This is a genomic window from Streptomyces sp. NPDC091272 (assembly GCF_044757485.1).
GTDB lineage: Bacteria > Actinomycetota > Actinomycetes > Streptomycetales > Streptomycetaceae > Streptomyces.
Genome location: NZ_JBIVVC010000013.1, coordinates 1 through 113641 on the forward strand (window position 1 = coordinate 1; position 113641 = coordinate 113641).

Annotated in this window: 100 protein-coding genes, 3 pseudogenes and 1 riboswitch (1 of these 104 cut by a window edge); of the genes and pseudogenes, 56 read left to right on the forward strand and 47 right to left on the reverse strand. The window is 71.8% G+C overall.

The genetic code is table 11. The features are described 5' to 3' along the window. Positions 1-90: 90 nt before the first annotated feature. Together ACIQM4_RS28905 and ACIQM4_RS28910 are read right to left on the reverse strand one after the other, a co-directional pair. Entirely contained in the window at positions 91-1128 is a 1038-nt protein-coding gene (locus ACIQM4_RS28905) for a fatty acid desaturase family protein (protein WP_401597515.1), read from the reverse strand. A 243-nt stretch (positions 1129-1371) separates the two neighbouring features. Next, positions 1372-1671 (reverse strand): hypothetical protein, encoded by a 300-nt coding sequence (locus tag ACIQM4_RS28910; protein WP_401597517.1) that lies wholly within the window; start codon positions 1669-1671, stop codon positions 1372-1374. 499 nt (positions 1672-2170) lie between these two features. Here ACIQM4_RS28910 and ACIQM4_RS28915 point away from each other — a divergent pair, with 499 nt between their 5' ends. From ACIQM4_RS28915 to ACIQM4_RS28930, 4 genes are all read left to right on the forward strand, one after another. Next, complete coding sequence (locus tag ACIQM4_RS28915; RefSeq protein WP_401597520.1) at positions 2171-2389, forward strand: hypothetical protein; 219 nt, start codon at positions 2171-2173, stop codon at positions 2387-2389. 10 nt (positions 2390-2399) lie between these two features. Continuing rightward, the gene (locus ACIQM4_RS28920) at positions 2400-2648 is read left to right on the forward strand and encodes a hypothetical protein (protein ID WP_401597522.1); all 249 of its coding nucleotides are present in this window, start codon (positions 2400-2402) and stop codon (positions 2646-2648) included. A 237-nt stretch (positions 2649-2885) separates the two neighbouring features. Then, positions 2886-4199 (forward strand): GAF domain-containing protein, encoded by a 1314-nt coding sequence (locus ACIQM4_RS28925; RefSeq protein WP_401597524.1) that lies wholly within the window; start codon positions 2886-2888, stop codon positions 4197-4199. 57 nt (positions 4200-4256) lie between these two features. After that, positions 4257-5780, forward strand: coding sequence for an aldehyde dehydrogenase family protein (locus ACIQM4_RS28930; RefSeq protein ID WP_401597527.1), 1524 nt, complete (start codon positions 4257-4259; stop codon positions 5778-5780). Positions 5781-6466: 686 nt separating this feature from the next. On the opposite strand, the pseudogene ACIQM4_RS28935 reads toward ACIQM4_RS28930, so the two are convergent. From ACIQM4_RS28935 to ACIQM4_RS28950, 4 genes and pseudogenes are all read right to left on the reverse strand, one after another. Further along, positions 6467-6670 (reverse strand): annotated as a pseudogene (locus ACIQM4_RS28935) (transporter); the annotation flags it as partial. Positions 6671-7765: 1095 nt separating this feature from the next. Further along, the gene (locus ACIQM4_RS28940) at positions 7766-8302 is read right to left on the reverse strand and encodes an SMI1/KNR4 family protein (RefSeq protein ID WP_401597529.1); all 537 of its coding nucleotides are present in this window, start codon (positions 8300-8302) and stop codon (positions 7766-7768) included. A gap of 66 nt (positions 8303-8368) precedes the next feature. After that, positions 8369-11284: pseudogene (locus tag ACIQM4_RS28945) on the reverse strand (RHS repeat-associated core domain-containing protein); the annotation flags it as partial. A gap of 220 nt (positions 11285-11504) precedes the next feature. Then, entirely contained in the window at positions 11505-11987 is a 483-nt protein-coding gene (locus ACIQM4_RS28950; RefSeq protein WP_401597532.1) for a MarR family winged helix-turn-helix transcriptional regulator, read from the reverse strand. 94 nt (positions 11988-12081) lie between these two features. Between ACIQM4_RS28950 and ACIQM4_RS28955 the strand changes: the two genes are divergently transcribed. The 3 genes from ACIQM4_RS28955 (at position 12082) to ACIQM4_RS28965 (ending at position 14715) form a co-directional block, all read left to right on the forward strand. Beyond that, the gene (locus tag ACIQM4_RS28955; RefSeq protein ID WP_401597534.1) at positions 12082-12822 is read left to right on the forward strand and encodes an SDR family NAD(P)-dependent oxidoreductase; all 741 of its coding nucleotides are present in this window, start codon (positions 12082-12084) and stop codon (positions 12820-12822) included. Positions 12823-12855: 33 nt separating this feature from the next. Further along, positions 12856-14109, forward strand: coding sequence for an epoxide hydrolase family protein (locus ACIQM4_RS28960; protein ID WP_401597536.1), 1254 nt, complete (start codon positions 12856-12858; stop codon positions 14107-14109). 87 nt (positions 14110-14196) lie between these two features. Beyond that, on the forward strand, positions 14197-14715 hold the full coding sequence (locus ACIQM4_RS28965; protein WP_401597539.1) for an alpha/beta fold hydrolase: 519 nt from the start codon (positions 14197-14199) through the stop codon (positions 14713-14715). Positions 14716-15009: 294 nt separating this feature from the next. On the opposite strand, the pseudogene ACIQM4_RS28970 reads toward ACIQM4_RS28965, so the two are convergent. Continuing rightward, positions 15010-15219, reverse strand: a pseudogene (locus tag ACIQM4_RS28970) (amidase family protein); the annotation flags it as partial. 222 nt (positions 15220-15441) lie between these two features. Between ACIQM4_RS28970 and ACIQM4_RS28975 the strand changes: the two are divergent. The 9 genes from ACIQM4_RS28975 to ACIQM4_RS29015 all read left to right on the forward strand — a co-directional run bounded on the left by ACIQM4_RS28975 (position 15442) and on the right by ACIQM4_RS29015 (position 23165). Then, a complete protein-coding gene (locus tag ACIQM4_RS28975; protein WP_401597542.1) occupies positions 15442-16164 on the forward strand; it encodes a TetR/AcrR family transcriptional regulator in 723 nt (240 codons plus the stop codon). A gap of 219 nt (positions 16165-16383) precedes the next feature. Next, positions 16384-16578 (forward strand): ferredoxin, encoded by a 195-nt coding sequence (locus ACIQM4_RS28980; protein ID WP_384780206.1) that lies wholly within the window; start codon positions 16384-16386, stop codon positions 16576-16578. After that, positions 16575-17786 (forward strand): NAD(P)/FAD-dependent oxidoreductase, encoded by a 1212-nt coding sequence (locus ACIQM4_RS28985; protein ID WP_401597545.1) that lies wholly within the window; start codon positions 16575-16577, stop codon positions 17784-17786. The genes ACIQM4_RS28980 and ACIQM4_RS28985 overlap by 4 nt, the downstream gene beginning before the upstream one ends. Beyond that, on the forward strand, positions 17783-19042 hold the full coding sequence (locus ACIQM4_RS28990) for an NAD(P)-binding domain-containing protein (RefSeq protein ID WP_401597547.1): 1260 nt from the start codon (positions 17783-17785) through the stop codon (positions 19040-19042). Before ACIQM4_RS28985 ends, ACIQM4_RS28990 begins: the two co-directional genes overlap by 4 nt. Continuing rightward, positions 19042-20256 (forward strand): cytochrome P450, encoded by a 1215-nt coding sequence (locus ACIQM4_RS28995; RefSeq protein ID WP_401597550.1) that lies wholly within the window; start codon positions 19042-19044, stop codon positions 20254-20256. The genes ACIQM4_RS28990 and ACIQM4_RS28995 overlap by 1 nt, the downstream gene beginning before the upstream one ends. A 130-nt stretch (positions 20257-20386) precedes the next feature. Then, a complete protein-coding gene (locus tag ACIQM4_RS29000; protein WP_401597553.1) occupies positions 20387-21595 on the forward strand; it encodes a cytochrome P450 in 1209 nt (402 codons plus the stop codon). Next, positions 21592-22020 carry a carboxymuconolactone decarboxylase family protein gene (locus tag ACIQM4_RS29005; protein WP_401597556.1) on the forward strand — a complete coding sequence of 143 codons (429 nt, stop codon included), beginning with the start codon at positions 21592-21594 and terminating at the stop codon, positions 22018-22020. The genes ACIQM4_RS29000 and ACIQM4_RS29005 overlap by 4 nt, the downstream gene beginning before the upstream one ends. Next, positions 22017-22820, forward strand: a complete 804-nt coding sequence (locus ACIQM4_RS29010; RefSeq protein ID WP_401597558.1) for an SDR family NAD(P)-dependent oxidoreductase — start codon at positions 22017-22019, stop codon at positions 22818-22820. The genes ACIQM4_RS29005 and ACIQM4_RS29010 overlap by 4 nt, the downstream gene beginning before the upstream one ends. A gap of 213 nt (positions 22821-23033) precedes the next feature. Beyond that, a complete protein-coding gene (locus tag ACIQM4_RS29015; RefSeq protein WP_401597560.1) occupies positions 23034-23165 on the forward strand; it encodes a hypothetical protein in 132 nt (43 codons plus the stop codon). 76 nt (positions 23166-23241) lie between these two features. On the opposite strand, the gene ACIQM4_RS29020 is transcribed toward ACIQM4_RS29015, so the two are convergent. Then, complete coding sequence (locus ACIQM4_RS29020; protein WP_401597562.1) at positions 23242-23634, reverse strand: peptidase inhibitor family I36 protein; 393 nt, start codon at positions 23632-23634, stop codon at positions 23242-23244. Positions 23635-24218: 584 nt separating this feature from the next. On the opposite strand from ACIQM4_RS29020, the gene ACIQM4_RS29025 reads away from it, so the two are divergent. Beyond that, complete coding sequence (locus ACIQM4_RS29025; RefSeq protein WP_401597971.1) at positions 24219-27371, forward strand: RHS repeat-associated core domain-containing protein; 3153 nt, start codon at positions 24219-24221, stop codon at positions 27369-27371. Between the two features lie 140 nt (positions 27372-27511). Beyond that, the gene (locus tag ACIQM4_RS29030) at positions 27512-28363 is read left to right on the forward strand and encodes a metallophosphoesterase family protein (protein WP_401597565.1); all 852 of its coding nucleotides are present in this window, start codon (positions 27512-27514) and stop codon (positions 28361-28363) included. Between the two features lie 15 nt (positions 28364-28378). On the opposite strand, the gene ACIQM4_RS29035 is transcribed toward ACIQM4_RS29030, so the two are convergent. Together ACIQM4_RS29035 and ACIQM4_RS29040 are read right to left on the reverse strand one after the other, a co-directional pair. Beyond that, positions 28379-28807, reverse strand: coding sequence for a nuclear transport factor 2 family protein (locus ACIQM4_RS29035; RefSeq protein ID WP_401597568.1), 429 nt, complete (start codon positions 28805-28807; stop codon positions 28379-28381). Between the two features lie 89 nt (positions 28808-28896). Then, complete coding sequence (locus ACIQM4_RS29040) at positions 28897-29604, reverse strand: helix-turn-helix transcriptional regulator (protein WP_401597570.1); 708 nt, start codon at positions 29602-29604, stop codon at positions 28897-28899. 314 nt (positions 29605-29918) lie between these two features. Between ACIQM4_RS29040 and ACIQM4_RS29045 the strand changes: the two genes are divergently transcribed. From ACIQM4_RS29045 to ACIQM4_RS29150, 22 genes are all read left to right on the forward strand, one after another. Further along, entirely contained in the window at positions 29919-30644 is a 726-nt protein-coding gene (locus tag ACIQM4_RS29045; protein ID WP_401597573.1) for a methyltransferase domain-containing protein, read from the forward strand. 509 nt (positions 30645-31153) lie between these two features. Further along, positions 31154-32632, forward strand: a complete 1479-nt coding sequence (locus ACIQM4_RS29050) for a sugar transferase (protein ID WP_401597576.1) — start codon at positions 31154-31156, stop codon at positions 32630-32632. A 133-nt stretch (positions 32633-32765) separates the two neighbouring features. After that, complete coding sequence (locus ACIQM4_RS29055) at positions 32766-34082, forward strand: nucleotide sugar dehydrogenase (protein ID WP_401597578.1); 1317 nt, start codon at positions 32766-32768, stop codon at positions 34080-34082. Continuing rightward, on the forward strand, positions 34072-35412 hold the full coding sequence (locus ACIQM4_RS29060; RefSeq protein WP_401597580.1) for a glycosyltransferase family 4 protein: 1341 nt from the start codon (positions 34072-34074) through the stop codon (positions 35410-35412). The genes ACIQM4_RS29055 and ACIQM4_RS29060 overlap by 11 nt, the downstream gene beginning before the upstream one ends. Continuing rightward, positions 35409-36806, forward strand: coding sequence for a Wzz/FepE/Etk N-terminal domain-containing protein (locus ACIQM4_RS29065; RefSeq protein WP_401597582.1), 1398 nt, complete (start codon positions 35409-35411; stop codon positions 36804-36806). Before ACIQM4_RS29060 ends, ACIQM4_RS29065 begins: the two co-directional genes overlap by 4 nt. Beyond that, positions 36803-38350 carry a Wzz/FepE/Etk N-terminal domain-containing protein gene (locus tag ACIQM4_RS29070; protein ID WP_401597584.1) on the forward strand — a complete coding sequence of 516 codons (1548 nt, stop codon included), beginning with the start codon at positions 36803-36805 and terminating at the stop codon, positions 38348-38350. Before ACIQM4_RS29065 ends, ACIQM4_RS29070 begins: the two co-directional genes overlap by 4 nt. 2 nt (positions 38351-38352) lie before the next feature. Next, positions 38353-40293: an asparagine synthase (glutamine-hydrolyzing) gene (gene asnB / locus ACIQM4_RS29075; protein WP_401597586.1), complete on the forward strand. Its 1941-nt coding sequence runs from the start codon at positions 38353-38355 to the stop codon at positions 40291-40293. 19 nt (positions 40294-40312) lie between these two features. Beyond that, on the forward strand, positions 40313-42568 hold the full coding sequence (locus tag ACIQM4_RS29080) for a bi-domain-containing oxidoreductase (protein WP_401597588.1): 2256 nt from the start codon (positions 40313-40315) through the stop codon (positions 42566-42568). Beyond that, on the forward strand, positions 42565-44532 hold the full coding sequence (locus ACIQM4_RS29085) for an alginate lyase family protein (protein ID WP_401597591.1): 1968 nt from the start codon (positions 42565-42567) through the stop codon (positions 44530-44532). The genes ACIQM4_RS29080 and ACIQM4_RS29085 overlap by 4 nt, the downstream gene beginning before the upstream one ends. Before the next feature lie 14 nt (positions 44533-44546). Continuing rightward, positions 44547-46091 carry a right-handed parallel beta-helix repeat-containing protein gene (locus ACIQM4_RS29090; RefSeq protein WP_401597593.1) on the forward strand — a complete coding sequence of 515 codons (1545 nt, stop codon included), beginning with the start codon at positions 44547-44549 and terminating at the stop codon, positions 46089-46091. Next, positions 46084-47418 (forward strand): O-antigen ligase domain-containing protein, encoded by a 1335-nt coding sequence (locus ACIQM4_RS29095; RefSeq protein ID WP_401597595.1) that lies wholly within the window; start codon positions 46084-46086, stop codon positions 47416-47418. The genes ACIQM4_RS29090 and ACIQM4_RS29095 overlap by 8 nt, the downstream gene beginning before the upstream one ends. An 8-nt stretch (positions 47419-47426) precedes the next feature. Further along, on the forward strand, positions 47427-48704 hold the full coding sequence (locus ACIQM4_RS29100; RefSeq protein ID WP_401597597.1) for a glycosyltransferase: 1278 nt from the start codon (positions 47427-47429) through the stop codon (positions 48702-48704). Continuing rightward, complete coding sequence (locus ACIQM4_RS29105) at positions 48701-49936, forward strand: class I SAM-dependent methyltransferase (RefSeq protein WP_401597600.1); 1236 nt, start codon at positions 48701-48703, stop codon at positions 49934-49936. Before ACIQM4_RS29100 ends, ACIQM4_RS29105 begins: the two co-directional genes overlap by 4 nt. A 13-nt stretch (positions 49937-49949) precedes the next feature. After that, entirely contained in the window at positions 49950-50744 is a 795-nt protein-coding gene (locus tag ACIQM4_RS29110; RefSeq protein WP_401597603.1) for a glucose-1-phosphate cytidylyltransferase, read from the forward strand. Next, positions 50741-51388 (forward strand): PIG-L deacetylase family protein, encoded by a 648-nt coding sequence (locus ACIQM4_RS29115; protein WP_401597605.1) that lies wholly within the window; start codon positions 50741-50743, stop codon positions 51386-51388. The genes ACIQM4_RS29110 and ACIQM4_RS29115 overlap by 4 nt, the downstream gene beginning before the upstream one ends. A gap of 3 nt (positions 51389-51391) precedes the next feature. Further along, complete coding sequence (locus ACIQM4_RS29120) at positions 51392-52417, forward strand: NAD-dependent epimerase/dehydratase family protein (RefSeq protein WP_401597607.1); 1026 nt, start codon at positions 51392-51394, stop codon at positions 52415-52417. A 17-nt stretch (positions 52418-52434) separates the two neighbouring features. Beyond that, on the forward strand, positions 52435-53688 hold the full coding sequence (locus ACIQM4_RS29125; RefSeq protein WP_401597973.1) for a DUF4910 domain-containing protein: 1254 nt from the start codon (positions 52435-52437) through the stop codon (positions 53686-53688). A gap of 68 nt (positions 53689-53756) precedes the next feature. Continuing rightward, entirely contained in the window at positions 53757-54983 is a 1227-nt protein-coding gene (locus tag ACIQM4_RS29130; protein ID WP_401597976.1) for a hypothetical protein, read from the forward strand. Positions 54984-55083: 100 nt separating this feature from the next. Beyond that, positions 55084-56031 (forward strand): glycosyltransferase family 2 protein, encoded by a 948-nt coding sequence (locus tag ACIQM4_RS29135; RefSeq protein WP_401597609.1) that lies wholly within the window; start codon positions 55084-55086, stop codon positions 56029-56031. After that, complete coding sequence (locus ACIQM4_RS29140) at positions 56028-57263, forward strand: polysaccharide pyruvyl transferase family protein (protein ID WP_401597612.1); 1236 nt, start codon at positions 56028-56030, stop codon at positions 57261-57263. Before ACIQM4_RS29135 ends, ACIQM4_RS29140 begins: the two co-directional genes overlap by 4 nt. Next, on the forward strand, positions 57260-57811 hold the full coding sequence (locus ACIQM4_RS29145; protein ID WP_401597615.1) for a dTDP-4-dehydrorhamnose 3,5-epimerase family protein: 552 nt from the start codon (positions 57260-57262) through the stop codon (positions 57809-57811). The genes ACIQM4_RS29140 and ACIQM4_RS29145 overlap by 4 nt, the downstream gene beginning before the upstream one ends. A 40-nt stretch (positions 57812-57851) precedes the next feature. Further along, on the forward strand, positions 57852-59258 hold the full coding sequence (locus ACIQM4_RS29150; protein WP_401597618.1) for a glutamate-1-semialdehyde 2,1-aminomutase: 1407 nt from the start codon (positions 57852-57854) through the stop codon (positions 59256-59258). 7 nt (positions 59259-59265) lie between these two features. On the opposite strand, the gene ACIQM4_RS29155 is transcribed toward ACIQM4_RS29150, so the two are convergent. From ACIQM4_RS29155 to gvpO, 11 genes are all read right to left on the reverse strand, one after another. Further along, the gene (locus tag ACIQM4_RS29155; protein ID WP_401597620.1) at positions 59266-59919 is read right to left on the reverse strand and encodes a phosphatase PAP2 family protein; all 654 of its coding nucleotides are present in this window, start codon (positions 59917-59919) and stop codon (positions 59266-59268) included. A 229-nt stretch (positions 59920-60148) separates the two neighbouring features. Continuing rightward, entirely contained in the window at positions 60149-60430 is a 282-nt protein-coding gene (locus tag ACIQM4_RS29160; RefSeq protein WP_401597622.1) for a gas vesicle protein K, read from the reverse strand. Continuing rightward, entirely contained in the window at positions 60427-60663 is a 237-nt protein-coding gene (locus ACIQM4_RS29165) for a gas vesicle protein (protein WP_401597625.1), read from the reverse strand. The genes ACIQM4_RS29160 and ACIQM4_RS29165 overlap by 4 nt, the downstream gene beginning before the upstream one ends. After that, positions 60660-61643 carry a GvpL/GvpF family gas vesicle protein gene (locus ACIQM4_RS29170; protein ID WP_401597627.1) on the reverse strand — a complete coding sequence of 328 codons (984 nt, stop codon included), beginning with the start codon at positions 61641-61643 and terminating at the stop codon, positions 60660-60662. Before ACIQM4_RS29170 ends, ACIQM4_RS29165 begins: the two co-directional genes overlap by 4 nt. Beyond that, positions 61643-62071, reverse strand: coding sequence for a gas vesicle protein (locus ACIQM4_RS29175; protein ID WP_401597630.1), 429 nt, complete (start codon positions 62069-62071; stop codon positions 61643-61645). The genes ACIQM4_RS29170 and ACIQM4_RS29175 overlap by 1 nt, the downstream gene beginning before the upstream one ends. Before the next feature lie 9 nt (positions 62072-62080). Further along, the gene (locus ACIQM4_RS29180) at positions 62081-63265 is read right to left on the reverse strand and encodes an SRPBCC family protein (RefSeq protein ID WP_401597633.1); all 1185 of its coding nucleotides are present in this window, start codon (positions 63263-63265) and stop codon (positions 62081-62083) included. A gap of 6 nt (positions 63266-63271) precedes the next feature. Next, positions 63272-64936: a hypothetical protein gene (locus ACIQM4_RS29185; RefSeq protein WP_401597635.1), complete on the reverse strand. Its 1665-nt coding sequence runs from the start codon at positions 64934-64936 to the stop codon at positions 63272-63274. Positions 64937-64964: 28 nt separating this feature from the next. Beyond that, complete coding sequence (locus tag ACIQM4_RS29190) at positions 64965-65210, reverse strand: gas vesicle protein GvpG (RefSeq protein WP_401597637.1); 246 nt, start codon at positions 65208-65210, stop codon at positions 64965-64967. A 1-nt stretch (position 65211) separates the two neighbouring features. Next, positions 65212-65979 (reverse strand): GvpL/GvpF family gas vesicle protein, encoded by a 768-nt coding sequence (locus tag ACIQM4_RS29195; RefSeq protein ID WP_401597639.1) that lies wholly within the window; start codon positions 65977-65979, stop codon positions 65212-65214. 2 nt (positions 65980-65981) lie between these two features. Further along, positions 65982-66488, reverse strand: coding sequence for a gas vesicle structural protein GvpA (locus tag ACIQM4_RS29200; protein ID WP_401597642.1), 507 nt, complete (start codon positions 66486-66488; stop codon positions 65982-65984). A 39-nt stretch (positions 66489-66527) separates the two neighbouring features. Continuing rightward, positions 66528-66857 carry a gas vesicle protein GvpO gene (gvpO, locus tag ACIQM4_RS29205; RefSeq protein ID WP_401597645.1) on the reverse strand — a complete coding sequence of 110 codons (330 nt, stop codon included), beginning with the start codon at positions 66855-66857 and terminating at the stop codon, positions 66528-66530. A 387-nt stretch (positions 66858-67244) separates the two neighbouring features. On the opposite strand from gvpO, the gene ACIQM4_RS29210 reads away from it, so the two are divergent. Beyond that, positions 67245-68015, forward strand: coding sequence for an SGNH/GDSL hydrolase family protein (locus ACIQM4_RS29210; RefSeq protein ID WP_401597647.1), 771 nt, complete (start codon positions 67245-67247; stop codon positions 68013-68015). A gap of 39 nt (positions 68016-68054) precedes the next feature. On the opposite strand, the gene ACIQM4_RS29215 is transcribed toward ACIQM4_RS29210, so the two are convergent. From ACIQM4_RS29215 to ACIQM4_RS29225, 3 genes are all read right to left on the reverse strand, one after another. Beyond that, positions 68055-68732 (reverse strand): DUF4232 domain-containing protein, encoded by a 678-nt coding sequence (locus ACIQM4_RS29215; RefSeq protein WP_401597649.1) that lies wholly within the window; start codon positions 68730-68732, stop codon positions 68055-68057. A gap of 402 nt (positions 68733-69134) precedes the next feature. Next, on the reverse strand, positions 69135-70259 hold the full coding sequence (locus ACIQM4_RS29220) for an endonuclease/exonuclease/phosphatase family protein (RefSeq protein WP_401597651.1): 1125 nt from the start codon (positions 70257-70259) through the stop codon (positions 69135-69137). A gap of 71 nt (positions 70260-70330) precedes the next feature. Next, positions 70331-70954 carry a D-alanyl-D-alanine carboxypeptidase family protein gene (locus ACIQM4_RS29225; protein WP_401597653.1) on the reverse strand — a complete coding sequence of 208 codons (624 nt, stop codon included), beginning with the start codon at positions 70952-70954 and terminating at the stop codon, positions 70331-70333. A gap of 87 nt (positions 70955-71041) precedes the next feature. On the opposite strand from ACIQM4_RS29225, the gene ACIQM4_RS29230 reads away from it, so the two are divergent. The 5 genes from ACIQM4_RS29230 (at position 71042) to ACIQM4_RS29250 (ending at position 76238) form a co-directional block, all read left to right on the forward strand. Next, on the forward strand, positions 71042-71737 hold the full coding sequence (locus ACIQM4_RS29230; RefSeq protein WP_401597655.1) for a response regulator transcription factor: 696 nt from the start codon (positions 71042-71044) through the stop codon (positions 71735-71737). A 40-nt stretch (positions 71738-71777) separates the two neighbouring features. Next, positions 71778-72872, forward strand: a complete 1095-nt coding sequence (locus tag ACIQM4_RS29235; protein ID WP_401597979.1) for a sensor histidine kinase — start codon at positions 71778-71780, stop codon at positions 72870-72872. Positions 72873-72945: 73 nt separating this feature from the next. Beyond that, the gene (locus ACIQM4_RS29240; RefSeq protein ID WP_401597658.1) at positions 72946-73407 is read left to right on the forward strand and encodes a polyketide cyclase; all 462 of its coding nucleotides are present in this window, start codon (positions 72946-72948) and stop codon (positions 73405-73407) included. Positions 73408-73545: 138 nt separating this feature from the next. Further along, positions 73546-74205: a TetR/AcrR family transcriptional regulator gene (locus ACIQM4_RS29245; protein WP_401597661.1), complete on the forward strand. Its 660-nt coding sequence runs from the start codon at positions 73546-73548 to the stop codon at positions 74203-74205. 104 nt (positions 74206-74309) lie between these two features. Next, the gene (locus ACIQM4_RS29250) at positions 74310-76238 is read left to right on the forward strand and encodes an alpha/beta fold hydrolase (protein WP_401597664.1); all 1929 of its coding nucleotides are present in this window, start codon (positions 74310-74312) and stop codon (positions 76236-76238) included. Between the two features lie 162 nt (positions 76239-76400). Here the strand turns inward: ACIQM4_RS29250 and ACIQM4_RS29255 are convergent, their stop codons facing one another. The 5 genes from ACIQM4_RS29255 to cobN all read right to left on the reverse strand — a co-directional run bounded on the left by ACIQM4_RS29255 (position 76401) and on the right by cobN (position 84541). Next, the gene (locus ACIQM4_RS29255) at positions 76401-77555 is read right to left on the reverse strand and encodes a hypothetical protein (protein ID WP_401597666.1); all 1155 of its coding nucleotides are present in this window, start codon (positions 77553-77555) and stop codon (positions 76401-76403) included. Positions 77556-77649: 94 nt separating this feature from the next. After that, positions 77650-78777 (reverse strand): o-succinylbenzoate synthase, encoded by a 1128-nt coding sequence (gene menC / locus ACIQM4_RS29260; RefSeq protein WP_401597669.1) that lies wholly within the window; start codon positions 78775-78777, stop codon positions 77650-77652. Positions 78778-78799: 22 nt separating this feature from the next. Continuing rightward, a complete protein-coding gene (locus ACIQM4_RS29265; protein WP_401597671.1) occupies positions 78800-79606 on the reverse strand; it encodes a GNAT family N-acetyltransferase in 807 nt (268 codons plus the stop codon). Then, the gene (locus tag ACIQM4_RS29270; RefSeq protein WP_401597981.1) at positions 79603-80748 is read right to left on the reverse strand and encodes a M20 family metallopeptidase; all 1146 of its coding nucleotides are present in this window, start codon (positions 80746-80748) and stop codon (positions 79603-79605) included. The genes ACIQM4_RS29265 and ACIQM4_RS29270 overlap by 4 nt, the downstream gene beginning before the upstream one ends. A gap of 193 nt (positions 80749-80941) precedes the next feature. Continuing rightward, complete coding sequence (gene cobN / locus ACIQM4_RS29275) at positions 80942-84541, reverse strand: cobaltochelatase subunit CobN (protein WP_401597984.1); 3600 nt, start codon at positions 84539-84541, stop codon at positions 80942-80944. A gap of 91 nt (positions 84542-84632) precedes the next feature. Next, positions 84633-84709: riboswitch (cobalamin riboswitch) on the reverse strand. Positions 84710-84823: 114 nt separating this feature from the next. On the opposite strand from cobN, the gene ACIQM4_RS29280 reads away from it, so the two are divergent. The 3 genes from ACIQM4_RS29280 to ACIQM4_RS29290 all read left to right on the forward strand — a co-directional run bounded on the left by ACIQM4_RS29280 (position 84824) and on the right by ACIQM4_RS29290 (position 88350). Beyond that, positions 84824-86137: a hypothetical protein gene (locus ACIQM4_RS29280; RefSeq protein WP_401597674.1), complete on the forward strand. Its 1314-nt coding sequence runs from the start codon at positions 84824-84826 to the stop codon at positions 86135-86137. A 66-nt stretch (positions 86138-86203) separates the two neighbouring features. After that, a complete protein-coding gene (locus ACIQM4_RS29285; RefSeq protein ID WP_401597676.1) occupies positions 86204-86830 on the forward strand; it encodes a precorrin-8X methylmutase in 627 nt (208 codons plus the stop codon). Positions 86831-86832: 2 nt separating this feature from the next. Continuing rightward, positions 86833-88350: a precorrin-2 C(20)-methyltransferase gene (locus ACIQM4_RS29290; RefSeq protein WP_401597678.1), complete on the forward strand. Its 1518-nt coding sequence runs from the start codon at positions 86833-86835 to the stop codon at positions 88348-88350. Positions 88351-88420: 70 nt separating this feature from the next. On the opposite strand, the gene ACIQM4_RS29295 is transcribed toward ACIQM4_RS29290, so the two are convergent. Continuing rightward, a complete protein-coding gene (locus ACIQM4_RS29295) occupies positions 88421-89179 on the reverse strand; it encodes a cobalt-precorrin-6A reductase (RefSeq protein WP_401597680.1) in 759 nt (252 codons plus the stop codon). A 20-nt stretch (positions 89180-89199) separates the two neighbouring features. Here ACIQM4_RS29295 and ACIQM4_RS29300 point away from each other — a divergent pair, with 20 nt between their 5' ends. Further along, positions 89200-90342 (forward strand): cobalt-precorrin-5B (C(1))-methyltransferase, encoded by a 1143-nt coding sequence (locus tag ACIQM4_RS29300; protein WP_401597683.1) that lies wholly within the window; start codon positions 89200-89202, stop codon positions 90340-90342. Positions 90343-90367: 25 nt separating this feature from the next. Here ACIQM4_RS29300 and cobM read toward each other — a convergent pair whose 3' ends face one another. The 3 genes from cobM to ACIQM4_RS29315 all read right to left on the reverse strand — a co-directional run bounded on the left by cobM (position 90368) and on the right by ACIQM4_RS29315 (position 92757). Then, positions 90368-91117 carry a precorrin-4 C(11)-methyltransferase gene (gene cobM / locus ACIQM4_RS29305; protein WP_401597685.1) on the reverse strand — a complete coding sequence of 250 codons (750 nt, stop codon included), beginning with the start codon at positions 91115-91117 and terminating at the stop codon, positions 90368-90370. Then, positions 91114-92424 (reverse strand): precorrin-6y C5,15-methyltransferase (decarboxylating) subunit CbiE, encoded by a 1311-nt coding sequence (gene cbiE, locus ACIQM4_RS29310; RefSeq protein ID WP_401597688.1) that lies wholly within the window; start codon positions 92422-92424, stop codon positions 91114-91116. Before cbiE ends, cobM begins: the two co-directional genes overlap by 4 nt. A 255-nt stretch (positions 92425-92679) precedes the next feature. Further along, entirely contained in the window at positions 92680-92757 is a 78-nt protein-coding gene (locus ACIQM4_RS29315) for a 50S ribosomal protein bL37 (RefSeq protein WP_370443954.1), read from the reverse strand. A 225-nt stretch (positions 92758-92982) separates the two neighbouring features. Between ACIQM4_RS29315 and pgm the strand changes: the two genes are divergently transcribed. Together pgm and ACIQM4_RS29325 are read left to right on the forward strand one after the other, a co-directional pair. Next, positions 92983-94632, forward strand: a complete 1650-nt coding sequence (gene pgm / locus ACIQM4_RS29320) for a phosphoglucomutase (alpha-D-glucose-1,6-bisphosphate-dependent) (RefSeq protein ID WP_401597690.1) — start codon at positions 92983-92985, stop codon at positions 94630-94632. A 116-nt stretch (positions 94633-94748) separates the two neighbouring features. Further along, positions 94749-95108, forward strand: a complete 360-nt coding sequence (locus ACIQM4_RS29325; RefSeq protein ID WP_401597693.1) for a DUF779 domain-containing protein — start codon at positions 94749-94751, stop codon at positions 95106-95108. A 79-nt stretch (positions 95109-95187) separates the two neighbouring features. Here ACIQM4_RS29325 and ACIQM4_RS29330 read toward each other — a convergent pair whose 3' ends face one another. Beyond that, on the reverse strand, positions 95188-96069 hold the full coding sequence (locus ACIQM4_RS29330; protein WP_401597696.1) for a phosphatidylinositol-specific phospholipase C/glycerophosphodiester phosphodiesterase family protein: 882 nt from the start codon (positions 96067-96069) through the stop codon (positions 95188-95190). Positions 96070-96277: 208 nt separating this feature from the next. Here ACIQM4_RS29330 and ACIQM4_RS29335 point away from each other — a divergent pair, with 208 nt between their 5' ends. Beyond that, complete coding sequence (locus ACIQM4_RS29335; RefSeq protein ID WP_401597698.1) at positions 96278-96631, forward strand: hypothetical protein; 354 nt, start codon at positions 96278-96280, stop codon at positions 96629-96631. 87 nt (positions 96632-96718) lie between these two features. On the opposite strand, the gene ACIQM4_RS29340 is transcribed toward ACIQM4_RS29335, so the two are convergent. The 10 genes from ACIQM4_RS29340 to ACIQM4_RS29385 all read right to left on the reverse strand — a co-directional run bounded on the left by ACIQM4_RS29340 (position 96719) and on the right by ACIQM4_RS29385 (position 107589). Continuing rightward, complete coding sequence (locus tag ACIQM4_RS29340; protein WP_401597701.1) at positions 96719-97387, reverse strand: ABC transporter ATP-binding protein; 669 nt, start codon at positions 97385-97387, stop codon at positions 96719-96721. Further along, positions 97380-98285, reverse strand: a complete 906-nt coding sequence (locus ACIQM4_RS29345) for an ABC transporter ATP-binding protein (protein WP_401597987.1) — start codon at positions 98283-98285, stop codon at positions 97380-97382. Before ACIQM4_RS29345 ends, ACIQM4_RS29340 begins: the two co-directional genes overlap by 8 nt. 86 nt (positions 98286-98371) lie before the next feature. After that, on the reverse strand, positions 98372-99265 hold the full coding sequence (locus ACIQM4_RS29350; RefSeq protein WP_401597703.1) for an ABC transporter permease: 894 nt from the start codon (positions 99263-99265) through the stop codon (positions 98372-98374). Next, positions 99258-100214, reverse strand: a complete 957-nt coding sequence (locus ACIQM4_RS29355; RefSeq protein ID WP_401597990.1) for an ABC transporter permease — start codon at positions 100212-100214, stop codon at positions 99258-99260. Before ACIQM4_RS29355 ends, ACIQM4_RS29350 begins: the two co-directional genes overlap by 8 nt. A gap of 122 nt (positions 100215-100336) precedes the next feature. Then, complete coding sequence (locus ACIQM4_RS29360) at positions 100337-101938, reverse strand: ABC transporter substrate-binding protein (protein WP_401597705.1); 1602 nt, start codon at positions 101936-101938, stop codon at positions 100337-100339. A gap of 129 nt (positions 101939-102067) precedes the next feature. Continuing rightward, complete coding sequence (locus ACIQM4_RS29365; protein ID WP_401597707.1) at positions 102068-103207, reverse strand: acyl-CoA dehydrogenase family protein; 1140 nt, start codon at positions 103205-103207, stop codon at positions 102068-102070. After that, a complete protein-coding gene (locus tag ACIQM4_RS29370; RefSeq protein ID WP_401597710.1) occupies positions 103204-104385 on the reverse strand; it encodes an acyl-CoA dehydrogenase family protein in 1182 nt (393 codons plus the stop codon). Before ACIQM4_RS29370 ends, ACIQM4_RS29365 begins: the two co-directional genes overlap by 4 nt. Beyond that, positions 104382-105350 (reverse strand): NADPH:quinone oxidoreductase family protein, encoded by a 969-nt coding sequence (locus tag ACIQM4_RS29375; protein WP_401597713.1) that lies wholly within the window; start codon positions 105348-105350, stop codon positions 104382-104384. The genes ACIQM4_RS29370 and ACIQM4_RS29375 overlap by 4 nt, the downstream gene beginning before the upstream one ends. A 105-nt stretch (positions 105351-105455) precedes the next feature. Further along, entirely contained in the window at positions 105456-106202 is a 747-nt protein-coding gene (locus ACIQM4_RS29380; RefSeq protein ID WP_401597716.1) for a PIG-L deacetylase family protein, read from the reverse strand. Positions 106203-106290: 88 nt separating this feature from the next. After that, positions 106291-107589 (reverse strand): alpha/beta fold hydrolase, encoded by a 1299-nt coding sequence (locus tag ACIQM4_RS29385; protein ID WP_401597719.1) that lies wholly within the window; start codon positions 107587-107589, stop codon positions 106291-106293. A gap of 142 nt (positions 107590-107731) precedes the next feature. Between ACIQM4_RS29385 and ACIQM4_RS29390 the strand changes: the two genes are divergently transcribed. Together ACIQM4_RS29390 and ACIQM4_RS29395 are read left to right on the forward strand one after the other, a co-directional pair. After that, entirely contained in the window at positions 107732-108895 is a 1164-nt protein-coding gene (locus ACIQM4_RS29390; protein ID WP_401597722.1) for an ABC transporter ATP-binding protein, read from the forward strand. A 338-nt stretch (positions 108896-109233) separates the two neighbouring features. Beyond that, positions 109234-110196: an ion transporter gene (locus tag ACIQM4_RS29395; protein ID WP_401597724.1), complete on the forward strand. Its 963-nt coding sequence runs from the start codon at positions 109234-109236 to the stop codon at positions 110194-110196. On the opposite strand, the gene ACIQM4_RS29400 is transcribed toward ACIQM4_RS29395, so the two are convergent. From ACIQM4_RS29400 to ACIQM4_RS29410, 3 genes are read right to left on the reverse strand one after another with little or no spacing between them, the layout of a single operon-like run. Beyond that, entirely contained in the window at positions 110169-111107 is a 939-nt protein-coding gene (locus ACIQM4_RS29400) for an ABC transporter substrate-binding protein (protein ID WP_401597727.1), read from the reverse strand. The two genes, ACIQM4_RS29395 and ACIQM4_RS29400, sit on opposite strands and share 28 nt — an antisense overlap. Next, on the reverse strand, positions 111104-111778 hold the full coding sequence (locus ACIQM4_RS29405) for an ABC transporter permease (RefSeq protein WP_401597729.1): 675 nt from the start codon (positions 111776-111778) through the stop codon (positions 111104-111106). The genes ACIQM4_RS29400 and ACIQM4_RS29405 overlap by 4 nt, the downstream gene beginning before the upstream one ends. Then, positions 111775-112446: an ABC transporter permease gene (locus ACIQM4_RS29410; RefSeq protein ID WP_401597731.1), complete on the reverse strand. Its 672-nt coding sequence runs from the start codon at positions 112444-112446 to the stop codon at positions 111775-111777. The genes ACIQM4_RS29405 and ACIQM4_RS29410 overlap by 4 nt, the downstream gene beginning before the upstream one ends. A 235-nt stretch (positions 112447-112681) precedes the next feature. On the opposite strand from ACIQM4_RS29410, the gene ACIQM4_RS29415 reads away from it, so the two are divergent. Beyond that, on the forward strand, positions 112682-113641 hold the 5' portion of the coding sequence (locus ACIQM4_RS29415; protein ID WP_401597734.1) for a pirin family protein. 6 nt of this gene lie beyond the right edge of the window; the window shows 960 of its 966 coding nt (coding positions 1-960); its start codon is at positions 112682-112684; its stop codon lies beyond the right edge, outside the window.

Sequence of the window (113641 nt, forward strand, 5' to 3'; positions counted from 1 at the left end):
CAAGCGCGACTACATCTTCAACGGCACCCTCACCGTCGCAGCGATCGCCATCTGGCTCCGCGACACCGTCCAAGAGCCATCAGAAACGACCTAGGCGCGCAAGGGCTCGCCGACCTCGTGCATGTGGCTGAGCGCCTGCCGGTAGGAATCGATCAGTCCGGTCTCCGTGTACGGAAGGCCCGCCTCCTGGCAGTGCGCACGGACGAGAGGCTGGGCGAGACGCAGGTGCGGTCGCGGCATGTTCGGGAACAGATGGTGCTCGATCTGGTAGTTCAGCCCGCCCAGGAACCAGTCGGTGAGCGGCCCGCCGCGCACGTTGCGCGAGGTGACGACCTGGCGGCGCAGGTGGCCCCAGCGCTCCCCGTCGGGGTCGGGCATCTCCATGCCCTTGTGGTTGGGCGCGAAGGCCATGCCGAGCTGGAGGCCGAAGAAGGCATGGTGCAGGAGGGCGAAGGCGAGCGCCGTGAGCGGGGGCATGGTGCTCAGCAACAGCGCCGCGTAGAGGCCGAGATGAGTGACGAGGAGGGCTGCCTCCACCTTGCGCTCGCGCACGTCCTGGCGGCGCAGGTCCTGAAATCCGTACACCTTGAGCGCGATGCCTTCGAGCAGCAGCATCGGGAAGAACAGCTTGGCCTGGTGCCGGGCGAGCCACCGGGCGAAGCCCTCGCGGCCGGCGGCCTGCTTCTGCGTCCAGACCAGCGCCCCGACCCCCACGTCCGGGTCCTTGTCGACGTGGTTGGGATTGGCGTGGTGCCGGTTGTGCTTCTCGTTCCACCAGGCCTGGCTCATGCCAAGGAGCAGGTTGGCGTGGGTGAGGGAGAGCCACCGGCCCGCCCGGCGGCTGCTCGATATCTGGGCGTGGCCGGCGTCATGGCTGAGATAGGCGGTACGTGTCCAGACCAGCGAGAACGGAACCGTGAGCAGCAGTACCCACCAGGTGTGGCCGAGGAGGGCGATGCCCGTGATCACCGCGGCGAGGCCGGCCAGGTTCACACCGACGCGTGCGGCGTACCAGCCGTGCCGCCGCTCCAGCAGCCCCTGTCCGCGCACCGCGCGAAGGAGCGGTGCGAAGTCACTTCCGGAGGGCGCGCCCGGAGGCTGCTGCGTGGTGGCGGTGGCCTGGGGCATACGTGAACTCCGGTCTCTGGAGGCGCACTCCGCGAACTGCGGCGCCCGATACTGAGAAACCTACGGATCAAAACCGATCATGGCCATGGCGTCACCACCCCGGCCACCCGGGGGTTTGCCCCCTTGTGGTGGTGTCCCCGGGTGCACCACCACGCACCCGGATCCAGATCTGTTCGGGTCGATTCAGCTCTCTTCAGGACGATTCAGCTCGGTCCAGGTCGATTCAGCTCGGTTCAGGTCGATTCATGGCAGGAAGGACTCCAGCTCAGAGGGGAAACCGCTGGGCAGCCCGGTCGGGAAGTCAGAGGGGAAACCGCTGGGCAACTCCGTGGGGAACCCCGAAGGCAGCTCCGTCGGGAAGTCCGACGGCAGGGAGGGGAACCCGGACGGGAGGCCGGTGGGGAACTCGCTCGGCAGGCTGAAGGAAGGCGCGGGTGCGGTGGTGCCGGTAGCGGGCGCCCCTGGCTGCCCGGACCTGTCGTTGCCGGTCATCACCAGCACGACCGCCACGACCGCGGCCGCGACCAGCACGACGGCGAGCACGATCAGCAGGGGGCGGCGCCCTCCTGCACCCCCGGGCCCCTGGCCGCCCGAGGGTATGTCCGGACCCCCTCCCCCGGCAGGCGGCCCGAAGCCACCGGGCGGCTCCCAGGGAGGACCTTGCGGCGGACCCTGAGCCGGAGGATGTTGCGGCGGACCCTGAGGCGGAGGACCCTGTGGCGGCCCCTGGGGCGGTCCGAATCCTCCCTCGGGCGGAGTTCCCGGCGGCTGCGGTGGTACGGGCGGCGTGGCCATACCGTCCAGAGTCGCCCGTCCGGGTTCAACCGGCGACCAAAGTCGGCAAGTTGACTCTTTCCGCTCGACGGACCGCGACATTCCGCACGCTCGTACGCTTCCTCCCGTACGTACGCACCTCCCCGAGGCGGGGGCGCAGTCGCGGCCGCCCTCTCACGCTGCACGGGTAGGTCGGGCAGGTCGGGCAGGTCGGGCACGCAAGGCTCCGGTTGGCAGCGTGCTCCGCTCCCGTGCCACTATCCGCTGCATGGATACCGAGAAGAACCTGGCAGCGCTGGAGCTCGCCCTGCAGCGGCTGCGTGAGGCGGAGGTCGCCCTGAACGCGGCGCGCGCCGACGTCGAGACCGAGGCCGTGGCGGCCGCGCGGGCCGGGGCCGACATCGAGGAGGTCGCCGGGCTCTGCGGGATCGCACCGGGAGACCTACGGCAGCTGAGCGCCGATCTCGGCGACATTCCGCCCCGGTAGGCGTTCCGTCGTGGACGAGTTCGAACTGCTCGACCCCTGGTCGATCGAGATGCTCGCGCCGATCGTGGTCGCGGGCGAAGGCCCGATGGCCTGTCCCGGCTGCGCCGCGGTCACCGGGTTCTCCGCCGGGGGCCGGTGGGGCGACCCGGTACGGATGCGGTGCGGGTGCGGGCGCGACTGGCTGCCCTTCGAGGACGATCCGGAGCTGAGCCGTGAGCTGATGAAGGAGCTGATCATCGCCGCCCAGTCGGAGCAGTAGGCACAGCCACGGGAACAGTGGTCGAAGGCGCACGGAGAGCGAGCCCCTCTCGGCCGGGCCCGGTCGAAGGCGCACGGAGAGCGTGCCTCTCGGCCGGGCGCGGTCGAGGCACACGGAGAGCCTGCCTCTCGACCGGGCCCGTGCCGTGACGCTTGTCGGTCCCGTCCTGCGGTACGACGATGGGGCGGACGGCCCGCGGGGCCGCTGCCGTCACCACGTCTTCGCCGGGAGGCCTAGTTGACCGACGCGTGGGTGGCTCTGGAGCCCGGCGCCGATCCGGGGGCGCGGCTCGGCGCGCTGCACAGGGCGTACGACACGTTCACCTCGGCGGGCCGCATCGAGCGCCCGGTGCGCAGTGTGGTGGCCGAGTCCTGGCGGCGTTCCGCGCGCGCCCTGGTCAGCCCCGAAGGGCAGGCGCGCGTGGAGCTCGCGGAGGACGAGCTCGGCCCGTACCGGGAGGGCCATCCGCTGGCGCGGGCGATGCCGCTGCTCCGGGAGCTGATGGGGGCGTACGCGCACGACGGCGGACACCTGCTCGCGGTGTGCGACGCACACGGGCGGCTGCTGTGGGTGGAGGGGGACGCCCGCTCCCGGGAGCGGGCCGGGCGGATGAACTTCGTGCCGGGGGCCCGGTGGGCCGAGGCCTCGGTGGGGACCAATGCGCCGGGAACCGCGCTCGCCCTGGACCGGCCGGTCCAGGTGTTCGCCGCCGAGCACTTCCTGCGGCCCGTGCACCCCTGGACCTGCGCGGCGGCCCCGCTGCACGATCCGCGCACCGGGCGGCTGCTGGGCGCGGTGGACATCACCGGGGGTGACAGCCTCGCCCATCCGCACAGCCTGGCGTTCGTCCAGGCCGTGGCGAGCGCCGCCGAGTCCCACCTCGCGCTGCTCGCTCCGTCACCGCCCGCGGACACCGACCGGGCCCTGCTGTACGCGCTGGGGCGTGACGAGGCCCTGCTGGTGGCGGCCGGGTCCAAGGTGCGGCTGAGCAGGCGGCACAGCGAGATCGCGGTCCTGCTCGCGCGTCATCCCGAGGGCCTCTCGGGTGACGAGCTGCTCTGTGAGCTGTACGAGGACGAGTCGGTCACACCCGTGACGCTGCGGGCCGAACTCTCGCGCATGCGACGCCTGTTGGGGCCGCAGTTGCTGCGCTCACGTCCGTACCGCCTGACGGTCCCGCTCGACGCGGACTTCACGGTGGTGGCCAGGCGCCTGGGCTCCGGCGCGGTGGCGGCCGCGATGGGGGCCTATCGGGGGCCGCTGCTGCCCGCTTCGCAGGCGCCGGCCGTCGTGCGGCTGAGGCGGCGCCTGGAGGGTGAGCTGCGGGCGGCACTGGTGGCGCGCGCGGATCCCGGCCTCATGTCGGACTGGGTGGGCAGCCCGTGGGGCGAGGACGATCTGGAGGTGTGGCGGGCGCTTGCCGCCGCCGCGCCCTCGGCCCGGCGGCCGGCGGCACGCGCACGCGTGGCGGCGCTCGACGCGGAACTGCGCGCCGCGCCCGACGGTGAACGGCCGGGCGGTGCAACGGTGTTGCAACGTCGACCGTCCTAGCGTCACCCCCGGGTGCCGGCCAACGGCGGGCGGCACCGTCCGAGGGAGGCCAGAGCGATGACCCGATACTCCGCGCCCGGCAGCGAGGGCGCAGTCGTCTCGTACCAGGATCGCTACGACCACTGGATCGGCGGGGAGTACGTCGCGCCCGTGCGCGGTGGGTACTTCGAGAATCCGAGCCCGGTCAACGGCCGTACCTTCACCGAGGTCGCCCGTGGCACCGCGGAGGACGTGGAACTCGCCCTGGACGCGGCGCACGCGGCGGCTCCCGGCTGGGGGCGCACGGCTGCGGGCGAGCGGGCGAACATCCTCCTGAGGATCGCCGACCGGATGGAGGCCCATCTGGAGGAGCTCGCGGTCGCGGAGAGCTGGGAGAACGGCAAGCCGGTACGCGAGACCCTCGCTGCCGACATCCCGCTCGCCATCGACCACTTCCGTTACTTCGCGGGCGCCCTGCGCGCCCAGGAAGGGTCTCTCAGCGAGCTGGACGACGACACGATCGCGTACCACTTCCACGAGCCGCTCGGCGTGGTCGCGCAGATCATTCCGTGGAACTTCCCCATCCTGATGGCGACATGGAAGCTGGCGCCCGCACTGGCCGCCGGCAACGCGGTCGTCCTGAAGCCGGCCGAGCAGACCCCCGCCTCCATCCACTTCTGGATGAGCCTGATCGCCGACCTGCTGCCGCCGGGCGTCGTCAACATCGTGAACGGCTTCGGCGTCGAGGCGGGCAAGCCCTTGGCGTCCAGCCCCCGGGTCGCGAAGATCGCGTTCACCGGGGAGACCACGACGGGCCGGCTGATCATGCAGTACGCGTCGGAGAACATCAAACCGGTCACTCTCGAACTCGGCGGCAAGAGTCCCAACATCTTCTTCGACGACGTGTGGAGCGCGGACGACGACTTCCGCGACAAGGCGCTCGAAGGGTTCACGATGTTCGCCCTGAACCAGGGCGAGGTGTGCACCTGTCCCTCGCGCGCACTCGTCCAGCGCGGTCACTACAGCGAGTTCATGGAGGCGGCGATCGCCCGCACCGAACTCATCGCGCCGGGGCACCCCCTCGACACAGCCACCATGATCGGCGCGCAGGCCTCCAACGACCAGCTCCAGAAGATCCTCTCGTACCTCGACATCGGCCAGCAGGAGGGCGCGAAGATCCTGACGGGCGGTCAACGCATCGATTACGACGGCGAGTTGGCGGGCGGTTACTACGTCCAGCCGACCATCTTCGAGGGCGACAACCGGATGCGGGTCTTCCAGGAGGAGATCTTCGGTCCGGTCGTCGCGGTCACGTCCTTCTCCGACTTCGACGACGCGATCGCCACTGCCAACGACACGCTGTACGGCCTGGGTGCGGGCGTATGGACCCGCGACATGAACACGGCGTACCGGGCGGGCCGCGCGATCCAGGCAGGCAGGGTCTGGACCAACTGCTACCACGCCTACCCGGCACACGCCGCCTTCGGCGGCTACAAGCAGTCGGGCATCGGGCGGGAGAACCACAGGATGATGCTGGACCACTACCAGCAGACGAAGAACGTTCTTTGCTCTTATAGCCCGAAGAAGCTTGGGTTCTTCTAGAGCTTCAAGTGGGCTGCCTGGAGACGCCGTTACGCTCCAGGCAGCCCGAATCCTGAGTCACGCTGGGCAATCACTAGACTGCCTCAGGTCGATGGTCGATCCGCACGAGGACCGTCCCCGGACCAATCACGGACCGTACTCCCGCCCAGGGCGAGGCAGGCGAGAACTCTTTGACGCGTGTAGAGGCACGACCTAGCAGGACAGCTCAGGCACTGCAGCGTGCTCCGCAGACGTGAGCACACGCTTCGCTTCCTTCGATGGGGGCGGCCAAGCCACTAGTACTCCAGCCGCACTTCTCCATTAACACTGGTCAGCAGCTTGGGTACGCCGCATGTAGTGAGAGCGGATCGAGCAGTCCGTAGATGTGATCAATGATGTGCCTACGAGTGCCTGGGGCCGTGAACTTGAGAACTTGTTCCTTCGGGCCGGATCCTGTTTCGCCAGGGTTGAGCCCCGCCGTCGGATGCGTGACTATGTGCGCGGACTACTGGGTCCGGTAGGTCGCAAAAACGGCGGCAACTCGCCGAGCATGCCGGCCATGCCACTCCGGACGGGCTGCAGCACCTCCTGGCCCGCAGCCGCTGGGACGCCGACCGCCTCAGCAGTGACCTGCAGAGTTATACGGCGGGGCAACTCGGCGCATCAGAGGGCCAGTTTGTGTCACCTCACGGGCCTCATTAGGGCCTCAGCCTCGTCACGTCCCGCATGAAGCCCGGGACGAGATCGATCTGTCGGGGATCGGCCTTCACGAGCAGCTTCGTCCGCTGGGCGGGCAGCGCAGGCGAAGTTCCTCAGCCGCTGGTACGCGGCGTACTGCTTGCGCTGCACTCGCGTCACGCCATCGCTGAGACCTGCAGCACCTCGTCCACGGCCCGCGCCAGCTCGGCCACCCCAGCCTCCGTTCGAGTGCGGGGCCTCTCGGCGGTACGTCGGCGAACCGGTTTCGATGCCGCCGTACGGCCTGTCCCGGAGGCCACCGTCTCCAACCTTGCAATCGATCAGCACGAGGTCATTTCCTTCTGCCGCAATGAGGTCCGGGAACCATCGGATGAAACTTTCCGTCCGCCGAAGGGCACCCTGAATCTCCTTGCTCGGGAGGCCCTGTCCCCAGGGGTCGACTTCCCACCCGCGCCCCGTGTGTTTCTAGGCGATGTATCGCTCACGAGCTTCCCCTATCGCTTTCCGTTGCTGAAAGCCCGCCATAAATGCAGTGTGGCCCACTCCGCGGACTGCGCGGCCCGGCTCAGATTGAACCCAGGCCAGTGCCACTCAGTCCCATGAGGTATCAGCGCGTCCGCGTGAAACCGGGGACGTCCGGCTGAGTCTGAAGAAGCTCACACCAACGTGGCGGAAAATGGCCCAGCGCCCGCGACCGCACCGCCGACTGCTTCAAGAAGGCCGTCCCTGCTCCCCCAACACGCGTCAGCGGGAGATCGGAAAGAGCTCACTGCTCGGCCGTACAGTCTGCATCGTCAAGACGCGCCTCCACCGGGCCCTCGAAAGCGGTGAACCGGAAGACGACGGAGCACCCATCACGAGCACCAATCCACCTTGCCCAGCAGCCGCATGACGAAGCACCGCCGGGAGCAACCTGCGGTGCTTCGTCGTACCCCCAGGTGTCACCCGGAAATCACGAACGCCACGGACGCCATCCGCCGCCGCACGGCCCTGAAACCGGATATACGTGCCCCCCACCGGACTGGATGGACGCCTCTGCCTAGCTGTCCCTATGAATGGGGGGCGGAAGAGACTGGCCGGGGTGTGCATGGTCAGAGCCTGGTGCGAGCGTTGGTGGCTCTAGGCGTGCACCCAGCCATCGTTCGCTTAGTGGGCCGCGGCCAGCGACTCGAACGGCACCACGTGGTCGAGGAACTCCTCACGCAGGGTGCGGTGGGGGCTCGGGATGCGCCCGCCAGCCGCGACCAGTCGTCTTGCGCGGGTGAGTCTGGTGCCGCCGCGCCACGCAGGAGCTGGTTACTTGAGCGTTAAACTGCGCTGAGCCGGCGAAATTCGTGCGGGTTCCGAGGGAAATAATAAGACGAGAGGAGGTTTGACTCGATGTCTCCATCAAGGGCCGAGGCGAGGAACTGGGTGCAGGATACTGCGAAATGTTCCCATCGATCGCCGCGTGCTTCATTAATCATCACCGTCCATTGGTCCGGATCATGGCCGGGAAGAACGCGCCAGTAGAGGCTTTCGCCGTTATCGGTGACGGCCCAGGAGATGACTCGCGCTCCTTCGTCCTGAAGCTCATCCGGCTTCCTCTCCTCTTCCCACAGGTCTTCCAGGTCCTCCTGCCTTCCCTCGTTCTCTTTGAGGAGGTCGTAGTGCTTGTTGGGGCATCCGGGCTCCAGGACATACAGGTAGTCGTCCCAGTTGCTCCCTCCGTAGATGCGGATGAATTCCTTGTAGTCGGCGGGGAGCTCGAGCCCCAGGGTGCACTCAGCCTCACCCCAGTCCTTCTGGCGGGGTTCGGTTGGCGCCGGGGCAATCTCTAGTAGCCGTGCGAGGGAATTATTCACTTAAAGGGTCCTCTCTTGGTATCCAGCGAGTTCAGATGGCATTCTTGTCGGCTGCGCCTGACTTCGTCACTCGCCCTTTGCCTTGTTGGGGATGAATGCAATATTTCCCGGATCGGTGATTCCGGTGCTTCTGTGCTGAGTGGACTCGAAACCCCTCGATCCGTATGCCTCAATGGTTACCCCGAGTGGGATGGGGCTGTCCAGATTGTATCGAGGAGTGACGGTGTACTGGATGATTTCCCCGGCCTCGACTGCGGCTCTGATTTGGTTTTCAATTTTTCGCATGACTGGGGGGTTGGCGTAGGCCTGCATGGTGACAAAATTCTCTGGCATGTAGTTGGATCCGCCGAGCTGTGCACCGAGGAGGTGGGCTCGGTTATATTTTTTATCGCTGGCCCAGCCGGGGGGATCGCCGTGCGGGTCCGTGGGATTCTTCCCCATCATGTCCTCTCCCAACGTGGCGTGCATTCCTGTCGGCCGGCCCTTTGCATCCATTTCCCCGTAGACGACCCTGCCGCCCCAGGTCGGGTCGTCCGGCTCGTTCGTCCGGCAGCGAAGCAACCCGAGAACATCGGCCCACAGCAGGGGGTTGTGGACGTATGCCGCGGGGTTGGGCGCCGGGGCAGGGCCGAGGGGGTCCTGGCTGAGGTAGCGGGCTGATTCCGGGTCGTAGTAGCGGAAGTAGTTGTAGTGGAGGCCCGATTCGGGGTCGAAGTACTGGCCGGGGAAGCGCAGCGGAGTGTAGGCGGTGGCGTCGCGGTTCCATGTGGTGCTGCCCCAGAGGGTGCTGCGGGTGCGCCAGGCCAGGTCGCCGTATTCGTCGACGAGTTCGGTCGGGGTGCCGATCAGATCGGTGACGATGGCGAAGAAGCGTTCATCGTCGGTGTCGGTGCGGCGTTCCGTCTGGGCCAAGGGACGCGGGCCTGCGTGGTCCCAGGTCAGGATGATGTTCGCGTTCGTCTGTTCGCAGAGGGTGGCGCCGTCCCAGGTGAAATGGACGGTCTCAAAAGGGGACTGTTTGGCTATGCGGCGGCCCAGGGGGTCGTACGTGTAGCGCCAGAGGGTGCCGTCCGGGGTGGTCACCGCGGTGAGCCGGTCTTCGGCGTCCCACTGGTAGCGCCAAGTGTCGGGGGTGCGGGAGAGCCGTCTCCTCTGACGCAGGACGATGCGGCCCTGGTCGTCGTGTTCGTAGCGGAGGGCTCCCGCGCGGGTGATCCGGGTGCCCTGGTAGGTACGGGGCCCTGTCGCGGACTGGGAGGGGTGCGCCGCCGGCCAGGTGGCGTGGGTCTGGTTTCCCGCGTCGTCGTAGACGTAATGCTCCGTCCAGCCCCTCGCGTGGACAGCCGTGACGCGGCCGGAGGGGTCCACGTCGAAGCCGCGGGGACCGGAGAGGGCATCGCTGATACCGACGAGACCGCCGCCCGCACCGTAGAAGTAGGCGCGGTGCTGGAGACGGCTGTCCTGGGAGGTGACCTCCTGGTCCGTCAGACGGCCCATTTCGTCGAACGAGGAGCTCAGTGTCACGAAGTCGGAGACGGTGTGCTCCACTTCGCGGCCCGAGGCGTCGAAGGAGAAGGCAATGTCGCGCCCGGACGCGATGAGCTTCGTTCTGCGGCCCGCCGCGTCGTACGACCATTCGCTGACCGCCCCGCCGGGTGTCGTCCGCCGCACTCTGCGGCCCAGTGCGTCGTACTCGTACGTCAGGGTCCGGCCGTTGACCTTCTCGGACCTCAGCCGGCCATGGCGATCTCGCAGGCGTTCCAGACGGGCGTCCGGACCTACGGCGATGGCGAGTTCGTCGAAGATGTCGTACTCGAGGGTCGTGACCGCGGTGCCTTCGGCCGCATTGCGGATGACCTGGCCGAGGGTGTTGTGGGTGAAGTCGATGCGCTGGCCCAGGCCGTTCGTCCTGGAGGTCATGTGCCCCGCCACGTCGTAGGCGTAGGTCAGTGGCCGGCCGTCGAAGTCGGTTTCCGTGGCCAGCCGGCCTGCTGCGTCGTAGGCGTAGTCCCATGTCAGGCCCTGCGGGTTGGTCACCCGTGTCAGCCGCAGGTTGGTGTCGTGGGAGAACTCGTGGCGGACTCCGTCCGGGCCGGTACGGGACGTGAGCAGGTCGAAGTCCGTATAGGTGAAGCGGGTCGTGCCGCCCATCGCGTCGGTATGGGCGAGGCAGTTGCCCTCCCCGTCGTAGGTCCAGGACTGCACGGTGCCGTCGGGGGAGGTGCGCCGGGACGGGTGGCCTTCGACCGTCCACTCCAGCCGGGTTTCGGCACCGAGCGGGTCGGTGATCTGGACGGTGCGGCCGAAGGCATCGTGTGCGTACCGGGTCGTGGCACCCAACGGGTCGGTGACCTCGACGGGGAGGCCCCGGCGGTCCAGGAGGAGGCGGGTGGTGGCTCCGAGTGGATCCGTCACCGAGGTCTGATGGCCTGCCGCGTCGTACGCGAACTGCGTGGTCGCGCCCGAGGGATCGGTTACCGAGGTGCGGTTGCCGCGCTCGTCGAAGATCTGGCGGGTGACGCGGCCATCGGTGCCGATCAGACGTACCGGCATGCCGTTGTCGTCGTACGCCGCCCGCGCCTGTCGGCCGTCCGGGCGCTCCGCCAACGTCGTGCGGCCGTGCTCGTCGTAGGCGAAGTGGCAGGCGTGGCCCAGTGGGTCGGTCCGTGACAGCAGCCGGTTGCGGCGGTCATGGGTGAAGCGGGTAGTGGCGCCCAGTGGATCGATCTCGGCGACGACCTGAGAGCGCTCGTTGACGAGGAAGCGCTTGGTGTGGCCGAGACCGTCGGTGAGTGCATTCGTGCGCAGCCCGGTTGCCGGGTCGGTGGAGCCCCAGATGAACCGGGATTCGACGTGTCCACGGGTGCCGGACTGGTAGGTGCAGCGGTCCTGGTCGTCGTAGACGTAGTCGTAGCGGCTGTTGTTGGTGTCGGTCCACGAGGTGATGCGGCCGTGTGCGTCACAGCCGAACTGCAGTGGCAGCGCCCTCGGTTTGGATCAAGTCCTCAGGGGCCCGCTGAGGCCGAACAGCATCAGCTCCGCCTACGACACCGGGGACGGATTCCATGTGAACATCACGGGCCAGCAGGCGCTGGCCGACACCGTTTCGCTGCCAATACTCACGTCCGCGGGGCGGAGTCGTACCGTGCGGACGACCGACTGAGCCTCGCTCGGCTGCACTGGAAAGGCAGGGCGACAACTGTCAGCCGGAGCGCTCTCGCGGACCGTGCTCGCAGAGCAGTGCGTCGGTGGCGCGATTGATGGCCTCGAGCGTCGCGGGCATGGTCTCGGGCGGGATATGGGCCAGGATGCGGTTGCGTACGCTCGCCACATAGTGCGGGCGGGCCTCGTCGGCCACGCTGCGCCCGGTGGCGGTGAGGGAGACGACGTTGCTTCGAGCGTCGTCGGGATCCCGGGCCTTCACGACGAGGTCCCGGGCCTGCAGGCCGTCGACGACGCGGGTGATGCGGCTCGGTGTGAGCCCCACGTGCCAGGCCAGGTCCACCATGCGCAGGCGCTGCCCCGGTGTCTCCGCCAGGACGATCAGTACAGCGAAGTCGGTCATCGCGATCCCGGCCATACGCGCCATGTCCTCCTCGAGGAAGCGCGGCAAACCATGGACGAGGCGCCCCAGTTGACGCACAAGCTGTTCTTCTTGGGGGTCCAGCGGAATCTGCTCTGCCACACCATCAGCATGCCCGACATCGCTTGCGCAAGCAAGAAAATCGCGGTAACACTTGCCTAGGCAAGAAACAGTCGAGAGAAGCTGAGAGCCCGCGATGGTGAACCTGTCAGGCAAAGCCGCTCTGGTGACGGGAGGAAGCCGCGGCATAGGCGCCGCGATAGTCCGCCGACTGGCCGAGGACGGCGCCGACGTCGCTTTCACCTATGTCAACGCTCACGAACAGGCGGCGGCTCTGGTCAAGGAACTTACGGAGACGGGGCGTTCAGCGATCGCGCTGCAGGCAGACAGCGCCGACCCCGACGCCCTGACCGGCGCTGTGGAGAGCGCGGCCGCGGCACTCGGACGACTGGACATCCTGGTCAACAACGCAGGCATCACCGTGAGCGGCCCCGTCCGCGACGTCACCGTCCCGGACATCGACCGCGTGCTGGCCGTGAACGTCCGCGCGGTGATCATCGGCGTCCAGGCGGCGCTGCGCCACCTGCCCCCGGGCGGACGCATCGTCACGATCGGCAGCAGCCTCGCCGATCACATCCCCTTCCCCGGGGCCGCCCTGTACGCGGCGAGCAAGTCCGCGCTGAGCGGACTGACCCGAGGGCTGGCCCGTGAGGTCGGCCCCCAGGGCATCACGGCGGTGCTGGTCCAGCCCGGTCCGACGGACACCGAGGCCAACCCGGCAGAGGGGCCCATGGCCGCCTCCCTGCGCGATGCTACGCCGCTCGGCCGCTACGGATCCCCGTCGGACATCGCGGCAAGCGTCGCGTATCTCGTCGGTGAGGGAGGGCGGCACATCTCCGGCACCACCCTCACCGTGGACGGCGGACACAACGTCTGACCCGCCCTGCAGCACTCACTCTGGAGTCACACCATGTCGCATCCCGTCACTCCCTTCCCGATCGACGTACCCGAGGCAGACCTGCAAAATCTGCGCCACCGCCTGGACCGCACGCGATGGCCTGCCCCCGAGACCGTCACCGACACCAGCCAAGGCCCCCAGCTCGCCAAGATCCAGAGCCTTGTGGAGTACTGGCGCACCAGCTACGACTGGCGCCAGACCGAGCAACTGATCAACTCCTACAACCACTCCACGACCCACATCGACGGTCTGGACGTTGCCTTCCTCCACATCCGCTCGTCTCACGCGGACGCCACACCTCTGCTGATGACCCACGGATGGCCGGGGTCCGTACTTGAGTTCCGGCACGTGATCGCCCCGCTCACCAACCCGCAGGATCACGGCGGGTCCGTAGACGATGCCTTCCACCTGGTCATTCCCAGCCTGCCCGGCTTCGGTTTCTCCCAGGCCCCCACCGCACCGGGATGGGACTTCACGCGCACCGCCCGGGCCTGGACGACCCTCATGGCCCGGCTCGGTTACGACCACTGGTACGCGCAGGGCGGTGACCTCGGCGGCGCCGTCACCGAAGAGATAGCCGCGCTCCGGCCCCCAGGCCTCCAGGGCATCCACCTCAACTTCGCGACCTTCACCCCCACTCCGGAGGAACGCGCGGACGCCACGGCAGAGGAGGCGGCCATGCTGGATCGGGCCGAGATGTTCTGGCGAACCCAGTCCGCATACGCCCAGCAGCAGGCGTCCAGGCCCCAGACCATTGGCTACGCCCTGGCCGACTCTCCCGTGGGGCTCGCCTCCTGGATCTACACCCTGTTCCAGGACAACAGTGGCACCCCTGGAGACGCCGAGGCATCCCTGCCGCTCAGCGAGATCATCGACGGCATCATGCTCTACTGGCTGCCCAACGCCGGCCCTACGTCCGCCCGCCTGTACTGGGAAACCGCCCGATCGCGCTGGACATCGCCGGCCCGCCCCGACCGGCCGATCACCGTCCCGGCCGCCTTCAGCCTCTCAGGCAGTCCGCCCCTCTCGTCGCTGGACCGAAAGTCGCTTCACCAACCTCGCCCATTTTCACACTGTCGACCGGGGAGGCCACTTCGCGGCGTGGGAGGAACCCGCGCTCTTCGTCGCGGAAGTGCAAAAGGCCGTGCGTCTCATGCGAGGCCGGGCTTCATGAGTCGGGCTGCGGGCCGCGACGGGAGTGTCACGAAGCGATTGACCGCTTCGCGTAAGCGCTCCAGGCCAGCATCCAAGTCTCCTCACTCCTGACCCCTGTCGCCCGCACCGGCGTCTTCGTTGGGCCTCGGGTCCCGCCTTCGGGATCCTGCCGCTCCTCTCCCCCCCGTCACCCAACTCGTGCTGGCCGAAGCCGCCTTCCCGGGCATCTCCGATGACCCGAGCGCCACACCGCTGGCCACTCGCGCGGTCGAAGCCACATGGCACTTCATGTTCAACCGGCTGCCGTCCGTCAACGAAAAGCTTGTCGAGGGACGTGAAGACCTCTACTTCCGCGATCAGTTCGCCGCGAAGGGCGCCACACCCGGCGCCATGCACCCGGACGTCATCGATGTCTACATCGAGGCGCTTCGCCAGCCCGGTGCACTGCACGCCAGCTTCCAGTACTACCGTGCCCTGGATGTGACGATTCTCCAGAATCAGAAGCAGACACTCACCCCTCTGTCGATGCCCGTACTGGCGGTTGGGGGCGCAGCCTTCCGAGGTGCCGGCGTCGCGGACGATGTGCGCCGCATCGCTACCGACGTGAAAAAGCTCGTAATCGAGGGATGCGGGCACTATGTGCCCGAGGAAGCGCCCGACACCTTCGTCTCGGCACTCCTGTCGTTCTTCGCACCTACGGTTTCAACACCGGCCTGACGCCCGGATGGAGCCTCGCCTGCGCTGACCGCAGGCGAGGGCAGACGGCAAGTCCGAGGAACGCTTCTTGGATGCCGTCGCGTCGTTCCCAGCGGATGCGTGGGCGGCGGAAGCCGGGCAGCCGGGCAGCCGGGCGATGGTCTGCTCGACGACGTACCGGAAGATGCGGAGGCCTGTGACGTGCGGCTCGCCCCGCTTCGCGACCACGGGGCACATGCAGGCCGGCCGTGAGCACGGGGCAGACCTGCACCACAAACAACTGGGGCACCACGACGATCTTCCGTCCGGCGCCCGCATGTCGTTGCTGGTGATCCATCCCGGCGGTCGGGGAATGTGGCCGCGCGCCGGAACTGGTCCGCGCGTGGGGCGCAGGCCGTAGACCCCGCAGTAGTGCGCGGGAAGCCGGAGGGAGCCGGCGAGATCGCTACCGAGGGCGGCAGGGGTCAGGTGGAGGGCGACGGCGGCGGGGCCACCGGAGGAACCGCCGGCAGTGCGCTCAGGATCGCCGTCCAGTAACGAACCCGCCCTTGCTCGATCCACTTCCACACGCAGACCTCACAGGGAAATACGGTTCCAGGTGAAGTCCCGTGTGTTGACCCCGTACCGATCGGCATCCGAGTCTCGCCGTACACGGATGCGGCGTCGCCACACCGTCATCATCCGTACTGCAGTCCTGGGAGAGGGAGCGGGCTGGCTAACCTGTTTGACGGAAGGGGAGTGCAAGCGATGGAAGCAGGGCCGATCGGTGGCGGTCAGCGGGACGGGCAGGGTTCGCGGCGTCGGCGGGAGATCGTGGCCGCGGTCCAGCGACTTCTCGGCGAATGGGGCAGCGCCGAGCGGCTGACGATGCGGGCGGTTGCGAAGGAGGTGGGCATCTCCGCTCCGAGCATTTACCTGCACTTCCAGGACAAGACGGAGCTGGTGTGGGCGGCACTGGAGGACCGCTACGGTGAACTGGCCGCCCAGATGGCTGCTGCGGCCCTGGCCTGCGGTGACGCGGATCCGCAGCGTCGGGTCCGGGCGCAGGCACACGCGTACTGCCGGTTCGCCCTGGGCAGTCCGGGCCATTACCGGCTCATGTTCGAGGCGTATCAGCCGGCGGCGGACCCGAGCAGGATCGGCGCCCACCCCGCCCGCCACATCTCTGCCGGTCTGCGCGCCTGCCTGCACAGCTGTGCGGAGAACGGTTTCGGCCTGTCGCTGCCGGTGGAACAGGCCGCGCAGACGCTGTGGGCCGGTCTGCACGGCATGGTCTCGCTGCACCACAGCCTCTATCGCGACGAGTCGTCGGAGGGGCTGGTCCTGCAGCTCGCCGACGGACTGGTCGACTCGCTCGTGACTCGCGCGCCCTGCGTTCCTTTCCGCGTCACGCCCGGATTCGAGACCGAGGCGTCGCACAGGATCAGGGCGCTCAGGAGCGCCCCGGAGCCGGACGGCCCGCAGCCGTAATGGGTGCGCCGCCCCCTCCGCGAGGGGGCGGGCGCCCGGTCGCGCACCCGTGTGCACACTTTCTTCACGCCATCAACAACCCTTTCCTTGGGGCTGGTTGCTGCTCCGCATGTGCGGGAGTACAGTCGCCCCTGAACTAAGTTAGGTGCCTAGGGCAACTATATGGCGCCTGGCCCGCGTCGCCCGTGGCAACGGGCTGGACGGAAGTGGATCCCCCTCATGGACATCTCCATCGACTTCGACAAATGCTGCGGTGCCGGCCAGTGCGTGCTGGCTGCACCGGAGGTCTTCGACCAGCGGGACGAGGACGGCGTCGTGGTCCTGCTTGACGACAACCCGCCGGCCGAGCAGGCCGAGAACGTGCTCCAGGCCGCCGCGGTCTGCCCGGCTGCCGTGATCCAGGTGCGCGTGTGAGTGCCTCGGCCGCCGCTCCGTCGCACATCGCGGTGGTCGGCGCTTCCGCGGCCGGACTGAGCGTCGTAGAAGGACTGCGGCGTGAGGGCTACACCGGATCGCTCACGCTGATCGGTGAGGAGGAGCACCTTCCCTACGACCGGCCGCCGCTGTCCAAGCAGCTGCTGTCCGGCGCCTGGGACACCGACCGGCTCCATCTGCGCGGCGAGGACCACATCGCCACCCTCGACCTCCAGCTACGCCTGGGACAACCGGCCACCGCCCTGGACAGCTCCGCCCGCCGGATCACCCTGGCCGACGGAAGCCTGATCGGTTACGACGCCCTGGTCATCGCCACCGGAACGCGGGCCCGACGGCTACCGGGCACCGAATCGGTGCGCGGGGTGCATGTCCTGCGCACCCTGGAGGACGCGCTCGCGCTGCGCGAGGACCTCGCGGAGCAGCCGCATCTGGTCGTGGTGGGCGGCGGCTTCGTCGGTGCCGAGGCCGCCGCGGTGGCCCGCCACCTGGGCTGCGAGGTCACCCTCGTCACCGACACCGCCCAGCCGATGGGTGACGCCCTCGGTGACGAGTTGGGCGCCCTGCTGCGCACCGTCCACCAGGAACGTGGCGTCCGGATCGAGGCCGGGGCCCGCGTCGACGAGGTCCTCACCGGCGGCGGACGGGCGCACGGGGTGCGCCTCGCCGACGGCCGCACACTGACCGCGGACACCTTCCTGGTCGGTATCGGAGCCGAACCGAACACCGAGTGGCTGGCCGGCAGCGGCGTTCCGGTCGGCAACGGGGTGGAGTGCGACGCCACCCTGTACGCCGGATTCGGGGTGTGGGCGGCGGGTGACGTCGCTTGTTGGCTCAATGCCCGCACGGGTGAACCGTGGCGTATCGAGCACCGCACCAACGCCGCCGAGCAGGGCCTGGCCGTTGCCCGCAACATCCTGGCCGGACCCGAGCGGGCTGTCGCGTTCGACCCGGTGCCCTATGTGTGGTCCGACCAGTACAGCCTGAAGATCCAGATCTACGGCCGGACCCGCGGTGCCGACGAGGTCCGCATCGTCGAAGGCAGCACCGCCGAGCGCAAGTTGGTCGCCCTTTACGCCAGGAACGGCAGGATCTGCGCGGCGGTCGGCATCAACATGGCCCGGGCCCTGCGCGGCTACCGGGAACAGGTCGCCGCGGCGGCCCCCCTTCTCACCGGGAGTGCGGCATGAGTGACACCTTGAGAGCCGGGGTGGTCGGCCTGGGCATGATCGGCGGCGGGGTCGCCGTCAGTCTGGCCCGCAGCGGACGCGTCCCCGCGGTCTACGACGTCCGCCCCGACGCCGCCGCACACCTGTCCGGTGTGCCCGATCCGCTCGGCTCGCCTGCCGAGGTGGCCGAGGTGTCCGATGTCGTGATGGTCGCGGTGGTCAACGCCGACCAGGCCCGTGCGGTCATCGACGGCAAGGACGGCCTGCTGCGGGCAGCCCGGCCTGGCCTCACCGTCGTCCTGCTCGCCACGGTCGCTCTGCGGGTCGTCCACGAGCTGGCCGCGCTCTGCTCCAAGTCCGGTGTGGGCTTCCTCGACTGCGGGGTGACCCCGGGCGACCAGGCCGCGGAGAACGGTATGGTCGCCATCCTCGGCGGCGAGCAGAAGACCGCGGACGCGGCCCTGCCCGTCATCGAGGACTGGGCGAAGCAGGTGGTGCACTGCGGCCCGGCCGGTGCCGGTATGGCCACCAAGATCGCCCGCAACGTCGTCACGTACGGCAGTTGGCGAACGGTCGCCGAAGCCGCGGCCCTGGTCCGCGCCGCGGGCGTGGACCCTGCCCGGCTCGCCGAGGTCATCGACGCGGCCGACCCCGAGGGGCGCACACTGCTGCAACTGTTGCGCATGCAGGACGCCGACGGCGTGCTGCCCGACGCCGTCGGCAGGCAGATCGAACCGTTGATGACCAAGGATCTCGATGCCGCCCGGGACCTCGCCGCCAGTCTTGGCGTCCAGGCGCCCCTCGTCGAGACGGTACGCACCCAGGCCCGCCGCACCCTCCAGTTGGAGGCCGATGTGGCGCCGACCCCGGCACCGGCGAAGGACAGCGCCCACGCGTACGGACTGCACATGATGGACCGGGCGTACGGCCCCGGTTTCAGCAATGCCATCCAGGACGCCGACGACCCCTTCAGTACCGAGACCGTCGACTACCTCTTCGCCCAGGTCTGGGGCCGCGAGGGACTGTCCGTCCGCGACCGTCGGCTGCTCACCCTGGGCGTCGCCGCCACCGTCGCCCGGCCCGAACTCGTGCAGGTCATCGCCAATGGCGCGCTGGTCAACGGCGAGCTGAGCGCGGAGCAGCTCCGCGAGGCCGTCCTGCACCTGGCTGTCTACACCGGCTGGTGCAAGGCCACCGCCACCCACACCGGCGTCACCGCCGCGATCGACGCGCACGGTGCCGCCCAGCCCCCCACCCTCGCGCAGGAGCAGCAGTAATGACCGAGATCCCCGTCCACCAGCCCGTCACCCGCGATCCTGGCGCTCCCCTCGACCCTCCGGCCGAGTACACCGGGCTGAGGGAGGAGCAGCCCATCGTCAAGGTCCGCTTTCCCAACGGCTCGACGGGCTGGCTCGTCACGCGTTTCGAGGAGGGCAGCCAGGTCTTCACCGACCCGCGTCTGAGCGCCCGGCGCCCACGCCACGACACCCCCGAGGGAGAGGTCGCCGAGGCCGGCGAGGACGCCCCCTTCGACGCCGGTTTCGTGATGATGGACGAGCCCGAACACGGCGCCTACCGTCGCCTGCTCACCGCCCGTTTCACCCCCAAGGCCGTGCAGAACAAGCTCCAGCCCTACCTCGACAGAATCGTTGACGAGCACCTGGACGCCATCGCCGCGGGCCCCGAGACCTTCGACTTCGTCCAGGCCATGGCCCTGCCCATTCCCTGCCTGGTGATCTGTGAACTGCTCGGCGTCCCCTACGAGGACCGCGACGGCTTCCACGAGGCCACCGTCGACCTCATGGACATGGCCAAGAGCCGCGCGGAGCGCGACAAGGGCGCCCACTGGCTCGTCGACCACATCACTCAGCTCGTCGCCGACAAGCGCCGCACCGGCGCCCGCGACGGCATCCTCGCCGAACTGATCCACAAGACCGACGGCGACGACGCGGCGCTGACCGAGAAGCAGCTCATCGGCCTGGGCGTGCTGCTGCTGTTCGCCGGACACGACACCACGGCCGCCATGATGGGCCTGTCCACTCTCACCCTGCTCACCCACCACGAGCAGCGCGAGCAGGTGCTGGCCCACCCGGAGAAGGTCAGCACCACGGTCGAGGAGCTGATGCGCTACCTCACCATCGTCCAGTTCGGCCTGGGCCGGGTGGCCAAGGAGGACCTCGAACTCGCGGGCGCGCAGGTGGCGAAGGGCGATCTCGTCGTCGTCGCGATGAACGCCGCCAATCGCGACCCGCGCGCCTTCCAGGACCCCGACACCCTCGACATCGACCGCAAGATGGCCCGCCACATGGGCTTCGGCTACGGCGTCCACGCCTGCCTCGGCCAGAACGTCGCCCGCGCCGAACTCAGGACCGTACTGCCCAAGCTCTTCCAGCGCTTCCCCAACCTGCGGCTCGCCACCCCGCTGGAGGAAGTCCCCATGGACTTCACCGGCACCAACTACGGCGTCCGCAAACTCATGGTCACCCGTTGACCCAGCCCTCCCGGGGCCCGGGCAGCTTTCCCCGGAGCGCCCTGCACCTTCCCCTGATGGGCGGCGCGCTCCGGGGAGCGGTTCCGGCCGCGGCATGACCTCACGTCTTTCGTTAGCGAAGGAGTTTCCCATGACTGTCTCCTCCGAACCCGCCCCCGCCTTCCCCCTGCAGCGTGGCTGCCCCTTCTCCCCGCCCGAGGACGCCACGGCCTTCCGGGAGAGCGGCCGGCCGCACCGGGTGAAGATCTGGGACGGCAGTACTCCCTGGCTGATCACCCGGCACGACCACATTCAGCAACTCCTCGGGGCAGTCGGCACGACCAGTGCGGACGTCACCGACCCCGGCTTCCCCAACACCAGCGACGCCCAACCCGCGGTCGAGGGCAACATCTTCTTCCGCAAGGACGGTGCGGAGCACCTTCAGGTGCGCCGAATCCTCAACGCGGACTTCACCGCCAAGCGTTCCGAAGCGCTGCGCCCGCGCATCGCCGAACTCACCGACCGGCTCCTCGACGACGTGCTCGCCATGGGCGGACCCGTCGACCTCGTCGAGCACTTCGCGCTGGCCCTGCCCACCGTCGTGATCTGCGAAGTCCTTGGCGTCCCCTACGAGGAGAGCCCCACCGTGCACGAGTCCTCGAAGAAGATGGTGCAACTCACCATCGCGCAGGACGAGAAAGTGGCCGCGCACCGCGCGCTGCACGAGCTGTTGGCACGCCACATGGAGGCCAAGCGCTCCCGGCCCGACAACGGACTGCTGTCCCGCCTGGTGAACACCCATGTCGACGAGAAGGGCGATCTGACCTTCGAACAGGCCGTGGGGCTCGGCGTCCTCGTGATCGGCGCCGGGCACGAGACCACAGCCAACATGATCTCCCTGGGCGTCCTCGCCCTCCTGCGCGAACCCGCACAGCGCGACATCCTGCTGTCCGATCCGGCGGCGTATGCCCAGACCGCGGTCGAGGAGATGATGCGCTACTGGAGCATGGTGCAGACCGAACCGCGCCGCGTCCTGACAGAGGACACCGAGGTCGGCGGCGTACTCCTGAAGACCGGCGAGGGCATCATCTGCAACCTGCCCGCCGCCAATCGGGACCCCCTGGTCTTCGCCGACCCCGAACGCCTGGACATCACCCGCAGCGAGCGCAAACACATTGGCTTCGGCTACGGCGTGCACCAGTGCCTGGGCCAGAACCTCTCCCGGGTCGAGATGCAGGTGGCCTGGCCGAAGCTCTTCGAGCGGATCCCGGGCCTGCGGCTCGCCGTCGATCAGAGCGAACTGCACTTCCACGACGACGCCCTCACCTACGGAGTCGAAACCCTGCCGGTGACCTGGTGAACACCCACTACACACCGGGCCCGGCACGCACACCGGGTCCGGACCACTTCGCCCCTCTCGCCACGGCCGGCCGCGTCACGCAGGCCGAAATCATGCGCGTACCGGAGGAGGCAACCGGGAGCGAGCCTGGGTCGCTCAGCGACCTGGCGACCAAGGTCGTCTTCGGTGGCCTCTGGAACAGACCGGGACTGAGTGTCCGCGAGCGGCGCATCATCACGCTCACGGTCCTGGCCACGCTCCAGTCCCATCAGATCGACGGACAATCGCACGTCATGGCCGCCCTGGACCGTGGTGACCTGACCGAGGCCGAACTCCGGGAAATCGCCGTGCAGATCGCCTACTACGCCGGTTGGCCCGTCGCCACCTCCTTCGAATGGACCGTCGACAAGGTCACCGGCACAACATCACCAGTGGAGGACCTGTGAGCGGACGGCTTCAGGGCAGGCGCGCGATCGTGGTCGGCGGTGGCCAGACCCCTGGCGCCACCACCGGCAACGGCCGCGCGGTCGCCCTCACCCTCGCCCGCGAGGGCGCGCAGGTCCTGGTCGTCGACCGGGACCTGGACTCGGCCGAGGAGAGCGCCGAACTGATCCGCAAGGAAGGGGGCACGGCGACCGCTCACCGGGCCGACATCACCGTCGAGGACGACTGTGCGGGCATTCTCGACGCGGCTCTCGCGGCCCTGGGACACGTCGACGTGCTGCACAACAACGTCGGAGTCGTCCCCGCCGGCCGCACCGAGGACCTCGACGCCCAGACATGGCGTCAGGGCTTCGAAGTCAACCTCACCGGCATGTGGTTGACCTGCAAGGCGGTCCTGCCCCACATGCGCAAGCGTAGGAGCGGCGCGGTCGTCAACATCTCCTCCATGGCCGGCCTGCTCGCCGGCGGCGAGGCGATCGCCTACTCCACATCCAAGGCCGCGGTACACGCAATGACCCGCAGCCTGGCACTGGAGTACGCACCCCACGGAATCCGGATCAACTGCATCGCCCCCGGCATGATGGACACCCCCATGGGCGTCGACGCCCCGGCCAGAGCGGGAGGCGCCTCCCGCGAGGACGTGGCCGCCAAGCGGGCCGCACTGGTGCCGATGGGGCATCAGGGCACGAGCTGGGACGTTGCCAACGCTGCCCTGTTCCTGGCCTCTCAGGAGGCCGCCTTCATCACTGGCACGGTGCTCGCGGTGGACGGCGGGTTCACCCTGACCTCGCGCATGAGTTAGGGGCCCTCTTCGCTTCTCCAACGAAGGTCAGCGAGGTCGGAAGACCGGGCACGGCTGCGCATGCGTCGTCCGACTTCACGAAAGCCCCAGAGCGCCGGCCGCGTCTGACCGCGTGGAGGGTTCGGGGCAGGGCACAGGGGGCATGCGGACTGCACGGCGGTGCGGGTGTGCCGCGGTGGGTCCGGGTTCGGCCCGGGGAGAGGGGGAGTCGGCGTGCAAGAGCAGTCGTCCGTCGAGTTGGCCAAGATGTGGTCGTCGGGCACGGGAGCGACCGTGTTCGTCATCGTCTTCGTCGTCTTCGCCGTGATCCTGGTGACGCTGCTGATACGGCGCGGGAAGCGGTGACACGTCGGCGATCCGTGACGAGCAGGTGGGGCCGGCCCTCGGACGGAGCCGGCCCCGGCTGCTCAGGTGGTGGGGGTCAGCACTCCCCGCGCCAGACCACCTTCGTCACTGCCACGCCTTCCGCGAAGCTCAGCTTGTAGGGGTACGGGTCGGGGCCGGGGTTGTAGTGCAGGCACTCCTCGTAGGTGCCGCCGTTGTAGGTCCAGGTCAGCTGGACGTGGTCGGCCTCGGGGTAGGGGATGCCGTTGTTGAAGACGGATCTCGCCGGGACGTTGCCGGTCCAGTTGTCCTTGGTCTTGAGCAGGAGCTGTCCGCTCTGGCCCTCGCCCGCGTACATGCAGAAGTACTCCTTCTCGCAATTGGGCGGGTTCGGCTCCGCCGCAGCCGCCGGGGCCAGGGCGAGCGACGCGGCGAAGAGCGCGGAAACGGCGACGGGCACCGTGGCGAGGGCGCGGAGGTGCGGGGACATGCGGGCTCCTGGTGTGGTGGTGGTTGCGGTGGCGCGGGGGCATGGATTCCGCTTGTGAGCGGTGGGGTGGCCGCGCCGAGTACGTGAACGCCTTCACGATGCTGGTGGAGGAATGCGTTCCGGGGGGCCGATCCCGCCTTTCTCCGGGGCGCAGGCTTCTCGCTCCGTACCAGGTCAGGGCGTTGTGTTCGGGTGGGGCAGACTGAGGGCCTGTTGGGGTTTGGCGTGTTCCTGACGACATGGAAAGCGATTCCGGGGGAACGGCGCCGAGTTGACCGAGGGGTCGGTGTCACTTTGAGGGACATCGGTGACCACAAGGGTCACACTTCCTTCATCTTGGGGACGAAGTGTCAGCCTCACGTACCTCGCGTACCTCACCTACCTCACGTGCCTCCCGTGCATCCCGCGCCTCGCGCAGATCCCGCTCATCCGGCAGACCCTCGACGGCCGGAGCCCGCGCCCGTGTGCTCGCCGTCGCCACCCTCACCCTCGCGCTCGGCGCGTCCGTGCTGAGTCCGGCGTTCGCGGCGCCGCCCCCGCCGCCGCCCGGCGGCTCGCACTGGGGCGACCGCGGCCGGGCCGCGATGCCGCCCGTACGGGCCGGTGTCACCGTGCCGCCCCGCTCGATACCGTCCGACCCCCAGCCGGGCGGCATCGCGCGGTACGTCCCCCGCGACCAGGGCGACGTGCCCTGGCACCGGATATCCAACTTCCGTATCACCGACTCCCTTGTCGGCAGGGTCAGTTACTCCACCGGTAACCTCATGCTCGCCGCCACCGACTTCGACGTGAGCGGCGTCGGCCAGTCCCTTCGCCTCACCCGTACGTACAACTCCTTCGACGCGCCCGACGGGCAGGTGTCCGCGCCGTGGTGGCTGGGGTACGAACGGAGCCTGGATCTCAGCTTCACCGGCATGGTCCTGCTCTACGACGAGTCCGGCGCGACCGTGGAGTACACCGCCAACGCGGACGGCTCGCTGGCCACCCCCGCCGGGTACTCGAAGGACCTGGTGAAGAACGCCGACGGCACGTACACCCTCACCGACCGCAAGTCCGGCACCGCAGACACGTACGACGCCAACGGCAGGCTCACGAAGATCACCGACCGCAACAAGGGTGAGATCACCGTCGCCGCGCACACCGCCGACGGCTCCGACACCGGGTTCAAGGTCACCGAGACCCGCTCCGGGCGCTGGGTCGACCTGGTGCGCACCACCGCCGTCCACTGGCAGGCCACCGACCACACCGGCCGGAGCGTCGGCTACGACCTCGACGCCGCACACGGCAACGTCGTGCGCACCACGGACAGCGAGGGCAAGGCGACCCGCTTCGGGTACGACGCCGACGGCCGCCTGGTCAAGGTGACGACGCCGGAGAACCGCTCCACCTCCTTCACCTACGACGCGCAGGACCGGGTCACCTCGATCCGGCGTCACGCGGAGGGCAGCACCGGCGGACCGACCTACACGTACACCTACAGCGCGCCGCAGGCGACCGACGCGGGGACGACCAAGGTCGCCGACCCTCTCGGGCACACCACCACCTACGACCACAACGCCGACGGCGAGGTCACCAACGTCCTCGACGGCCTCGGCCACACGCGCTCCACGACGTACCAGAACCACCAGGTGCAGACCGCCACCGACGCCATGGGCACCGGCAGCGGCGGTATGGGCGGCAACGTCACCACCTACGGCTGGGACGCCCGCAACAACCCGACGTCGGCCAAGCTGCCCACCGGTGCGACCGCCACCGGGAGCTGGCAGACCGTCGCCGGCACCGAGCGGCAGAAGAGCAGCACCGGCGCGGACGGGCAGAAGAGCGACTACGCGTACGACGCGGCGGGCAACACCACCTCGGTGGCCACCCTGGGAAGCGGTGGCGCGACCGTCACCTTCACCTACAACGAGGCCGCCCCCACCTGCGGCGGCTTCCAGGGCCAGCGCTGCACTGCCACCGACGGCAACGGCAAGAAGACCTCGTTCCGCTACGACACGAGCGGCAACCTGCAGAGCGTCACACCGCCCGCCCCGCTCGGCGTCACCCGCTACACCTACGACGCGCTGGGACGCACCGCGACGGCGACCGACCCCCGCGGGGTCAAGACGCTGTACACGTACGACAGGCGCGACCGCGTCACCAAGGTCGACACGTCCGGCTACGCCACGGTCACCTACACCTACGACGGCGACGGCAACATGTCCTCGCGCACGGACGCGACCGGTGAGCAGAGCTACCAGTTCGACGCGCTGAGCCGCGAGACCATCCGTACCCTCCAGGACGGCTCGCAGACGGTGCTGGCCTACACCGCCGACGGCGACGTCGACACCTACACCGACCCCGGCGGCGTCACGGACTACGCGTGGGACGCGGCCGGGCGGCTCTCCTCGCTGGTCGACCCGCAGAACAAGAAGACGACCTACGAGTACAACAACAACGACGAGCGCACCAAAACCACCTACCCGGGCGGCACGGTGCAGAGCCAGAAGCTCGACAACTCGGGGCGCCCCGAGAACATCCGGGCGATCGCCCCTTCCGGGGTCGTCCTGAGCGACCTCTCCTACACCTACGGGTACGTCGCAGGCGGCGAGTCGCTGGACGGCACCAAGGTCCGCTCCCGCACGGACAACCTCACCAAGGCGCGCACGGCGTACTCCTACGACGACACCGGCCGGGTCTCCCTCGGCGCGGAGACCAAGTCCTCGGGCGTCCGCACGTCCTGGCAGTACTGCTTCGACCCGGCCGGCAACCTCACCTCGCAGGGCGACGCGCCCGGCTGCCGGGCGGCCACCCAGTACACGTACAACGACGCCTCCCAGCTCAACGCCAAGAACGGCGTCACGACGGGCTGGTCGTACGACAAGGCGGGCAACGAGACGTCGGGCGCGCCCACTGCCGAGAGCGCCCGCAGCGGGGAGAAGTACACCGACTTCCACCAGCTGAGGTCGGTGACGGTGGGCGCCACCACCTACACGGGGGCCTACGCGAGCACCGACAGCAGTGAGCGCACCAGGTTCGGCGACACCGTCTTCCACAACGGCCCGCTGGGGCTCTCCGGCCAGACGGTCGGCACCAAGGACACCGAGTTCATCCGCGAGCCGGGCGGCACCCTCAACTCGGCCCGTACGGGCGGCAGGAGCTACTACTACCTGACCGACGCGCTGGGCTCCGTCATCGGCCTGGTGGACGAGGCGGGCAAGCGGGTCAACACCTACCTCTACACGCCGACCGGTGTCGCCAGGACCGGCACCACCGAGACCGTGCCGCAGCCGTACCGGTTCGCGGGCGGTTACCAGGATCCGACCGGGCTCTACCACTACGGCGCCCGCTACTACGACCCGGTGCTCGGCCGGTTCACCCAGCCCGACCCCTCGGGCCAGGAGAAGAACCCGTATCTGTACGCCGAGGGCGACCCGTTGAACCGGATCGACCCGTCCGGCCTGGTGACGAGTTCCCTCAAGGGTGAGCTCTGCTACGGCATCTGCATCGGGATCGGCGGCAAGACGGACGGCAACGAGATCAAACCGACCCTCAGCTTCGGCTTCGGCTCGCCCGGCGCGAGCCTGGGCCTCGGCGCCGACACCGGGGACATGGACAGCGGCGGCCAGGTGGGGGCCTCCTGCGGCTTCGGCACCGGCAGTGTCACCGCCGCGACGAACGGGGAGGGCGTGGACGTCGGGGTCGAGACGGGCGGCAGCACCGGCAAGTGCTCGGCCACCGCGGAGTACACCTTCTAGGGGTCCGTTTGCAGAGGTCCGTCGAACGGTGTCCGTCCGCCCGCTCCCCGGCGTGTGCGGGCGGACACCTCTTTCCCGGGAGGACGAGGTGTGTTCTCGTAGGGGCGATCATCTGTGCGTGCGCGAACGAGGGGGACACGATGGCTGCGGGATCCGGACAGCTACTGGCCATCAGCGACCTGCACATCGGTTACGCCGAGAACCGGGCGCTGGTGGAGGAGATGGTGCCCGGCTCCGAGGACGACTGGCTGCTGGTGGCCGGTGACGTCGCCGAGACGGTGGCCGACATCCGGTGGGCCCTCGAAACTCTGGCCGGCCGCTTCCGCAAGGTCGTCTGGGCCCCGGGCAACCACGAACTGTGGACCCACCCGAAGGACACCGTCACCCTGCGGGGCGTTGAGCGCTACCAGCATCTGGTGGAGATGTGCCGGGAGTTGGGAGTGCTCACCCCGGAAGACCCCTACCCCGTGTGGGAGGGTCCCGGCGGCCCGGTCGCCGTCGCCCCGCTGTTCCTGCTGTACGACTACAGCTTCCTGCCGGCCGGCTGCACCACCAAGGACGAGGGGCTCGCCCACGCACACGGGACGGGCGTCGTCTGCAACGACGAGTACCTGCTGCACCCCGACCCCTATCCGAGCCGTGAGGCCTGGTGCAGGGACCGGGTCGCGGAGACCGAGCGCCGGCTGGCGGCGCTGCCCGAGGACCTGCCGACCGTGCTCGTCAACCACTACCCGCTGGACCGTCATCCCATGGACGTCCTGTGGTATCCGGAGTTCGCCATGTGGTGCGGCACCCGGCTCACCGCCGACTGGCACCGCAGGTTCCGGGTGTCCGCCATGGTGTACGGCCATCTCCACATCCCCAGGACCACCTGGCACGAGGGAGTCCGCTTCGAGGAGGTGTCGGTGGGCTATCCCCGCGAGTGGCGCTCGCGCCCCGCACCGCCCGGCCGGCTGCGCCGCATCCTGCCCGCCGACGGGAGCGGGCGGTGAGCGGCGGCACTCGGGTCAGGCGGCGAACCGGTGGTTGCCGGTGAGTGACCACACGGCGGTGATCCGGCCGTCCGTGACGGCGAACATGTCGATGCCGCTCTTGACGACGACGGTTTCGCCGTCGGCGTGGCTCTCGCTCCACCGGCAGGCGATCTCGCCACGCTCGGAGTCGACCAGCGGTGCGGCCTCGGCGGCGAAGGTCAGGCCGGTGAAGGCCCGGCTGTTGGCGGCGATGAACGCGGTCAGTTCGTCCTGACCGAAGGTGTGGGCGGAGCCGGTGCCGTCGAAGTCGTCCGCGAAGTACAGCCGGAAGCCCGGGGCGAGGATCTTCTCGGCGAGGGCGACATCGCCGTTCCAGAGCGCCGCCCAGCTGTCCACCAGTCGGTTTCCGGCGTCCCTGGTCAGCGGTGCGCGGTCGGTGAGGGGGGCCGTCGTCTCAGACATGGGTGCCTTCCGTGGTCGGTACGTGCTCCCCCAGCCTCCGGGCCCGGGGCGACAGCCCCCTGTCGGTGTTTGGCCCGGCCGGCGGTGGCTCAAGCGAAACCGTAGAGGTCGTCGAGTGAGACTCGACCGCCGCCCGAGGTGTCCAGTCCGGCGAGGTCGACCGCCCGGGGCTCCACCACCTCTTCGAGTACCCGCACCTCGCGGATGCGGTCGAGCCGGAAGGCCCGCACGGCGCGGTTGTGCCGGCACCAACCGACGAAGTGCCAGGGGTCGCCCTCCATGAAACCCAGGGGCTCGACGGTGCCTTCGCCGACCTCGCCCTGCGCGTCGGCGTGGCGCAGGAGCAGCAGCCGACGGGCCGAGAGCGCCTCGCACAGGGTGTGCGGGAGCGCGGACGGCTGGGCGGGCCGTGCGTCGAGCCGGATCCGGGCGGCGAGCTCGCGCGCGGTTTGCCGTTCACGCTGCGGCATGACGGCGCACACCTTGTGCAACGCCGAGCGGGCGTCCGCGGCGAACGGCGTCCCGCTCAGCCGGTGCGCGGCGACGGCCAGGGCAGCCGCCTCGGCGGGGGTGAGGGTCAGGGGCGGCAGCGTGTGGTCCTTGTCCACCACGTATCCGCCGCTGCGGCCGGTTTCGGCGTAGAGCGGCACCCCGGACTGCTGCAGGGCGTTGAGGTCGCGCTCGACGGTGCGGGTGCTGACGCCGAATCGTTCGGCGAGCCACCGGGCGCTGCGGGGCCGCGGCGAGACCGCGCGCAACTCTTCCACCAGTGCGTACAGACGCTCGGTACGGTTCACAGCCAAGGACCGTAGCCGATGCCGAGCCACCGGGGGCCGCCTTTCGGACCCCGATGCCGCGCCGCCGGGTGCCGCCTTCGGACCCGATGCCGCGCCGTCGAGCGCCGGCCTCGGAGCCGATTCCGGGGCGCCGGGTGCCGGCCTCGGTCCCGGTGCCGGGCGCCGGTACGGGCACGAATTCGCCGTCCCACTGCGCGTGCGGGTGGGCGCTCCTATGCTGCTGACACCGAGCAGGTCACGACCTGGGGGGGTCATTTCTGATGAGGGCAGCGGGCAGGGGCACGTCAGTGGTGAAGTCGGGGGTGAGGCGTCTCGTGAGGCATGCGGGCTTCGACATCGTGCGCAGCACCAACAACCTCGCGGGCGTCGACGACTTCATTCCGTTCGAGGCGACGATGCGGGCGGCGCGGGCGTCCGGCCTGTCGGTCGGGGACCACATCGACGGGGTGATGAACGGGACGCCGGGCGCCACCCGCTCCACCGTCGAACAGCTGCGCGCACTCGGCGTGTTCGCCGGCGGGCTCGACACGGTGCTGGAGATCGGCCCCGGCTCCGGCAGGTACCTGGAGAGGACGCTGGAGGAGTGCGCACCGGCCCGTTACGAGATCTACGAGACGGCGGCGCCCTGGGCGGACTACCTGGTGGACACCTTCGGCGCGTCCGGTGTGGTCGCGCGACCGACCGAGGGTTGCAGTCTCGCCCCTACGGCCGACGGGAGCGTCGACCTCGTTCAGGCCCACAAGGTCTTCAACACGGTGACCTTCCTCTGTGCCTCCCGCTACTTCTTCGAGATGGCGCGCGTCACCCGGCCCGGTGGCCGGATCGTCTTCGACGTGATGACGGAGACCTGTCTCGATCCGGCCGCGGTACGCACCTGGGCGACCCGGGGCGGCGCGGGCCACGGCTCCTTTCCGTCGGCCCTGCCCCGCCGGACGTGCGTGGACCTCTTCGCGACGCTCGGCTGCGATCTGACGGGAAGTTTCCTGGCGCCCCTGGGGGTCGCCTCCACAGAAGTGCTCGTGTTCACCAAGAGGGCCTGACCCCCGGGCGGCTTCGGCGGGCCCGCCGCACCCGTCGGCGCAGCCCACGAAGCCGCAGCTCACACCGCGTGTCGTGACCGCCGTCTGCCGTCGGCCGGTGGCCGCGCCAAGGCGCCATCCTCAAAGGTTGGTCACGAATTTCACACATCCTCTCTGCAACCTCGCCTCGATGGTCTAGATTGACCGTGCTTCAGCCGTTCGGGCACGAAGAGACCATTAATGATCAAGAAGAAGCCATTAATGATCATTAGGTCTGGTCGACCCGGGGGAAGCGTCTGAGGTTCGACGGGTCCGCGCACCACGCAGGTTCGGCAGGGAAGTTGGGCTCCCGTGCCGCCGAGGTGTGTTGTCCCGCGTGGCACCGAACTGGAACCGGCACAGGAACAGCGCGGCGCGGAGGCGGGGGCCTCACGCGGGGAAGATCCAGTGCGGGGGCCGGGGGGCCTCCCGGGGGGAGAGGAAGCGGTGTTAGGCGAGCGCGTCGAACCACTGGCGACCTGGGGGATTCCGTGCAGCAAGGGGATTTAGTCAGCCCGTTTCCGTCGGCGCGCGGGCGCTCGGCGAATGCGGTGATCAGCCGGCCCGCGAGTGACTGGGAGCAGCGGTACCGCCGTACCGTGATCATTAGCGACACCGTGACCACCGCCGTCGTGGCGGCGACCATCGGCAATGTCTTCGGAGCCAGGGACGCGGCCAACTGGCACGAGAAATGGATCATCCTCGCCTTCGGCACCGAACTGCTGGTGCTGGGAGCGCTGGCGGTGAGCCGCTCCTGGGCTCCCGCCGTACTCGGCCAGGGCGCCGAGGAGTTCCGCCGGCTCGGGCGCTCGCTGTTCATGGCGACCGTGGTCCTGGCGCTCGGCGGCATCGCTCTCGCCTCGCGCAACATCAAGCTCTGGATCTTCGTCGCGATGCCCGCGCTCGCGCTGCTCACCATGATCGCGCGGTATCTGCTGCGCGTCTGGCTGCACAAGCAACGCAAGGAAGGGCGGTGTCTGCGCCCGGTGCTGGCCGCCGGGAGTCTGGAGACCGTGCGCGACCTGATCGCCAGGACCCGAAGATTCCCGCACCTCGGCTGGCGGGTGGACGCCGTGTGCACGACGGACGGCCGCGGCCTCGACGGCGACCGGCTGGACGGGGTGCCGGTCGTCGGACAGCTCACGGACGTGGCGGGTCACGTCCGCCGCGACGGCTACCGCGTGGTTGCCCTCACCTCCGACCCGCACTGGTCGCCCGACCGGTTGCAGCGGCTGGCCTGGAACCTCGAAGGCAGTGACGCCGAGATGGTCGTGGCGCCCGTACTGATGGAGGTGGCCGGCCCGCGGCTGCACGTGGACGCGGTGCTCGGCATACCGCTGTTGCGGGTGAGCATGCCCGCCTTCACCGGGGGCCACCGGGTGGTGAAGACGGTCGTCGACCGGACGGGAGCGGCGGTCCTGTTGCTGCTGCTGGCGCCCCTGCTGCTGCTCGTCGGGCTGCTCGTGCTCGTGGACAGCCGGGGCGGCGCGGTCTACCGACAGCGCAGGGTCGGCAAGGACGGCTGCGAGTTCACCATCTTCAAGTTCCGCACCATGGTCGCCGGTGCGCACGACGCGCGGGCCGAACTGGCCGGCCTGAACGAGGGCGCGGGACTGCTGTTCAAACTGCGGCGTGATCCGCGGGTGACCCGGGTGGGTGCGGTGCTGCGCCGGTACTCGCTCGACGAGCTGCCGCAGCTGTTCAACGTACTCACCGGATCGATGTCGCTCGTGGGGCCGCGGCCTCCGTTGCCCGAGGAGTCCGCGGCGTACGGCCCGGACATCCGTCGGCGGCTGCTGGTCAAACCCGGGCTCACCGGGCTGTGGCAGATCAGCGGACGCAGCGACCTGCCCTGGGAGGAGGCGGTCCGGCTCGACCTGCGGTACGTGGAGGACTGGTCGCTCGCCCTGGACGCGGTGATCTTGTGGAAGACACTGCGTGCGGTGCTGCACGGGCAAGGGGCGTACTGATGCGCGGGGGCGGCCGCGTGGCCGCTCCCCCGGGGTCGCCGGTGGGTGGGGGCGTACTGATGCGCGGGGGCGGCCGTCCGGCCGGCGCGCGGAACGCAGGCCGCGAGGGCCTGTCCGAGGGGAGGGAGGGGTCATGAGGGTCAGCGTTTTCGGGCTCGGTTACGTCGGCTGTGTTTCCGCCGCGTGCCTGGCCGGCATGGGTCACGAGGTCATCGGGGTGGACGTGAACCAGGTGAAGGTCGACCTGGTCAACGACGGCAGGGCCCCGGTGGTGGAGGAACGCATCGGTGAACTCGTCGCCGAGGTCGTGCGGACGGGAGCGCTGCGCGCCACCGGCGACGTCCGCGAAGCGATCATGGGCAGCGAGGTGTCGCTGATCTGTGTGGGCACCCCGTCGGAGCCCAACGGCAGCCTGTGCACCACGTATCTGGAACGGGTCACCGAGCAGATCGGCGTGGCGCTCGCCGAGCGGGGCGGGCGGCAGACCGTCGTCTTCCGCAGCACCATGCTCCCCGGCACCTGTCTCAACCTGCTGGTGCCGATCCTGGAGAAGGCCGTCGGCGGCACCGCGGGAGTGGACTTCGGGGTCGCGGTGAACCCGGAGTTCCTGCGCGAGGGCACGAGCGTGCAGGACTTCTTCGACCCGCCCAAGACCGTCGTCGGCGAATTCGACCGGGCGAGCGGCGACGTGGTGACCGCGCTCTACGAGACCTTGCCCGGCGAGGTGTTCCGGGTGCCGGTCCCGACGGCCGAGGCGATCAAGTACGCGGACAACGCCTTCCACGGCCTCAAGATCGGCTTCGCCAACGAGCTCGGCGCGGTGTGCCAGGCGCTCGGCGTGGACTCGCACCAGGTGATGGACGTGTTCCTGGCAGACCGCAAGCTGAACATCAGCCCCGCCTATCTGCGGCCCGGCTTCGCCTTCGGCGGCTCCTGCCTGCCCAAGGACCTGCGCAGCCTGGTCCACGCCGCGCAGCGGGCCGACGTCTCGGTGCCCATCCTCGCGCACGTACTGCCGTCCAACGCCGCACATCTGCAACGTGCGGTGGACATGGTGGAGCGCACCGGCAAACGCCGGGCGGGGCTGTTCGGCCTCTCCTTCAAACCCGGCACCGACGACCTGCGCGAGAGTCCGCTGGTCGAGCTGGCGGAGACACTCCTCGGCAAGGGCTACGACCTGAGGATCTACGACGCCAACGTGAGCCTCTCCCGGCTGCTCGGCGCGAACCGCGAGTACATCGAGACCAGGCTGCCGCACCTCGCGCAACTGCTCGCGGACTCCGTCGACGAGGTGCTGGCGCACGCCGAGGTGTGCCTGGTGGGCACCAGGGACCCCGCGGTTCTCGCCGCGCTCCCCCACGGCGAGGGGCCGGTGCTCATCGACCTCGTCCACCTCCCCGACGCCGATGCGCGCCGGGCCGAACAGGGGTACGTGGGCCTTGCCTGGTGACACGTCGTTCGACGGGACAGGCGGCCCGGCTTCCGGGTCCGGCGGCGCGGCCGGCCCGTCCGCCGGGTCCGAGGGCACGGCACGGGGCGGCCGGCCGGGCCGTCGCGCCCTGATCCTGGTGGAGAACCTTTCGGTGCCGTTCGACCGGCGGGTGTGGCAGGAGGCGACGACGCTGCGTGACGCGGGCTGGGAGGTGCACGTCGTCTGCCCCCGGGGGGAGAAGCGGGACACGGAGGCGGAGGCCGTCGTCGACGGGGTGCGCATCCACCGTTACCCGCTGCGCGCGGCCACCGGGGGGCCGGCCGGCTATCTGCGGGAGTACGGTGCGGCGCTGTGGCACACCGCCCGGCTGGCCCGCAAGGTCGGCCCGGTCGACGTGGTGCACGCCTGCAACCCGCCCGACCTCCTGTTCCTGCCCGCGCTGTGGCTCAAGCGGCGTGGCGCACGGTTCGTCTTCGACCAGCACGACCTGGTGCCGGAGCTGTACCTCTCCCGGTTCGACCGCGGCGAGGACCTGCTGCACCGCGCGGTGTGCGCGCTGGAGCGGCTGACCTACCGGGCGGCGGACATCGTGCTCGCCACGAACGAGAGCTACCGGGACGTCGCGGTGCGCCGTGGCGGCCGGCGGCCCGAGGACGTCTTCGTGGTGCGCAGCGCACCCCGGACCGACCGGTTCCAACCGGTGCCGCCGGAACCGGAGTTGAAGCGGGGCAAACCCCATCTGCTGTGCTATCTCGGCGTCATGGGACCGCAGGACGGCGTCGACTACGCCCTGCGCGCCCTCGCCAAGCTGCGGGACGAGTTGGGGCGGAGCGACTGGCACGCGGTGTTCATCGGCTCGGGCGACGCCTTCGACGCGATGGTGGAGCTTTCCGGGCGGCTCGGGCTCGGCGCGCAGGTGGAGTTCACCGGGCGCATCCCGGACGGCGACCTGCTGCGCCACCTGTCCACCGCGGACGTGTGCCTCTCCCCCGACCCGCGCAACCCGCTCAACGACGTGTCGACCATGAACAAGGTCCTGGAGTACATGGCGATGGCACGGCCTGTCGTCTCCTTCGACCTCCGCGAGGCGCGGGTCTCCGCCGGTGAGGCCGCCCTCTACGCGCCCGCGAACGACGAGAGGGCGTTCGCCGAGCTCATCGCCGTGCTGCTGGACGATCCCGGCCTGCGGGCCCGGATGGGCAAGATCGGCCAGGAGCGGGTCGGCGGAGAACTGTCCTGGCGGAACTCCCAGGTCGCGCTGCTCGCCGCCTACGCCGCCGCCTGCCGCCCACGCCCCCGGGCCACGGCGACCAGGGCGCCCAGGGCCCGGAAGAGGCAGCGCAGTTGAGCGAGGACACGATACGCCTGGCCACGGTCGCACGGATCCTTCGCAGGCGCCGGCGGCTGCTCGCCGTTCTCACCGTGCTCGGCGCGCTCGTCGGGTTCGGCGCCTCGCTGCTGCTCCCGCCGCGGTACACGGCGTCGGCGTCGGTGCTGCTGCCGGGGCAGTGGGAGGAGCGTGAGCTGCTGACCCAGGTGGGCATCGCGACCAGTTCGGTGGTGGTCGACCGCGTGGCTGCCGCTCTCGGCCGCCCGGAGGCCGGCGAGGGGCCGCTGCGGGAGCGGGTGGGCGCCGGCGCCGCCGAGGGCAACATCGTCAGGATCTCGGGTACGGCCGCCACCCCGGAGCGTGCGCAGCGCCTTGCCGACGAGGTGGCCCGGCAGTTCGTCATGTTCGCCGCGCGGCTCGGGGGCGGCGCGACCGACTCCACGGCCACCTCCGGGCCCGAGGCGTTGCGGCAGCAGGTGGTGCAGACCAACCGCCGTATCACCGACCTGGCCAACGCGGCCGATCCTGGCCGGTCCGTGGAGAGCGTGCAGGCACGCACCGCGCTGGAAAGGCTGCGCAGCACGCTGGAGGAGGCCATGGAGAAGCTGGCCGCTGCCGACCCGACGACCAGTACGGCCGGCATGGTGGTCATGGGCCCCGCTCCCCGGCCCACCGGCGCCGCGCCGCCGACGAGGACGCATCTGGTCGCCGGCGGGGCGCTGTTGTTCCTGCTGGTGACGGTCGTCGCCCATCTCGGGGCCGCGCGGGCGAACCGCAGGCCGCGCACCGGGCCGGAGTTGGCGGCGGCGCTGGGCTGCACACTGCTGGGCACCGTCGACGTACCTGACGGGCCGCGTGCGCGGCGGACGGCCGGCCAAGGCCCCTGGCCCCGGTTACGCCGGCTGCTCGGGGCCGACACCCGGTGGGACGTGCCGCCCCCGCGGAGGTCGGGGGGCGAGGCGGACAGGCGTCTTCGCTACCAGCGGGTGTGCGCCCGCCTACGGGACCAACTACCGCCCCCAAAGAGCCTTTTGGTCGTCGTACCGGCCGGCGACGACACTGCTCGCCGGGCCGCCGACCAGCTCGTGTCCGAGGCAGCGGCCACGCCGTCCCCGAGCACGCCGGACGAGAAAGGCCCCCTGCTGCGGGTGTTCGAGGTGGGAATGGAGCGGCCGACGGTGCCCGAGTGCGACACCGGGTCCGGCGCCCTGGTCGTACTCGGCGCGGGCCACTGGACCGCGCAGGAACTCGCCGAGGTCGCCGGGGCGTGCGCGGACGGCGGGCACGAGGTCGTCGGCGTCGTCGTCGCCGGTACGGTGCGGGCCCGCCCGGCGCCGTCCGACGGCCCGCAGGCGGACGAGGCCGCTCCCGTGCTCGCGGTCGGCGGCCGGGGGACGGGGGGTCCGCGGTGACGGCGCGCACGGCCTCGGAGCCGTCCGCGGTGGCTCCGCTCATCGACCTGCAGGCGCTGGTGGTGGCGGTGCGCAGGCGCCGCCGCCTCTGGTACGCCATGGCGCTGCTGGGGCTGCTGGCCGGTACGGCCCTGGCGGTCCTGCTGCCGACCCCGCCGACCGCGGTGACCACGGTCCTCGTCGCGCACCGGGAGGACCAGCCCAACGACACCGGAACCCTGATCCGTACCGACGTCGCACTTCTGGCCACCACGCGGATCGCCGGTCAGGCCCTGCGGTCGCTCGGCTCCCAGGACGAGCCGGAGGACTTCCTGCGGGACTACCGGGGCGCCGCCCTGAGCAACAACCTGATGCGGATCGACGTGTCCGCCGGGAGCGACGCGCAGGCGGTGGCTCGCGCCAAGGCGCTGGCCGACGCGTTCGTCGCGGACCATGTGCGGCGGATGCGGGAGACCGCCGAGGCCGAGGCGAAGGCGCTGCTCGACCAGCGTGACCGGATGCGGACCGAGCTCGCCCAGGTCAACGGGGCGATCGGCGGCCGGTCGCCGGAGAGCGATCCGCAGGGGGCGGCGAGCATCGAGTCGCTCTTCGCCCGCCGGGCCGAACTCAACTCGCGGATCACCGACTTCGACCAGCGCGCCGCCGAGGCGGGCACCGGCACCCCCCGGCTCGTCGCCGGTACGCAGATCGTGGACGCCCCGCGCGCGGTGCGGCGCTCGCTGCCCAGGGCCGCAGCCACCAACGCCGGGATCGGACTCGTGCTCGGCCTCGTCGTCGGACTCGCGCTGGCCGCGGTCACCTCCGTGGTGGCGGACCGGCCGGTGCTACGCCGTGACATCGCCGCGCACCTGGGCGCCTCGGTCATCGCGGAGCTGCCCCACCGGCCGGGCGGGCCGTGGCGGCGCCGAAGGACCCGCAGGGCGCGCGAGCGGCTCGCGGCGACGCTGGCACGCACCGTGCGCGGCCGTGAGGAGCCGCGGTCGCTGCCGGAGCTGTCGCTGCTGGAACTCGGGTGTGCGCGCGGCGCGAGCGTGATCGCGCGGGACCTCGCCGAGGCGCTGGCGGCGGACGGGCCGGTGGTCCTCGTCGACGGACTGCCGGGCCCGCAGCTCGCCGGGAGACGCCCGAAGCCGGGCGGCCCGGAGGTGGTCGGCCCGGAGGTGGTCGGCGGTGAGAGCGCCGAGGCCGGGGCGCAGGAGAGGCTGCGGATCGGTGTCGGCTCGGTGGCGCCGGGCACGGCGTGGACCGACCTCCGCCACCTCGGCTCCCGGGCCGTGCTCGTCGTGCGGGCCGGGCACGGCAGTACCGCATGGCTGCACACCGTGGCACGGCAGCTCACCGAGCAGCGCATCGCGGTGAGCGGTGTGGTGCTGATCGACCCCGACCCGCGGGACAGGACCGACGGCACGCTGTGGGACGGACCCGACGGACCGCGCCCCGCGCCGCGCGGGCGCGGCGAGCGGCAGGCCCGGCTGAACGGGGCCGGCCGGCGGCTGCCGGTGCGCACCGCACCGGTCCCGGACAACGACCAGGAGGCGCGGTAGACATGTGTGGCATCGCAGGCGCGTACCGGTGGCCGGACGGGAAGGCCGTGACCGACCGGCTCACCGACGTCCTCGCCCACCGCGGTCCGGACGGCTCGGGCCGCTACGGCCACCCCGTCGGTGACCTCGACGTGCAGCTGGGGCACCGCCGGCTCGCCGTCATCGACCTGTCCGAGACCGGCGCCCAGCCGATGGTCGTGGACGGTCTGGCCCTGACGTACAACGGTGAGCTGTACAACGCGCCCGAGCTGCGCGCCGAGCTCACGTCCGCCGGGGTGCGTTTTCGTGGCACCTCTGACACCGAGGTGCTGCTGGAGGCCTGGCGGCGCTGGGGCACGGACTGCCTGGCCCGGCTGCGCGGCATGTTCGCGTTCGCGGTCTTCGACGAGCGCACCGGTGATCTGGTGCTCGTCCGCGACCAGCTCGGCATCAAGCCGCTGTTCCTGCTGCGGCGGCAGACGGGTCTGGTGTTCGCCTCGGAGCTCAAGGCGCTCGCGGCGGCCACCGGCGGATCCCTGGAGGTGGACCCGGCGGCGCTGGTGGCCTCGCTGCTGTACTACTGGGTGCCGGACTCGCGGTGCGCGTTCCGTGAGGCGGAGAAGCTGCCGCCAGGTACCTGGTTGCGGTGCCGGCCCGACGGCCGGGTGGAGCGCGGCAGGTTCTGGCACCTGAAGGACGTCGCCGCCGAGGGCCGGGACCGGGCGCTGGCCGGTGAGCTGCCGGATGTCGCCGCCGTCGTCGAGGAGTCGACCCGGCGCCATCTGGTCTCCGACGTCCCCGTGGCGACCTTCCTCTCCGGGGGCCTGGACTCCAGTTACCTGACCGCGCTGGCGGCCCGCGACCGGCCCGGGATCTCCGCCTACACGATCGGGTTCCGGCCCGAGGACGCCCGCTTCGAGGCGATGCCGGACGACCTGCGCCACGCCCGGCAGGTGGCGGCGCGGTTCGGTGTCGACCTGCACGAGATCGAGATCGCGCCGGACGTGCTCGACCTGCTGCCGCGGATGACGTACCACCTGGACGAGCCGATCGGCGACCCGGCCGCGATCAACACCTTCCTGATCTGCGCGGCGGCCCGGGAGGCCGGGGTCAAGGTGATGCTCTCGGGGATGGGCGCCGACGAGCTGTTCGCCGGGTACCGCAAGCATCTGGCCAACCTGCTGGCCCTGCGCTACCAGCGCGTCCCGCGGCCGCTGCGGCGCGGGCTGGCCGCGGGCGTGGACCGGCTCCCGGTCGCGAGCGCGCGGCGGGGGTACCGGTCGGTGCGCTTCGCCAAGCGGTTCCTGTCCTTCGCCGGTCTGCCGCAGGAGACCGCGTTCCGGCGCAGCTACACCATGTACGACCGGGCCGAACTGCTCGCCCTGGTCGACCCGGACCTCGCGGGGACGGTCGACGACGTGCTGAACGAGCACGCGGACCTCTACGAGGACAACGACCTCGACGACTTCGTGAACCGCATGTGCCTGGCCGACGCCCGGATGTTCCTGCCGGGCCTCAACCTCGCCTACACGGACCGCTCCAGCATGGCCGCGTCGACCGAGGTGCGGGTGCCGTACGTGGACGTCGAGGTGGTGCGGGCGGCGTTCGCGGTGCCGGGCAACCGCAAGATCGTCGGCCGGCAGGGCAAGGCCGTCCTGAAGGAGGCCGCCGTGTCGGTCCTGCCCCGGGAGATCGTGTACCGGCCCAAGGGACTGTTCAGCGCACCGCTGCGGGCCTGGATGAGCCGGGACCTGGCGCCGCTGGTACGGGAGGTGGTGCACGACGGCGTGCTGGTGCGGTCCGGGTTCCTGAGCCGCGAGGCGCTGGCGCGGATGGTCGCCGAGGACGCCGCCGGGCAGCGGGACTACTCCAAGCACCTGTGGCACGTACTGACTCTCGAGTACTGGTATCGCGACGCGACGTCCGGGTCCGGGTCCTGCCGGGACGCCCGTTCAACGGCTTAGAGATTTCGGAGGAGTTCGGGTGAAGCAGGTCGTACAGAACTACAGGAGCGGCGAGCTGGCGGTGCTCGACGTGCCCGTGCCGGGGTGCAAGCCCGGCGGGGTGCTGGTCCGCACCGCCTACTCGCTGATCTCCACCGGGACCGAGCTCATGAAGGTGTCCGAGGCCGGCATGTCGATGCTGGGCAAGGCCCGCTCGCGCCCCGACCAGGTGGCGAAGGTCGTCCAGAGCGTGGCCACCAACGGGGTGCCCGCCACGTACCGCAAGGTGATGGGCAAGCTGGACTCCTACACGCCGTTGGGCTACTCGCTGTGCGGCGTGGTCGAGCAGGTCGGCGCGGGGATCGACGAGCTGAAGGTGGGCGACGTCGTGGCCTGCGCGGGCAACGAGCACGCGCTGCACGCCGAGCTCAACTGGGTGCCGAAGAACCTCTGTGCGCGGGTGCCGGACGGCCTCGCGCCGCGGCACGCGGCTTTCGGCACCGTCGGCTCGATCGCGCTGCAGGGCGTACGGCGCGGCGAGTCGCAGCTCGGCGACGTGGCCCTGGTGATCGGTCTCGGGCTGATCGGGCAGCTGGTGGCGCAGCTGCTCACCGCGTCGGGGGTGCGGGTGGTGGGGGCCGACCCCGACCCGGTGCGCTGCGCACTCGCCGAACAACTGGGGGCTGCGGCATGCGGCGATCCCTCGTCGGCCGCCGTGGCAGCCGCTGTCGCCGAGCTCACCGCCGGACATGGCGTGGACCAGGTGTACCTGGCGGCCGGCGGCGGCAGCAACGAGCCCGTGGAGCTGGCCGCCCGGCTCTGCCGGGACCGCGGCCGGGTCGTCGACATCGGCAAGTGCCGTCTGGACCTGCCGTGGAACGCGTACTACGAGAAGGAGCTCGACGTCCGGTTCTCCCGCAGTTACGGTCCGGGGCGCTACGACCCCGAGTACGAGCTGGAGGGGCGCGACTACCCGATCGGCTACGTGCGCTGGACCGAGCGCCGCAACCTGGCGTGCTTCCTGGACCTCCTCGCCCGTGGCCGCCTCGACGTGGAGCCGCTGGTCTCCCGGGTCGCCGACTTCGAGGACGCCGTGGAGACCTACCGGAGCCTGGGGAGCGGCGAACTGAAGGCCGTGGCCGTGCTGTTCCGGTACGCCGGGCAAGAGGCCGGCACGGACCCCGCGACGGCGCCGGAGCTATCGGCGCACGAGCCCTCGGTGACGGTGCCCGCGGTGACCGTGCCCGCGGTGCGGCGCGACGGCACGACGTCCGGGTCGACCAGGTCAGCGTCGGCCCGGTCCGCACCGCTCCGGTCCACGCCGGCGCCGGTGCGCCTCGCGTTCGTCGGTGCGGGCAACTACGCGTCGTCGATGCTGCTGCCGCACCTGGCACGGCGCGAGGGTGTCGAGTTGTCGACAGTGGTGACGACGACGACCCTGTCCGCGGCCAACGCGAGGCGCAAGTTCGGCTTCGCGGCGGCGACCACCGATCTCGACACCGTGCTCGGTGACAAGGACGTCGACGCGGTGTTCGTGGTCACCCGGCACAGTTCGCACGCCGAACTGACCCGCAAGGCACTGCTCGCCGGGAAGGCGGTGTTCGTCGAGAAGCCTTTGGCGCTCACCGCGGACGAGCTGGCCGGGGTGCTCGCCGCTGTGGAGGAGTCGGGCAACGACCGGGTGATGGTGGGGTTCAACCGCCGGTTCGCGCCCCTGCTGCGGGAGGCCGCGAGACGGTTCGGCGCCAGGACCGGCCCGGCGAGCCTGCGCTACCTGGTCAACGCGGGCCGGCTGCAGCACGGCAGCTGGTACCTCCAGCAGGGCTCCGAGGGTTCGCGGTTCGCCGGCGAGGGCGGTCACTTCATCGACACGGCCAGCTGGCTGCTCGGGGCCGACCCGGTCTCGGTGTACGCACTCGCCGCGCCGGGCAACGAGGACCTGCAGGTCGTGCTGGGCTACCCGGACGGTTCCACCGCCACGCTCAGCTACGTCACCACGGGGTCACCCGGCTTCCCCAAGGAGACCCTTGACCTGGTCGCCGACGGGAAGGTGCTGCGGCTCGACGACTTCGTCCGGGCCTCGGTGCACGGCCGCAGGAAATGGGTCAGTTCGAGGCTGCCCAGAGCCAGGGACAAGGGCCAGTCGGCCGAGCTGGCCGCGTTCGTCGGGGCCGTACGGTCCGGCGGGCCGATGCCGGTGCCGCTGGAGTCACTGGCCGTCACCACGGCGGCCACCCTCGCCGTGCGCACCGCCCTGGCCGGTGGCGCGCCGGTGAGGCTGGAGAGGGCGCGATGACCACGAGCACGCTCTGGTACTTGCGGCGGCTGTCCCGGATGGGGCCGCGGGAGGTCGGCGGCCGGGTGGGGGACGCGGTGCGCAGGCGGCGGTGGCGGTCGGCGCGGCCGGCCGGTCCGCGGGTGACGGGCGCCCGGTTCACCGCGGTGCTGCCCGCCGGGACGCTCGAAGCGATGCCGGCGGACGCGGTGAAACGTCTCGTCGCCGAGGCGGACCGGCTGATGGCCGGGCACGTCGAGTACTTCGGCGTGGTCCGCGACGACCTGACCGACCCCGACTGGTGGTACGACCCGAAGACCGGCCGCCGGGCGCCCTGGGGGTACGCCTTCGGGCTGCCGTACCGGGACGAGGACACGGTCGGGGACATCAAGCAGATCTGGGAGCTGTCCCGGCACCAGTACCTGACCGTGCTCGCCGCCGCCTACGCGCTCACCCGGGACGACCGGTACGCGGAGCGGGTGGCCGGGCACCTGCGGGGGTGGTGGGCGGCCAACGCGCCGCTGCGCGGGGTGCACTGGATCAGCGGGATCGAGCTGGGGATCCGGCTGCTGTCCTGGGTGTGGATCCGCCGGCTGCTCGACGGCTGGCCGGGGGCTGCCGCCCTCTTCGAGAACAACCCGGTGGCGCTGCGGCAGATCTGGCACCACCAGCGCTGGCTGGCCGCCTTCCCCAGCCGGGGCTCCTCGGCCAACAACCACGTTGTCGCCGAGGCCGCCGGGCAGTTCGCCGCGTCCTGCGCGTTCGGCTGGTTCCCCGCCTCGGCCCGCTGGCGGGCCAGCGCGCTGCGTACGCTGGAACGTCACCTGCGGAGCAACACCTTCGGCTCCGGCCTCAATCGCGAGCTGGCCACCGAGTACCACGGCCTCGTGCTGGAGCTCGGCCTGGCCGCGGTGGCGGAGGCTGCCGCGGCAGGCGTGCCGGTCCCCGCGTCGGTACGGCAGGTGCTGCTGCGGATGACCGACGCGCTCGCGGCCGTCGTGGACAACCGGCTGCGACCGCCCCGCCAGGGGGACTCGGACGACGGGCACGGACTGGTCGTGGACGGTGCGGGCACCGACCGGTGGGCCTCGCTGCTGGCCACCGGGGACGCCGTGTTCGGGCGCCTCGACTGGTGGCCCGCGGTGCGGGGCAGCGATGTGCGCACCCCGCTGCTGGTCTCGCTCATCGGTACGTACGCGAAGGACGCGGCCCTGTCGCGGGTGGCCCGTCCGGCGGAGCGGCCGGACCACTTCGCCGACGCGGGCATGACCCTCCTGCGCGGGCCCGAGGAGATCTGGTGCCGCTGCGACGGCGGCCCGCACGGGTTCCTGTCCATTGCCGCGCACGCCCACGCGGACGCGCTGTCCGTGGAGGTCCGGCACGACGGGGTCGACGTGCTCGCCGACCCGGGGACGTACTGCTACCACGGGCAGCCGAAGTGGCGGCAGTACTTCCGCTCGACGCTCGGCCACAACACGCTCCAGCTGGACGGCGGTGACCAGTCCCTCTCCGGCGGCCCTTTCCTGTGGACCCGGCACGCCCGCAGCCGCGTCCTGGTCGCGGACACCTCCGGTGCGGACGTGTCCCGGTGGTGCGCCGAGCACACGGGCTACCGGGGCTCCTTGCACCGCCGACGGGTGGAACTCGACCACTCGGCGCGGGAGTTACGGGTGACCGACGAGGTGCACGGACCGCGCCGGGCCGTGCGGCTGGCCTTCCATCTCGGCCCGGCGGTCACCGCGGACCTGGTGGGCGGCCGGGCCCGGCTCACCTGGACCAGGGACGGCGAGGACCGCTGTGCGGTGCTCGACCTGCCGGCGGAGCTGCGCTGGCGGGCCCACCGCGGCGAGAGCGAACCGCCGCTCGGCTGGTACTCCCCCGGCTTCGGACGCAAGGAGGCGGCCACCACGCTGATCGGCACCGGCTTCAGCTCGGGCCCCGCGCCGGCCGGCGGGTTCAGCACCGTACTCAAGTTCAGCGACTAGGAGGGGGGGGACGCATGGGGATCAGGTGGCGGCACCGGGCGTTGCCCGCGGCACCGCTGGTGCTCGCCGTGCTGGCGGCGGCCGGCTGCACGAGCACGCCGGACGTCCCGCCGAAGCCCGCCGGTACGCGGTCGGCCGCCGCCCCGGGAGCGCCCGCGACGTCCGCCCCCCGGGTGTGCGCCAGACCTTCGGCCGGCCCGGCGAAGGCGCCCGCGGGCGCGGTGACGGTCGATCCGGCGGTCGTCGGAGACCTGGCCAGGAAGACCGGGAGCAGCCCGCCGCACACCACGTTCTGGCTGCGGCCGGGCAAGCACACGCTTGTGCCGGAGCAGTACGCCCAGGTCATCCCCAAGGAGGGCAACCGCTACCTCGGCGCCCCCGGCGCGGTGCTGGACGGCCGCAAGAAGAACCAGTACGCGTTCGGGGGCGCGGCCGCCGACGTCACCATCAGCCATCTGACCGTGCAGCACTTCGTCGCTCCGCACGACGAGGGCGTGGTCAACAACAGCTCCGCGGACGGCTGGGTGATCGAGCACTCGACGGTCCAGTACAACTCCGGCGCCGGGATGATGGCCGGCGCCCGCCAGCAGGTCCGCGCCAACTGCCTGCGTGAGAACGGGCAGTACGGCATGAACGCCTACAAGGCCGGTGACTCCATCCGGGGGCTCGTGGTCGAGGGCAACGAGATCGTCGGCAACAACACCGGTGACTGGGAGCGGCGGAGGCCGGGCTGCGGCTGCACCGGGGGGATCAAGTTCTGGGCGGTCAACGGCGCCGACGTCCGCGGCAACTGGGTGCACGACAACCGCGGCGCAGGGCTGTGGGCGGACAACAACAACAACGACTTCCTCTTCGAGAACAACGTCTTCGAGGCCAACGACGGCGTCGCGCTCATGTACGAGACCAGCTACAACGCGATCATCCGGAACAACACGATGCGGCGGAACAACTGGGTGGAGGGCGGCAGCGCCGCCAGGCGCGGCGACAACTTCCCGAACGGGACCGTCTACGTGTCGGAGGCCGGCGGCGAACCGCGGGTCAGGGCCCGCACGGCCAAGATCGAGATCTACCGGAACGTGCTGGAGGACAACTGGAACGGCATCACGTTGTGGGAGAACGCCAACCGGTTCTGCAACAGCCCGGCCAACACCTCCACCGGCTACTGCACGCTGCTGGTGAAGGACACCCGGCGGTGCGCGCAACCGGCGATCGGGAAGGCGCCGCTCTACGACGACTGCCGGTGGAAGACCCAGCGGGTGGACATCCACGACAACCGGTTCCTGCTGGACGCCTCGGTCGTCAGGTGCACCACCGAGTGCGGCCGGATGGCGGTGCTGTCCAACTACGGCACCTACCCGGACTGGTCGCCGTACCAGGCGAAGCGGGTGTCCGAGGCGCTGGTGCACAAGCAGGGCAACCGCTGGCACGACAACGTCTACCGCGGGCCGTGGAGCTTCGTCGCCGACGACCCGGATCGGGCGGTCGACTCCGGGCAGTGGCAGGACACGCCGTACGGGCAGGACCGGGGAAGCACCTTCGACCCGCGGGCAGGTGGCTGACGTGGCCGGCGGACCGGGGCACGGGGAGCAGCCGGGGCACGGGGAGCAGCAGGGGGGCGAGGTCACGGACGCACCGGTCACGGCGGAGGCCCGGCGCGGCGGCGAGCTGCGTCCGGCCGGCACGCCGAGGGCGGTCGGCGCGGTCTGGGGGCTGCTGGGCCTCAACGTGCTCGGCTCCGCCGGGGCGCAGACCATCTTCCCGCTGCCGCGCTCCCTCATCCAGATGGTCACCATGGGCGCGCTCGCCGCCGCGTTCGCGCTGGCGCTCGCGCTCAATCTCCGGCTGCGGGTCAGGGCGAGCGCCTTCTTGTTCCTGCTCACCCTGCTGCTGGTGCCGGGCGTGCTCGCCAGCGTGAACCTGGAGGCCGGGTTGGGCGCGCTGTTCCGCTGCTGCCGCCTCGCGCTGTTCGTCACCACACTGTGGCTGCTCAGCAGGTGGTGGGACGGCAGCCTGACCTTCGTCCGCGCCCATGTGCGGATGTACTTCGCAGTGCTGGTGTCGGTGGTCGCAGGCCTGGCCGTGTCTCCGGGCGCCGCCATGCCCGAGCTGTACGGGGGGCGGCTGGTCGGAGCGCTGTGGCCGCTGACCCCGCCGCAGATCGGCCAGTACGCCGCGGTGATCGTCGGGTTGACCGTGCTGCTCGTGCTGGACGGCAGGACCACCAGGGCCGGCGTAGCGGTGGTCGTCGTGCCTTCGCTCGTCCTGCTCGCGATGACCCACACCCGGACGGCCACGATCGGCCTGCTCGCCGGTCTGACGCTGGCGGTCTGCTCGCTCGTGCTGACCAGCGCCGCCGCCCGCCGGTTCTTCGGCTGGGCGGTGCTGGTCGCCACGGTGGCCGCCGTCGGGTTCGCCTCCCTGTTGCAGGCGTGGTTCCTGCGCGGGCAGTCCCAGGAGTACTTCACCAGTCTCACCGGCCGGGCCAAGGTCTGGGACGCCCTGCTGGCCGCGCCCCGGACCGCGTCGGAGGAACTGTTCGGCACGGGTCTGGGCGACAAGTCGTTCGGCGGGCTGCCGATCGACAACAGCTGGCTGGCCGTCTACGACGAGCAGGGCCTGGTGGGCGTCGCCGTGGTGACTGCGCTCTTCGTCGTGCTGGGCGGTGTCGCGCTGCTGCGGCCGCCGTCGCTGCCGAGGGCCTGCGCGATCTTCCTGATCAGCTATGTGGCGATCTCCTCGTACACCGAGGCCGGTCTCGGCGACGCCTCGGCCTATCTGCTGCATCTGGCCCTGGCCGCCTCGCTCCTCGCGGTGCCCGCTGGGGACGCGACGCCCCCGGCGCCCGCGGTTCCCCGACCAGACGTCCCGCGACGGATCAGGAGGTGACCCCCGGTATGCATGTCCTTGTGGTCCACAACCGCTACTCCTCGGCGCAGCCGAGCGGGGAGAACAGGGTCGTCGACGAGGAGGTGGGACTGCTGCGCGCGGCCGGGCACCGGGTCGACGTGTTCGAGCGGCGCAGCGACGACATCGCGGCGCGGTCCCTGCTCGGCAAGGTCGCGGTGCCCCTGCTGGTGCCGTGGAACCCGCCGGTCCGCGCCGAGCTGACCGCCCGGTTGCGGGACGAACGGCCCGACGTGGTGCACGTCCACAACGTCTTTCCGCTGCTGTCCCCCGCGGTGCTCGCCGCCTGCGCCGACGCCGGTGTGCCCGTCGTCGCCACCCTGCACAACTACACCCAGGTCTGCCCGCCCGGCACGCTGCGGCGGGACGGCCGGCTGTGCACCGAGTGCGTCGGGACGAAGCTGGCGCTGCCCGCGGTCCGGCACGGCTGCTACCGCGAGTCCCGGGCGGCGACGGTGCCGCTCGCCGTCAGCATGTCGCTCAACCGGCGGCGCTGGTGGACCGGGGTGGAGCGGTTCTTCTGCATCTCCGCGGCACAGCGCGACATCCTGGTGCGTTCCGGCATGCCGCCCGAACGGCTGGCGGTCAAGCACAACTTCGTGCCCGACCCTGGCTCCTGCCGCACGGGCCCCGGCGAACACCTGCTCTTCCTCGGCCGGCTCGCGGAGGCCAAGGGGGTGCGGCTGCTGATGGCCGCGTGGGACGAGATCGCGGCGGGCGGCGGGGTGGGCGTGCCTCTGGTGCTCGCCGGGGCGGGGCCGCTGGCGGAGGAGGTGACCGCGTGGGCGGCGGGCCGGGACGACGTGCGGTACGTCGGGCTGTACGACCCCGCGCAGTGCCGGGAGGCCGTCGCACGGTCGGTCGCCGTGGTGGCGCCCTCGATGGCACTGGAGACGTTCGGCCTGGTGGTCGCGGAGGCGATGGCGGCGGGGGTTCCCGCCGTCGCCGCCGGTCACGGTGCCTTCGTCGAGCTGGTCGAGGCGGGGGTGAGCGGGCTGCTGCATCTGCCGGGCGACGCCGCCTCACTCGCGTCCTGCCTCCGCCAGCTCGCGGGCGACCCCGGCCGCAACCGGGAGATGGGGCGGGCGGCCCGGCGCCGTTACGAACAGGGCTTCAGTCCCGAGGTCGGACTCGAACGCCTGGTGGAGGGGTACCGCACCGCGATCGCGGGGCGGTCCGGCGGTGCGGTCGGCGCGCCGCCGGTGGGAAACAAAGGAGCCGGCTCGCGGCGGGTCACCCGCGCGGGCGGGGATGGGGGCAGTAGATGACACGATGCCGACTCTGCGGCTCGGCGGCGCTGGCGAGCGTCGTCGACCTGGGGGCGACCCCGCCGTGCGAGAGCTTCCTCGCCGCGGACGAACTGGACAGCCCGGAGCCCGCGTACCCGTTGCACCTGCGGGTCTGCACCGACTGCTGGCTGGCGCAGCTCCCGCCGCTGATCACTCCGGAGGAGACCTTCACGCAGTACGCGTACTTCTCCTCCTACTCGACCTCCTGGGTGGAGCACGCGCGCACGTTCGTCGCCGACGCCGTGGCGCGCCTCCCGCTGGGCCCCGACGCCTTCGTGGTCGAGGTCGCGAGCAACGACGGGTACCTGCTGAAGCACCTGGTGGACCGTGGTCTGCGTTGCCTCGGCATCGAGCCGTCTGTGAACGTGGGCGCCGTGGCGCGGGAGGCGGGGGTGCCCACGCTCTCGGCGTTCCTCGACCCGGCCACCGGTACCGCCGTGCGCGCCGAGCACGGCCCGGCCGACCTGGTCGTGGCCAACAACGTGTACGCGCACATCCCCGACGTGGCCGGCTTCACCCAGGGGCTGCGCGCCCTGGTCGCCGACGACGGGTGGGTCTCCATCGAGGTCCAGCACCTGCTGACGCTGATCGAGGAGAACCAGTACGACACGATCTACCACGAGCACTTCCAGTACTACACGGTCGCCTCCGCCATGCGGGCGCTGGCTGCCGGGGGGCTCGCCCTGGTGGACGTCGAGCTGCTGCCCACGCACGGCGGTTCCGTCCGGCTGTGGGCCAGGCCGGCCGCGGCGGCCGGTCCTCCGGGGCCGCGTGTGGTGGACGTGCTGGCCAGGGAGAAGGCCGCCGGGCTGCAGGAGCTGTCGGGTTACGCCGAGTTCTCCGCCCGGGTGGCCAAGGTGCGCCGGGACCTCCTGCGGTTCCTCATCGACGCCGCCGAGCAGGGGAAGACGGTCGTCGGCTACGGCGCCCCCGGGAAGGGCAACACGCTGCTCAACCACTGCGGCATCCGGCCCGACCTGCTCCCGTACACCGTCGACCGCAACCCGTACAAGCACGGCAGGTTCACCCCGGGCAGCCGCATCCCGATCCTGGCCCCCGAGCAACTCGCCGCGGACCGCCCCGACTACGTCCTCGTCCTGCCGTGGAACCTGCGGGCCGAGCTCGTCGAGCAGCTTTCCTTCGTGCACGACTGGGGCGGCCGGCTGGTCTTTCCCATCCCGGAACTCAGCGTTGTCGAGGTCACGTCGTGAAGGAGATCGCAGCATGAAGGTCGTTCTGTTCTGCGGCGGTTACGGGCTGCGCATGCGCAGCGGCTCCGCCGACGACGTGCCCAAACCGATGGCGATGGTCGGCCCGCGGCCACTGATCTGGCACGTCATGCGCTACTACGCGTACTACGGACACACCGAGTTCATCCTGTGCCTGGGGTACGGGGCGCACCACATCAAGGACTTCTTCCTGCGCTACGAGGAGACGATCTCCAACGACTTCGTGCTGCGCGGCGGTCGGACCGAGCTGCTGTCCACCGACATCGCCGACTGGACGATCACGTTCGCGCAGACGGGCCTGGAGTCACCGATCGGGGAACGGCTGCGCCGGGTGCGCCATCACCTGGACGGCGACGAGATGTTCCTCGCCAACTACGCCGACGTGCTCACCGACGCCCCGCTGCCGGAGATGATCGAGAGGTTCGCCCGGCGCGACGCCGGTGCGTCGATGATGGTGGTGCCGCCGCAGTCGTCCTTCCACTGCGTGGAGCTGGGCGAGGACGGCCTTGTGGGGGGCATCACCGCGGTGAGCGAGCTGCCGCTGTGGGAGAACGGCGGGTACTTCGTGCTCCGCCAGGAGGTCTTCGACCATCTCCCCGCGGGCGGGGACCTGGTTGCCGACGGCTGCGCCCAACTGGCCAAGCAGGGACGGCTGGTGGCGCACCGACACCGTGGGTTCTGGAAGCCCACGGACACAGTGAAGGAGCGGGCCGCGCTGGACGACGCCTACGCCAGGGGCGAGCGTCCGTGGGCCGTGTGGGAGCGGGACGCCTCGGGGGTGCGCGCGTGATCCGGCTCGGCGCCGGACGCCTTGAGCGGGTCGTCGCGGTGGGCGCGCACTGTGACGACATCGCCATCGGCGCAGGCGGCACGCTGCTGACGCTGTGCCTGGCGCGGCCGGGTGTCCGCGTCGACGCCCTGGTGCTCTCCGGCGGTGGCGGCGACCGGGAGCAGGAGGAGCGGGCCGCGCTCACCGCCTTCTGTCCGGGCGCCGACCTGCGGCTGACCGTGCTCAAGCTGGCGGACGGCCGGGTGCCCGCGCAGTGGGAGGAGGCCAAGGCAGCGGTCGAGGAGCTGCGCGCGCGGAGCGAGCCGGACCTGGTGCTCGCGCCGCGTACCGACGACGCCCACCAGGACCACCGTGCGCTGGCCCGGCTGGTGCCGACCGCGTTCCGCGACCATCTGGTGCTCGGCTACGAGATCGTCAAGTGGGACGGCGATCTCGGCCGGATGCCGGCGTACCAGCCGCTGTCGCCCGAGGTCGCCGAGGAGAAGGTGCGGCTGCTCCAGGAGCATTACCCCTCGCAGCGGCGCCGGCCCTGGTACGACCGGGAGGCCTTCCTCGGCCTGGCCCGCATCCGCGGCGTCGAATGCCACGCGCGTTACGCCGAGGCGTTCGCCGTCACCAAGCTCGCTCTGAATCTGGGGGACTGAACCTTGCGCGTACTGCTGACCGGACACCAGGGCTATCTGGGCACCGTGATGGCCCCGGTCCTCGCCGCCGCCGGGCACGACGTAGTCGGCCTCGACGCCGGCCTGTTCGCCGACTGCGTGCTCGGCCCGCCGCCGGTGGACCCGGCGGGGCACCGGGTGGACCTGCGGGACGTCACCGCCGAGCACGTGGCCGGGGTGGACGCCGTGATCCATCTGGCGGCGCTGTCCAACGACCCGCTGGGGTCGCTGGCACCCGACCTGACGTACGACATCAACCATCACGCGTCGCTGCGGCTGGCCCGGCTGGCCCGCGAGGCCGGGGTGCGCCGTTTCCTGTACGCGTCGACCTGCTCGGTGTACGGCGCCTCGGGTGGCGACGGCCTGGTGACCGAGGACGCTCCGCTGCGCCCGGTCACTCCGTACGCGGAGTCCAAGGTGCGAGTGGAGGACGACCTGCACGCCCTGGCCGACGGCGACTTCAGCCCGGTGTACCTGCGCAACGCCACGGCCTTCGGGTTCTCGCCCCGGCTGCGCGCGGACATCGTGCTGAACAACCTGGTGGGCCACGCGCTGCTGTCCGGCGAGGTGCTGGTGCTGTCGGACGGCACACCCTGGCGGCCGCTGGTGCACGCCGTCGACATCGCGCGGGCCTTCACGGCCGCGTTGGACGCGCCGCGCGAGGCGGTGCACGACCGGGCGTTCAACATCGGCAGCGAGGTCAACAACGTCACCGTCGCGGAGATCGCCGAGCAGGTCGCCGACGCGGTGGACGGCGCGAAGGTGGTGATCACCGGGGAGAGCGGCGCCGACCCGCGTTCCTACCGGGTGGACTTCTCCCGCTTCCGCGCGGCGATACCCGGCTTCGCCTGCGAGTGGACCGTGCGGCGGGGAGCCGACGAACTCGTTGGGAAGTACCGGGAGTTCGCCCTCACCCGGGAGGACTTCGAGCAGCGCTTCACCCGGCTCGCCGTACTGCGCGCGGCGACCGGGTCCGGGGACGTCGACGAGACCCTCAGGCGGCGCCGGTGACCGCGGTCGGCGCGCAGATGCACGCCCTGGTGGAGCGGCTGTACCCGCTGTGCCGGAGCATCACGGGCGACGGGGTGCGCGCCACCCTGGACATCGTCGACGAGTACGTGCCCCTGGAGAGACACGAGGTGGCGACCGGTACCCGGGTGCTCGACTGGACGGTGCCGCAGGAGTGGAACATCCGTGACGCGTATGTCGCCGACAGCGCCGGGAACCGGGTGATCGACTTCGCCGCCTCCAGCCTGCACGTGCTCGGCTACAGCGTGCCGGTGTCGGCGACCATGCCGCTGGCCGAGCTCCGCGCGCACCTGCACACGTTGCCGGACCGGCCGTCCTGGGTGCCCTACCGCACCAGCTACTACCGGCCGCAGTGGGGGTTCTGCCTGGCCCAGGAGACCCTGGACGCGCTGCCGGACGGCGAGTACGAGGTGCACATCGACTCCACGCTCGCCGACGGCCATCTCAGCTACGCCGAGCACGTCGTCCCGGGCCAGGTCCCCGACGAGGTGATCGTCTCCAGCCACGTCTGCCACCCGTCACTGGCCAACGACAACCTGGCCGGCATCGCGGTGGCCACCTTCCTGGCCCGCGCCCTGGCACGGGAGACGCCGTACTACACCTACCGGTTCATCTATGCGCCGGGCACCGTCGGGGCGATCACCTGGCTGGCCCGCAACCAGGACCGGATCGACCGGGTCAAGCACGGCCTGGTGCTCGCCTGCGCGGGCGACCGGGGCGAGTTGACGTACAAGGAGAGCAGGCGCGGTGACGCGGAGATCGACCGGGTGCTGCGGTACGTCCTGGGCGCATCGGGGCGTCCGCACCGCGTCACCGGCTTCACTCCGTACGGCTACGACGAACGGCAGTACTGCTCCCCCGGGTTCGACCTCGGTGTGGGCTCGCTCTCCCGGACCCCTTACGCCGGATATCCCGAGTACCACACCTCGGCGGACAACCCGGACTTCGTCTGTCCGAAGGCGATGGCGGACACCCTCGACGTCTGCCGCGAGGCGGTCGCCGTCCTCGACCGCAACCGGCGGTACGTCAACCTCAGTCCTTACGGCGAACCGCAGCTGGGGCGGCGGGGGTTGTACGACTCGCTCGGCGGCCGGAGCGACGCGCAGGAGGCCCAGCTGGCCATGCTCTGGGTGCTCAGCCTCTCCGACGGCGAACACAGTCTGCTGGACGTCGCCGAGCGGTCCGCCCTGCCGTTCGACACCGTCGCCGTCGCGGCCGACGCCCTGCACGGCGCCGGGCTGATCAAGGCATGACGCCCATCGCCGCCGGGAGGCAGAAATCACGGGGGCCGGCGGCCGGTGGCTCGGCGTCCGGACGGGCCATGGCCGGCCGGCTGTCCTGGGGGCTGGCCGACCAGGCGGCCTCCAGCATGACCAACTTCGCGGTGGGCATCTACGTCGCCCGCTCGCTGGGGCTGGTCGCCTTCGGGGTGTTCAGCCTGGCCTGGCTGACCTACGGCGTGGTGCTCAGCGTCTCGCGCGGGCTGGCCACCGACCCGCTCGTGGTGCGCTTCAGCGGGGTGCCGGACGCCTCATGGCGTACGGCGTCGGCCCGGTCGTCGGGTACCGCGCTCGGCGTCGGCGTGGGAGTCGGTGCGGCGTGCCTGGCGGTAGGGCTCGCTCTGGGCGGCCAGGTGGGGGGCGCGTTCGCCGCCCTCGGCGCCGTGCTGCCGGGGTTGTTGCTGCAGGACGCCTGGCGGTTCGCGTTCTTCGCCGCCGGCGCCGGACGCAAGGCCTTCGTCAACGACCTCGTGTGGGGCGTCGCGCTCGTCCCTGCCATGCTGCTGGCGGCCAGGACCGGCACCGTGGCCGCCTTCGTGCTGGCCTGGGGCGCGTCGGCCACCGGGGCGGCGGCGTACGGCTGCTTCCAGTCCGGCATCCGGCCGCTCGTGTCCGGAGCACGCGAGTGGCTGCGTGTGCACCGCGACCTCGGCTACCGGTACCTGGTCGAGAATGTCGGTGTCAGCGGGGCCGCCCAACTGCGGGCCTACGGCCTCGGGTTGATCGTGGGCGTCGGCGCGGTGGGTGTCGTCCGGGGCGCCGAACTGCTGCTCGGCCCGTTCCTCGCCCTGCTGATGGGGCTGTCGCTGGTCACCGTCGCGGAGGCGGCGCGGGTGCTGCGTCAGGCCCCGCACCGGTTGCGGAAGTTCTGCCTGCTGCTCGGCGGCGGGCAGGCCGCCGCCGCCCTGCTCTGGGGCGGTGCGCTGCTGCTGGTGCCCGACCGGCTCGGGGTGCTCGTGCTCGGCGGGGTCTGGGACGCCGCGTCCGCGCTCGTCGTCCCGGCCACGCTCGGCGTCGCGGGCGCCGGTCTCGGCGTCGGTGCGGCTGCCGGGCTGCGCGCCCTCGCGGCGGCCCGGCGCAGCCTGCGCTGCCAGCTGTTCGCCTCCGCCTGCTACGTGGGCGGCGGACTCGGCGGGGCTGCGGTGGGCGGCACTGCGGGCTCCGCCTGGGGGGTGGCCGCCGCGACCCTGATCAGCTCGGCCGTGTGGTGGCTGCAACTGCGGTCCGCCCTGCGCGAACGCCTCCGGCTCCCCCCGTCCACAGCCTGAGAACGCCGTCGGCTCCGCCCGCCCACAGCCCGAGAACCCTCCCGTTCCGTCCGCGTCACCAGAACACCGCCGTCTCCCCCATCCGCGAAGTGAGGACGCCATGGCCGCCCAACCCCGGCTCAGCATCGGACTGCCCGTGTACAACGGCGAGGAGTACCTCGCCGAGGCGCTCGACGCCCTGCTCGGCCAGACCTACCAGGACTTCGAACTGGTCGTCTCCGACAACGCGTCGAACGACGGGACGCAGGAGATCTGCCGCAAGTACGCCGCACGGGACCCCCGCATCCGGTACATCCGGCTGTCGAGGAACATCGGAGCGGCGCCCAACCACAACTACGTGTTCACCGAGTGCCGTGGCGAGCTGTTCAAGTGGGCCTCGCACGACGACCTGTACGCCCGGGACCTGCTCCGGCGCTGCGTGGAGGCCCTGGACGAGCGTCCGGACGTGATTCTCGCGCACGCCCACCAGGCGGTCATCGACGAGGACGGCCAGGTGAAGGTCCCCTACGACTACACCCTGGCCACCGACTCGCCGCGCGCCCCCGAGCGCTTCCGCAGCATGCTCTTCGAGCCCGGCGGTGACGACTTCTACGGGGTGATGCGGGCCGACGTGCTGCGCCGGGTGAAGCCGCACGACAGCTACCACCACGCCGACCGCACGTTCGTCGCGGAGATCGGTCTGCACGGTCCCTTCCACCAGGTGCCGGAGCTCCTGTACTTCCGCCGCGACCACCCCACCCGCGCCGAGCGGGCGAACCCCTCCAAGCGCTCCCGGTGCGTCAATCTGGACCCGCGCCGGGCGGGCCTGCTGCACCCCACTCCCCGGCTGCTCGCCGAGTACGTCGCGGGCTTCGTCGCGGCGATCCGCCGGGCGCCGCTGTCCGCTGCGGACCGGGGCGCGTGCTACCGCCATCTGGCCGCGTGGCTGGCCAGCCGGGCCAGGCCGGGCGCGGGCGAGCGGGTGGAGGACCGCACCCCGGTCGACACGGCGCTGCGTGCCGTGTCCGTCGACGCGCTCGTGGCCGGGCGTGAGGGGCGGCTGGGATGACGTCCACCGCCCGCCGAACTCCCCCGCGGGTGGGGGTGTTCGGCCTGCTCGGCTCCGGCAACCTCGGCAACGACGGCTCGCTGGAGGCCCTGCTGAACCACCTCCGCGCCGCACATCCTGACGCGGTCGTGGACGGGCTGTGCGGCGGTCCGGACGTGGTCGCGGCCCGCTTCGGGATTCCCGCCGTCCGGCTGCACCGGTACCGCGGCGAGTACCGGACCGCTTCCCGGGCGGGTGCGATCGCGGCGAAGGGCCTGGGCAAACTCGTCGACGCCGTGCGGACCGCGGCCTGGGTGCGCCGGCACGACGTGGTGATCGTGCCGGGCATGGGCGTCCTGGAGGCCACGTTGCCGCTGCGGCCCTGGGGTTTCCCGTACGCGCTGTTCCTGCTCTGCGCGAGCGGCCGGCTGCTGCACACCCCGGTCGCGCTGGTCGGTGTCGGTGCCGACGCGATCAGCGACCCGGCGACCCGGGCCCTGGTGCGATGGTCGGCGCGGCTGGCCGCTTACCGGTCCTACCGCGACGACCTGTCCCGCGACGCGATGCGGGCGATGGGCGTGGACACCGCGCGGGACGAGGTCTTTCCGGACCTCGCCTTCGCCCTGCCGGCGCCGCCACCGGGCGTGAGGTCCGGACCGCCGGGCAGCGTCTGCGTCGGTGTCATGGCCTTCCACGGCAGCAACGAGGACCGTGCTCGGGCCGAGGAGATCCATCGACGCTACCTCGAAGGGACGACCCGATTCGTCCGCGCGCTCGCCGGGGAGGGCAGGCGGGTCCGGCTGCTCACCGGCGACGACGTCGACCGGCCGGTGGTCGCCGCGATCCTCGACGCGGTCGACTCCCCTCTGGTCTCCGCCGCCGAAACCTCCTCGCTGACGGGGCTGATGGAGGAGATGGCCACCGCCGAGGCCGTGGTGGCCACCCGCTATCACAACCTGGTCTGTGCGCTGCGGGTCGGCACGCCGACGCTCGCCCTCAGCTATGCCGCGAAGAGCGACGCTCTCATGGACCGGATGGGCCTGGGCGCGTTCCGGCACCCGGCCCGCGACGTCGACCCCGACCAACTGCTGGCTCAGTTCCGCGAGTTGGAGAAGCGGTCGACGGAGCTGCGCCGCGTCCTCGCCACACGGAACCTGGTCGTCGCGGACCAGCTCCGCGACCAGTTCGCCGCCTTGACCACGGCCCTCTTCCCGGCCGCGGACCGCGCCCACACCTCACGGGAGAAGACATGAGAGCGACCGAAGTCCCGGAGATCGACGGCGCGTACCTCTTCGCCTCGACGCCGCATGCCGACGAACGCGGCTTCTTCTGCCGTACCTTCGACGCCGAGGTGATCCGCTCGGTGGGCCTCGACCCGTACTCCTTCGTCCAGGACAGCGTGTCCCGCTCAGCCAGGGGGGTGCTGCGCGGGCTGCACCTGCGCTCCGGCGCGGGCGAGGCCAAGCTGGTGCGGTGTTCGTACGGGAGGATCTTCGACGTCGTCGTGGACCTGCGGCCGTCCTCGCCGACCTACCTCCACCGGGCCCTCCTCGAACTGTCCGACGAGACGCAGGCGACCCTCTACATCCCGGCGGGCTGCGCGCACGGCTTCCAGGCTCTCACCAGCACGGCCGACACCTCGTACCGGATCGACCGGCCGCACGACCCGGCCGAGGACGTCACCATCGCCTTCGACGACCCCGATCTCGCCATCCCCTGGCCGCTGCCGCCCACTTCGATGTCCCGGCGCGACCGGGAGGCGCCGAGCCTCGCCGAGGCACTGAAGCAGAAAGAGAGCTGAGGCCGACGTGGACCGGGCAGCGGAAAGAGACGCAGAGGCAGTGGACGTCGACGGGCCAGGAGTGGGCGGCGAGGAAACGGGAACGGGCGCCGGCGGGTTCGCCCTGCCCAGGTCCAGGCTGGCCAACGAACGCCTGCACGCCCTGATCCCCGGCGGCGCGCACACCTACGCCAAGGGCGACGACCAGTACCCCGAGCACCTGGCCCCGGTCATCAGCCACGGCCGGGGCGCCCATGTGTGGGACCTCGACGGCAACCGTTACGTCGAGTACGGCTCCGGGCTGCGTTCGGTCAGCCTGGGCCATGCCCACCCCCGCGTCCTCGAAGCGGTGCGAAGGGAGCTGGAGCGCGGCTCGAACTTCGTCCGGCCGTCCGTCGTGGAGATCGAGGCGGCGGAGCGTTTCCTCGCCACGGTGCCGACCGCCGAGATGGTGAAGTTCGCGAAGAACGGCTCCGACGTCACCACCGCCGCGGTGCGACTCGCCCGCGCCGTCACCGGCCGCGCGCGCGTGGCCGTCTGCGGTGACCAGCCGTTCTTCTCGGTCGACGACTGGTTCATCGCCACCACCCCGATGTCCGCGGGCATCCCGGCGGCGACCGCGGAGCTGACCGTGTCCTTCCCCTACGGTGACCTGGCCGTCACCGAGCAACTGCTCGACCGGTACCGGGGCGAGATCGCCTGCCTGATCCTCGAACCCGTCGGCCACACCGAGCCCTCCCCCGACGCCCGCCCCCATCCGGGCGACGAGAGTCCCGCTGCCGGATACCTCGCGGGCCTGCGCGAACTGGCCGACCGGCACGGCTGCGTGCTGATCTTCGACGAGATGATCACCGGCCTACGCTGGTCGGAGGCGGGCGCACAGGGGCTGTACGGCGTGGTCCCCGACCTGTCCACGTTCGGCAAGGCGCTGGGCAACGGGTTCGCCGTCTCCGCGCTGGCCGGGCGCCGCGAACTGATGGAGTGGGGCGGGCTGCGCCACGGTGGCGAGCGGGTGTTCCTGCTGTCCACCACGCACGGCGCGGAGACCCACTCCCTGGCGGCTGCGGCAGCCGTCCAGACCACCTACGTCGAGGAGGCGATCACCGATCAACTGCACGCCCTCGGCGCGCGGTTGGCCACCGGTGTCCGCGCCGCCGCGGCCGGCGCGGGTGTCGGCGACCACCTGGTGGTCCGGGGCCGGGCCAGCAACCTGGTCTTCGCGACCCTGGACGAGCACGGGCAGCCCTCCCAGCATTACCGCACCCTGTTCCTGCGCCAGCTCCTCGCGGGCGGGGTGCTCGCCCCCTCGTTCGTGGTGAGCAGCGCCATCGACGACACCGACATCGACCGCACCGTCGACGTCGTGGCCCAGGCGTGTGCGGTGTACCGCAAGGCGCTGGACGCAGGCGATCCCTCCCCGTGGCTGGCGGGGCGCCCGGTGAAGCCGGTGTTCCGCCGCTCGGTGTGAGACGTGGTCAGCGTCCGGGCCGCCGGGCGTCGGCCGTCCTGTCGATCAGCCAGCCGGCGGCCGGCGTCACCGCCAGCGCCGTGCACCAGCCGCCGAGGGCGTCGGTCGGGTAGTGCGCGCCCAAAGCCACCTGTGCCCAGCCCATGGCGGCGCCGGCGATCAGCGCGGCACCGAGCACGAGCAGGGTGGCGACCGCCCCGCCGAGCCCGAACCGACCGGCCACGAGCAGCGCGACGGACAGGGCCAGCGCGGTGAGGAAGGCAGTGTGTCCGCTCGGGTAGGAGAGGTTGCCGCCGTGGATGGTGCGTCCCACCACGTGCTTGAGCAGCCTGGTCGTCGCGACCGCCAGGCCGGCGCCCGCGACGACGAGCACTGCCGCGCGAGGCCGCCGAAGCAGCAGACAGCCCGTCACGGCGGCCAGGACCAGAGCCGCCGCTCCCACGGGCTCCCCCAGGAAGTCCGCGGCCAGGGCGGCGTGCCGCCACGGTGACCTCGCTCCTGGTTCCGACGGCCGGAGCCACGAGTCCACCGCGCCCGGCCTGTCGCGGTCCGCGTACCGGATCCCGACCGCGGCGACCACCAGCGCGGCGAGGACCGCGCCCGGTCCCAGCCACACCCGCACCGCGGTGGGCAGCGCGGCGTCCACCGGCCGGCCGCTCACCCGGCCACCTCGTCCGGGCACGCCGGCCCGGTTGTCGCAGGATCACTCACCGCTGCCGCGATACCGCACCCCCAAGATCCTCACGCGCACGACGGTCCCGCCCGCACGGCTTGCCACACCCGCTCCCGTCCGGGAGCGACGGAATCGGGTACCACCAGGCAACCTAACCAACAGGCCGCTCGGACAAACCGGCCCCGGCCGTGCCACCTCACCACCGCCGGCGCGGCGGTCAGTCGTACGGGAGGAGCGAGCCGAGCGGCCCCAGGTCCAGGTTCAGGTCCTCGCGGCGCAGCCCGTGGCGCTCGCAGAGGTCGGTCATGCGTTCGTCGAGCAGCATCAGGGCTGTGCCCACCCGCTCCTCCTGCTCCTCCGTCAGCTCGCCGGTGTCGAAGCGCCGGACCGCCTGGCGTTCCATGAGCTGACGGAGCAGTTCCACGACCGTCAGAACCAGGGACGCCAGGTCCCGCCCGACCGCGTCCGGGTCCAGGTCGAGACGTGCGCTGGTGCTCACAGCGGCCCCCCGTCGGCCCACGGCGCGGGCACCCGTTCGCTCACGGACGCCAGCAGGGCGTGCAGTGAGATGCGTACGAGGGGTACCTCGGCGATGGCGATGACCAGGTCGCCGCTGACGACGACGCCGGTGGCGAGCACCCTGTCGAGCAGGTCGACCAGGGGTACGCCGATGGGCGCTCCGCTGTCGGGGCCCTGCCAGGCCACCGGCTGGGACGTGGTGTGGACGGTCATGAGTGACTCCCTACCGTGGATCCGTGCTCCCGGGCAGCCTGGGCGGATCCGTGATCCGGGTCCGCCGCGGCGGCCCCGTGCTCTCGGGCCGCGGTGTCTGCTCCGGGTGGGCCGGCGCGGTTCCCGGCTACTTCCGTGAAACCGGTCGGGTCGACGAACGAGTAGGGCACCCACGGCCCGGTGACCTCCAGCTCGGTGTCCATGAACTCCGGCTCGGCGCGCAGCTGTTCCAGAAGCTCGGCGAGTCGCCTACCGTGGTCCTCGGGCACCAGGTAGGCGGTGTTCATGATCTGGGTGCGGTCCCGGCCGGTGATCTCGGTGCCGTGCGGCCGTCGTCGCACCGTGCCGTCGGCGAGCGAGAGAACCGCCCGGTCCAGCAGTTCCGCCGCCCGTACGGCGCGCTCCCTGCGGCTCTCGCGGTCCTGCTGGCGGCCTCGCAGGCGGGTGAGGTAGGCGCGGCCGGTGGGCCGGGGCGTGTCGTCGCCGTCGGCCGGGCCGCCGCCCGCGACAGGCCTGTCTCCACCGCCCGCGGGCCCGTCGCTCTCCGCCGGGCCGCCCTTGGAGATCAGGTTGACCTTGACGGCCCACTCCGTACGGCCCGCGATGCGTGCCAGAGTGCGTTCGAAGCGCGGGGCGTTCTCGACGAGGGTCGCCTTCGCTCGTTCCTGCGAGTGGAAGAGCGTGGCCAGCGGCAGCGGGACGGCGCAGCCCCGCGCGGCGAAGGCGGTGACCACCTCGTGGTGGGCGCGTACACAGCGCTCCAGGGTCTGCGGTTCGGACAGCCGGCCGTGCAGCGCCTGTTCGCCGTACGCGTCGGCCGGGACGTCCTGGACCACCGCCCACAGGGCGCCGACCGGAAGAAGCCGCAGGGGGCCGCCGCCGTCGTGACCGGAGAGGTGCGACGGCAGCTCAGGACCCCTGCCGCGGCGTACGGCGAACACACAGACGGCGGTCCGGTCGGTGGGGGGTGTCCCGGTCATCAGCGGGGTCTCTCCTCTGTCTTGCGGCTGCCACTGCTGCGACGGCCCTCCTTGGTGACGCGGTCCCACGCGGTGTGCGGGTGGTCGTCACTGTCGGCCGCGTCGGCGCCCTCAAGCCCTTCGAGCCGTTCCAGGCGCTCCCGCAACTGCTTGTTCTCCTCGCGGAGATCGTCGCGGGCGGCGCGGGAGGAGAGCGCGGGATCGGTCTCCCACCAGTCGATGCCGGCCTTGCGCGCCGTGTCGACGGAGGCGATGAACAGCCGCAGGCGAATGGTGAGCAGCTCGATGTCCAGCAGCTCGATCTTGATGTCACCGGCGATGACGATGCCCTTGTCCAGCACTCGTTCGAGGATGTCCGCGAGGCTGCCGCTGGACGGGCCCGAGGACGCTGGGGCGGACGGGGTGCGCCAGGTGTCGAGGTCGGTCATGGCTTCCGGTCACCGCCTTCGGGCGGGACGCTCGTCGGCGTCCTCGTCGTCGGCGTCCTCGTCGGCGTCGTCCTCGTCGGCGTCCCCGTCCTCGTCGTCATAGGCGTCGTCGTCGTACTCGTCGCCCTCGTCCTCCTGGTCCGCGTCGTCGTACTCGTCGTCCTCGTCCTCGTCGTCGTCCTCGTCGTCGTCCTCGTCGTCGCCCTCGGAGTCCTCGTCGTCCTCGTCGTCGTAGGACTCGTCGTCGTCATCGGACTCGTCGTCGTCATCGGACTCGTCGTCGTCGGACTCGTCGCCCTCTTCGTCGTAGGGCTCGCCGTCGTCGTCGTAGTCGTCGTCGTCCAGCCCCTCCTCGTGGGAGCGCACGACCTCGCCGTCGCGGACCTCGCCGCGCCATCCCTCCACGTCCTCGTCCGCGTTCAGCGTCACGTACCGGACGAAGTGCTTGAGGTCGAGTCGCAGGCGGCGGCCCTGGGCCCGCCAGATGTTGCCGGTCTTCTCGAAGAAACCGGCCGGGTAGTACTCGACGACCAGGACGATGCGTGTCAACGAGGGCGCGAGTTCGTGGAACGTGACGGAGCCGCGGGTGCTGCCCTTGGCGCCCTCGGAGGTCCAGACGATCTTCTCGTCGGGCACCTGTTCCTGGACCGTCGCCTTCCAGCTCCGGCTGGAAGGGCCGACCTTGAGCTTCCAGTCCGAACTCAGCTCGTCCGACTTCGAGACGCTGCGGACGCCCTTGGTGAAGCTGCTGAACTCCTCGAACTGCGTCCACTGGTCGTACACGGTGCGCAACGGCACCCCGACGTCGGCGGTTTCCACGATGTTGGTGACCTTGCTGCCGCCACCGCCACCACCCCCTCCGCCGCCGCCGCCGAACACGTCCTTGGCCTTGCCGACCACGTTGTCCTTGAGGTCCTTGGCCTTCTCCGTCACGGCGGCCTTCATCGGGGAGTCGCCGCCCAGCACCTTGGACCCGATGCGCGGCAGGGTGCCGCCGTTCTCCGCCGCGTCCTTCAGCTTGTCGGTGAGGCCACTCAGGGCGTCGCCCGCGCGGTCGGTCAGGTTCTGGGCCTGGGCGCCGAGAAAGTCGGTGACTTCGCTGCGGAGCCGGTCCATGCCGGACTCCTCGCCGCCTCCCTTGCCACCGTCGTCGCCGCTCCTGCTGTCGTTCGCACTGCGCTTGTCTTCAGCCATGACCGGCTACCTCCGCTGCCTGGAGCGCGACGTGGACTGCCCGGACGTCCTCTTGGCCGCTCCGGTCTTCTTCGCGGTCGTTCTTTTCGCTGTCGTGCTTCGTGCGGCCGTGCCCTTCGAGGCCGCCTTCTTCGCGGGAGCACCCTGCCGGGACGACGGCGTGGTCTTCTTCGCCGCCGATTTCTTGGCGGGCGCGGTCTTCTTGGCCGGCGCGGTCTTCTTCGCCGCCGCCTTCTTGGCCGGCGCGGTCTTCTTGGCCGCCGCCTTCTTGGCCGGCGCCGCCGTCTTACGGGCGGATGCCTGCTTCGTGGCCGCCGGCTTCGTGCCCGTCTGCTTCGAGGGCGATGCCTTCTTGGCCGACGCCTTCTTGGCGGGTGCCGTGCCACTCGAACTCGGCGCTGATGTCCTGCCGGCCGGAGCTGCCTTCTTGGCCGCAGCAGCCTTCTTGGCGGGCGCCGCCTGCCCGGCGGACGATGCCCTCCCGCTCGCCGACTTCTTCGCCGGAGCGGCCTTCTTCGCGGGGGCGGCCTTCTTGGCCGGTGCGGACCTGCTGGCCGGAGCCGACGCCTGAGCGGGCGCCGACCTCTTGGCCGGAGCGGCCTTCTTCGCGGGCGCCGACTTCTTGGCCGGCGCCGACTTCTTGGCCGGGGCGGAGTTACTGGCCGGGGCCGACCTCTCGGACGTACGCGGCTCCTGTGTCCGGCTGTTGGATTCCCCCGGGGAGGACCGGCCCGCTGCCGACGGTCGGCCGGACGCTCCCTTGTCCGCCTTGCGCGGCGCGGACTTCCCGGAGCTCGGCTTCCTCGCGGGCTCACGCTTCGTCGCGGTCTTCGCGGCGGCCTTCTTCGCGGGAGCCTGCTTGCCGCTCGACGAAGGCGCCGAACGCTCCCGGTCCGAGTGCCTGCGAGACGGTGACCGGTGGGCCTGGTCACGGCGGGACTGCTCGCCACGGGCCGGCGTGGAACTGCCGCGCGACTGGCGACGACGGGGCGGCGGCGCGTCTTCCTCGGCATCGTCGTCGTCCGCCTGCTCGTCGGCGTCGTCCTCGTCGTCGTCGCCTTCCAGGCCCTCGTCGTCCTCGTCCGCGAACTCGTCGTCCTCGGGCTCGTCGTCCTCGGCGTCGTCGTCGGACTCGTCGTCGTCCTGCTCGTCGGAGTCCTCGGCGTCGTCCTCGTACTCGTCCTCGTCGTCCCAGTCGTCCTCGGGCTCCGCGTCGCGGTCGTCCTCGTCCTCGTCGTCCGCCTCTTCGTCCGTGTCGTCGGACTCCGCGTCCTCTGCCTCCGTGTCCTCGGGGCGGTCGTCGTCGTCCTCGTCGTCCTGCGGCCCGTCGCCACCCCCGTCCCCGTCCCGCTCGGACGAGGAACGCAGCGACGCGGTGCGCTCCTGGAGCTTGTCCGCGAGCGAGCTGAGCCGGCGGTCCTTCGCCGCGGTGAGCGCCGAACGCCCCGCGTCCATCAGCTCGCCCTTGACCTGTTCGCTCAGGTCCGCGAACTGCTGCGTCTCGCGCAGCTTCTGCACGCCCTGGCTCAACAGTTCCTGCGGCGACAGGCCGAACTTGCGGCCCGCCAGGTAGGAGCCCACCGCGAAGGCGAACTTGGCCTTCTTGGTACGGCCGAGGAGGTAGCCGCCCGCGACGGCCGCGCCGAGGGCGATTCTGCTGGTCTCGTTCATGAGGAAGATTCCCTGGGTCGGTTCGGTGTCATCCGGACGGCGAGACGTGGGAGCGCCGCTCCAACAGATCGAGCAACTTCTCCTCCTCACGCTCGAATTGATCGAGGTCGATCTCTCCCAAGTCCAGTGCTTCGTTGAGCGCGGCCAGCCTGGCCCGGACCACGTCCGGGTCATGGAGTTCGGCGTCGGCCGCCTCGATCAGCCGGTCGGCCACCCAGCCGACGCCGCGCACCGGGGCCAGCGGCAGCAGCAGAATGCCGCTGATCAGGCCCACGTCAGGAACTCGCGCCCACGGGCGTGACCCCGGTGAACTGGGAGGAGACGAAGCTGTAGCAGGGCAGCGGACCGGTGACCGTCAGTACGATGCGGCCCGCCTGTTCGGCGGCGAGCCGTCCCGCTGCCGCCCGGAAGTCCGCCTCGGCCTCGTGCGCCACCAGGAAGGAGGCGTTGAGGGCGCCCCCGCCCACCTCGCGGCCCTCGCAGGACTCGGCGGCGAGCGGGCGCAGGGCGCTCAGCACCTTGGACGCGGCCTGTTCGGCCCGGTGCTGCAGTCCGGCCGCCACCGCCTCACCCAGCCGGACGCTCGCCTCGTAACCCGGGCGTCTGCGAGTGCTCTCACGCAGCGCGCGCAGTTCCGCGTCCTCGCGCAGGAGGTTCGGGAGGGCGTCGGGGTCGGGGACGCCCTTGACGTTCCACTCGGCCTTGCCGGTCAGCCGCTCCAGCGAGGCGAGGCGTGCCTCGCGTTCCGCGCCCAGTTCCGCCAGGACACTCTGCTCGTCGGGGGCGATCACCCCGAAGCGCATGGGCAGCACCGGGCCGCGGGCGGCCAGTACGGCGAGGACCTCCTGGTGTGCGCGCAGGTCCCGCCTCCGGGCCCGGGGGCGGGCGGTCAGCGGGCTCACGACGGCGGCGAGTCCGTCCCGGTGCAGTGCCCGGACGCGCGCGTTCTCGTCCCCCACCCCCGGACAGTCGACGGGCAGGGCGGTCTCCGAGGCCGTGATGGCGTACACGTACAGGCAGGGAAGGTCGGTCGGTTGCGCCACGGTCATTCCTCTTCGTCTTCGTCACGGCGGCGGGAGCGGGAGCGCTGTCCGTCGCGGGACCCGCTGCGGGAGCGGGAAGGGGTACGGGCGGAGGCGGTGCGGCGGCGTGGCCTGGACGACTCGTCGCTCTCGTCGCCTTCGTCCTCGTCGTCGGAGCCCGAGTCGATGCCCAGGGTGTCCTTGACCTTGTCGCCGAGGGACGACGCGGCCTTCTTCGCGCCCGCCTTGCCCATCGACTTGACCGCGCCGCCGCCGAACAGCTCGGGGACGGTCTTGCTCCGCGAATCGTGTTCCAGGTCGAGACGGTTGCAGGCCTCGGCGAAGCGCAGATAGGTGTCCACCGAGGCGATCACGATCCGCGCGTCGATCTTCAGGATCTCGATGCCGACCAGGGACACCCGCACGAAGACGTCGATGACCATGCCGCGGTCGAGAATGAGTTCCAGTACGTCGTAGAGCGTGCCCGCGCGCGGTGCGCACGCGACGGTTTCCTCGCTGTAGATGGTCATGCGGGACTCGTTTCCTTTCGGCGGCGCGCGGATGGCGCCTCAGCCGTCGGCCCAGCCGCGTCGGTAGCGGCGGACTCTCCGGTACTGCGTCAGTCGTCCATCCGCGTCCAACTCCACCTCGTAGGTGGCCAGGAGGCTGGTGGTGTCCGGGATGCGCGAGACCTCCAGCACGTCGACCGAGACGAGGTGGCCGCCGTCCTCGGTCGGGCAGACGGCGGAAACGCCCTCGGCGCGGTGTCCGATGAGTTCCGTCAGCGTGCGGCAGGCTTCGGCGACCAGTTCCCGGAGGTCCGGAGCGCTGCGGCCGGAGCTCTTGGAAGCGGACCGGCGCGGTGCACTCCGAGTGCGTGGCGAGCGTGACTCCGTCATACGGACCACTGTTGACCAGCCCCGGTGCCACGGCGCGGGGGAATAGGCCGGACGGGTTGCCGCCGGGGGCGGAGCACAACCCGGCCCGGTGGCCGTCGGGGGCCTCCACGCCCCGCGGGACGGAGGCCGACGAGTGAGCCCGGCGGGCATCGGGAGCGGCCACGGCGTACCGGCGCACCCGCCCACCCATTGGAATGAGGGAGCGATTGACCGGACGGTGATCAGGGGCAAGGTCTGGGGAGCCGATTGTGCTTCTGTTCCGATCACTGTCCCGGAGGGTGACGCCTTGCCAGGTCCTCGTCACATGTGGCCGCGGTCTCGTTCCCTGGCGCGCCCCGGCGCGGCGGTCCGCGCGTCTGCTCCGGCCGGCTCCGTCAGGGCCGCCCGATGATCCTCGACCGCCGGGCGCTGCTGACCACGGCGGTTCTCACCGGCTCCGCCAGGTTCCTTCCGGTCGGTTCGGCCGCGCCCGCCACGCGCGCGCCCGTTCCGGTCCTGCCCGCCACGCGCGCGCCTGTTCCGGTCCCGCCCGGCCGGCCGCTGCGGTACGGCGTCATCGGGGACAGCATCACGGGCCGGGGCAGTTTCGCGTCCAGCGTCACCAGGTCGTGGACGGCGTTGCTCCAGGCCCGGCTGGCGAAGACCTGGCGGGTCACCCGCGTCAACGGCTCGACCTCCCAGGACGAACAAGGAGTGACGTGCCTGGGGACAGCGGACTCCGTCCCCTTCGGGTGCGACCTGGTCGTGGTCGGCCTCGGCTCCAACGACTGCCTCGCCCGACGGGACGGCAGATACGTGTACACGCCGGACGACACCTACTCCGCGGCCCGCGCCCTGTTCTCGGCGATGGCCGCCGCCAACCCGGGCGCAGTCGTCGTCGGGCTCGGTGTCTGGGGCGACATCAACCTCCGGTGGAACCGCAACCGGCTGGCGCGCCCGGAGTCCAGGGTCGAGTACTGGGACAGGATCCTCGGTGAGGTCTGCGCGGAGAACGGCAGTATCCACGTTCCCTGCGCCGACCTCTACGGCAGCACCGCCCTCCGGCTGCCGGCGGGCCGGCCGGCGTTCGGCGGCTACACCACGGACGGCTACCACCCGAACGACGCCGGACACGAGGCGATCTACCGGCGGGTGGCGGAGCGGCTCGAACTGCCGTGACCCCGCCGCACCACCGGCCTACGGCACACTCGCCGTCCCTCAGCCGCCCTGGCCCGCGCTGCCGATCGGGCCGACCTTGACCGGGGAGCCGCCGCCCTCGGTGACCGGCAGCGTGGCGGCGCCGGGCCAGGCGAGCGTGACCGACTTCGTCTCGTCCGGCGGGGTCACCACCAGCCCCGTGACACGGACGCCGGAGCCGCCCGAGGTGTTCTCCGGGTAGTTGATGCCGAAGGCCACCTGCTCACCGGGCTTGAGGGTGCCGGGGGTGGTCTCCTGGCCCGTGCGCTGCGCGGACAGCGCGCCCGACGCGGTCTTCAGGTCGACCCCCGGGTATCCGGAGATGGCGCACTCCCGGCCGGTGTGGTTCCGCAGTTCCACCGCCACGCTCCTGTCCGCGTCGCCCCCGATGGTGCTGTCCGTAGCGGTGATCTCCAGGTCGGCGGTCCGGCATTTGCCGATCTTGGTGGACTCGTCCGAGCCGGAGCCCGCGGACCCGCCGCCGGAGCTCTTGCCGGACGCCTCCTGCCCCGAGGAACCGGAGGGCTCCTTCGCGTCGCCCTGGTCCGAACCGGCCTGGTCCGAACCGGCGCCCGGCACGGACGCGGTGGCGGCGGACGACGGCTCGTTCCGGGCACTGTCCCCGTCGTTCTGGCAGGCCGTGAGCGAGAGGCCCGCGGCGAGGGCCACAGCGGCGAAGGAGAGCTTGTGAACGCGCATGGATATCTTTCCTCAGTGTGGTTCGGAGGTGCCGTGGTGCCGGCCGGGGCGCCGTGCTGCCTTCCGGAAAGGTGCCAGGCCGGTCGGTGCGGGTCGGCGTTTCTGATCATCAGGACCCGCCGGGACGGGTGAACCGTTCCGCCCGGTCGACCGCTAATACATCCCTGTTACACGCACCGCCGGACACGCGGCGGGCTCCGCCGGACACATCCCGCCCGCAGCTGCCTCTCCCGCCCGCTCCCGCCCGCCGTCGGCCGGTCATCCCGCCGGCCGATGCCGCCCTTTCGAAACGGCTGCCGGTTGTCGCTCGCCGGTACGAACCCGTGACCCGGCGGACCTTGACCTCGGCGAGTGTCGGGGACCACGCCACCCGGACCCCGTCCGGCCGCGCCTGACACCTGGTCACCAGCTGAGTGCGGCCATCACCGGCAGATGGTCGCTGCCGGTGGCGGGCAGCAGCCACGAGCTGTTCGGCGTCACGCCGCGGACCAGGACGTGATCGATCCGCGCGACCGGGAACCTCGACGGCCAGCTGAAGCCGAACCCGTCGCCCGCCGTGTCCTGGACCGGGTGCAGCCGAGAAGTCAGACCGGCGAGCGCGCGGTCGTCGGTGGTGCCGTTCAGGTCGCCGAGCAGCACCACCCGCCCGTTCCGCTCGGCGGCGACGGCTTCGGCGAGCGCCTGCGCGTTCCGGTCCCGGGTCTCGGTCCAGAAGCCGTTCCTGGGCAGGACGCGTACGGACCCCAGGTGGGCCACGTACACCGCCAGCGGACCGTGCTTCGTGGTCACGGTGGTCCGCAGCGCACGGTTGGCGACGAGCTTTTCCTCGGCCGGCTTGGCGGCGCCCAGCGGTCCGACGTCCTGCCTGGTGTCGACCGGCCGGGTCCCGGACAGCGGCAGCTTGCTCCACAGCCCGACCGTGCCCAGCACCACGTGGTACGGGTACGCCTTCGCCAGCCCCTTCTCGTACACCGGCCTGGCCCGCGCGGTGATCTCCTGGAGCGCCAGTACGTCCGCACCGGCGGCGGCCAGGGCGCGGGCGGTGCCTGCCGGGTCGGGGTTGTCGGCGTCGACGTTGTGACCGGCGAAGGTGAGGTCGCCGCCGGGGCCGGCGTGGTCGAGGAGCCGCCCGCCGAACAGGCTCAGCCACACCGTGACCGGCAGCAGCAGCGCGACCACCGCGACGGCGGAGCGGCGCCACAGCGCCCCGGCCAGCAGTACGGGAACGCTGAGGCCGAACCACGGCAGGAAGCTCTCGACCAGACTGCCGAGGCCCCCGAGATCCGTGATCTGCCCGTGCAGCAGGAGGAGCAGTCCGAGCAGCAGCGCGAGCACCACGAGGCCGGGGCCGCGCCTCCAGGGGCCCGAGCGGGCGGCGGGTCCGGTGCCGCGGCGGACGCCGTCCCTCCGTCCGGTCCCGGGCGGGCCGGTGGGCCCGCCTCCGGCGCTCGGAGCCCTCGCCGGCCCCGCGGCGGCGGTAGCGACCGCCGCCGCGGGGCCCGGGTCCGCCGGGTCCGTCCGTGTCATCGTCCGTCCTCGTTCGTTGCCGTTCTCATGTCCTCGCTCATCGCCGGACTCATGTCCTCGTTCGTTGCCGGTCACTGCTGTGTCCTCGGGTCCTGGGTGGGGTCGGCGTACATCTGCGGGCAGCGGCCGTCGACGGCCTCGGGGCGCAGTTCGTAGTGCCAGGGTTCGTTCCGGTAGATCTGGCACAGGCCGTGGGCGGCGCCGTGCCGGGACAACCAGGCCGTCGCGGCGGAGCGCCCGATGTCGACGGCGTCCCCCGCCACGTGGGGCGAGGTCTCCGCGGTGGCCACCCAGCGGGCGGCCTCGCGCTCGGAGCCGTACTCGGAAACCGCTCTGCGCAGAAGCTCCCGCTGGTACTCCGGGGAACGCCAGCCACTGTTGACGTGGAACTCGACACCCGCGTCGGCCGCGGTGGTCGCCGCCCGCCGCAGCGCCCGGAGCAGGTCGGGATCGAGGCGGGCCACCGCTGCCGGAGAGTCGTCGAAGACCGTCACGTCGCCGAGGACGACGCCGTCCGACTCGCCCGGCGGACCCCGGTGCTTGTCGCGGGAGGCCGGGGCGGACACGGCCGGGGCCGTCGGCGCCCGGTGCACGAGTGCCGCGGTGATCACTGCCGTGAGGGTCAGCAGGACTGCCACCAGGAGTTGACGGATCCGGCGGTCGCCCGTCCGCGCCGATTGCGGGTTTCGATTCATGCCGCAAGTCAAGGCCGCGCCGTGTTCCCGGCACGTATGCGGTTTTCGATACGCGGACGATATGCGCGGGCTCGTAGCCTGTTCGGCATGCGTGTACTGATCGTCGAGGACGAGCCATTTCTGGCGGAAGCCATCCGCGACGGCCTACGCCTGGCGGCGATCGCCGCCGACATCGCGGGTGACGGCGACAGCGCGCTGCGGATGCTGAGCGTCAACACCTACGACATCGCCGTCCTCGACCGGGACGTCCCCGGTCCGTCGGGGGACGAGATCGCCAGACGCATCGTCGCCTCCGGCAGCGGCATGCCGATCCTCATGCTCACCGCCGCCGACCGTCTCGACGACAAGGCGTCCGGGTTCGAACTGGGCGCCGACGACTACCTCACGAAGCCCTTCGAACTCCAGGAGCTCGCGCTCAGACTGCGGGCCCTGGACCGCAGGCGCGCCCACAGCAGGCCCCCCGTACGGGAGATCGCGGGTCTGCGGCTCGATCCGTTCCGCCGGGAGGTCTTCCGGGACGACCGCTATGTCGCGCTGACCCGCAAGCAGTTCGCCGTGCTCGAAGTCCTCGTCGCGGCCGAAGGTGGTGTCGTCAGCGCGGAGGAACTCCTGGAGCGCGCGTGGGACGAGAACGCCGACCCCTTCACCAACGCCGTACGCATCACCGTCTCCGCCCTGCGCAAACGGCTCGGCGAACCCTGGGTCATCACCACGGTGCCGGGCGTCGGCTACCGCATCGCCACGCCGTCGCAGGCCGGGTCCACGGGAGCAGACCGTGGATAGGGCCCCCGGGCTGAACGTGGACAGGGCCCCCGGGCTGAACGTGGACAGGGCCCCCGGGCTGAGCGTGCGCGTCAAACTCACCCTCAGCTACGCCGGGTTCCTCATGGTGGCGGGCGCCCTGCTGCTCGGCGCCGTGTGGCTGTTCCTGCTGGAGTACGTGCCCGACGACTGGGACCGTCGGATGCTGCACCAGAACCCCAACCGCCAGCTGCTCCTGCGCACCTTCGCGCCCGCGGCGGCGGCCGTGCTGGCGTTCCTGCTGGTCTTCGGCCTGCTGGGCGGGTGGTTCCTCGCCGGCCGGATCCTCGCCCCCCTGACCCGTATCAAGGAGGCCACCCGTACGGCCGCGGACGGGTCCTTCTCCCACCGGATCAGGCTGGCCGGTCGCAGGGACGAGTTCCGCGAACTCGCCGACTCCTTCGACACGATGCTCGCGCGCCTCGAAGCGCACGTCGCCGAACAGCGGCGGTTCGCGGCCAACGCCTCGCACGAGCTGCGCACCCCGCTGGCCGTCTCCAAGACACTCCTCGACGTGGCCCGCTCCGACCCGACGTGTGACACCGCCGAGGTCATCGACCGTCTCCACGCGGTCAACACCCGGGCGATCGGTCTCACCGAGGCGCTGCTCCTGCTCAGCCGCGCCGACCAGCGGTCCTTCACCCGTGAGCGCGTCGATCTGTCCCTCCTGGCGGAGGAGGCGGCGGAGACGCTGCTGCCCCTCGCCGAAAAGCAGGGCGTCTCCCTCGAAACCGGTGGTGACATCGCTCCCACGAGCGGATCGCCCGCGCTTCTGCTGCAACTGGCCACGAACCTCGTGCACAACGCGATCGTCCACAACCTGCCCGCCGGCGGCGCCGTGCGGGTGCACACCCGCCACCTTCCCACCGCCGTCGTGCTCACGGTCGAGAACACCGGGGAGCAGCTGGCCCCCCAGCTGCTCCCGACGCTCACCGAGCCGTTCCAGCGCGGTACCGCACGCGTGCACACCGACCACGTGGGCACCGGCCTCGGTCTGGCCATCGTCAGGACCATCGTCCGGGCCCACGACGGCACCCTCGCCCTCGCCGCGCGCCCGGCCGGCGGCATGACGATCACGGTGGAACTGCCCGCGACCGATCCGCCGCCCGGCAGCTGAGAGCGCGCCCTCGGCGAGGATCCGCCCCGGCCGTCGCTTCTCAGCCCCGACGCCGCGTGCGAGGGTGGCGGGCATGACAACAGAGCGCTTCGAAGTACGCCGCCAGATCGCCGCCGACCCGAGCAAGATCTTCGCCCTGCTGTGCGACCCGTCCGGCCACGTGGCCGTCGACAGCTCCGGCATGCTCCAGTCGGCGGACGGCGATCCGGTGCGCGCGGTGGGCGACGAGTTCGTGGTGCACATGGACCGCGAGTCGCTGAACGACTATCCCCTCGGGAAGTACGACGTCACCGTGATCATCACGCGGTTCGAGCAGGACGCCCGGATCGAGTGGACCATCTCGGGACAGATCCAGCCGCCGATACGGCACCTCTACGGTTACCTGCTGGAGCCCGCCGAGGGCGGCACCCTCGTGACGTCGTACTACGACTGGAGCGAGATCGAGGAGCAGTACCGGGAGGCGGGCATCTTCCCCGTCATCCCGGAGGCCGGACTGCGCGCGACCCTCGGCATCCTGGCGCGCAACGTGGAGTGAGCGCCGTCGGGGGCGGGGCGGCTCTGTTCGCCCCGGCCCTTCGCGCTCCCCCTCGGGTCTTCCTCCGCGCCACTGGCATTGCGTGTCACTTAGTGACACACTGTCGGTAGACGACACGCGAGGAAGGTGAAGTGCGCCATGACGACGATCAAGCGCAGCGCGGGGGGCATGAGCGACCAGCGGCGGGAACGGCTGCGGCTGGAGATCTCCCGGGAGGCGGCGCGCCTGTTCTGGGAGCACGGGGTGGCCGGTACGAGCGGTGACCAGATCGCCGAGGCCGTGGGCCTCTCGACCCGGACCATCTGGCGGCACTTCCGCAGCAAGGAGAGCTGCGCCGAACCGATCGTCATGCAGGGCGTCGTCACCCTGCTGAGCGTGCTGCGCAGCTGGCCCCGGCAGAGCTCCCTGGAGGAGCACCTGACCCAGGCACTCGTAGAGCTTCGGCACGGGACGCCGCCGGTCAGTCTCGGCGACGAGATGCTCGGGATGAAGATGATCCGGCTCGCCGACACCGAACCCGCCCTGCGTACCGCCTGGCTGATGGCCTGCGACCAGGTCGAGTCCGAGCTGCGCGAGATCGTCGGCGCACGGCTCGACCGCCCGGCGGACGACCTTGACGTACGCAAGCACGCCGCGGCGACCGCCTCGGTCATCCGCGTGCTGGACGAGCACATCGGCGCCGTGGTCCTGTCCGGGGCCGACCTCGCACAGTTCAAGGACGTGGCGGAGCTCGCCAGGCGCTACGCCGAGGCGATCCGTACGGCGACCGGCGGACTGGTCGGCGACCCGGTCGCCTGAGCCGGCCCCGACAGCCCGTCCGAGCCGGTCCCGCGCCCGAAACCCCTGACCGGCGCGAGCCGCCGGGAGCCCGGCGGCGACCCCACCCGAGAAGGAGCGTCCGCATGTCCGCGACACCGCCCACCCCCTCGCACGAAGCCTCGCGCAAGGTCCCGTACCTCGCTGTCGAGGACCTCTTCTCCTCCCCCGTCCGCGCCCGTGCCACGCTCTCGCCCGACGGCCGGAGGATCGCCTTCCTGGCGCCGTGGCACGGCCGGCTGAACGTATGGGTGGAGGACCTCGACGGGGAGAAGGAGGCGCGCTGTGTCACCGCCGACGAGAACCGCAGCGTGCACGTCTACCACTGGACGGACGATCCGCGGTGGCTGATCTACGCGCAGGACAACAACGGCGACGAGCACTGGCACATCTACCGGGTCGACCTCGACGACCCGCACGCCGACGCGGTCGACCTCACCCCGTTCCCCGGCGCCGTCGCGCTGGGTTTCGAGACCGTGGCCTCCCGGCCCGGCAAGGGACTGGTGCGGCTGAACCACCGTGACCCGGTGGAGTTCGACCTCTACGAACTCGACATCGCCACCGGTGAGTTGACGATGCTCGCGCAGAATCCCGGCCAGGTGGCCGGTCTGTTCTGCACACCCGACAAGAGCGTGTACCTGCACTCGCTCAACGAGGACGGCGACCTCGCGCTTGAGCAGTGGGATCCGGCGACGGGGGAACGCCGACTTGTCACCACGTTCGCGGGCCCCGACCACCCGCTGGACATCAACCCCTTCCAGCTCACCCCGGACGGCACCGGCGCGTGGATCGGCTCCTACCGGAACTCCGACCTGGCCCGGGTGGTGCGGCTCGACCTGGCCACCGGCGAGGAGACGGAGGTCGACAGCCACCCGGAGTACGACCTCGACACCCGTTCCTCCGTCTTTCCCACGCTGCCGTCGGCGCTCATCCTCAATCCGCACACCGGTGCGCTGCTCGGCGTGCGCTATCTCGGTGCGCGGCAGGACATCCACTGCCTGGACCCGCAGTTCGCCGCGGTGCTGGAGGACCTGGAGAAGCTGTCCGACGGCGACCTGGGCGGCGTGTCCTGCGATGCGGGCGGGCAGCGCTGGATCGTCACCTTCACCCACGACCGCGACCCCGGTGCCACGTATTTCTACGACCGGGCCACCGGCCGCAGCCGTCTGCTCTTCAGGCCGTGGCCGCACCTGGACCCCGAGACGCTGGCTCCGATGACGCCGGTCACCATCACCGCGCGCGACGGCGTCGCCCTCCCCTCGTACCTGACGCTGCCCGTCGGGGTGGAGCCCACCGGGCTTCCGCTGGTCCTGCTGGTGCACGGCGGGCCCTGGATGCGGGACAGCTGGCTGTTCGACCCGACCGCCCAGTTCCTCGCCAACCGTGGCTACGCGGTGCTCCAGGTCAACTTCCGCGGCTCGATCGGCTACGGGAAGAAGTTCCTCCAGGCCGGCATCGGCGAGCTGGCGGGAAAGATGCACGACGACCTCATCGACGGCGTCGACTGGGCCGTGCGCGAGGGGTACGCGGACCGGGACCGGGTCGCCGTCTTCGGCGGCTCCTACGGCGGTTACGCCGCGCTGGTCGGCGTCACCTTCACCCCTGACGTCTTCGCCGCCGCGGTCGACTTCTGCGGCATCTCCAACCTGGTCACCTTCCTGCGCACCGTGCCGGAGTTCGTCAAGCCGCACCTGACCAACAACTGGTTCCTGTTCGCGGGCGATCCCGCCGACCCCGCGCAGGAGGCGGACCTCTGGGCGCGTTCGCCGCTCAGCCGGGTGGACCGGATCCGTACGCCGCTGATGGTCGTGCAGGGCGCCAACGACGTCCGGGTCGTCCAGGCCGAGTCCGACCGGATCGTCGACGCCCTGCGCGCCCGCGGGGTCGAGGTCGAGTACATGGTCAAGGAGGACGAGGGCCACGGCTTCGTCAACCCGCAGAACAACATCGACATGTACCACCTGGCCGACCGCTTCCTCGCGCGGCACCTGGGCGGGGAGCAGCACCCGAGCTGACCACCGGAGCAAGACGATGCTCAGGCAACGGAGGTGACCAGCGTGTTCACCCCGAAGGAGCGCCGCGCGCACAAGCAGCCGGTGCCGCGCTCCGGCGGCTGGAGCGGTTGAGGCGGTGCCGCGCTCCGGGGCGCGGGGACTCCCAGCATCGCCGGGCGGGTCCTACTTGTCCGCGCCCCGGAAGCGGCCGAACGCCTTCGTCAGCGCGCCCAGCGCCGAGCCGTCCGTCCTGGCCGCACCCGGCGCGGCCGGCCGGAGCACTCCGTCGCCGCCGTTGACCTCGGCGAGCGCGGCGTGCGCCGCTTCGGCCGCCTCCTTGTACAGGTCGCGGGAGGTGGTCATGGCTTCGAGCGCCTGGGCGTACCTGCTGACCATGTCCCGGGCGTGGACCAGTTCCTCGTCCGGGCTGAGCAGGTGCCAGCCCTGGCGCAGCCGGGTCAGAGCCTGCTCTGCCTCGGCGGGCAGCAGGCTGGGCAGCGCGGCGAACTCCTTGATCCGGTCGAGGAGTTCGGTCGGCGCCGAGCCGTCCAGGAAGACGTCGCGCACGCTGAAGCGCTCCGCGTCGTGGTCCTGCGACCGCGTCGCCACCGGCAGGACGACCGCACCGCCGCGCGGCATCCGTACGCCCAGTTCCCGCTTCATCGCGAAGTCGGCGATCTGCGCCTGCTCCGGTGTGGCCCGGTGCTCCACCACCCGGTGCCGCAGGCTCGGCGGCAGGAACGCGGAGACGGGCCGCTGCCCCAGCACGTCCGGCGTCATCGCCTCGTGCACCACGACGTGGATGAACCAGCTGTGCCGGGTCAGCTCACGCAGCCTTCTGCGCAGCTCGTCGTCGTCCTTCGGCAGGTGGTTGGCCATCCGCAGCCGTACGTCCGGCACCGTCCAGCCGTGGTCCCACGGGGCCCGGTCGCTGTCCGGCCAGAACATGGTGACGGGCGAGGGCCAGTGCGCGTCCCACATGCGCTCCGCCTCGGCGGCGACGACCCAGACCACACCCTCGCCCTCGCGACGCCGGCCCTCCGGGTCGTAGGTGGTCAGCTGCGCGCGCACGGTGACGTCCCCGGCGACGCGCCAGCGCGCCTCGAAGACGCGGCGGGCCGACGCCCCGGGGTCGGCCGACTCGTCCCGTGGGTACAGCGCGCTGGAGCGGGCCGCCTCGACGGGATCGAGGTCCAGGAAGTCGTCGAGCACCCCGGCCGCCTTGAGGGCGATCAGGTTGCGCCGGACGTCCTGCTCTGCCTCGGGCCCGAGATGGCGCCCGCGGCCCAGCCACGCGGTGTCGGGGGCGGTGGTCGATGAGGTGCTTTTCTTGGCCATGGAGTCGTTCTGTGGGGGACGGGGCCCGACCAGTATGGTCCGTAATCCCCAGGAAGGAACCGCTGCCCCGTCCCCGGGTCCGTAAACCGGGCTGTCAGGGCCGGCCGGCGGCGCCGGACGGCTGGAGGGGGAGCCACTCGACGGAGGTGGTCACCTCGTCCAGGAAGCCGGGGTCCGGCTCGACGCCCAGGCCGGGGCCGGCCGGCACGTCGAGGTGTCCGTCGGCGAGCTCGAAGGGCGCGGTGACGTCGGTGGCGAAGTAGCGGCCGGAGGCGGAGGTGTCACCGGGCAGGGTGAAGCCGGGCAGGGCCGCGAGGGCCACGTTCGCGGCGCGGCCCAGGCCGGTTTCCAGCATTCCGCCGCACCACACCGGGACGCCGTGCGCGACGCACACGTCGTGGATGGCCCTGGCCTCCAGGTATCCGCCGACCCGGCCGGGCTTGATGTTGATGACCGAGGCCGCGCCCAGGGTGATGGCCGCCGCCGCGTCCTCGGCGGACTCGATCGACTCGTCGAGACAGACGGGCGTGCGGAGCCGGCGGGCGAGCGCGGCGTGCTGCACGAGGTCGTCGTCGGCGAGCGGCTGCTCGATGAGCAGCAGGTCGAAGGCGTCCAGCTTGGCCAGCAGCCGGGCGTCGGCCAGCGTGTAGGCGGCGTTGGCGTCGACCTGCAGGAGCAGCTCGTCACCGAAGCGCTCCCGCACCGCGCGCACCGGGGCCAGGTCCCAGCCCGGCTCGATCTTGAGCTTGATGCGGACGTAGCCCTCGTCGACGAACTGTCCCACGGAGTCGAGGAGTTCGGGGATCGAGTCCATGATGCCGACCGACACCCCGCAGGGGACACGGTCGCGCTCCGCCCCGAGGAACCCGCCGAAGGACTGCCCCGAGGCGCGGAGCTGTGCGTCCAGCACCGCGGTCTCCAGGGCGGCTTTCGCCATCTTGTGGCCCTTGAACGGCTTCAGCGCCCGCTTGACGGCGTGCGCGTCCACGGCGTCGGGCAGGGCGGGGACGAGGAAGCGGCGCAGTACGTCGGCGGCGCCTTCGACGTACTCGGAGCAGTAGCGGGGCTCCGACATCGCGACGCACTCGCCCCAGCCCTCGCCGTCCGGGGTGACGACCCGCACGAGCAGGACGTCCCGGGCGCTCTCGACGCCGAAAGAGGTGCGGAAGGGTGCCTTCAGCGGCATCGCGATCCGGCGCAGTTCGATTCCGGTGATCTTCATGGTGCTCCAGGGAGGTCGGGGGTCACCGGGTGGTGACGACGTAGCAGGTCCTGTCGTGGAAGCCGGTGACGCGGGCGCCGTCGGCGAGCAGGCCGCCGAGTACCTCGCGCATCGCGAGGCGCCATTCCTTCGCCGCCCTCGGATCGGTGCGGCGCAGCCCCTCGACGTCGGGCGGGACCTCGACGAGGAGGGTCGGGGCGTCGAGGCGGCCCACCACGGGCCGGCCGTCCCGTACGGACAGGGCCGTGACGGCGTCGGCGGGCAGCGGTGCCGGCGGACCGGGGCGGGGCGGTTCCCGGTTCAGGTCCCAGGACGCCAGGGCCCGGTCGGTGTCGTCCCCGCCGTTGATCGCGTCCTCCATCGCCCCGTAGAAGCACGGCAGGTACTCGACGGGGCGTGCGCCGAGCTTGGTCAGGTTGAAGTGCGCGTTGCGCCTGACCAGCGGGTCGTACGTCCAGGTGATCCGGGAGAGCCCCCGGGCCAGGGCCCACTGCCGCTGGTGCAGCTTGAGCGCGAGGCCCGCCCGGCGACCGGGCAGCGCACCGGTGACGTGCGAGTGCAGCACCTGGCCGACGGGGGCGCCGAAGAAGGCCACCGAGGCGCCGGTCATCCGGCCGTCGGTGTAGGCGGCGGCGACGTAGTTCCCCGCGTGCGTCAGCGCCCGCATCTGCTCGACGCCCATGGGCGAGCCGCCGGGCGCGCTGCCCCAGATCCGTACGAAGAGATCGTCGACGGCTGTCAGGTCGGCCAGGTTGTGGAGTTCGCGGACCTCCGGCAGAGCGGGGACGGGTCCCGGTCCGGGCGCTCCAGGTCCTGCGGAGGCACTCATCGGACGGCCTCGTCCGAGGTGCCGGTGCCGGGGACGTCCGACGCCCCGGGGATCTCCGCGATCTCCGCGACCAGTGCCGCGAGCAGCCGGGCCCGCACGGGCAGCTCGGCGACGATCACATGCTCGTGGTCGGCGTGCGCTCCCCCGCCGACGGCGCCCAGTCCGTCCAGCGTCGGGCAGCCGAGCCCGGCGGTGAAGTTCCCGTCGGACGCCCCGCCGACCGCGGCCGAGGACAGCGGCGGCATGCCCAGGCGGCGGCCGAGCGCGCTCGCCCGCCGGAACAGGTCCGCGGCCGACGACTCCTCCAGCGGCGGCCGGTTGGGCCCGCCGCGCACCTCAAGGCGCGCGCCCGGCACGGTGGTCCGCAGCGCGCGCAGCGCCACGTCCACCTTCTGCTGTGCCGCGAGCGTCGGCACGCGGACGTCCACGCTGACCGCGGCCCGCGCCGGAACCGTGTTGGTCGCCGATCCCGCGCTCATCACGGTCGGCGTCACCGTGGTGCACCAGTGCGCGGGCGCACCGGCGTTGACCTCCGCGGCGACCTCGTCCAGGGCGAGCGTCAGGTGTGCGGCCTCGATCGCCGCGTTGACGCCCTTCTCGGGTTCGAGGCCGGAGTGGGCCGCCCTGCCGTGCACCACCAACTCGTAGCCTGAGGTGCCCTTGCGGCCCGTCTTCAGCGCCCCGCCGTCGGCGGAGGCCTCCAGCACGAGGGTGGCGGCGCAGTTGCGGGCGCTCTCCTCGATGAGGGGCCGGGAGGTGTCCGAGCCCACCTCCTCGTCCCCGGTCACCAGCACGCACACCCCGTCGAGCGAAGGGAGCGAGGCAAGCGCGTGGAACATCTGCACCAGTCCCGCCTTCATGTCGAAGATGCCGGGTCCGCGCGCCACGCCGTCGGTCACCGACCAGGGGTGGGTGAGCAGGGACCCCGTCGGCCACACCGTGTCGTGGTGGCCGAGCAGCAGTACCCGCGGGGTGCCGAAGGTCCACCGCAGATGGGTGACGCCGTCGACGACGATGCGCTCCGGTTCGGCCCCGAGGTGCCTGGCTCCCTGGGCGGCCACCAGGTCCGCGCTGCGGGCGACCGCCGCGAGGTCCGCGGACCAGGACTCGCAGACGACCAGCTCCTCCAGGTCCGCGAGCATGGCGGGCAGTTGTCCCGCCGGTCCGCGCGGGGACGGGGCGTTCGACTGATGGTTCCTCACCGATGTCATGCCCTTGACGCTAAGGCAGATCCACGGGGGAATCTTCGTGCCCCGGCACCAAGAAGACCGGCCGGTTCCGTGCGCCGTGACAGCTTCGGAGCCCGGCCGGCCGGCCTCTCGGGGCCCGCCGCGCTCAGTCCTCGCCCTCCAGGTCGCCCTCGGTCTCCAGGTACGCCTTGCGCAGGGCGTCCAGGACGGCCGGGTCGGGCTTGGCCCACATGCCGCGGGACTCGGCCTCCAGGAGGCGCTCCGCGATGCCGTGCAGCGCCCAGGGGTTGGCTTCCTTGAGGAACTCGCGGTTGGTCGGGTCCAGGACGTACGTCTCGGTGAGCTTGTCGTACATCCAGTCGGCGACCACGCCGGTCGTCGCGTCGTAGCCGAAGAGGTAGTCGACGGTGGCCGCGAGCTCGAAGGCACCCTTGTAGCCGTGGCGGCGCATGGCCTCGATCCACTTCGGGTTGACCACGCGGGCGCGGAAGACCCGGGACGTCTCCTCGACGAGGGTGCGGGTGCGGACCGTCTCGGGGCGCGTGGAGTCACCGATGTATGCCTCGGGGGCCGTGCCCTTGAGGGCGCGGACGGTGGCGACCATGCCGCCGTGGTACTGGAAGTAGTCGTCCGAGTCGGCGATGTCGTGTTCGCGGGTGTCGGTGTTCTTGGCCGCGACCGCGATGCGCCTGTACGCCGTCTCCATCTCCTCGCGGGCCGGGCGGCCGTCGAGCTCCCGGCCGTAGGCGTAACCGCCCCACACCGTGTAGACCTCGGCGAGGTCGGCGTCGGTGCGCCAGTCGCGGGAGTCGATCAGCTGGAGGAGGCCCGCGCCGTAGGTGCCGGGGCGGGAGCCGAAGATGCGGGTGGTGGCGCGGCGTTCGTCGCCGTGCTCGGCGAGGTCGGCCTGGGTGTGGGCGCGTACGTAGTTGATGTCGTCCGGCTCCTCCAGCGAGGCCGCGAGGCGTACCGCGTCGTCGAGCAGGCCGACGGTGTGCGGGAAGGCGTCGCGGAAGAAGCCGGAGATGCGCAGGGTGACGTCGATGCGGGGGCGGCCGAGTTCGGCGGCCGGGACGGCTTCCAGACCGGTGACCCGGCGGGAGGCGTCGTCCCACACGGGGCGGACGCCCAGGAGCGCGAAGGCTTCGGCGATGTCGTCGCCCGCCGTGCGCATGGCGCTCGTACCCCACAGGGAGAGGCCGACGGAGGTGGGCCATTCGCCGTTGTCGTTGCGGTAACGCTCCAGGAGGGAGTCCGCGAGCGCCTGTCCGGTCTCCCAGGCGAGCTTGGAGGGCACCGCCTTGGGGTCGACCGAGTAGAAGTTCCGGCCGGTCGGCAGGACGTTGACCAGACCGCGCAGCGGGGACCCCGAGGGTCCTGCCGGGACGAAGCCGCCGTTCAACGCGTGGACGGTGTGGGTGAGTTCGTCGGTGGTGGCGGCGAGGCGCGGCACGACCTCGCGGGCGGCGAAGTCGAGGATGTCGGCGACCGGGCCCGGGTGGCCCGCGGCGGTGCCCGCGACGGCGGCCGGGTCCCAGTCCGCGTCCTCCATCGCCTGTACGAGGGTGCGGGCCTGCTCCTCGATCTCGTCGGCGGTGGTGCGCCGCGCCGCGGACTCGTCGAGGCCGAGGGCCTCGCGCAGGCCGGGCAGGGAGGCGGTGCCGCCCCAGATCTGGCGGGCCCGCAGGATCGCGAGGACCAGGTTGACGCGGGCGGCTCCGGCGGGGGCGCCACCGAGGACGTGCAGCCCGTCGCGGATCTGGACGTCCTTGATCTCACAGAGCCAGCCGTCGAGATGCATGATGAACTCGTCGAAGCCCTCGTCCTCGGGGCGGTCCTCCAGCCCCAGGTCGTGGTCGAGCTTCGCGGCCTGGATGAGCGTCCAGATCTGGGCGCGGATCGCGGGCAGCTTCGCCGGGTCCATGGCGGCGATCTGGGCGTGCTCGTCGAGGAGTTGCTCCAGCCGGGCGATGTCGCCGTAGCTGTCGGCGCGGGCCATCGGCGGCACCAGGTGGTCGACGAGGGTGGCGTGCACACGGCGCTTGGCCTGGGTGCCCTCGCCCGGGTCGTTGACCAGGAACGGGTAGATCAGCGGCAGGTCGCCGAGGGCGGCGTCGGGGCCGCAGGCGGCGGACAGGCCGGCGTTCTTGCCGGGCAGCCACTCAAGGTTGCCGTGCTTGCCGAGGTGGATCATCGCGTCGGCGCCGAAGCCGTTGTCGTCGGCGGACGCGGCGATCCAGCGGTAGGCGGCCAGGTAGTGGTGGGACGGCGGCAGATCGGGGTCGTGGTAGATCGCGATCGGGTTCTCGCCGAAGCCGCGCGGCGGCTGGATGAGGATGAGCAGGTTCCCGCGGCGCAGGGCGGCGAGGACGATGTCGCCCTCCGGGTTGCGGGAGCGGTCCAGGAACATCTCGCCGGGGGCGGGGCCCCAGTGCCGCTCCACGGATTCGCGGAGTTCGGCGGGCAGGGTGGCGTACCAGCGGCGGTAGTCGGCGGCCGGGATGCGGACCGGGTTGCGGGCCAGCTGCTCCTCGGTGAGCCACTCCTGGTCGTGGCCGCCGGCCTCGATCAGGGCGTAGATCAGCTCGTCGCCGTCGCCGGAGACCAGGCCCGGGACCTCTTGCGTACCGAAGTCGTAGCCCTCCTGCTTCAGGCGGCGGAGCAGGGCGACGGCGCTGGCGGGGGTGTCGAGACCGACCGCGTTGCCGATGCGGGAGTGCTTGGTGGGGTAGGCGGAGAGGACGAGGGCGACGCGCTTGTCGGCGTTGGGGATGTGCCGCAGGCGGGCGTGGCGTACGGCGATCCCGGCGACGCGGGCGGCGCGCTCGGTGTCCGCCACGTACGCGGGCAGCCCGTCCTCGTCGATCTCCTTGAAGGAGAACGGGACGGTGATCAGCCTGCCGTCGAACTCGGGGACGGCGATCTGGCTGGCCGCGTCGAGCGGCGAGACGCCCTCGTCGTTGTCCTCCCAGTCGGCGCGCGAACTGGTGAGGCAGAGCGCCTGGAGGATGGGAATGTCGAGGCCGGTGAGGGCGCCCGCGTCCCAGGACTCGTCGTCGCCGCCGGCCGAGGCCTCCGCCGGGCGGGTGCCGCCCGCGGCGAGGACGGTGGTGACGATGGCGTCGGCGGCGCGCAGTTCCTCGATGAGTCCGGGCTCCGGGGTGCGCAGCGAGGCGACGTACAGCGGCAGCGGCCGGGCGCCTGCGGTCTCGATCTCGCCGCACAGGGCGTCGACGAAGGCGGTGTTGCCGCTCATGTGGTGGGCGCGGTAGTAGAGCACCGCGACGGTCGGGCCCTCGATGTCCTCGCGGGCGGTGCGCTCCAGCGGGCCCCACGAGGGCGCGGGGGCGGGCGGCTCGAAGCCGTGGCCGGTGAGCAGCACGGTGTCGGAGAGGAACCTGGCGAGCTGCTCCAGGTTGGCGGGGCCGCCGTGCGCCAGGTAGGCGTGTGCCTCGGCGGCTATTCCGACGGGGACGGTGGAGGCGGCCATCAGCTGGGCGTCGGGGGCCTGTTCACCGGTGAGGACGACGACGGGGCGGCCGGTGGCAAGGAGCTGGTCGAGGCCGTCCTGCCAGGCGCGGACACCGCCGAGCAGCCGCACCACGACGAGGTCGGTGCCGTCGAGGAGCGCGGGGAGGTCGGACAGCGCGAGCCGGGAGGGGTTGGCGTAGCGGTAGCGAACCGGGCCGTCCGAGGAACGTGCGCTCAGCAGGTCGGTGTCGGACGTCGACAGGAGCAGGATCATGCGGCGTCGGGCCTTCCTCGGGGTGTCCACGCCCCGGGCGGTGATCGTCGATGGGTTCCCCGCCCGGCCGGAACCGGGAGCGCGGGGAAGGGAGTTCCTGACTCGTCCGGCCGTTGGGGGCCGGGCTCACAGTGGCGGGACCGCGCCGGAATCGCACCGGGCTTCCTCCCCTGTCGCCTTCGGTGGCGACGGCGGGCAGTACAGCCCGCCACCAGGCATATTAGGGCCCCGGGTCAAGGCCGCGGCACCCGGTTGCCGAACAGCGGTCCGCCCTGTGTCGGTATGCTCGCCGCCATGCCCCCACCAGCCGTTTCGCCGCAGCCCACGGGAGAGAGCTCCGTCAGGGCCCGTGGTGACGCCTGCCCGGGGTCCCTGCGGCTGCACCACGCGGACGACGGGGCGCTGGCGCGTGTCCGGGTGCCGGGTGGCGTCGTCACCGCGGGGCAGGCGGACGTGCTCGGTGAGTTGGCGCTCCGGCTGGGCGAGGGTGACATTCACCTCACTTCCCGTGGCAACGCGCAGTTGCGCGCCCTCGCGGCGGACTGCGGCGCCGAACTGGCCCTGCGGCTCGGCGAATCGGGGCTGCTGCCGTCGCCGCGGCACGAGCGGGTACGCAACCTGGTGGCGTCGCCGCTGTCCGGTCTCGACGGCCGTGGGTGCGGCGACGTGGGCCCGTGGCTGGCGCAGCTGGACGCGTTGCTGTGCGGCAGCGAGCGGGCGGCGGGGCTGTCCGGCCGGTTCCTGTTCGCGCTGGACGACGGGCGCGGTGACGTAGACGCCCTGGGCGCGGACCTGACGCTGCTGGCCCGCGACGACGGTGGCGCACTGCTGCGGATCGGTACGGCCGCGACCGCGCTCTCGGTGCCGGGAGCGCACGCGGCGCGCGCCGCCCTGCTGGCCGCCGAGGCCTTCCTGGACGCCGCGCCGGACGCGGGCACCTGGCGGGTGGCCGAGCTGCCGGGTGGCGCCGAAGCCCTTCTCGACGCGGTGGTACGTGCGCTGGGGCGGGCCGGGATCGACGCGGCTCACGTCGCGGCGCCCGCCCGCCCGAGCACGGCCGCCGCCCCGGAGCCCGGGATCGTGACCGGCGGCCGTTCCGGTACGGCGGCCCTGTCCGTGGGGGTGCCCCTGGGGCGTGTCACTGCCGCGCAGTGGCGCCTGCTGTCCGACACCGCGCGCCGGGCGGGTGACGGCACCCTGCGGCTGACGCCGTGGCGCGGCGTCGTCGTGCCGGGAGTCCTTCCCGGGCGGGCCGCGGCGCTGCTCGACGCGCTCGGTTCGGCCGCTCTCGTCACCGGCCCGCGCTCCCCCTGGGAGGGGGTCGGCGCCTGTATCGGCAGGCCGGGCTGCGCGAAGTCGCTCTCGGACGTGCGGGAGTTGGCGGCGGCCGCGGTCGGTCCGGTGGGCGCGCTTCCCGTGTACTGGTCGGGCTGCGCCCGCCGGTGCGGCCATCCGCACGGCCGCTGGGTCGACGTGGTGGCCACCCCCGAGGGTCACGAGGTGTCCGTCGTGCACGGAGACAGCCGTGGCGCCCCGGTCGCCGTCGCGGCCGGCCCCGACGCCCTGGCCACCGCGGTGGCCGCCGCCCGCGGCTGACCCGCCGCCCCACCGCCCTGCTCCATCGTCCATCCCTCACGCCCCGCAGAAGAGAGCGACAGCACAGTGCATCAGTACGAGAAGGACGGACCGGCGATCTACCGCCAGTCCTTCGCCACGATCCGCGCCGAGGCCGACCTGTCGGGTCTGCCCGCCGACGTCAGCCAGGTCGCGGTCCGTATGATCCACGCCTGCGGCATGGTCGACCTGGTGCGGGACCTGGTGTTCAGCCCGAACGTGGTGGCCGACGCCCGTGCGGCGCTGCGCGCCGGTGCGCCGATCCTGTGCGACGTGCAGATGGTCGCCAGCGGAGTCACCCGCAAGCGGCTGCCCGCGGACAACGACGTGATCTGCACGCTGTCCGACCCGTCGGTGCCCGCTCTGGCGAAGGAGCTCGGCACGACCCGCAGCGCCGCCGCGATGGAGCTCTGGCGCGACCGTCTCGAAGGCTCGGTCGTCGCCGTGGGCAACGCGCCGACCTCGTTGTTCCGGCTGCTCGAAATGGTCGGGGCGGGCGCGCCCCGTCCCGCGGCCGTGATCGGCGTCCCGGTCGGTTTCGTGGGCGCGGCCGAGTCCAAGGAGGCCCTCGTGGCGGACGGGTCCGGCCTTGAGCACCTGATCGTGCGCGGCAGGCGCGGTGGCAGCGCGATCGCCGCCGCCGCGCTCAACGCGATCGCCAGCGAGGAAGAGTAAGCGTGAGCGAGCAGAGCACGGGACGGCTGTACGGAGTCGGGCTCGGCCCCGGCGCCCCCTCCCTGATGACCGTACGCGCGGTGCAGGTCATCGCGGAGGCGGAGGTGATCGCCTATCACAGTGCGCGGCACGGGCGGTCCATAGCGCGGTCCATCGCGGCGGAGCACATCCGCGCCGACCACGTCGAGGAGGCGTTGGTCTACCCCGTCACGACGGGGACGACCGACCACCCGGGCGGGTACCGGGCGGCGCTTGAGGAGTTCTACGAGGAGGCGGCGGCCCGGCTGGCCGGGCACCTCCGAGCGGGGCGCACCGTCGCCGTGCTCGCGGAGGGCGATCCGCTCTTCTACGGCTCGTACATGCACATGCACAAGCGGCTCGCCGACCGGTTTCCCACCGAGGTCATCCCCGGAGTCACCTCGGTGAGCGCAGCCGCGGCCCGCCTGGGCACCCCGCTCGTGGAGGGCGAGGAGGTGCTGACGATCCTGCCGGGCACGCTGCCCGAGGAGGAGCTGACGGCCCGGCTCGCCGCGACGGACTCCGCCGTGGTGATGAAGCTCGGGCGGACGTTCCCGGCGGTGCGGGGCGCCTTCGAGGCTTCGGGGCGTCTCGCCGAGGCCCGCTACGTGGAGCGCGCGACCATGGCCGGGGAGCGCACCGGTGACCTGGGCGACGTGGACGCCGGTTCGGTGCCGTACTTCGCGGTGGCGGTGCTGCCCAGCCGGATCGGGTCGGCGCACACCGAGCCGCGGGCCGCGCGTCCCGCGGCGGACGGCGAGGTCGTCGTCGTCGGCACCGGTCCGGCCGGACCGCTGTGGCTGACGCCCGAGACGCGTGGCGCCCTGGCCGCCGCCGACGACCTGGTCGGGTACACGACGTATCTGGCCAGGGTGCCGGAAAGGCCCGGTCAGGTGCGGCACGGGTCCGACAACAAGGTGGAGTCCGAGCGCGCCGAGTTCGCCCTCGACCTGGCCAGGCGCGGGCGGCGGGTGGCCGTGGTGTCGGGCGGTGACCCGGGCGTCTTCGCGATGGCGACCGCCGTCCTGGAGGTCGCGTCGCAGGAGCCTTACACGGACGTGCCGGTACGGGTGCTGCCTGGTGTGACCGCCGCGAACGCCGCCGCGGCGAAGGCGGGCGCCCCGCTGGGGCACGACTACGCGACGATCTCGCTCTCCGACCGGCTGAAGCCGTGGGAGGTCGTCGCGGAGCGGCTGCGGGCCGCCGCCTCGGCGGACCTGGTGCTCGCGCTGTACAACCCCGGGTCGCGCAGCCGCACCTGGCAGGTCGGCAAGGCCAGGGACCTGCTCCTGGAACACCGTTCGCCGGACACCCCCGTGGTGCTGGGCCGGGACGTCGGCGGGCCGACCGAGAGCGTGCGTACGGTACGGCTCGGGGATCTCGTGCCGGAGGAGGTCGACATGCGGACCGTCCTGCTGGTGGGGTCGTCGCAGACGCGGTGGGTGACGCGCGGGGACGGCAGCCGGATCGTGTGGACCCCGCGCCGCTATCCGGAGGCCTGAACACTCGCCCGGCGGGGTGGCCGTCACCGGTGAACACTCACCTGCCGAGGAGGCCCTCACCGGTGGACACTCACCTGCCGAGGAGGCCCTCACCGGTGAGCAGCCGGCTGACGGCCGCCTCGGGAGTGTCCGCCACCGGTACGCCCTCGGGCGCCGGCGGCCGGCGCACCACGACCACCGGGATCCCGGCCTCCCGGGCGGCCCTCAGCTTGGGGGCGGTGGCGTCCCCGCCGCTGTCCTTCGTCACGAGGACGTCGACGCGGTGGCGGCGGATCAGCTCCCGTTCGCCTTCGAGGGTGAACGGGCCGCGCTCCAACAGGACCTCCATCCGCGCGGGGTGCGGGGCCTCGGGGGCGTCAACGGAGCGCATCAGGAACCACAGGTCGTCCAGCGCGGCGAAGGCCGCGAGGCCCGTGCGCCCGGTGGTCAGGAAGACCCGCGCGCCCAGCGCGGGCAGCACGCGGGCGGCCTCGTCCAGTGAGCCGACCGGGTGCCAGTGGTCCCCCGCGCCCGCCGTCCAGCCGGGCCGGCGGAGCGCCAGCAGGGGAACATGGGCTGCGGCGGCCGCGGCAGCCGCGTGAAAACTGATCGTTCCGGCGAAAGGATGGGTGGCGTCGATGAGCGCGTCCACCTGGTGGGTACGCAGCCATGCGGTCAGCCCTTCGGTTCCGCCGAAGCCGCCGACCCGCACCCCGCCCGGGGGCAGTTTCGGTTCGGCCACGCGGCCCGCGAGCGAACTGGTCACCGTGGCTGTGTCGGGCAGCGCCTCCACCAGCAGTGCGGCGAGCCGGCGGGCCTCCGTCGTACCGCCGAGGACGAGTATGTGCATCGGGTCCATCCGTGGGTGACATGAGCGAGAAGAACGAGAGCGCCTCCTCCGGCGGGGCGAAGGGCGGGCGCAACGCCCAACTCAAGCACACCGGTCTGCGGTCCGGCTGGACGACCGGTGCCTGTGCGACGGCGGCCACCACCGCCGCGTACACCGCCCTGCTGAGCGGGGACTTCCCCGACCCGGTGACGATCACCCTGCCGAGCGGCCAGACGCCTGCCTTCGCGCTCGCCGTCGAGGAGCTGGCCGACGGGCTGGCCATGGCGGGGGTGGTCAAGGACGCCGGTGACGACCCGGACGTGACGCACGGCGCTCTGGTGCGGGCGACGGTACGGCGGCTGCCGCCCGGCTCGGGCGTCGTGTTCCTGGCCGGCCCCGGCGTGGGCACGGTGACGCTGCCGGGACTGCCTCTCGACGTGGGCGAGCCGGCGGTGAACCCGGTGCCCCGGCAGATGATCCGGGACCACGTCGCGCGGGTCGCGGCGGAGCACGGGGGCTCGGGCGACGTCGAGGTGACGCTCTCCGTCGACCACGGCGAGGAGATCGCCCGCTCCACCTGGAACCCGCGGCTGGGCATCCTGGGCGGCCTCTCCGTCCTGGGCACGACCGGTGTCGTCGTGCCGTACTCGTGCTCGGCCTGGATCGACTCGATCAGGCGCGGGGTGGACGTGGCACGGGCGGCCGGGCACACACACGTGGCGGGCTGTACTGGCTCCACGTCGGAGAAGACGGTGGTGGCGGAGTACGGGCTGCCGGAGATCGCGCTGCTCGACATGGGTGACTTCGCGGGCGCCGTGCTCAAGTACGTCCGGCGCCATCCGGTGGACCGGCTGACGGTCTGCGGAGGCTTCGCCAAGCTGTCGAAGCTGGCGGCCGGCCACCTGGACCTTCACTCGGGCCGCTCCCAGGTCGACAAGGGATTCCTGGCGGAGCTGGCACGCACGGGCGGCGCGGACGACGCCCTCGCGACGGAGATCGCGGGCGCCAACACCGGTCTCGCGGCGCTTCAGCTGTGCCAGGCGCGCGGGGTGCCGCTCGGGGACCTGGTGGCGGTGAGAGCGCGGGACGAGGCGCTGTCGGTGCTGCGGGGGGCGCCGGTCGCGGTCGACGTCATCTGCATCGACCGGGCGGGCACGGTCGTCGGACGCAGCAGCGTGCGCTGACCGTGCCTGCCCGGGGTCAGCAGGGTCAGCAGCTGTGCCGGTCGCGCGCCGGCGAGTACAGGTGGCTGTCGTGGAACTGCTCCGCGCCCAGTGTCCGGCCCACCATGATCACGGCAGTGCGCAGCACTCCCGCCGCCTTGACCTGCTCGGCGATGTCGTCGAGCGTTCCGCGCAGCACGATCTCCTCCGGCCGGGACGCGTACGCGACGACCGCCGCCGGACAGTCCGCGCCGTAGTGCGGGAGCAGTTCCTCGACGACGTGCTCCGCGTACTGGGCGGCCAGGTGCAGCACGATCAGGGCCCCGCTGCGCCCCAGGGTCGCCAGGTCCTCGCCCTCGGGCATGGCGGTGGCGCGCCGGGCGACCCGGGTGAGGATGACGGTCTGACCGACGGTGGGCACGGTCAGCTCCCGCTTGAGGGCCGCCGCCGCCGCGGCGAATGCGGGGACCCCGGGGATCACCTCGTAGGGCACCCCCGCCTCGTCGAGGCGGCGCATCTGTTCGTTGACGGCGCTGAAGACCGAGGGGTCGCCGGAGTGCAGCCTCGCCACGTCCTGTCCGGCCGCGTGGGCGGCGGTCAGCTCGGCGGTGATCTCCTCGATGTCGAGCTGTGCGGTGTCGATCAGGCGGGCGTCCGGCGGACACTCGGCGAGGAGCTCGCGGGGAACCAGGCTGCCCGCGTACAGGCAGACCCCGCACGCGGCGAGGGTGCGGGCGCCGCGCACCGTGATCAGGTCGGCCGCGCCGGGTCCTGCGCCGATGAAGTACACGGTCATGCGTTGTCTCCCGGGTGGGTCACTGTGGCGGCTGTGCTGGGGCGTCCCGCCGTGGAGGCCGCGGCGGTGGGGTTCTTGGTGACGGACCACTGGGTGACAGGCATCGCCTGCCGCCATCCGGTGAAGCCGCCGACGGGCACCGCGTGGGCGACCGCGAGCCGTACGAGGCCGCCGCCGTGCCGCCGGTGCCAGGCGGCGAGGAGTGCCTCGGACTCCAGCGTGACCGTGTTGGCCACGAGCCGGCCGCCGTCGGGCAACGCGTCCCAGCAGGCTTCCAGCAGGCCGGGGGCGGTGAGGCCGCCGCCGATGAACACGGCGTCGGGGGCGGGCAGCCCGGCCGTCGAGGCGGGGGCGCGGCCGGTGACCACGCGCAGGGCGGGCACGCCGAGGCGGTCGGCGTTGCGAGTGATGCGCTCTGCCCGTACCGGGTCGCGTTCCACGGTGATCGCGCGACAGGAGGGATGGGTGCGCAGCCATTCGATCGCGATGGATCCGGAGCCGCCGCCGATGTCCCACAGCAGTTCGCCCGGGGCCGGGGCGAGGGTGGCGAGGGTCGCGGCGCGGATGTGGCGCTTGGTGAGCTGGCCGTCCGTCTCGTACGCCTCGTCGGGCAGTCCGGGAACCGCGCCCAGCCGGAGCGCCCCGGGCGCGCGGGCGCAGTCGACGGCGACCACGTTGAGGGCGTCACCCGGCGGGTGCGCCCAGGTGTTGGCGGTGCCCTCGGTGCAGGTTTCCTCTTCGCTGCCGAGCTGGGCGAGCACCCGGATCCGGCTCGGGCCGTAACCGCGGTCGCGGAGCAGGGCCGCGACCTCGGCGGGGGTCTCCGCGCCCGCGCTCAGCACGAGCACCCGGCGCCCGTGGTGCAGGGCGGCCGCGAGCCGGGCGGCGGGACGGCCGACCAGGGTGACCACCTCGGTGTCCTCCAGCGGCCAGCCGATGCGGGCGCAGGCGTACGAGACGGAGGACGGGTGCGGCAGGACGTGCAGGCCGTCCGGGCCCAGGGTCTCGACGAGGGCGCGGCCGATGCCGTAGAACATCGGGTCCCCACTGGCCAGTACGGCGATCCGGCGTCCCCGGTGGCCGGCGAGCAGACCGGGCACGGCGGGCCGCAGGGGCGAGGGCCAGGGCACGCGCTCCCCGGGGCAGGAGGGCGGCAGCAGTTCCAGCTGGCGTCCGCCGCCGATCAGGACCTGTGCGTCGAGAAGGGCTGCCCGCGCCGGCTCGGTCAGTCCCGGCCATCCGTCGGCTCCGATGCCTATGACGGTCACCGCAGGTGGGGCGGGGGATGCGGGTGGTGCGGGAGTCACGGACGGTACCTCGGTGCTCGGTGGACGACGCAGCCGAAACTCTACTGTCAGGGACGGGCGGCACTCCGGCCAGGTACCGGGCACGGGCGGCACTCCGGCCAGGTACCGGGCACGGGCGGCCCCGGCCCCGGCCGGTCGAGGCAGGTCGGTCACGGGGCCGTGGCCCCGCCCGCACACCGAAGTGGCGCCCGTCCCGGTCTTCCCGGGGCGGACGCCACTTCGGCACCACGTCAGCCGTGCGTCAGCACCAGGGCCTCAGCTCTGGGGGCGGCTGCCGTGGTTGGCACCGTTCTTGCGGCGTGCCTTCTTCTTGCGGCGGCGCTTGGACGACATGGCGCTTCTCCTCACGTTCGACTGTTCTGTGACTCATCGACGAGTTTCCACCCGTTTGCTGCGGTATTCCACTCGCCGACACCGGCCCTGCTACCCCACCGCATCACATTTCACACCTGCCCCACCAGCGGGAACATCCGTACGTGCAATCAGCCCCACCGGTCCGGGACAATGAGCGGAGAATGTGCCCACCGCATCGCGACACACCATGGAGGTAACGGGCGGATGCCGCACCAACGAGCGGGACAGCAGACCCGGCCGGAAGATCTCGTCGACGTCGCCCGGCTGGTGACCGCGTACTACGCGCTCCACCCCGACCCGGCCGAGCCCCGCCAGCGGGTGGCCTTCGGCACCTCGGGGCACCGGGGCTCCTCGCTCAACACGGCGTTCAACGAGGACCACATCGCCGCGACCAGCCAGGCGATCGTGGAGTACCGCGCCCTCCAGGGCATCGAGGGCCCGCTGTTCCTGGGCGCGGACACGCACGCCCTGTCGGAGCCGGCGAAGGTCACCGCGGTGGAGGTGTTCGCCGCCAACGACGTACGGGTACTCATCGACTCGGCGGACGGCTACACGCCGACCCCCGCGGTGTCGCACGCGATCCTCACCCACAACAAGGGCCGCACCGGCGGTCTCGCGGACGGTGTCGTCGTCACGCCCTCGCACAACCCGCCGGGCGACGGCGGCTTCAAGTACAACCCGCCGAACGGCGGGCCCGCGGGGTCGCAGGCCACGGGCTGGATCCAGGACCGGGCGAACGAGCTGATCGCCGGCGGGCTCAAGGGCGTCCGGCGCGTCCCGTACGCGCGCGCCCTGACCGTCGCCACGACGGGGCGCCACGATTTCCTGGGCGCCTACGTCGCCGACCTGCCCGCCGTCCTCGACCTGGACGCCGTGCGCGCCGCCGGGGTGCGCATCGGCGCGGACCCGCTGGGCGGGGCCTCCGTCGCGTACTGGGGGCGAATCGCGGAGGAGCACCGCATCGACCTGACGGTGGTCAACCCGCTGGCCGACCCGACCTGGCGCTTCATGACGCTGGACTGGGACGGGAAGATCCGGATGGACTGCTCGTCGCCGTACGCGATGGCCTCGCTGATCGAGCAGCGCGACCGCTTCCAGATCGCCACCGGCAACGACGCGGACGCCGACCGGCACGGCATCGTCACCCCCGACGGCGGGCTGATGAATCCCAACCACTACCTGGCCACCGCGATCTCCTACCTCTTCACGCACCGCGAGGAGTGGCCCGCGTCGGCGGGTGTCGGCAAGACGCTCGTGTCGTCGTCGATGATCGACCGGGTGGCGGGCGACCTCGGCCGCACGCTGGTCGAGGTGCCGGTGGGCTTCAAGTGGTTCGTGGACGGCCTCTCCGACGGCTCGCTCGGGTTCGGCGGTGAGGAGTCGGCGGGGGCGTCCTTCCTGCGCCGGGACGGCTCCGTGTGGACGACGGACAAGGACGGCATCCTCCTGGCGCTGCTCGCCTCGGAGATGCTGGCGGTCACCGGCCGTACCCCTTCGCAGAGTTACGCGGACCTCACGGCCCGGTTCGGCGAGCCCGCCTACGCCCGGATCGACGCCGCGGCCACCCCGGAGGAGAAGGCGGTCCTCGGCAAGCTGTCGCCGGAGCAGGTCGGGGCCGACACCCTGGCGGGAGAGGCCGTCACCGCGGTCCTCACCTCGGCCCCCGGCAACGGCGCGTCGCTCGGTGGCATCAAGGTGACCACCGAGAACGCCTGGTTCGCCGCCCGCCCGTCCGGCACCGAGGACGTGTACAAGATCTACGCCGAGTCCTTCCACGGCGCCGAGCACCTGGGCCGGGTCCAGGAGGAGGCCAAGGCGGTCGTTTCGGCGGCGCTGGCGTCCGACGCCGGCTGAGCCGGGCGCCGTCGGCGCGAACAGGCGCGACGCGGGGGTGTCGTGCGCGCGGCCCACCGGGGGAAGCTGGGCCGTACAGGCGCACCACCCACCGCTCGTGAGAGGGGCCGCACATCATGAGTTCCGTCCCCGACGTCTCCCCCGTGGAGCTGACTCCCGCAGCCGCAGGTCTCCTGAGGCGGCTGCGGGACGCCCACGGCCCACTGATGTTCCACCAGTCCGGCGGCTGCTGCGACGGCAGCGCGCCCATGTGCTACCTGGACGGCGAGTTCCGTACGGGGAACTCCGACGTCCTGCTCGCGTCCCTCGCCGTGGAGGGCGTCGAGGAGTCCGTACCGTTCTGGATGTCGACGAGTCAGTACGAGGTGTGGCGGCACACCCGGCTGATCGTGGACGTGGTGGAGGGGCGCGGCTCCGGATTCTCCCTGGAGGCCCCGGAGGGGGTGCGCTTCCTGATCAGGTCACGCGTGATCTGACCCGACCGGTGGCGGCAGCTGTCGTACGGCGCCCGGTACCGGGCGCGGCGCACGGGGGCTTCGGGCGCCGCGCACGGGCCTACCGGTCGTAGGTCCTGAGGAACTTCTCCAGTGCCGCGAGGTCGTCCGTGTTGAGGTGGTCGACACCGGCCGCCAGGAGCTCTCGCCACAGGGCGTCCCTGGCCGGGCCCGGCACGTCGTTCGTGCCCCAGAAGCGCACCCGCCGGCCGTTGCGGTGCGCGGTGCGGACGAGGGTGTGCAGCCGGTCGCGTTCCGCGCGCGGGAAGGGGCCCTCGCCCGCCCAGGTGAAGCTCTCCGCCCAGTTGCTGCTGATCAGCGGGACGAAGGAGGCGGGCGCGGCCGTGCCGAGATCCTCCAGCCGGCCGTCGTAGAAGGCGTACCTGGTGCGCTGCGCCTCCATCGGCGCGCGCGCCGCGCGGTCACCGGAGACGACCGGGGTGACGGCTCCCGGGCGGACCCGGCCGTCGCGGCAGGTGCTGAGCATCCGCCGGTAGGGGTGCAGCGCGCGGTGCAGGGCGAGGTAGGTCGCCGCGCCCTGCGTCTTGATGTCCACGAGCAGTTGGACGGGGTGGCGGTGACCGGGGAAGACCGTGCCGTGGTGTGCCTCCACCAGGGCGGCCAGCGGTCGGAGGTAGAGGGCTTCGAGGGTGCGGGAGGGGTCGAGGTCCTGCGGGTCGTGGGCGACGAGCAGTCGGCCGTCGGCCAGGTGGATGTCGGCCTCGACGCTGGTGAAGCCGTGCGACAGGGCGTCGTGCAGGGGGCGCGGGTGCTCGTAGTCGTTGTGCGCGTGGGCGCGCCGCAACGGCCGGGGCGGGCGCCTGGTCCGCGGGGGCTGGACCGGGAGGGTCGCGGATGCGGGGAGGGTGCTCGCCCACCCCGCTGCGCCGACCAGCGCTCCGGCGAGGGTGGCGGCTGCGGTACGGCGCGTGGTGAGGGACATGCGGAGGCTCCGGGGTCGGCGGGGCGGCGCGGGGACTCGGCGAGTATCCGTCACGGCGCTGCCCAAACGGCAGGCACCGCCTACGAGTTCGCGCCAAGTTCGACCGTACGACACGGCCCGGCGGGCCCCGGGGCCGGGTGGAGCTCCGGCCGGGCGGACGCCGCGCCCCGGCGGGCCGGGCGTGCAACACGTCTGGCAGAGTGCTCACATGGTCCTTCACGGTGACGTGTCCACCCATGTCCGCGGCCCGAGCCGGCGCAGTCTCGCGATCGCGGCAGTGGTCACCGTCGCCGTGCTCGCCGCCGCGACCCTGGCCCTGGTCTCGCACTTCAACGACCGGCCCGTGTGGTCGCAGAACGTGGCCTACGAGGCCGGTTACTACCGTGGACAGCAGATCCGCAAGACGGACCGCACCGGTGAGGCGGTGGCCGAGGCAGTCTCCGGCGGCTGTGCGCGCTCGGTGGCCACGGCGGGGAAGAAGGCCGACGTCGCGCCCGACTCGTGGGTGCGGGGCTGCCTGGACGCGGCGCACGGCAGGCCCAGCACCCCCAACTCCGCCTGACGCGGGCCTCCCTGCGGTTCCGCCCCGCGTGAGCATGCCGCCCGAGGGCCGCGCCGTCGGCGGCAGCCGCGGCCGTGCGTCACGGCCTCACGGTGCGGGCGTGGCCGCCACGTCCGCCCAGCGCACCGTCCGGTCGCACCAGCGTTCCAGCAGCACCCGGTCGTGCCCCACGGTGAGGAGCCCCGCACCTTGTGCGCGGCGGTAGTCCTCGACGACCGCGACCAGGGACGCCGTCGTCGAGGCGTCCAGCATCGCCGTCATCTCGTCGCACACCAGCCAGCGCGGCCGCAGCACCAACACACGGGCCAGACAGGCGCGTTGCAGCTGTCCGTCGCTGACCTCGTGCGGACGACGCCCCAGCAGGTCGGCGCCGAGGCCCACTGTCTCGCTCAACTCCGTTACCCGGTCGGTGACTTCGTCCCTGCGACCGGTGGCCCGCAGCGGCTCCGCGATCAGGTCCCGCAGCCGCAGCCGGGGGTCGGCGGAGAGCCTGGGCTGCTGGAAGACGACACCTATCGCGGTACGCAGGTCCCGCGGCGCCCGGTGGCGCCAGCCCTGCACGCGCACCCCGTCGAGGGTGACGGTGCCGGCGTCCGGCCGGTGCAGCAGGGCGGCGACCCTGGCGAGCGTGGACTTGCCGCAGCCGCTGGGGCCCAGGAGTCCGACGGCTTCGCCGGGGGCGAGGGCGAGGTGCGCGTCCCGTACGACGGGCCGGCCGCGCTCGTACCCGGCGGTGACGGAGGCGAGTTCAAGCACGGGCGGGCTCCTCGGCGGACGGGTGGTGGCACGCGACGCCGGCCGTGAACTGCGGCTGTGCGGTGCAGGCTTCGCCCACGCGTGGGCAGCGGGCCGCGAAGGCGCAGCCCACGGGCAGGTCGCCCAGTTCGGGGGGCATCCCGGGGATCGGGGCGAAGTCGCGTTCCGGGAGCGCGCCGAGCAGTCCGCGCGCGTAGGGGTGGCGCGGCCCCGGGCCGGTGAAGAAGGCGTCGGCGTCGGCGAGTTCGACGATGCGCCCCGCGTACATCACGGCCACGCGGTCGGCGATCCGCTCGGCCGCCGCCAGGTCGTGGGTGATCATCAGGAGCGCGTGGCCGTCGTCGACGTGTCTGCGGAGTTCGTCGACTGTGCGGTGCACCAGGTCACGGTCGAGTCCGGTGGTGGGCTCGTCGGCGAGCAGCAGCGGGGCGTCGCCGACGAGTGCGAGGGCGGTCGCTGCGCGCTGGGCGAGACCGCCGGACAGCTCGTGCGGATACCGGTCCAGGTGGTCGGCGGGGAACGCGGCCCGCTCCGCCGCGGCGCGCACCGCGCGCGGCAGGTCGGACCTGCGGGTGCCGGTGAGCTCGCGCAGGGTCTCGCCGAGGTGCGCGCCCACGGTGCGCACCGGCGTCAGATGGGCGGCGGGGCTCTGCGGTACGAGACCGATGCGCCGGCCCCGTACGGTGCGGGCGAGGGTCTTCTCGTCCGCCGCGAGCAGGTCGGTTCCGCCGAGGAGCGCCCGCCCGGCGGTCTGGGCGTTGCCCGGGAGCAGGCCGAGGAGCGCGGAGGCGAGGACCGACTTGCCGCAGCCGCTCTCGCCGACGAGGGCCAGGCACTGCCCCGCGGGCAGGTCGAAGGAGGCGTCGGTGACGGCGGCGACGTGCCGCCCGCCGCGCATCCGGAACCGTACCGAGAGCTGCCGTACGGCGAGTACCGGTGCGCTCAGGGTGGCGGGCGCGGCGGACTTCTCCAGCGGGCACGTGGTCACAGCATCAGCTCCGATCGGCGGCGGGGGTGGATCCGTTCGCGCCAGGCACCGGCGAGGCCCGCGACGGCGAGCGTCGGAACGATCAGGAAGAGGCCGGGGAAGAGCGTCGGCCACCAGTCCCCCGCGAGCAGCGAGCCGCGCGCGGACTGGATGAGGTTGCCGAGGCTCGCCTGGTGGCTGGGCAGGCCGAGGCCGAGGAAGGACAGCGCCGATTCGTGCCACATGGCGTGCGGCACCATCAGGACCGCCGCGAGCGCTGCCTGCGGCAGCACCCCGGGCAGCAGGTGCCGGACGATGACGCGCCCCCTGGAGGCGCCGCCGGAGACCGCCGCGTCGATGTACGGGCGGGAGCGCAGCGACAGCACCTCGGAGCGCACGATCCTGGCCGTGGACAGCCAGTGGGTGAGCGCGACGGACACGATCACCGGCCACACGCCGGGGCGGAACATGGCGACGATGAAGATGCCGAGCAGCAGGTGCGGGACCGAGGAGAAGGTGTCGACCACCCGCATCACCACGCGGTCGGTCCAGCCGCCGAAGGCAGCGGCGGCGGCGCCCACCGCCGTGCCGATGACGGTGGCGACGAGGGCGGCGACGAGGCCGACGAGCAGGGAGACGCGCAGTCCGTAGACGCAGCGCAGCAGCAGGTCGCGGCCGACGTCGTCGGTGCCGAAGGGATGGGCGAGGGAGGGTGGTTGGAGTTTGAGGGCGAGGTCGACGGCCTGTTCGTCGAGCTGGACCAGCGGCGGCACCAGCAGGACGGCGAGCGCGACCGCGGTCACGATCACCGCTGAGGTGCGCACGCGGACCGTCCGGGTGGATCGGCGGGTGCGGCCGTGGGCGCGCCAGACGGTGGGCGCCGCGGCATCGGTCTTGGTGAGGTCAGCCATCGAAGCCCACCCTCGGGTCGGCGAGTCCGTACAGGACGTCGGAGAGCAGGTTGCCCGCGAGGACGGCGGCCGTGGCGAGCACGGTCAGTGCGGCGAGCAGCGGGAAGTCGACCGCGGTGGCGGCCTGCACGGTGGCGGCGGCGATGCCCGGCCAGCTGAAGACCGTCTCGACGAGGAGCGCGCCGGTGATGAGTTCGGGGACGCGCGAGCCCACGAGGGTGAGCATAGGCAGCATGCCGGAGCGCATGGCGTGCCCGAGGAGGACGGTGCGTTCGCCGGTGCCGCGCGCGCGTGCGCCGCGTACGGGGTCCTCCTCAAGCGCGTCGGCGACACCCTGCCGTACGTACAGGAAGAACCAGGGCAGCTGGGTGACGCCGAGGACGAGGGCGGGCAGCACCAGGTGGGAGGCGACCTGCCCGAAGGTGATGACGTCGCTGTCGGTGTCGGTGAGCCCGCCGGCGGGCAGCACCCCGAGTTTCAGGGCGAAGAACCACATGGCGAGCAGCCCGAGCCAGAAGGCGGGCGCGGCCTCCAGGGTGTACGCGGCGGAGCTGGTGCAGCGGTCGAGCCAGCCGCCCGGACGGCGTGCGGCCAGCACGCCCAGCGTGGTGCCGAGCAGGATCGCGATCAGGAAGGCGGTGGTGGCCAGCAGGGTGGACCAGCCGAGCCGTTCGGTGATGACGTCGGTGACGCTCTGGCGCATCACCCCGGAGTCGCCGAGGTCGCCGGTGACGGCGGAGGTCAGCCAGTTCCACCAGCGGAGCACCAGGGGCTGGTCGACGCCGAGGTTGGCGCGCAGCTGGTCCAGGTTGGCCTGCGAGGAGGTGAGTCCCGCGGTGCCCGCGTAGGCCTTGACGGGGTCGAAGGGGGAGGCGGCCGCGACGGCGAAGACGCCGAAGGTCACGGCGAGGAGCACGGGGACGGCGAACAGTGCCCGCCGCCCCGCCATCCGTGCCACCGGCCCCCACGGGAGGGCGCGGCGTGACGACGCCCCGCGGCCCGCGCCGGGCCCCGTCTCCCGGGCCGTCCCGTGCGGGGCCTCGGGAGGGGCTCCCCCGGCCACGGCGCCGGTCACTTCTTCGGCTTCCAGTCCTCGACGTTCCACCAGGGGCCGGAGGCCAGGCCGTGGTCGTGCGGCTCGACCTGGGTGCTCAGCGCGGCCCAGGTGTCGTTGACGACGTAGAGGTGGTCGATGTGGGTGAGGAAGGTGTAGCCAGGGTCCTTCACGAGCTCCTGCTGGACGGTCGCGTAGGCGGCCTTGCGCTCGGCCTCGTCGTCGGTCCTGCGGCCGGCTTCCAGGGCGGTGTCGACGCGCTTGTTGTCGTACCACGCCATGTTGTTGAAGCCGTCGCCCGCGAGGGAGGACTTCAGCAGGGTGTACTGGTCGAAGTCGGGGTCGGCGGGCGAGCCGCCGCCGGCGAGGACCGCGTCGTACCTCATCCTCGGCTCGATGACCTCCCAGGTGCCCGCCTGGGTCTTGATGTCGACGCCTGCCTTCTTCGCGTCGGAGGCGTAGGCGAGGGCGTGGTCCTGGCGGAGCTTGTCGCCGGAGAGGTACCAGAGCGGGAACTGGGCGCGCACGCCGTCCTTGACGCGGACGCCGTCCTCGCCCGGCTTCCAGCCGGCGTCGTCGAGGATCTTCTTCGCCTTCGCCAGGTCGTGGGTGCGTTCGGTGCCCTTGGCGAACCACGGACTGTCGGTGGGGACGGGGCCGTAGGCGGGCTTCCCGGCACCTTCCAGGATCTTGTCGACCATGGCCCCGCGGTCCACCGCGACGTCGAGGGCGCGCCGGACGGCCGTGTCTCCGGCGACCTTGTTGCCGGTGGGCAGGGTGACGGTGCGGTAGTCGAAGGACTTCGCCGCGTATGTCTTCTTGCCGCTGTCGCCCTTGAAGGTCTTGGCGAGGTTGGGCGGCAGGATCGCTCCGTCGAGGTCGCCCGAACGCAGCCGGGTGGCGCGGACGTCGTCGTCCTTGACGATGGCCATCGTGAACTTCTTCACGGCGGGCGCCCCGCCCCAGTAGTCCGGGTTGGCCCGGAAACTGAGCTTCTCGCCCTTGGACCACTTGGTCAGGACGTACGGGCCCGTGCCGACGGGGCTGGTGGTGAAGGGGCCGGTGTTCACGTCCTGCTTGCCCGCGACGTGGGCGGGCGCGATCGGCAGCACGGTGCGCCTGGCGAACGGGGCGTAGGGGTACTTGAGGGTGAAGACGACCGTGCTGTCGCCCTCGGCCCTGACGCTCTTGACGGCGTCGAGTTCCGTCTTGGCCGCGTTGTTGGTCTTCTTGTCCAGGATCGTCTCGTACGTGAAGACGACGTCCTTGGCACCGAAGGGCTTGCCGTCGCTGAACTTGACGCCCTGGCGCAGCTTGTACGTGTAGGTCAGTCCGTCGCCGGTGACCTTCGGCAGTTCGGCGGCGAGCGCGGGCCGCAGTGACATGTCGCCGTCGAGGGCGAGCAGCCCGTCGAAGATCTTGGAGTTGCCGTCCTTGCCGTAGCCGAGGAGCGGGCTGAGGGAGTCCGGTTCGTAGGCGATGCCGACGACGGCCGAGTCCTTGGCACCGGGGCCGGAGCCGTCAGCGGTGCTGCCCGGTTTGGAGCAGGCAGCGGCGGTCATGGCCAGGGCGGTGGCCAGCGTCGCGGCGGTCACCGCGCGTATAGATCGGGCCGTCATGGACTCCCCACACCCCTTCTTGGAGATCTGCTGTTGTTGCAAACAGCTCGCAATTAAACAGCACGTAAAGGGGTGCGCGCTGCCCCACCCCTCCGGGAGGCGGGACAGCGCCGCAGGCCAGGGGTGGACTCAGCTCGGGGCCGGCAGGTCGACCAGCCGGCCCACGGCCTCCCGGTGGGCTCCCGCCGTTCCGAACGCGAGGGAGTCCGCCTTGGCGCGCTTCAGGTAGAGGTGGGCCGGGTGCTCCCAGGTCATGCCGATCCCGCCGTGCAGCTGTACGCACTCCTCGGCCGCGTGCACGGCGACCCTGGCGCAGTACGCCTGCGCGACCGCCACCGCGAGGGGCACCTGCGGGCCGCCGGCGGCGAGCGCGTCGGCGGCGTTGCGGGCGGCGGCGCGCGCGGAGACGACCTCCAGCCACAGCTGCGCCATCCGGTGCTTGAGCGCCTGGAACGAACCGACGGGGCGGTTGAACTGGTGGCGTTCCTTGGTGTACCTGACGGTTTCCTCCAAGCACCATTCGGCGAGGCCCAGTTGCTCGGAGGCCAGGAGGCCCGCGCCCGCGAGGAGCCCTTGCCGCAGGGCCGCCCGGCAGAGGTCCGGGCCCGCCAGCAGCGTGGCGTCCGCCCCGTCGAGGGTGACGGTGGCGAGCGGACGGGTCAGGTCGAGCGGTGTCTGCGGCGTGACGGCCACCCCGCTTCCGGAACGCTCGACCGCGTAAAGCCCCTGGGCCGTCGGTACCAGCAGGACGTCGGCGGTGGCCGCGTCCGCCACCCCGGCGACCGTGCCTTGCGGCCCCTGCGGCAGCCGGAAGGAGTCCGGGCCCGCCCCGAACGGGACGACCGGCGCGGCGGTACGCCGCCCGGACGCCAACTCCGCGATCAGGCCCGCCACTTCACCGCGCTCCCGGTCGCAGGCCAGCAGCACCTCGGTCGCCACCACCGAGCCGGTGAGATACGGGGCCGGGACCATCGCCCGCCCCAACTCCTCCAGCACGACGGCGGCTTCGCGGTGCGAGGCGCCCTGGCCGCCCAGCTCCTCGGGCACCAGGAGGCCGGCCACCCCCATGTCGGCCCCGAGGGCCTTCCACAGGCCTGCGTCGTACGGCGTGCCCTCCTCCGCACGGACGACGACCTGCGCGGGGTCGTTGCGGTCGGCGAGCAGGGCGCGCACCGCCGCCCGGAGGTCTTCCTCGGCCTCGGAGTACAGCAGGTCGGCCTTGTGCGGCACGGTCTCTCCGGTGCCGGGTGCGTGGTCCTTCTCGGTCATCGGGCGAGGTCCTTCCAGGCGACGTCCTTGTCGGTGCGGGGCTCGGAGGGCAGCCCCAGCACGCGTTCCGCGACGATGTTGAGCAGCACCTCTGAGGTGCCGCCCTCGATGGAGTTGCCCTTGGCCCGCAGATAGCGGTACCCGGCCTCACGTCCGGTGAAGTCGACGAGCTCGGGGCGGCGCATGGTCCAGTCGTCGTACAACAGGCCTTCCTCGCCGAGCAGTTCGACCTCCAGGCCACTGATCTCCTGGTTGAGGCGGGCAAAGGCGAGCTTCATCCCCGAGCCCTCGGGCCCGGGGTGGCCCGCGACGAGCTGCTGGCGCAGCCGCTCGCCGGTGAGCCTGGCCACCTCGGCCTCGACGTACAGCTCAAGGAGCCGCTGGTGCAGCGGGTGGGTCCGCAGCTCGGGCCGCTCGCGCCAGGTCCTGGCGACTGGGCCGATCATGCCTCCCTCGCGGGGGATGCGGGAGCCGCCGATGGAGACGCGTTCGTTCATCAGGGTCGTCTGGGCGACCTTCCACCCCTCCCCCACCGGGCCGAGCCGCATGCTGTCGGGGATGCGCACGTCGCTGAGGAAGACCTCGTTGAACTCGGCCTCGCCGGTGATCTGGCGCAGCGGGCGCACCTCGACACCGGGGTCGCTCATGTCGCAGACGAAGTACGTCATGCCCCGGTGCTTCGGCTGGTCGGGATCGGTGCGGGTGACCAGGATGGCCCAACGGGCGACATGCGCGCTGGACGTCCAGACCTTCTGCCCGTTCACCACCCAGCTGTCGCCCTCGCGCACCGCGCGGGTGGAGAGGGCGGCGAGGTCGGAGCCCGCGCCCGGTTCGCTGAACAGCTGGCACCACACCTCTTCGCCGACCCACAGCGGGCGCAGCAGGCGCTGCTTCTGCTCGTCGGTGCCGTAGCGCAGGATCGTCGGGGCGGCCATGCCCAGACCGATGCCGATGCGGCGGGGGTCGTTGTCCGGGGCCCCCGCCGCGTCGAGTTCGGCGTCCACGACGGCCTGGAGATCGCGCGGCGCGCCGAGCCCGCCAAGACCGACGGGGTAGTGCACCCAGGCGAGGCCCGCGTCGAAGCGCGCCTTGAGGAAGTCGGTGCGGCCGGTGCCGGCCGGCGGGTGCGCGGCGATCAATTCCTTCGTACGGGCGCGGAGTTCGGCAGCGTCGGTCATCGGGCGCTCCTCTCGGGGACGACGGCGACACGGCCGGTGCTGCGGCCGTCCGCGACCCGCTGGACCGCCGCCGCGGCATCCTTGAACGGGACGCGTTCGCTGATCAGCGGCTTGATGGCGCCCTCGGCCGCGAGCCGGGTCAGTTCCGTGTGGCAACCGGCGACGGCGGCGGGGTCCTTGGCGTTGTAGAGGCCCCAGTGCAGGCCGAGGATCGCGTAGTTCTTGACCAGGGCGTGATTGAGCGCGGGCGCCGGGATCGTACCGCCGGCGAAGCCGACCACGACGATCCGGCCCTCAAAGGCGACGCACTTGGTGGACTGGGTGTAGGCGTCGCCGCCGACCGGGTCGTAGACGACGTCCGCGCCGCGCCCGCCGGTGGCTTCCTTGACCACGCCGATGACGTTGTCCGTGCGGCGGTCGATGACCACGTCACAGCCCAGCTCCCTCGCGACCGCCACCTTCTCCGGCCCGCCGACCACGCCGATCACCGTGGCTCCCGCCGCCTTGCCGAGCTGGACGGCCGCGCTGCCGACACCGCCCGCGGCGGCGTGCACCAGCAGGGTCTCGCCCGCCTGGAGGCGGGCGCGCCGGTGCAGGCCGAACCAGCCGGTCTGGTAGCCGATGTGCAGGGCGGCTGCCTCCGCGTCGTCGAGGGACGCGGGCGCGGGCAGAACCGCCGCCTCGTCCGCGAGGACGTACTCGGCGAAACCGCCGTGCGGTAGCGCCGGGTTGGCGATGACCCGGCGCCCGTCCTCGGTCTCCCCGCAGATCTCGACGCCCGGGGTGAAGGGCAGCGGCGGGCGGACCTGGTACTCGCCGCGACACAGCAGCGCGTCGGGGAAGTTGATGTTCGCGGCACGCACCTTGAGCAGCAGCTGCCCGTCGCCGGGGGTCGGCCGCTCGACCTCTTCGAGACGCATCACCTCGCCCGGCTCGCCGTTCTCGTGCACTCGCCATGCCTGCATCAAGGGCCTCCACGCGCTGTCGTCGGCAGTACCGTGCACGCGCATACTAAGCGGTCGCTTGCCCCGCCGGGAAGGGCTGGACCCGACAGCGGCCCGCTCCCCCGCTCAGCGGTGGAACACCTCGAAGGGCACCGCCGGGACGCCGCCGAAGCGCTGGGCCGCCGCCTGCACGTTGTCGGTGAGGAAACCCCGGCAGTACTGCTCGGGGTCCTCGTCCGTCAACGCCTCGATGTACGACCGGTGTTCGAGCAGGGACAGCACCGAACGCTCCAGTCCCGGCCGCGCGTCGACCGCGTGGGTGGGCGAGGTGGTCCCGGCCACGGCCACCCGGCGGACCCCGTCCCAGGGCTGGAGCCCGTGCTCCGTCAGCTCGGGGAAGATCCAGCGGTTGCCCGCGTCACCCGCCGCGTCCAGGGTGGCGCGGCCCACGGCGAGGTGGTCCGGGGTGTTCCAGACACTGGTGCCCCAGGTGTCGCGGTGGTTGAGGGTGATGACCAGTTCGGGCCGGTGCCTGCGGATCGCGGCGGTGATGTCCCGGCGCAGCGCCGTCCCGTACTCGATCACCCCGTCGCGGTGGTCGAGGAACTCCACCTCGCGCACGCCCACGACGGCCGCACTCGCCCGCTGTTCCTGCTCGCGCAGCGGGCCGCACTTCGCCGGATCCAGGGTGTCGATGCCCGCCTCGCCGCGACTGGCGAGGACGTACGTCACCTCGCGTCCCGCGTCGGTCCAGGCGGCGACCGCGGCCGCGCACCCGTACTCCAGGTCGTCCGGGTGCGCGACGACGGCAAGGGCCCGCTGCCAGTCCTCGGGCATGGGCTGAAGCTGCTGGAACGCCATGTCTGTGGTCATACGGGCAGGATAGGCGTCGTCCCGGACGACGGCCCCGGGCCTGCACGCCTCGTTCGTACCGGGTTTCGGAGGGCGTGCCGGGCCGTCCTCAGAGCTCGCCGCGGGCCAGCCCCAGCAGCCGGTCAAGCACCCGGTGGCCGCTCGCGCGCACGCCGTCGTGCTCGTACTCGTCGGTGACGTAGGTCCGCAGCCCGCGGACGGAGCGTGCGGTCTCCAGGGAGTGTGCCGTGTCGACGTACATGTCGTCGTGGTAGACGGCGGCGGCGACCGGCACCTCGTTGGCGGCCAGGCGCGCCGGGTCGTACAGCGGGGCCCAGTCGGCGCGTTCGGCCAGGAGTTCGGCGCTCTCGCGCAGGGGGCGCAGCGAAGGGTCGCACTCGAAGTGCCAGGGATGGATGCTCTCGCCCGTGAACGGCAGGGGCCCGGTCCCGGCGAGGGCCTTCGCCGCGTCGAAGGCGGGGAACTCGGCGCGTACCCGCTCGGCGCTCCACGCGGTGGGCCCGGCGCCCTGGCCGTAGATCGACTCGTGCAGCAGCGCGTACAGCGGGTGGGCCGCGAAGGAGAGCGCCGACTGTGCGGCCTCCAGGAAGGCGTCGGACAGGGCGGGCCCCTGGCGGGTGTGGACGAAGGCGTTCTCCAGGAGGTCGTGGAGCTGGTGGGTGCCGTCGCTGCCGCCCAGCGCGATGCCCAGCGACTGGAACGCCTCGGGGGTGAGCAGGTATCCGTTCGGCGTGACGGTCTCGGTACCGGCGAGGTGTTCGGCGATGTCCCTGGCCCGCTGCACGTCCTGCGGGTAGCGCGCGTAGTGCGCGGCGGTCTTGCGCGCGATGCGGGGGAACGCAGCCCGGTAGACGTCGTCCGCGCCCGCGTGCAGCGAGGGCAGCCCGCCCGTGATGAGTACCGTCTGCAGGCCCTCGGGGGCGGTGGAGAGGTAGTGGGTGGCGCAGAAGCCGCCGAAGCTCTGGCCGAGCACCGTCCAGGGCGCCCCGCCGGTCAGCAGCGGCCGGATGCTCTCGCAGTCCGAGACGATGGAGTCAGCCCGGAAGTGGGCGAGGAAGTCGGCCTGTTCGCGCGGTCCGCCGCGCAGCGGCACGGTCTGGCGGTTGACCGGACTGGAGAGACCGGTGCCGCGCTGGTCGAGCAGCAGGACCCGGAACTCCTGGAGGGCCCGGCCGAGCCAGGCTTGCCGACCCACGAACCGGCGGGCGCCGAAGCCGGGGCCGCCCTCCAGGTAGACGAGCCAGGGAAGGTCGCTGCCCACCCGGTCCGAGGCCACCACCTCGCGCGCGTACAGCTCGATCTGCTCGCCGGTGGGGCGGGTGTGGTCGAGGGGCACGGTGAAGCGGTGGTCGGTGAGGACGGTACCGGGCTGGCGGTAACTGGTCACTCTTGCTCCTGGTCTCTCCTGGTTCGATCGTCGGTGATCAGTTCAGCACACACGGGACGGGCCCTGCTCCCGGCCCTTCCGGTCCCACCCGGACAGTCCCGGTCCGTGTGCGCCGCGCCCCCGGCGCGCCTAGCGTGCGTACATGATCCGGTTCGAGCAGGTCAGCAAGGTGTACCCGGACGGCACCACGGCCGTCGACGACCTGTCCTTCGAGGTGGCCGAGGGTGAGCTGGTGACACTGGTGGGCCCGTCCGGCTGCGGCAAGACGACCACCATGATGATGGTGAACCGGCTGATCGAACCCTCCGGCGGCCGGATCCTGATGGCCGGCGAGGACATCTCCCGCATCGACCCGGTGAAGCTGCGCCGCCGCATCGGTTACGTCATCCAGCAGGTCGGTCTCTTCCCGCACCGCACGATCCTGGACAACACCGCCACCGTCCCCTTCCTGACCGGCTGGAAGAAGCAGAAGGCACGTGCGCGGGCAGCCGAACTCCTGGACCTGGTGGGCCTCGATCCGTCCGTGTACGGCTCCCGCTACCCCGAGCAGCTGTCCGGCGGCCAGCGCCAGCGCGTCGGCGTGGCCCGCGCGCTGGCGGCCGACCCGCCCGTCCTGCTCATGGACGAGCCCTTCGGCGCGGTGGACCCGGTGGTACGCGAACGGCTCCAGGACGAGTTCCTCAGCCTCCAGGCGACCGTCCGCAAGACGGTCCTGCTGGTCACGCACGACATGGAGGAAGCGGTGCGGATGGGCGACCGGATCGCGGTGTACGGACAGGGCCGCATCGAGCAGCTCGACACCCCGGCCGCGGTGCTCGGAGCGCCGGCGACGCCCTACGTGGCGCAGTTCGTGGGCGCCGACCGGGGCCTCAAGCGGCTCTCGGTCACGGCCATCGAGCCGGACGACCTGGAGGAACCGCCGATCGCCCGTATCGGCGAGCCGGTCGCCGCGGCGGCCGCCCGGCTGCGGGCCGAGGACGCCCGCTGGGCGGTCGTGCTGGGCGAACGCGGCGAACTCCACGGCTGGGTGTCCGCCGAGGACCTGCACCTCGCGGGCGAGGAGGGCACGGTGGGCGACCTGGCACGGCGGATGGACGCGTGGGTGCCGGTGGGCGCGCCGCTGAAGCACGCGTTCAGCGAGATGCTCCAGTGGGACGCCGGATGGGTGGCGGTCCTCGACGGCGCCCGGCTGGTCGGCGTACTGACCCCGGTGAAGCTGCACGAGGCACTGCGGCGCTCGGTGGACGCCGACGTCAAGGGCGTCCCGCGCGACGAGGTGCAGTTCGACTCGGTCGCGGACGCGTAACCGCTCGCGTCGCGGGGGGACGCCCTCCGCAACGAGCGAGTGGTCGCGGGGGGGGCGCCCTCCGCAACGAGCGGGCGGTCGCGGGGGCGCCCTCCGCAACGAGCGGGCGGTCGCGGGGGCGCCCTCCGCAACGAGCGGGCGGTCGCGGGGGCGCCCTGCGCAACGAGCGGGTGGTCGCGGGGATTCCACCGCACGCGCGACATTCGCACAAGAGTCCACGATGTCCGCCTCAGCGGTGAGAACTGCTGAGACTGGTGTGAACCGTGTGATTCGCGGACAGACCTGCGGACGACCCTTGCCCTCCGCTACACGACACCATGCCGGGTGGACTCGACCTCATGACCAACACGCATCGCGGTATCCCCGCCTCCAGTGCCCTGCGTACGGGCCGACGGCAGGCTCTGGCGGAGAGGGCCGGGCTGCTGGTCGAAGCGCCGTGGTTCTCGGTCCTGGTGATGACGGCCATCCTCGCCAACGCCGTACTGCTGGGCATGGAGACCTACTCGGGGCTCGCGCAGCGCTGGCAGGAGCCGCTGACCCTGCTGGAGCACTGCTTCCTCGCGGTGTTCACGGTGGAGGTCCTGCTGCGGGCCGCAGCCCACGCCGACCGGCCCCGGGACTTCTTCCGCAATCCGTGGAACGTCTTCGACGCCGCGGTCGTCCTGTGCGCGTTCCTGCCCGTCACCGGGGACAACACCACCCTGCTGCGGCTGCTGCGGCTCTTCCGGGTGCTGCGCACCGCCCGCTTCCTGCCGCAACTGCGGGTGATCGTCACCGCGCTGGGCAAGTGCCTGCCGGGGACGGCCAGCTTCCTGATGGTGGGCACGCTGCTGCTGTACGTGTACGCGATGGTGGGCTGGCTGTGCTTCGCCGCCACCGATCCCGAGCACTACGGCTCGCTCGGCCGGGCGGTGGTCACCCTCTTCATCCTGATGTCGCTGGACGGGCTCGGCGACGCGGTCCACGCGGGGCTGCTCATCTCCCCCTGGTCGCTGGTCTACTACGGCTCGTACGTCCTGCTCAGCTCCTTCCTGCTGGTGAACCTGCTGATCGGCGTCGTCATCAACTCCCTGGAGCAGGCGCGCGACGCGGACCTCTCGGAGCGGAAGCGGGACGAGGGGCCCGAGGTGCGGGACCACGCGTACGGCGGGCGGAACGAGTCGTCGGGGGCGCCGAACGGGCCCGCCCAGGACGCCGATCTCCTGGACGCGTTCGGTGTCCACGACCGCATCCTGGCCGCCCGCGTCGCCCTGGAGGACGCGGAACGGCTCCTTCAGATGAGCCGCTTGGACTCCAGGTAGGCCCGCGCGACGTCCTGCGGAAGCCGCCGCCAGCTGTCCACCTGCTGGTTGAGGCCCGCCAGGTCCTCGGTCGTCAGTACGGTGTTGAGCTTGCCCAGCGCCTTGGCGACACCCGTCGAACCCGCCTGCGCCCTGTTCACCACGGGCACGATGTAGTCGGCGTTCTGCAGGTGCTTGTCGTCGTCCAGCAGGACCAGGCCGAACGCGTCCAGGGTGGCGTCGGTGGTCGTGGTGAGCACCATCTGGTCCTGTCCGCTCTGCACGGCCTGCTTGGCCGGGGTGGTACCGACACCCTTGGGGTCGACGGCGGTGATGTCGATGCCGTACGTCTTCTTCAGCCCCGGTTCGCAGTACGGGCGCTGCACACACTCGTCGCCGGCTGCGAGGCGCACCGGCAGCCGGGACCTCCCGAGGTCGCTGAGCGTCTTGAGGCGGTGCTTCTTCGCGTAGGCGGCGGTGACGGCGAAGGCGTTCTGGTCGACGGCGCGGCCCGCGTCCAGGACGGTGAGCCCGCGCGGCGCGGCCAGTTTCCGCAGGCCCCGCATGGTGGCGGCGAGGTCGGGTGAGCCGACGGGGGCGGCGTCCGCCCCGTTGGCCTTGGCGTTGAGCCAGTCGGCGAAGGTCGCCGCGTATTCGGGTACGACATCGATCTGGCCGCTCTCCAGAGCGGGCTCGTACAGCTCCCGGTTGGCGACGGACAGGATGGTGGTGCTGTACCCCGCTCGCTCCAGGAGCAGCGAGTACATCTGGGCCAGCAGGTCGCTCTCGGTGAAGCCGGCCGACCCGATGCTCAGGTCGTGGCTGTCGCCCGGCTCGGCGGTGATCTCGCCCTGGTTCTCCAGGGACGGCCCGGTCGTGCAGGCGGTGGCGGCGAACAGCAGGGCCGCGGCGGCGTACCGGCGTCGCCTCATCCGGCCTGCCCCCTCGCCCACTCGGGCGCCATCCGCTGCGCCACCTCGAAGAGGCCTTCGACCAGCAGCGCGAAGACGGCGACGAGGACCGCGCCCGCCACCACCTGCGGGGTGCTGGCGAGGTTGAAGCCCGCGGTGATGATCCGGCCGAGGCCGCCGCCGCCCGCCAGCGCGGCGAGCGTCGCCGTCGCCACCAGCTGGACGGCGGCGATCCGTACGCCGGTCATGATCAGCGGCAGGGCGAGCGGAAGCTCCACCTGGCACAGGAGCTGCCGGCCGGTCATGCCCATCCCCTTGGCGGCCCGCACCGTGTCCTGGTCGACACCGCGCATCCCCACGTACGCGTTGGTCAGCAGCGGCGGCACGGCGAACAGCACCAGCGCGATGATCGTCGGCCACTCCCCCATGGTCCCCAGCGGGGTGAGCAGCAGCAGCACCAGCACGGCAAAGGTGGGCACCGCCCGGCCCACGTTGGAGATGTTCACGGCCAGTGCGCCGCCCTTGCCGAGATGGCCCAGGACCAGGGCGACCGGCAGCGCGATCAGGCAGCTCAGCAGCAGGCAGACGACGGTGAGGAAGAGGTGTTCGCCGAGCCGGTCCCAGATGCCTCCGTCGCCGTTCCAGTGCGCGGCGTCAGAGAGCCAGTCCCAGGCAGCGGTGAGGGTGTTCATACGCGCGTCCAGGGGGTCAGCAGGCGTTGCACGCCGAGCAGGACGAGGTCGGCGGCGATGGCGATGATCACGCACAGCACGGATGCGGTGAGGACCTGGGCCTTGAAGTAGGTGTTCATCCCGGTGTAGATGAGGTTGCCGAGGCCGCCGTGGCCGACGATGGCTCCGACGGTGACGAGGGAGACGGCGGAGACGGTGGCGATGCGGAGCCCGGCCATCGCGGCGGGCAGCGCGAGCGGGAGTTCAACACCGAACAGCAGCCTGGCCGGCCCGTACCCCATGCCCCGGGCGGCCTGCCGGGTCTCCTCCGGCACCGCGCGCAGCCCGGCGAGGAGGTTGCGTACCAGCAGGGTCAGCGAGTACAGGACCAGCCCGGCGATCACCAGGGAGGCGGAGAGCCCGTACACCGGCAGCAGCAGCGAGAACATCGCCAGCGAGGGGATGGTGTAGAGCACCGTCGTCACTCCGAGCACCGGCCCCGACGCCCATCTCCAGCGCCGGGCCGCGATCGCCAGCGGGACAGCCACGACCAGCCCCAGCAGCACCGACACGACGGTGAGTTGAAGGTGCTGGAGCACCGCGTCCCAGAGGATCTCGCGCCGGCTGGACAGATAGGCGCCACAGACCCACTCATTGCGCGCGAGGCAGTCGTCCGGGGGCGCGGTCACCCGTCCATTGCAGCCCGCGGGACGCGAACCCGCGCGGCGTGATGGACCGTACGGGTTGCCACGGGACGGCGCGGGGCCGGCGGCGCGACGGACCGTACGGGTTGCCGCCGGGCGGCGCGAACCCGCGCGGCGTGGTGGGCCGTACGGGTTGCCACGGGGCGGCGCGTGTCCGGCCCGGAGGTGGGTGGGGAGCCCAGGTCGTGGCCCCGGCCCGTGCGGGCGCTACGTTGACGCCATGAGCAATCTCGATCGGCAGAGCACCCCCTCCCTGTGCGGCGGTCGCGGCTTCGTCGCGGCGGAGCCCGTGCGTGAACTTCTCTCCCCGCGCCGGGTGAAGCTCGGCGGGTCCACCGAGGTACGGCGGCTGCTGCCCAACCTGGGCCGCCGCATGGTCGGCGCCTGGGCCTTCGTCGACCACTACGGCCCCGACGACATCGCGGACGAGCCCGGTATGCAGGTGCCCCCGCACCCGCACATGGGCCTCCAGACGGTCAGCTGGCTGCACGAGGGGGAGGTCCTGCACCGCGACAGCACCGGCAGCCTCGCCACCATCCGCCCGCGCGAGCTCGGTCTGATGACCTCGGGCCGCGCCATCAGCCACTCGGAGGAGAGCCCGAAGCAGCACGCCAGGCTGCTGCACGGCGCCCAGTTGTGGGTCGCGCTGCCCGATGCCCACCGCGACGTCGCGCCGCACTTCCAGCACCACACCGACCTGCCGACGGTGACCGCGCCCGGTCTCACCGCCACCGTGATCCTCGGCGAGCTGGACGGGGCGCGCTCGCCCGGAACCGCGTACACCCCTATCGTCGGCGCCGACCTCGCCCTGGCGGGCGGTACCCGCACCTCGCTCCCGCTGGACCCGGACTTCGAGTACGCCGTGCTCTCGATGTCCGGCGAGGCCCAGGTGGACGGGGTGCCGGTACTCCCCGGCTCGATGCTCTACCTGGGCTGCGGTCGTACCGAACTGCCGCTGCACGCCGACTCCGACGCGGGCCTGATGCTCCTGGGCGGCGAGCCCTTCGAGCGGGAGATCGTCATGTGGTGGAACTTCATCGGCAGGTCCCACGACGAGATCGCCCAGGCCCGCGCGGACTGGACGCAGAGCTCACGCTTCGGCGAGGTGAAGGGGTACGAGGGGGCGCCGCTGCCGGCACCCGAGCTTCCCCCGGGGGCGCTCAAGCCGCGCGGGAGGCTT

Coding starts and splice junctions, on each gene's coding strand:
- ACIQM4_RS28905 (WP_401597515.1), bottom strand. CDS start 1,128: ATGCCCCAGGCCACCGCCACCACGCAGCAGCCTCCGGGCGCGCCCTCC.
- ACIQM4_RS28915 (WP_401597520.1), top strand. CDS start 2,171: ATGGATACCGAGAAGAACCTGGCAGCGCTGGAGCTCGCCCTGCAGCGG.
- ACIQM4_RS28930 (WP_401597527.1), top strand. CDS start 4,257: ATGACCCGATACTCCGCGCCCGGCAGCGAGGGCGCAGTCGTCTCGTAC.
- ACIQM4_RS28955 (WP_401597534.1), top strand. CDS start 12,082: ATGGTGAACCTGTCAGGCAAAGCCGCTCTGGTGACGGGAGGAAGCCGC.
- ACIQM4_RS28960 (WP_401597536.1), top strand. CDS start 12,856: ATGTCGCATCCCGTCACTCCCTTCCCGATCGACGTACCCGAGGCAGAC.
- ACIQM4_RS28975 (WP_401597542.1), top strand. CDS start 15,442: ATGGAAGCAGGGCCGATCGGTGGCGGTCAGCGGGACGGGCAGGGTTCG.
- ACIQM4_RS28980 (WP_384780206.1), top strand. CDS start 16,384: ATGGACATCTCCATCGACTTCGACAAATGCTGCGGTGCCGGCCAGTGC.
- ACIQM4_RS28990 (WP_401597547.1), top strand. CDS start 17,783: ATGAGTGACACCTTGAGAGCCGGGGTGGTCGGCCTGGGCATGATCGGC.
- ACIQM4_RS28995 (WP_401597550.1), top strand. CDS start 19,042: ATGACCGAGATCCCCGTCCACCAGCCCGTCACCCGCGATCCTGGCGCT.
- ACIQM4_RS29000 (WP_401597553.1), top strand. CDS start 20,387: ATGACTGTCTCCTCCGAACCCGCCCCCGCCTTCCCCCTGCAGCGTGGC.
- ACIQM4_RS29020 (WP_401597562.1), bottom strand. CDS start 23,634: ATGTCCCCGCACCTCCGCGCCCTCGCCACGGTGCCCGTCGCCGTTTCC.
- ACIQM4_RS29025 (WP_401597971.1), top strand. CDS start 24,219: ATGCCGCCCGTACGGGCCGGTGTCACCGTGCCGCCCCGCTCGATACCG.
- ACIQM4_RS29030 (WP_401597565.1), top strand. CDS start 27,512: ATGGCTGCGGGATCCGGACAGCTACTGGCCATCAGCGACCTGCACATC.
- ACIQM4_RS29035 (WP_401597568.1), bottom strand. CDS start 28,807: ATGTCTGAGACGACGGCCCCCCTCACCGACCGCGCACCGCTGACCAGG.
- ACIQM4_RS29055 (WP_401597578.1), top strand. CDS start 32,766: ATGAGGGTCAGCGTTTTCGGGCTCGGTTACGTCGGCTGTGTTTCCGCC.
- asnB (WP_401597586.1), top strand. CDS start 38,353: ATGTGTGGCATCGCAGGCGCGTACCGGTGGCCGGACGGGAAGGCCGTG.
- ACIQM4_RS29085 (WP_401597591.1), top strand. CDS start 42,565: ATGACCACGAGCACGCTCTGGTACTTGCGGCGGCTGTCCCGGATGGGG.
- ACIQM4_RS29090 (WP_401597593.1), top strand. CDS start 44,547: ATGGGGATCAGGTGGCGGCACCGGGCGTTGCCCGCGGCACCGCTGGTG.
- ACIQM4_RS29100 (WP_401597597.1), top strand. CDS start 47,427: ATGCATGTCCTTGTGGTCCACAACCGCTACTCCTCGGCGCAGCCGAGC.
- ACIQM4_RS29105 (WP_401597600.1), top strand. CDS start 48,701: ATGACACGATGCCGACTCTGCGGCTCGGCGGCGCTGGCGAGCGTCGTC.
- ACIQM4_RS29110 (WP_401597603.1), top strand. CDS start 49,950: ATGAAGGTCGTTCTGTTCTGCGGCGGTTACGGGCTGCGCATGCGCAGC.
- ACIQM4_RS29125 (WP_401597973.1), top strand. CDS start 52,435: ATGCACGCCCTGGTGGAGCGGCTGTACCCGCTGTGCCGGAGCATCACG.
- ACIQM4_RS29130 (WP_401597976.1), top strand. CDS start 53,757: ATGGCCGGCCGGCTGTCCTGGGGGCTGGCCGACCAGGCGGCCTCCAGC.
- ACIQM4_RS29135 (WP_401597609.1), top strand. CDS start 55,084: ATGGCCGCCCAACCCCGGCTCAGCATCGGACTGCCCGTGTACAACGGC.
- ACIQM4_RS29140 (WP_401597612.1), top strand. CDS start 56,028: ATGACGTCCACCGCCCGCCGAACTCCCCCGCGGGTGGGGGTGTTCGGC.
- ACIQM4_RS29145 (WP_401597615.1), top strand. CDS start 57,260: ATGAGAGCGACCGAAGTCCCGGAGATCGACGGCGCGTACCTCTTCGCC.
- ACIQM4_RS29165 (WP_401597625.1), bottom strand. CDS start 60,663: ATGACCGTCCACACCACGTCCCAGCCGGTGGCCTGGCAGGGCCCCGAC.
- ACIQM4_RS29170 (WP_401597627.1), bottom strand. CDS start 61,643: ATGACCGGGACACCCCCCACCGACCGGACCGCCGTCTGTGTGTTCGCC.
- ACIQM4_RS29175 (WP_401597630.1), bottom strand. CDS start 62,071: ATGACCGACCTCGACACCTGGCGCACCCCGTCCGCCCCAGCGTCCTCG.
- ACIQM4_RS29180 (WP_401597633.1), bottom strand. CDS start 63,265: ATGGCTGAAGACAAGCGCAGTGCGAACGACAGCAGGAGCGGCGACGAC.
- ACIQM4_RS29185 (WP_401597635.1), bottom strand. CDS start 64,936: ATGAACGAGACCAGCAGAATCGCCCTCGGCGCGGCCGTCGCGGGCGGC.
- ACIQM4_RS29200 (WP_401597642.1), bottom strand. CDS start 66,488: ATGACCATCTACAGCGAGGAAACCGTCGCGTGCGCACCGCGCGCGGGC.
- gvpO (WP_401597645.1), bottom strand. CDS start 66,857: ATGACGGAGTCACGCTCGCCACGCACTCGGAGTGCACCGCGCCGGTCC.
- ACIQM4_RS29210 (WP_401597647.1), top strand. CDS start 67,245: ATGATCCTCGACCGCCGGGCGCTGCTGACCACGGCGGTTCTCACCGGC.
- ACIQM4_RS29215 (WP_401597649.1), bottom strand. CDS start 68,732: ATGCGCGTTCACAAGCTCTCCTTCGCCGCTGTGGCCCTCGCCGCGGGC.
- ACIQM4_RS29220 (WP_401597651.1), bottom strand. CDS start 70,259: ATGACACGGACGGACCCGGCGGACCCGGGCCCCGCGGCGGCGGTCGCT.
- ACIQM4_RS29225 (WP_401597653.1), bottom strand. CDS start 70,954: ATGAATCGAAACCCGCAATCGGCGCGGACGGGCGACCGCCGGATCCGT.
- ACIQM4_RS29230 (WP_401597655.1), top strand. CDS start 71,042: ATGCGTGTACTGATCGTCGAGGACGAGCCATTTCTGGCGGAAGCCATC.
- ACIQM4_RS29240 (WP_401597658.1), top strand. CDS start 72,946: ATGACAACAGAGCGCTTCGAAGTACGCCGCCAGATCGCCGCCGACCCG.
- ACIQM4_RS29245 (WP_401597661.1), top strand. CDS start 73,546: ATGACGACGATCAAGCGCAGCGCGGGGGGCATGAGCGACCAGCGGCGG.
- ACIQM4_RS29250 (WP_401597664.1), top strand. CDS start 74,310: ATGTCCGCGACACCGCCCACCCCCTCGCACGAAGCCTCGCGCAAGGTC.
- ACIQM4_RS29255 (WP_401597666.1), bottom strand. CDS start 77,555: ATGGCCAAGAAAAGCACCTCATCGACCACCGCCCCCGACACCGCGTGG.
- menC (WP_401597669.1), bottom strand. CDS start 78,777: ATGAAGATCACCGGAATCGAACTGCGCCGGATCGCGATGCCGCTGAAG.
- ACIQM4_RS29265 (WP_401597671.1), bottom strand. CDS start 79,606: ATGAGTGCCTCCGCAGGACCTGGAGCGCCCGGACCGGGACCCGTCCCC.
- ACIQM4_RS29270 (WP_401597981.1), bottom strand. CDS start 80,748: ATGCTCGCGGACCTGGAGGAGCTGGTCGTCTGCGAGTCCTGGTCCGCG.
- cobN (WP_401597984.1), bottom strand. CDS start 84,541: ATGATCCTGCTCCTGTCGACGTCCGACACCGACCTGCTGAGCGCACGT.
- ACIQM4_RS29280 (WP_401597674.1), top strand. CDS start 84,824: ATGCTCGCCGCCATGCCCCCACCAGCCGTTTCGCCGCAGCCCACGGGA.
- ACIQM4_RS29295 (WP_401597680.1), bottom strand. CDS start 89,179: ATGCACATACTCGTCCTCGGCGGTACGACGGAGGCCCGCCGGCTCGCC.
- ACIQM4_RS29300 (WP_401597683.1), top strand. CDS start 89,200: ATGAGCGAGAAGAACGAGAGCGCCTCCTCCGGCGGGGCGAAGGGCGGG.
- cobM (WP_401597685.1), bottom strand. CDS start 91,117: ATGACCGTGTACTTCATCGGCGCAGGACCCGGCGCGGCCGACCTGATC.
- ACIQM4_RS29315 (WP_370443954.1), bottom strand. CDS start 92,757: ATGTCGTCCAAGCGCCGCCGCAAGAAGAAGGCACGCCGCAAGAACGGT.
- pgm (WP_401597690.1), top strand. CDS start 92,983: ATGCCGCACCAACGAGCGGGACAGCAGACCCGGCCGGAAGATCTCGTC.
- ACIQM4_RS29325 (WP_401597693.1), top strand. CDS start 94,749: ATGAGTTCCGTCCCCGACGTCTCCCCCGTGGAGCTGACTCCCGCAGCC.
- ACIQM4_RS29330 (WP_401597696.1), bottom strand. CDS start 96,069: ATGTCCCTCACCACGCGCCGTACCGCAGCCGCCACCCTCGCCGGAGCG.
- ACIQM4_RS29335 (WP_401597698.1), top strand. CDS start 96,278: ATGGTCCTTCACGGTGACGTGTCCACCCATGTCCGCGGCCCGAGCCGG.
- ACIQM4_RS29345 (WP_401597987.1), bottom strand. CDS start 98,285: ATGCGCGGCGGGCGGCACGTCGCCGCCGTCACCGACGCCTCCTTCGAC.
- ACIQM4_RS29350 (WP_401597703.1), bottom strand. CDS start 99,265: ATGGCTGACCTCACCAAGACCGATGCCGCGGCGCCCACCGTCTGGCGC.
- ACIQM4_RS29355 (WP_401597990.1), bottom strand. CDS start 100,214: ATGGCGGGGCGGCGGGCACTGTTCGCCGTCCCCGTGCTCCTCGCCGTG.
- ACIQM4_RS29360 (WP_401597705.1), bottom strand. CDS start 101,938: ATGACGGCCCGATCTATACGCGCGGTGACCGCCGCGACGCTGGCCACC.
- ACIQM4_RS29365 (WP_401597707.1), bottom strand. CDS start 103,207: ATGACCGAGAAGGACCACGCACCCGGCACCGGAGAGACCGTGCCGCAC.
- ACIQM4_RS29370 (WP_401597710.1), bottom strand. CDS start 104,385: ATGACCGACGCTGCCGAACTCCGCGCCCGTACGAAGGAATTGATCGCC.
- ACIQM4_RS29375 (WP_401597713.1), bottom strand. CDS start 105,350: ATGCAGGCATGGCGAGTGCACGAGAACGGCGAGCCGGGCGAGGTGATG.
- ACIQM4_RS29380 (WP_401597716.1), bottom strand. CDS start 106,202: ATGACCACAGACATGGCGTTCCAGCAGCTTCAGCCCATGCCCGAGGAC.
- ACIQM4_RS29390 (WP_401597722.1), top strand. CDS start 107,732: ATGATCCGGTTCGAGCAGGTCAGCAAGGTGTACCCGGACGGCACCACG.
- ACIQM4_RS29395 (WP_401597724.1), top strand. CDS start 109,234: ATGACCAACACGCATCGCGGTATCCCCGCCTCCAGTGCCCTGCGTACG.
- ACIQM4_RS29400 (WP_401597727.1), bottom strand. CDS start 111,107: ATGAGGCGACGCCGGTACGCCGCCGCGGCCCTGCTGTTCGCCGCCACC.
- ACIQM4_RS29405 (WP_401597729.1), bottom strand. CDS start 111,778: ATGAACACCCTCACCGCTGCCTGGGACTGGCTCTCTGACGCCGCGCAC.